Source organism: Aeromonas enteropelogenes, from assembly GCF_000819845.1.
Taxonomy (GTDB): Bacteria; Pseudomonadota; Gammaproteobacteria; order Enterobacterales; family Aeromonadaceae; genus Aeromonas; species Aeromonas enteropelogenes.
The window spans coordinates 1-113189 of sequence record NZ_CDCG01000028.1; the positions used below are offsets into that span (position 1 = coordinate 1).

At 60.1% G+C, this 113189-nt stretch carries 106 protein-coding genes and 1 pseudogene (1 of these 107 running past the window's edge); 52 read left to right on the forward strand and 55 right to left on the reverse strand.

Translation table 11 applies throughout. The features are described from left to right. Positions 1 to 290 precede the first annotated feature (290 nt). From BN1123_RS10370 to BN1123_RS10380, 3 genes are all read right to left on the reverse strand, one after another. On the reverse strand, positions 291 to 1337 hold the full coding sequence (locus BN1123_RS10370; RefSeq protein ID WP_042026856.1) for an NAD(P)H-dependent flavin oxidoreductase: 1047 nt from the start codon (positions 1335 to 1337) through the stop codon (positions 291 to 293). Next, positions 1334 to 1621, reverse strand: a complete 288-nt coding sequence (locus BN1123_RS10375; protein ID WP_042026857.1) for a Pathogenicity locus — start codon at positions 1619 to 1621, stop codon at positions 1334 to 1336. The genes BN1123_RS10370 and BN1123_RS10375 overlap by 4 nt, the downstream gene beginning before the upstream one ends. Before the next feature lie 62 nt (positions 1622 to 1683). Further along, positions 1684 to 2325 (reverse strand): ribonuclease T2 family protein, encoded by a 642-nt coding sequence (locus tag BN1123_RS10380; RefSeq protein WP_042026859.1) that lies wholly within the window; start codon positions 2323 to 2325, stop codon positions 1684 to 1686. A gap of 229 nt (positions 2326 to 2554) precedes the next feature. On the opposite strand from BN1123_RS10380, the gene BN1123_RS10385 reads away from it, so the two are divergent. Then, positions 2555 to 3115 carry a gamma carbonic anhydrase family protein gene (locus tag BN1123_RS10385; protein WP_026457421.1) on the forward strand — a complete coding sequence of 187 codons (561 nt, stop codon included), beginning with the start codon at positions 2555 to 2557 and terminating at the stop codon, positions 3113 to 3115. Positions 3116 to 3178: 63 nt separating this feature from the next. On the opposite strand, the gene BN1123_RS10390 is transcribed toward BN1123_RS10385, so the two are convergent. Beyond that, positions 3179 to 4090 carry an SAM hydrolase/SAM-dependent halogenase family protein gene (locus BN1123_RS10390; RefSeq protein ID WP_042026862.1) on the reverse strand — a complete coding sequence of 304 codons (912 nt, stop codon included), beginning with the start codon at positions 4088 to 4090 and terminating at the stop codon, positions 3179 to 3181. Between the two features lie 197 nt (positions 4091 to 4287). Here BN1123_RS10390 and BN1123_RS10395 point away from each other — a divergent pair, with 197 nt between their 5' ends. From BN1123_RS10395 to BN1123_RS10405, 3 genes are all read left to right on the forward strand, one after another. Then, positions 4288 to 4752 (forward strand): hypothetical protein, encoded by a 465-nt coding sequence (locus BN1123_RS10395; protein ID WP_042026865.1) that lies wholly within the window; start codon positions 4288 to 4290, stop codon positions 4750 to 4752. A gap of 141 nt (positions 4753 to 4893) precedes the next feature. Further along, positions 4894 to 6399, forward strand: coding sequence for a GGDEF domain-containing protein (locus BN1123_RS10400; RefSeq protein WP_042026867.1), 1506 nt, complete (start codon positions 4894 to 4896; stop codon positions 6397 to 6399). A 49-nt stretch (positions 6400 to 6448) separates the two neighbouring features. After that, positions 6449 to 7696: a DEAD/DEAH box helicase gene (locus BN1123_RS10405; protein ID WP_042026868.1), complete on the forward strand. Its 1248-nt coding sequence runs from the start codon at positions 6449 to 6451 to the stop codon at positions 7694 to 7696. A 298-nt stretch (positions 7697 to 7994) separates the two neighbouring features. Here BN1123_RS10405 and BN1123_RS10410 read toward each other — a convergent pair whose 3' ends face one another. After that, on the reverse strand, positions 7995 to 8942 hold the full coding sequence (locus BN1123_RS10410; RefSeq protein WP_042026869.1) for a transposase: 948 nt from the start codon (positions 8940 to 8942) through the stop codon (positions 7995 to 7997). A gap of 78 nt (positions 8943 to 9020) precedes the next feature. After that, positions 9021 to 9608 (reverse strand): annotated as a pseudogene (locus tag BN1123_RS10415) (transposase); the annotation flags it as partial. A 281-nt stretch (positions 9609 to 9889) separates the two neighbouring features. Here BN1123_RS10415 and BN1123_RS10420 point away from each other — a divergent pair. Beyond that, on the forward strand, positions 9890 to 11005 hold the full coding sequence (locus tag BN1123_RS10420) for a PIN domain-containing protein (RefSeq protein ID WP_042026870.1): 1116 nt from the start codon (positions 9890 to 9892) through the stop codon (positions 11003 to 11005). Positions 11006 to 11078: 73 nt separating this feature from the next. Here the strand turns inward: BN1123_RS10420 and BN1123_RS10425 are convergent, their stop codons facing one another. Together BN1123_RS10425 and aguA are read right to left on the reverse strand one after the other, a co-directional pair. Beyond that, positions 11079 to 12782 (reverse strand): amidase, encoded by a 1704-nt coding sequence (locus BN1123_RS10425; protein WP_042026872.1) that lies wholly within the window; start codon positions 12780 to 12782, stop codon positions 11079 to 11081. 170 nt (positions 12783 to 12952) lie between these two features. After that, complete coding sequence (gene aguA / locus BN1123_RS10430) at positions 12953 to 14050, reverse strand: agmatine deiminase (RefSeq protein WP_042026873.1); 1098 nt, start codon at positions 14048 to 14050, stop codon at positions 12953 to 12955. A 143-nt stretch (positions 14051 to 14193) separates the two neighbouring features. On the opposite strand from aguA, the gene BN1123_RS10435 reads away from it, so the two are divergent. Next, complete coding sequence (locus tag BN1123_RS10435; RefSeq protein WP_042026874.1) at positions 14194 to 15147, forward strand: LysR family transcriptional regulator; 954 nt, start codon at positions 14194 to 14196, stop codon at positions 15145 to 15147. Positions 15148 to 15203: 56 nt separating this feature from the next. On the opposite strand, the gene BN1123_RS10440 is transcribed toward BN1123_RS10435, so the two are convergent. Further along, positions 15204 to 15770, reverse strand: coding sequence for a TetR/AcrR family transcriptional regulator (locus tag BN1123_RS10440; protein ID WP_042026876.1), 567 nt, complete (start codon positions 15768 to 15770; stop codon positions 15204 to 15206). A gap of 200 nt (positions 15771 to 15970) precedes the next feature. On the opposite strand from BN1123_RS10440, the gene BN1123_RS10445 reads away from it, so the two are divergent. Further along, positions 15971 to 17008, forward strand: coding sequence for an alkene reductase (locus tag BN1123_RS10445; protein ID WP_042026878.1), 1038 nt, complete (start codon positions 15971 to 15973; stop codon positions 17006 to 17008). 76 nt (positions 17009 to 17084) lie between these two features. Here the strand turns inward: BN1123_RS10445 and rpoS are convergent, their stop codons facing one another. The 19 genes from rpoS to BN1123_RS10540 all read right to left on the reverse strand — a co-directional run bounded on the left by rpoS (position 17085) and on the right by BN1123_RS10540 (position 35526). Then, positions 17085 to 18071 (reverse strand): RNA polymerase sigma factor RpoS, encoded by a 987-nt coding sequence (rpoS, locus tag BN1123_RS10450; RefSeq protein WP_042026879.1) that lies wholly within the window; start codon positions 18069 to 18071, stop codon positions 17085 to 17087. A 45-nt stretch (positions 18072 to 18116) separates the two neighbouring features. Continuing rightward, positions 18117 to 19151: a LysM peptidoglycan-binding domain-containing protein gene (locus tag BN1123_RS10455; protein ID WP_042026880.1), complete on the reverse strand. Its 1035-nt coding sequence runs from the start codon at positions 19149 to 19151 to the stop codon at positions 18117 to 18119. Between the two features lie 9 nt (positions 19152 to 19160). After that, positions 19161 to 19742 (reverse strand): YqaA family protein, encoded by a 582-nt coding sequence (locus BN1123_RS10460; RefSeq protein WP_026456795.1) that lies wholly within the window; start codon positions 19740 to 19742, stop codon positions 19161 to 19163. Then, the gene (locus tag BN1123_RS10465) at positions 19739 to 20356 is read right to left on the reverse strand and encodes a protein-L-isoaspartate(D-aspartate) O-methyltransferase (RefSeq protein ID WP_026456796.1); all 618 of its coding nucleotides are present in this window, start codon (positions 20354 to 20356) and stop codon (positions 19739 to 19741) included. Before BN1123_RS10465 ends, BN1123_RS10460 begins: the two co-directional genes overlap by 4 nt. Before the next feature lie 4 nt (positions 20357 to 20360). Further along, complete coding sequence (gene surE, locus BN1123_RS10470) at positions 20361 to 21107, reverse strand: 5'/3'-nucleotidase SurE (RefSeq protein ID WP_042026881.1); 747 nt, start codon at positions 21105 to 21107, stop codon at positions 20361 to 20363. Further along, the gene (gene truD / locus BN1123_RS10475; RefSeq protein WP_042026882.1) at positions 21088 to 22146 is read right to left on the reverse strand and encodes a tRNA pseudouridine(13) synthase TruD; all 1059 of its coding nucleotides are present in this window, start codon (positions 22144 to 22146) and stop codon (positions 21088 to 21090) included. The genes surE and truD overlap by 20 nt, the downstream gene beginning before the upstream one ends. Continuing rightward, positions 22146 to 22622 carry a 2-C-methyl-D-erythritol 2,4-cyclodiphosphate synthase gene (gene ispF / locus BN1123_RS10480; protein ID WP_042026884.1) on the reverse strand — a complete coding sequence of 159 codons (477 nt, stop codon included), beginning with the start codon at positions 22620 to 22622 and terminating at the stop codon, positions 22146 to 22148. The genes truD and ispF overlap by 1 nt, the downstream gene beginning before the upstream one ends. A 40-nt stretch (positions 22623 to 22662) precedes the next feature. Continuing rightward, on the reverse strand, positions 22663 to 23355 hold the full coding sequence (gene ispD, locus BN1123_RS10485) for a 2-C-methyl-D-erythritol 4-phosphate cytidylyltransferase (protein WP_042026885.1): 693 nt from the start codon (positions 23353 to 23355) through the stop codon (positions 22663 to 22665). Next, positions 23348 to 23665, reverse strand: coding sequence for a cell division protein FtsB (ftsB, locus tag BN1123_RS10490; protein ID WP_042026886.1), 318 nt, complete (start codon positions 23663 to 23665; stop codon positions 23348 to 23350). The genes ispD and ftsB overlap by 8 nt, the downstream gene beginning before the upstream one ends. Positions 23666 to 23869: 204 nt before the next feature. Further along, entirely contained in the window at positions 23870 to 25387 is a 1518-nt protein-coding gene (putP, locus tag BN1123_RS10495; RefSeq protein WP_042026888.1) for a sodium/proline symporter PutP, read from the reverse strand. Between the two features lie 343 nt (positions 25388 to 25730). Further along, positions 25731 to 26657 carry a L,D-transpeptidase family protein gene (locus BN1123_RS10500; RefSeq protein WP_042026889.1) on the reverse strand — a complete coding sequence of 309 codons (927 nt, stop codon included), beginning with the start codon at positions 26655 to 26657 and terminating at the stop codon, positions 25731 to 25733. A 148-nt stretch (positions 26658 to 26805) separates the two neighbouring features. Beyond that, positions 26806 to 28083, reverse strand: coding sequence for a mechanosensitive ion channel family protein (locus BN1123_RS10505; protein ID WP_042026890.1), 1278 nt, complete (start codon positions 28081 to 28083; stop codon positions 26806 to 26808). Positions 28084 to 28224: 141 nt separating this feature from the next. After that, positions 28225 to 29424, reverse strand: a complete 1200-nt coding sequence (locus tag BN1123_RS10510; RefSeq protein WP_042026892.1) for an acetate kinase — start codon at positions 29422 to 29424, stop codon at positions 28225 to 28227. Positions 29425 to 29624: 200 nt separating this feature from the next. Then, positions 29625 to 30095 carry a NanQ anomerase/TabA/YiaL family protein gene (locus tag BN1123_RS10515; protein WP_042026893.1) on the reverse strand — a complete coding sequence of 157 codons (471 nt, stop codon included), beginning with the start codon at positions 30093 to 30095 and terminating at the stop codon, positions 29625 to 29627. Between the two features lie 304 nt (positions 30096 to 30399). Further along, positions 30400 to 31506, reverse strand: a complete 1107-nt coding sequence (locus tag BN1123_RS10520) for a 1-acyl-sn-glycerol-3-phosphate acyltransferase (protein WP_026456055.1) — start codon at positions 31504 to 31506, stop codon at positions 30400 to 30402. Positions 31507 to 31666: 160 nt separating this feature from the next. Then, a complete protein-coding gene (gene cueO / locus BN1123_RS10525; protein ID WP_042026895.1) occupies positions 31667 to 33274 on the reverse strand; it encodes a multicopper oxidase CueO in 1608 nt (535 codons plus the stop codon). Between the two features lie 126 nt (positions 33275 to 33400). Continuing rightward, a complete protein-coding gene (locus BN1123_RS10530; protein ID WP_042026896.1) occupies positions 33401 to 34093 on the reverse strand; it encodes an aspartate/glutamate racemase family protein in 693 nt (230 codons plus the stop codon). Positions 34094 to 34196: 103 nt separating this feature from the next. Further along, positions 34197 to 34787, reverse strand: a complete 591-nt coding sequence (locus BN1123_RS10535; protein ID WP_042026897.1) for a LysE family translocator — start codon at positions 34785 to 34787, stop codon at positions 34197 to 34199. Positions 34788 to 34929: 142 nt separating this feature from the next. Beyond that, positions 34930 to 35526, reverse strand: a complete 597-nt coding sequence (locus BN1123_RS10540; protein ID WP_042026899.1) for a LysE family translocator — start codon at positions 35524 to 35526, stop codon at positions 34930 to 34932. A 118-nt stretch (positions 35527 to 35644) separates the two neighbouring features. Here BN1123_RS10540 and BN1123_RS10545 point away from each other — a divergent pair, with 118 nt between their 5' ends. Together BN1123_RS10545 and BN1123_RS10550 are read left to right on the forward strand one after the other, a co-directional pair. Beyond that, a complete protein-coding gene (locus BN1123_RS10545) occupies positions 35645 to 37021 on the forward strand; it encodes an aminotransferase-like domain-containing protein (protein WP_042026900.1) in 1377 nt (458 codons plus the stop codon). A gap of 49 nt (positions 37022 to 37070) precedes the next feature. After that, positions 37071 to 37535: a hypothetical protein gene (locus BN1123_RS10550; protein WP_042026901.1), complete on the forward strand. Its 465-nt coding sequence runs from the start codon at positions 37071 to 37073 to the stop codon at positions 37533 to 37535. 77 nt (positions 37536 to 37612) lie between these two features. Here BN1123_RS10550 and BN1123_RS10555 read toward each other — a convergent pair whose 3' ends face one another. Further along, a complete protein-coding gene (locus tag BN1123_RS10555; protein ID WP_197064497.1) occupies positions 37613 to 38029 on the reverse strand; it encodes a CBS domain-containing protein in 417 nt (138 codons plus the stop codon). A 155-nt stretch (positions 38030 to 38184) separates the two neighbouring features. On the opposite strand from BN1123_RS10555, the gene BN1123_RS10560 reads away from it, so the two are divergent. The 3 genes from BN1123_RS10560 to BN1123_RS10570 are packed head-to-tail and all read left to right on the forward strand — an operon-like array spanning position 38185 to position 41397. Further along, on the forward strand, positions 38185 to 40095 hold the full coding sequence (locus tag BN1123_RS10560) for an ABC transporter ATP-binding protein (RefSeq protein ID WP_042026903.1): 1911 nt from the start codon (positions 38185 to 38187) through the stop codon (positions 40093 to 40095). Further along, positions 40088 to 40549, forward strand: coding sequence for a DUF2390 domain-containing protein (locus BN1123_RS10565; RefSeq protein WP_042026904.1), 462 nt, complete (start codon positions 40088 to 40090; stop codon positions 40547 to 40549). The genes BN1123_RS10560 and BN1123_RS10565 overlap by 8 nt, the downstream gene beginning before the upstream one ends. Further along, the gene (locus BN1123_RS10570) at positions 40543 to 41397 is read left to right on the forward strand and encodes a 23S rRNA (adenine(2030)-N(6))-methyltransferase RlmJ (protein ID WP_042026905.1); all 855 of its coding nucleotides are present in this window, start codon (positions 40543 to 40545) and stop codon (positions 41395 to 41397) included. The genes BN1123_RS10565 and BN1123_RS10570 overlap by 7 nt, the downstream gene beginning before the upstream one ends. Positions 41398 to 41490: 93 nt before the next feature. Here BN1123_RS10570 and BN1123_RS10575 read toward each other — a convergent pair whose 3' ends face one another. After that, a complete protein-coding gene (locus tag BN1123_RS10575; RefSeq protein WP_042027005.1) occupies positions 41491 to 41697 on the reverse strand; it encodes a hypothetical protein in 207 nt (68 codons plus the stop codon). Positions 41698 to 41879: 182 nt separating this feature from the next. Here BN1123_RS10575 and BN1123_RS10580 point away from each other — a divergent pair, with 182 nt between their 5' ends. Together BN1123_RS10580 and BN1123_RS10585 are read left to right on the forward strand one after the other, a co-directional pair. Next, positions 41880 to 42242: a DUF2061 domain-containing protein gene (locus BN1123_RS10580; RefSeq protein ID WP_026456048.1), complete on the forward strand. Its 363-nt coding sequence runs from the start codon at positions 41880 to 41882 to the stop codon at positions 42240 to 42242. Between the two features lie 117 nt (positions 42243 to 42359). Then, positions 42360 to 42971 carry an MliC family protein gene (locus BN1123_RS10585; protein ID WP_042026907.1) on the forward strand — a complete coding sequence of 204 codons (612 nt, stop codon included), beginning with the start codon at positions 42360 to 42362 and terminating at the stop codon, positions 42969 to 42971. 55 nt (positions 42972 to 43026) lie between these two features. Here BN1123_RS10585 and BN1123_RS10590 read toward each other — a convergent pair whose 3' ends face one another. After that, positions 43027 to 44205, reverse strand: a complete 1179-nt coding sequence (locus tag BN1123_RS10590; protein WP_042026909.1) for an aspartyl protease family protein — start codon at positions 44203 to 44205, stop codon at positions 43027 to 43029. Positions 44206 to 44533: 328 nt separating this feature from the next. On the opposite strand from BN1123_RS10590, the gene BN1123_RS21350 reads away from it, so the two are divergent. From BN1123_RS21350 to BN1123_RS10610, 5 genes are all read left to right on the forward strand, one after another. Then, positions 44534 to 44707: a hypothetical protein gene (locus tag BN1123_RS21350; RefSeq protein ID WP_156130521.1), complete on the forward strand. Its 174-nt coding sequence runs from the start codon at positions 44534 to 44536 to the stop codon at positions 44705 to 44707. A 62-nt stretch (positions 44708 to 44769) separates the two neighbouring features. Then, positions 44770 to 45330, forward strand: a complete 561-nt coding sequence (locus BN1123_RS10595) for a hypothetical protein (RefSeq protein ID WP_042026910.1) — start codon at positions 44770 to 44772, stop codon at positions 45328 to 45330. A 98-nt stretch (positions 45331 to 45428) separates the two neighbouring features. Next, on the forward strand, positions 45429 to 45767 hold the full coding sequence (locus BN1123_RS21355) for a hypothetical protein (protein ID WP_156130523.1): 339 nt from the start codon (positions 45429 to 45431) through the stop codon (positions 45765 to 45767). 244 nt (positions 45768 to 46011) lie between these two features. Further along, positions 46012 to 46908, forward strand: coding sequence for a hypothetical protein (locus BN1123_RS21360; protein WP_156130525.1), 897 nt, complete (start codon positions 46012 to 46014; stop codon positions 46906 to 46908). A 149-nt stretch (positions 46909 to 47057) separates the two neighbouring features. Beyond that, entirely contained in the window at positions 47058 to 47603 is a 546-nt protein-coding gene (locus BN1123_RS10610) for a hypothetical protein (RefSeq protein WP_042026915.1), read from the forward strand. Positions 47604 to 48385: 782 nt separating this feature from the next. Here the strand turns inward: BN1123_RS10610 and BN1123_RS10615 are convergent. The 6 genes from BN1123_RS10615 to rlmD form a co-directional block, all read right to left on the reverse strand. Beyond that, entirely contained in the window at positions 48386 to 50059 is a 1674-nt protein-coding gene (locus BN1123_RS10615; RefSeq protein ID WP_042026916.1) for a methyl-accepting chemotaxis protein, read from the reverse strand. A gap of 343 nt (positions 50060 to 50402) precedes the next feature. Next, a complete protein-coding gene (gene eno, locus BN1123_RS10620) occupies positions 50403 to 51704 on the reverse strand; it encodes a phosphopyruvate hydratase (protein WP_042026918.1) in 1302 nt (433 codons plus the stop codon). 89 nt (positions 51705 to 51793) lie between these two features. Continuing rightward, entirely contained in the window at positions 51794 to 53431 is a 1638-nt protein-coding gene (gene pyrG / locus BN1123_RS10625) for a glutamine hydrolyzing CTP synthase (protein ID WP_026458419.1), read from the reverse strand. A 141-nt stretch (positions 53432 to 53572) separates the two neighbouring features. Beyond that, positions 53573 to 54370 (reverse strand): nucleoside triphosphate pyrophosphohydrolase, encoded by a 798-nt coding sequence (mazG, locus tag BN1123_RS10630; RefSeq protein ID WP_042026919.1) that lies wholly within the window; start codon positions 54368 to 54370, stop codon positions 53573 to 53575. Between the two features lie 72 nt (positions 54371 to 54442). Further along, positions 54443 to 56656, reverse strand: coding sequence for a GTP diphosphokinase (gene relA, locus BN1123_RS10635; protein WP_042026921.1), 2214 nt, complete (start codon positions 56654 to 56656; stop codon positions 54443 to 54445). A gap of 270 nt (positions 56657 to 56926) precedes the next feature. Next, positions 56927 to 58249, reverse strand: a complete 1323-nt coding sequence (rlmD, locus tag BN1123_RS10640; RefSeq protein ID WP_042026922.1) for a 23S rRNA (uracil(1939)-C(5))-methyltransferase RlmD — start codon at positions 58247 to 58249, stop codon at positions 56927 to 56929. A gap of 153 nt (positions 58250 to 58402) precedes the next feature. Between rlmD and barA the strand changes: the two genes are divergently transcribed. From barA to galE, 7 genes are all read left to right on the forward strand, one after another. Next, positions 58403 to 61111 carry a two-component sensor histidine kinase BarA gene (gene barA / locus BN1123_RS10645; RefSeq protein ID WP_042026923.1) on the forward strand — a complete coding sequence of 903 codons (2709 nt, stop codon included), beginning with the start codon at positions 58403 to 58405 and terminating at the stop codon, positions 61109 to 61111. Between the two features lie 87 nt (positions 61112 to 61198). Beyond that, positions 61199 to 61678, forward strand: a complete 480-nt coding sequence (locus BN1123_RS10650; protein WP_026456175.1) for a YehS family protein — start codon at positions 61199 to 61201, stop codon at positions 61676 to 61678. Between the two features lie 16 nt (positions 61679 to 61694). Further along, entirely contained in the window at positions 61695 to 62561 is an 867-nt protein-coding gene (locus BN1123_RS10655; protein WP_082037526.1) for an N-acetylmuramoyl-L-alanine amidase, read from the forward strand. Between the two features lie 126 nt (positions 62562 to 62687). Continuing rightward, on the forward strand, positions 62688 to 63155 hold the full coding sequence (locus BN1123_RS10660; RefSeq protein WP_042026925.1) for a Dps family protein: 468 nt from the start codon (positions 62688 to 62690) through the stop codon (positions 63153 to 63155). Positions 63156 to 63362: 207 nt separating this feature from the next. Further along, on the forward strand, positions 63363 to 65012 hold the full coding sequence (gene hcp / locus BN1123_RS10665; RefSeq protein ID WP_042027008.1) for a hydroxylamine reductase: 1650 nt from the start codon (positions 63363 to 63365) through the stop codon (positions 65010 to 65012). 101 nt (positions 65013 to 65113) lie between these two features. Continuing rightward, positions 65114 to 66109 carry an FAD-binding oxidoreductase gene (locus BN1123_RS10670; RefSeq protein WP_042026926.1) on the forward strand — a complete coding sequence of 332 codons (996 nt, stop codon included), beginning with the start codon at positions 65114 to 65116 and terminating at the stop codon, positions 66107 to 66109. An 83-nt stretch (positions 66110 to 66192) separates the two neighbouring features. Next, positions 66193 to 67206, forward strand: a complete 1014-nt coding sequence (galE, locus tag BN1123_RS10675; protein WP_042026927.1) for a UDP-glucose 4-epimerase GalE — start codon at positions 66193 to 66195, stop codon at positions 67204 to 67206. A gap of 66 nt (positions 67207 to 67272) precedes the next feature. On the opposite strand, the gene BN1123_RS10680 is transcribed toward galE, so the two are convergent. After that, complete coding sequence (locus tag BN1123_RS10680; RefSeq protein ID WP_042026929.1) at positions 67273 to 67974, reverse strand: phosphatase PAP2 family protein; 702 nt, start codon at positions 67972 to 67974, stop codon at positions 67273 to 67275. 200 nt (positions 67975 to 68174) lie between these two features. Here BN1123_RS10680 and mpl point away from each other — a divergent pair, with 200 nt between their 5' ends. Then, positions 68175 to 69557 (forward strand): UDP-N-acetylmuramate:L-alanyl-gamma-D-glutamyl-meso-diaminopimelate ligase, encoded by a 1383-nt coding sequence (gene mpl / locus BN1123_RS10685; RefSeq protein ID WP_042026930.1) that lies wholly within the window; start codon positions 68175 to 68177, stop codon positions 69555 to 69557. Next, positions 69554 to 70165, forward strand: a complete 612-nt coding sequence (locus tag BN1123_RS10690) for a flavin prenyltransferase UbiX (protein ID WP_042026931.1) — start codon at positions 69554 to 69556, stop codon at positions 70163 to 70165. Before mpl ends, BN1123_RS10690 begins: the two co-directional genes overlap by 4 nt. A 72-nt stretch (positions 70166 to 70237) precedes the next feature. On the opposite strand, the gene BN1123_RS10695 is transcribed toward BN1123_RS10690, so the two are convergent. Further along, positions 70238 to 70852, reverse strand: coding sequence for a TetR/AcrR family transcriptional regulator (locus BN1123_RS10695; RefSeq protein ID WP_026456182.1), 615 nt, complete (start codon positions 70850 to 70852; stop codon positions 70238 to 70240). A gap of 201 nt (positions 70853 to 71053) precedes the next feature. Between BN1123_RS10695 and hpt the strand changes: the two genes are divergently transcribed. The 5 genes from hpt to BN1123_RS10720 all read left to right on the forward strand — a co-directional run bounded on the left by hpt (position 71054) and on the right by BN1123_RS10720 (position 74515). Next, positions 71054 to 71584, forward strand: coding sequence for a hypoxanthine phosphoribosyltransferase (hpt, locus tag BN1123_RS10700; protein ID WP_026456183.1), 531 nt, complete (start codon positions 71054 to 71056; stop codon positions 71582 to 71584). A gap of 113 nt (positions 71585 to 71697) precedes the next feature. Further along, positions 71698 to 72615, forward strand: coding sequence for an ABC transporter ATP-binding protein (locus BN1123_RS10705; protein ID WP_042027009.1), 918 nt, complete (start codon positions 71698 to 71700; stop codon positions 72613 to 72615). Beyond that, entirely contained in the window at positions 72612 to 73385 is a 774-nt protein-coding gene (locus BN1123_RS10710) for an ABC transporter permease (protein WP_026457884.1), read from the forward strand. Before BN1123_RS10705 ends, BN1123_RS10710 begins: the two co-directional genes overlap by 4 nt. A gap of 178 nt (positions 73386 to 73563) precedes the next feature. Beyond that, a complete protein-coding gene (locus tag BN1123_RS10715; protein WP_042026932.1) occupies positions 73564 to 73983 on the forward strand; it encodes a MauE/DoxX family redox-associated membrane protein in 420 nt (139 codons plus the stop codon). 4 nt (positions 73984 to 73987) lie between these two features. Beyond that, positions 73988 to 74515: a rhodanese-like domain-containing protein gene (locus BN1123_RS10720; RefSeq protein ID WP_042026933.1), complete on the forward strand. Its 528-nt coding sequence runs from the start codon at positions 73988 to 73990 to the stop codon at positions 74513 to 74515. Positions 74516 to 74589: 74 nt separating this feature from the next. On the opposite strand, the gene panC is transcribed toward BN1123_RS10720, so the two are convergent. The 8 genes from panC to thpR form a co-directional block, all read right to left on the reverse strand. Beyond that, positions 74590 to 75444 (reverse strand): pantoate--beta-alanine ligase, encoded by an 855-nt coding sequence (gene panC, locus BN1123_RS10725; RefSeq protein WP_042027010.1) that lies wholly within the window; start codon positions 75442 to 75444, stop codon positions 74590 to 74592. A 103-nt stretch (positions 75445 to 75547) separates the two neighbouring features. After that, on the reverse strand, positions 75548 to 76342 hold the full coding sequence (gene panB, locus BN1123_RS10730; protein WP_042026934.1) for a 3-methyl-2-oxobutanoate hydroxymethyltransferase: 795 nt from the start codon (positions 76340 to 76342) through the stop codon (positions 75548 to 75550). Further along, positions 76339 to 76848 (reverse strand): 2-amino-4-hydroxy-6-hydroxymethyldihydropteridine diphosphokinase, encoded by a 510-nt coding sequence (gene folK, locus BN1123_RS10735; protein ID WP_042027012.1) that lies wholly within the window; start codon positions 76846 to 76848, stop codon positions 76339 to 76341. The genes panB and folK overlap by 4 nt, the downstream gene beginning before the upstream one ends. Before the next feature lie 11 nt (positions 76849 to 76859). Then, a complete protein-coding gene (gene pcnB, locus BN1123_RS10740) occupies positions 76860 to 78308 on the reverse strand; it encodes a polynucleotide adenylyltransferase PcnB (protein WP_042026936.1) in 1449 nt (482 codons plus the stop codon). Between the two features lie 81 nt (positions 78309 to 78389). Beyond that, on the reverse strand, positions 78390 to 79310 hold the full coding sequence (gluQRS, locus tag BN1123_RS10745; protein ID WP_042026938.1) for a tRNA glutamyl-Q(34) synthetase GluQRS: 921 nt from the start codon (positions 79308 to 79310) through the stop codon (positions 78390 to 78392). A gap of 109 nt (positions 79311 to 79419) precedes the next feature. Next, the gene (gene dksA / locus BN1123_RS10750) at positions 79420 to 79869 is read right to left on the reverse strand and encodes an RNA polymerase-binding protein DksA (RefSeq protein ID WP_005335644.1); all 450 of its coding nucleotides are present in this window, start codon (positions 79867 to 79869) and stop codon (positions 79420 to 79422) included. Positions 79870 to 79988: 119 nt separating this feature from the next. Beyond that, positions 79989 to 80732: a DNA/RNA nuclease SfsA gene (gene sfsA, locus BN1123_RS10755; protein ID WP_042026939.1), complete on the reverse strand. Its 744-nt coding sequence runs from the start codon at positions 80730 to 80732 to the stop codon at positions 79989 to 79991. A gap of 4 nt (positions 80733 to 80736) precedes the next feature. After that, entirely contained in the window at positions 80737 to 81270 is a 534-nt protein-coding gene (gene thpR, locus BN1123_RS10760; protein ID WP_042026941.1) for an RNA 2',3'-cyclic phosphodiesterase, read from the reverse strand. Between the two features lie 177 nt (positions 81271 to 81447). Here thpR and hrpB point away from each other — a divergent pair, with 177 nt between their 5' ends. The 4 genes from hrpB (at position 81448) to ppa (ending at position 87579) form a co-directional block, all read left to right on the forward strand. Then, complete coding sequence (gene hrpB, locus BN1123_RS10765) at positions 81448 to 83901, forward strand: ATP-dependent helicase HrpB (protein WP_042026942.1); 2454 nt, start codon at positions 81448 to 81450, stop codon at positions 83899 to 83901. Positions 83902 to 84057: 156 nt separating this feature from the next. Then, entirely contained in the window at positions 84058 to 86379 is a 2322-nt protein-coding gene (gene mrcB / locus BN1123_RS10770) for a penicillin-binding protein 1B (protein WP_026456953.1), read from the forward strand. Between the two features lie 63 nt (positions 86380 to 86442). Continuing rightward, positions 86443 to 86844 carry an SMU1112c/YaeR family gloxylase I-like metalloprotein gene (gene gloA2 / locus BN1123_RS10775; RefSeq protein WP_042026944.1) on the forward strand — a complete coding sequence of 134 codons (402 nt, stop codon included), beginning with the start codon at positions 86443 to 86445 and terminating at the stop codon, positions 86842 to 86844. Positions 86845 to 87048: 204 nt separating this feature from the next. Then, positions 87049 to 87579 (forward strand): inorganic diphosphatase, encoded by a 531-nt coding sequence (gene ppa / locus BN1123_RS10780; protein WP_042026945.1) that lies wholly within the window; start codon positions 87049 to 87051, stop codon positions 87577 to 87579. Between the two features lie 25 nt (positions 87580 to 87604). Here ppa and BN1123_RS10785 read toward each other — a convergent pair whose 3' ends face one another. Further along, on the reverse strand, positions 87605 to 87952 hold the full coding sequence (locus BN1123_RS10785) for a hypothetical protein (protein WP_042026947.1): 348 nt from the start codon (positions 87950 to 87952) through the stop codon (positions 87605 to 87607). A 139-nt stretch (positions 87953 to 88091) separates the two neighbouring features. Here BN1123_RS10785 and BN1123_RS10790 point away from each other — a divergent pair, with 139 nt between their 5' ends. The 10 genes from BN1123_RS10790 (at position 88092) to BN1123_RS20915 (ending at position 97865) form a co-directional block, all read left to right on the forward strand. Beyond that, on the forward strand, positions 88092 to 88973 hold the full coding sequence (locus BN1123_RS10790; RefSeq protein WP_042026948.1) for a hypothetical protein: 882 nt from the start codon (positions 88092 to 88094) through the stop codon (positions 88971 to 88973). Between the two features lie 220 nt (positions 88974 to 89193). After that, positions 89194 to 89736: a YtfJ family protein gene (locus tag BN1123_RS10795; RefSeq protein WP_026458078.1), complete on the forward strand. Its 543-nt coding sequence runs from the start codon at positions 89194 to 89196 to the stop codon at positions 89734 to 89736. A 44-nt stretch (positions 89737 to 89780) separates the two neighbouring features. Continuing rightward, a complete protein-coding gene (locus BN1123_RS20910; RefSeq protein ID WP_082037527.1) occupies positions 89781 to 90077 on the forward strand; it encodes a DUF2607 family protein in 297 nt (98 codons plus the stop codon). Positions 90078 to 90104: 27 nt separating this feature from the next. After that, positions 90105 to 90683, forward strand: a complete 579-nt coding sequence (locus BN1123_RS10805) for a DUF2796 domain-containing protein (protein ID WP_042026951.1) — start codon at positions 90105 to 90107, stop codon at positions 90681 to 90683. Positions 90684 to 90687: 4 nt separating this feature from the next. Further along, on the forward strand, positions 90688 to 91377 hold the full coding sequence (locus BN1123_RS10810) for an ABC transporter ATP-binding protein (RefSeq protein WP_042026953.1): 690 nt from the start codon (positions 90688 to 90690) through the stop codon (positions 91375 to 91377). Next, positions 91371 to 92618, forward strand: coding sequence for an ABC transporter permease (locus BN1123_RS10815; RefSeq protein ID WP_042026954.1), 1248 nt, complete (start codon positions 91371 to 91373; stop codon positions 92616 to 92618). The genes BN1123_RS10810 and BN1123_RS10815 overlap by 7 nt, the downstream gene beginning before the upstream one ends. A gap of 35 nt (positions 92619 to 92653) precedes the next feature. Next, on the forward strand, positions 92654 to 93124 hold the full coding sequence (locus BN1123_RS10820; protein WP_026457751.1) for a DUF3299 domain-containing protein: 471 nt from the start codon (positions 92654 to 92656) through the stop codon (positions 93122 to 93124). Between the two features lie 103 nt (positions 93125 to 93227). Then, a complete protein-coding gene (locus BN1123_RS10825) occupies positions 93228 to 94088 on the forward strand; it encodes a TIGR03899 family protein (protein WP_042026956.1) in 861 nt (286 codons plus the stop codon). A gap of 242 nt (positions 94089 to 94330) precedes the next feature. After that, complete coding sequence (locus BN1123_RS10830; RefSeq protein WP_042026957.1) at positions 94331 to 95968, forward strand: methyl-accepting chemotaxis protein; 1638 nt, start codon at positions 94331 to 94333, stop codon at positions 95966 to 95968. Between the two features lie 601 nt (positions 95969 to 96569). Continuing rightward, on the forward strand, positions 96570 to 97865 hold the full coding sequence (locus tag BN1123_RS20915) for a hypothetical protein (RefSeq protein ID WP_082037528.1): 1296 nt from the start codon (positions 96570 to 96572) through the stop codon (positions 97863 to 97865). A gap of 273 nt (positions 97866 to 98138) precedes the next feature. On the opposite strand, the gene cysC is transcribed toward BN1123_RS20915, so the two are convergent. The 5 genes from cysC to cysG all read right to left on the reverse strand — a co-directional run bounded on the left by cysC (position 98139) and on the right by cysG (position 104754). Further along, positions 98139 to 98732 (reverse strand): adenylyl-sulfate kinase, encoded by a 594-nt coding sequence (cysC, locus tag BN1123_RS10835; protein ID WP_042026959.1) that lies wholly within the window; start codon positions 98730 to 98732, stop codon positions 98139 to 98141. A 344-nt stretch (positions 98733 to 99076) separates the two neighbouring features. Beyond that, a complete protein-coding gene (locus BN1123_RS10840) occupies positions 99077 to 100801 on the reverse strand; it encodes an SLC13 family permease (RefSeq protein WP_042007068.1) in 1725 nt (574 codons plus the stop codon). 4 nt (positions 100802 to 100805) lie between these two features. Continuing rightward, entirely contained in the window at positions 100806 to 102233 is a 1428-nt protein-coding gene (cysN, locus tag BN1123_RS10845; protein ID WP_042026960.1) for a sulfate adenylyltransferase subunit CysN, read from the reverse strand. A 23-nt stretch (positions 102234 to 102256) separates the two neighbouring features. Further along, positions 102257 to 103225, reverse strand: a complete 969-nt coding sequence (gene cysD / locus BN1123_RS10850; protein ID WP_010675598.1) for a sulfate adenylyltransferase subunit CysD — start codon at positions 103223 to 103225, stop codon at positions 102257 to 102259. 104 nt (positions 103226 to 103329) lie between these two features. Then, positions 103330 to 104754, reverse strand: a complete 1425-nt coding sequence (gene cysG, locus BN1123_RS10855) for a siroheme synthase CysG (RefSeq protein WP_042026962.1) — start codon at positions 104752 to 104754, stop codon at positions 103330 to 103332. A gap of 256 nt (positions 104755 to 105010) precedes the next feature. On the opposite strand from cysG, the gene BN1123_RS10860 reads away from it, so the two are divergent. The 3 genes from BN1123_RS10860 to nadA all read left to right on the forward strand — a co-directional run bounded on the left by BN1123_RS10860 (position 105011) and on the right by nadA (position 107674). Continuing rightward, the gene (locus BN1123_RS10860; RefSeq protein ID WP_042026963.1) at positions 105011 to 105934 is read left to right on the forward strand and encodes an SPFH domain-containing protein; all 924 of its coding nucleotides are present in this window, start codon (positions 105011 to 105013) and stop codon (positions 105932 to 105934) included. Then, the gene (locus BN1123_RS10865; RefSeq protein WP_042026965.1) at positions 105931 to 106386 is read left to right on the forward strand and encodes an NfeD family protein; all 456 of its coding nucleotides are present in this window, start codon (positions 105931 to 105933) and stop codon (positions 106384 to 106386) included. Before BN1123_RS10860 ends, BN1123_RS10865 begins: the two co-directional genes overlap by 4 nt. A gap of 214 nt (positions 106387 to 106600) precedes the next feature. Continuing rightward, positions 106601 to 107674, forward strand: a complete 1074-nt coding sequence (gene nadA / locus BN1123_RS10870; protein WP_042026966.1) for a quinolinate synthase NadA — start codon at positions 106601 to 106603, stop codon at positions 107672 to 107674. Positions 107675 to 107743: 69 nt separating this feature from the next. On the opposite strand, the gene BN1123_RS10875 is transcribed toward nadA, so the two are convergent. Both BN1123_RS10875 and gap read right to left on the reverse strand, forming a co-directional pair. Beyond that, the gene (locus BN1123_RS10875; RefSeq protein ID WP_042026967.1) at positions 107744 to 108610 is read right to left on the reverse strand and encodes a D-hexose-6-phosphate mutarotase; all 867 of its coding nucleotides are present in this window, start codon (positions 108608 to 108610) and stop codon (positions 107744 to 107746) included. An 85-nt stretch (positions 108611 to 108695) separates the two neighbouring features. Further along, positions 108696 to 109691, reverse strand: coding sequence for a type I glyceraldehyde-3-phosphate dehydrogenase (gap, locus tag BN1123_RS10880; protein ID WP_026457038.1), 996 nt, complete (start codon positions 109689 to 109691; stop codon positions 108696 to 108698). Positions 109692 to 110036: 345 nt separating this feature from the next. Between gap and malQ the strand changes: the two genes are divergently transcribed. Next, the gene (gene malQ, locus BN1123_RS10885) at positions 110037 to 112226 is read left to right on the forward strand and encodes a 4-alpha-glucanotransferase (RefSeq protein WP_042026968.1); all 2190 of its coding nucleotides are present in this window, start codon (positions 110037 to 110039) and stop codon (positions 112224 to 112226) included. An 82-nt stretch (positions 112227 to 112308) separates the two neighbouring features. Continuing rightward, positions 112309 to 113189 carry the beginning of a 1,4-alpha-glucan branching protein GlgB gene (gene glgB / locus BN1123_RS10890; RefSeq protein ID WP_042026971.1) on the forward strand. The gene runs 1297 nt beyond the window's last position, so 881 of the gene's 2178 nt are visible here — the first part of the coding sequence; its start codon is at positions 112309 to 112311; the stop codon falls past the right edge of the window.

Below are 113189 nucleotides of genomic sequence, written 5' to 3' on the forward strand. Positions count from 1 at the left end.
TCTCGAGTCAAGCCTTATTTGCAAAGGCTTTTCGAGGTTATCAACCCGGCTGTTTGCGTTGCCGCTTGCCGTGTCGATGGAGGCGCATTATAGAGAGATTGATCACATTGGCAAGGACCTCAATGCAATAAAATTGCAAAAAAGCGCACTTTTTTAGTTATTCATATCAACACACAGGATTTATACAATTTTATCCACAGCCAACCTGCTTTTAGATTAAATATGCAGCAACGCAGCACTCCCCAAGCCCGTCCACCCAGCTCATCGGCAGGACTCCGAATATAGAAGGCTTATGCCAATCCGGCCTCCTGCACCCAACGGGCGATCAGTTCCCCGGCCGGTAGCTCACGACAACCCGACACATTCTGCCCAGCCCACAGTGGTGAGAAGCTGCTGTCTCCCGCTTTTTCTGCCGCCGCACGCAGCGACGCCAGAGCGCCACCGGCATAGGGGAAATCGGGCGCCAAGTCTGACAGGGGCCCTAGTTCTTGCATCAGGCGGTTGACGATGCCTCTGGCCGGACGGCCGCTGAACAGATTGGTCAGGACGGTATGATGGCTGCCGGGAGCATGTAGCGCCGCCCGATGCAGTGCCGAGGTGGTGGCCTCCTGGCTGCACAAAAATGCCGTCCCCATCTGCACCGCGCTCGCTCCCAGCGCCAGCGCCGCCTGAATGCCTTTACCATCGACGATCCCTCCTGCGGCAATCACCGGCAGATCGACTGCTTCTACTATCTGCGGCAACAGGGTGAAGGTGCCCTGCTGCTGGTCGAGATCGTCGGAGAGGAAATGGCCGCGATGGCCGCCGGCCTCCAGCCCCTGGGCGATGATGGCATCGGCGCCATGGCGGGCCAGCCACTGCGCCTCGGCCACTGTGGTGGCGCTGGCCAGTACGCACGCCCCCATGGCTTTCACTCGGGCCAGCAGTTCGGGCTCGGGCAGACCGAAGTGAAAACTGACGACCGCCGGTTTGAACTCTGCAAGCAGGGCTGCATGTCCGGCATTGAAGGGAGCCCGGCTTGGAGCTACGACTGCCTCCTCTGCACTGATGCCCAATTCGGCATAGTAAGGTGCCAGAGCCTGCTGCCAGCGCAGCATCTGCTGCGGGTCAGGGTCAGCTTGCCGATGGCAGAAGAAATTGACGTTGAAGGGAGCGTCAGTTGCGGCGCGGATGGCCGTCAGTGCTTTATATAGCTGTTCGGCATTGAGCATGGCGGCTGGCAGAGAGCCCAGCGTGCCGGCACGGCAGGCGGCGATAACCAGGCTATGATCCTGCACACCCGCCATGGGTGCCTGAATGATGGGGTAACGCAGCCCCAGTTCGACAAACCGGTTCATGGGCGAGCCTCCTCGTTGGCCTGGGGAGGAGTGTCGGCGCTCTGGCGACGAGCCAGCGCAATGGCGCCCTCAATGGCCGCGCGAGCTTGCGGGCTGTTCTGCCAGCAGGTCGAGCCCAGCATGCCGGCCACCAACGTGACGATATGGCCGCTATCGGCCTTCGCGAGTTCACTCAGACTGTGATAGCCCAACTGTTCGAGTCGGCCAATCACGGTAGGTCCGACCCCCTTTACGCCGAGCAGCAGGCCACGTTCCTGCGCCGAAAACTGTTTCACCTCGCCCATGATTCAGATTCCTTTCCGAAGGTGGTGTTTATCAGGCCCGCGAGGAGCCTGATGTGGGGGTATCAACGAACGCTGCGCAGCAGGAAGTCCGGCTGGCCACAGGAGCGGCGCTCCCGTGTTTGCATCTCGTCCGAGCAGGGAACCGCCTCCGTCCCTTCCTTATTGATGCAGACATAGATCTCCCGCAGGAAACGCCCCCCGTCGGCGCAGGCAATCGTGATGGTGTCCGGCGCCAGCCAGTCGTTGGCCGTGGCCAGATCCGCCTTGAGCTGGAAGCTGTTCTTGCGCAGCGGCACCTCGGGGGACTGATAGGCGGCCGGGATGCTCACCCGCTGGCGCAGATCGCTGGCCAGCTGATGGAACTGCTGCTGGGTGAGACCGGAGCAAGTGCCGTGCTTCTCCCACTCATGGCGATAGAGAAAACGGCTGGGATAGAGCCCGGGGAAAGCCTCCTCCATCCCGGGATAGAGCTGCTCGCCGGTGCAGTTGCTCGGGTAACCCCGCTGATATTGCGGCCAAAGCCCGTGCAGCACGAATCCCAGCTGACGGGTGCACTGCTCCCGATCGGCCGGTTTTACGGCGCAATGCTGCGGCGACCAGGAGAGCGCCATAGCGTAGTAGTCAAATTCCCCCGCTTCCCCTTTGGCCTGCACGGCAGCGGAGAACAGCAGGCCTCCCATCAGCAACCCAATCATCTTCTTCATTTTGGTGTTATTCCTCGCGGCCACTTGCGTTTGGGGATGCTCCAAATGTCACCCCTGTTGACCCATGCTCCCATATTAAGGCGGCAGGCAACAGCCACTCCGGGCCGGAACGTGACAAGGGTCAGACCAGTGAGGGGTTTCCCAAGGCGATATCGAGGCGTAAGCTGGCCAACCGGTAGACTCCCCGTCCACCAGCTGACAATCCTTCATGGCAACCACAGGATGTAACATGATCCGCAAGAATCCCTCCGGCCACCTGCCGGTCATCGACGAATCTGCCTATATCGACAAGACCGCCATCATCTGCGGCAAGGTGATCATCAAAGAGAATGTGTTCGTCGGCCCCTATGCGGTGATCCGTGCCGACGAGGTGGATGAGAGCGGTGACATGGAGCCCATCATCATCGGCGCCAACTCCAATATTCAGGACGGGGTGGTAATCCACTCCAAATCCGGCGCTGCCGTCACCATAGGCGAATACAGCTCCATCGCCCATCGCTCCATCGTGCATGGCCCCTGCGAGGTGGGTAATCGGGTCTTCATCGGTTTCAATACCGTGCTGTTCAACTGCCATATCGGTGACGGCGCCGTGGTGCGTCACAACTCGGTCATTGATGGCTGCGATCTGCCGCCGGAGTTTTATGTCCCCTCCACCACCCGCATCAACCAGCAGAGCGATCTGACCCACATCCCCCGGGTGTCGGTCGATGCCGCCGAATTCTCGGAGGACGTGGCCCACACCAACATCGATCTGGTCAAAGGCTACAAGGCGCTCTCCAACGAGTTCTGAGGCAGGCCAATCCTGCGATGAAAAACGGGCGCCGCAGCGCCCGTTGCTATTTATGCTTCGTGTTTATGGGGAACACTTCTTCAGACTGATATGCCAGTTGGCCCCGGACTCCACCTGATATTTGGTGGCAAAGCTATCCATGTTGAGGGCCACAGAGACCTGCAACAGGCTGTTGAGGTAAACCAGCGGCTGTCCTTCCGGCACATCGCCAAAGCTGCTGACGTAGGGGGCCTTGCCATCATATTTGACGACATCCCCCTGGCTAATCGCGATGCAGGCGGTGTCTCCCTTGTCGATCCCGGCTTTGGTCAGCAGGGCGTCGTCGATATTGCTCCAGACGTTGCCATATTGCACATCCAGAATGGGGATGGTGCCCTTGAGGGTGCCATCCTTCTCGGCCACCGCCGCTTGATAGGGGATAGTCACCACCTCGGCGGGCAGTTTGGGCCCCACCTGCTCGTAACTGATGGTGCCGGAGGCAAGCCGGGCCCCGGTATAGGCGTAAACATCGCGGCCGTGGAAGGTGTAAGACTTTTCGGACCCCTTGAGACGATTGTGCTTCTCATCGATCTGGCGCACCTGATCGATGCCGAAGTGCTCGGCCACCAGAGTCAGGGTGCCGTTGTCCGGCGAGACGATATAGTGGCCACTCTTGGTCTTGAGCACGACTGACTTACGATCCGTGCCCACGCCGGGATCCACCACGCTGACAAAAACGGTACCCTTCGGCCAATATTGCAGGGTCTGATAGAGGCGGTAGGAGGCTTCCCAGATGTGGTAAGCCGGGATCTCGTGGGTCAGGTCATAGAGCCGCAGGGTACGATCCACCCCGAAGGCCACCCCCTTCATGGCCGACACGGCGCCATCCTTGAGACCGAAATCGGTCTGAAACACCAGCGCCTCGTTGGCGGCGGCGACACCGCTGGCCAACATAAAGGCGAGAGCAAGGGCGCGAGGTGCGGTACGAATGTCCATATTGAATCTCCTGAATCTGGTAGAAACGAAGAAAATGGCGACACCATTTGGCCAACCAGACTGTCACCATCGGGATCGTTTGCAAGGAAAAAGCCGTAAAGTGAGTCCTGGCTCGCAGAAAAATTGCTCATCAAACGGCCAGTCGATACCCTCAAGCGACTGACCACCCCACATTGTTCACTGCAGGAGGCGTTGCTATGCCCCTATCCACACCCCGCACTGACTGCCTGCTGCTGGAGATCGGTGAAAAGAGCAGCCAGGTCCGCCTTGATCTGTGGGACGCCACCCTTGCCCCAATTTCGCTGGCCTTTGGCATTCGCGCCATCCAGCCCGGGCCCTTCAGACATGCCCCGCCCACCCCGCTCGAACTGGAGCGCGCCATCATGGTGGTGGAGGATGAGCTGATGCGCATCGCCCTCCGGATCCCGTCCGGGGTGCCGCTGGCGGTACGCAGCCAGCCTTCACTGACGCCAGTGCTGGGGGCGCACCAACTGAGCCGGGAGCACATCGAGCTGATCTTCGGCCAGTTGGCCGCCATGGCGGAAGGGGATCCCCTCGTTGCCAGCCAGCTGCCACAGGATACCGATTTTGCTGCAACGCTGCTGATCATCCGGGAGTGGCTGCATCATCTGGCCAGCGACAGCGTCATCCTCATCGAATAACCGATCGCTTCAGCCTGGGGCAAGGATTGACAGTGGATTCTAGCGGGGTGCCGGTGGCATATACTCCAGCCACACGGACTTCATTTCCGATCAGTGCTGTACTTGACTCATCACACTCATTCCCGAGGAGAAGCCCCGGCCATGATCCGGAACCAGGTTCGCTTTCATCATCCCAAACCGGCACTGCTGGGAGTGATCCTGCTTATCCTGACCGGCCTTGCTTGCGTGTTCTACTACACCTATCTGAACATCCGTCACGACATGGACCTCATCACGGCCAAGCAAGACAACGTGTTCGAGGTTTTCTACCAGCGGGCCAAGATCCTCAAGGTGGAGAACATCACCCACTATCTCGAACAGCACCACGCTCTGGAGCAAGGGAACCCCAAGAGTGAAGAGGGCACCAACTACCTCTATGGCTACGATATCGAGAGCAAGGCCCGCTTTGCCGATATCCCGCTGCAATATCCGGCCGCCAATATTCTCAACACCTTCCGCTATGCCCTTTCCTATCCGGAGGTCATCAATATCTACACCATCTGGAATGACTACCGGCTGCTCGGCATGGTGGCCAATGACGATGTGCTGCCGACCAAACTGACGCCCATTGGCTCCAATATGAGGGCGTTTGCGCCCTGGCATCACTATTTTGGCTGCACCGACTTCATCACCAAGCACACGCTGTGCAGCAAGGACGAGGCGTTCGTCTCGGATATCGAGGTTGACAGTTTCACCCTGCGCAACACTATAGTGATGTTCTTCCCCTTCGTGCTGGAGCAGAAGAGAAGCGATGCCAAATATGGGTTGCTCGGGATCGACATCGCCGTCGACAAAGCCTTCGAGGATGTGTTGCGCCCGTTCAACGAACTCAACCCGACACGCACCGCGATCTCCTTTGATGCTGCCAAGCCCTGCCCCGCCAGACATATCTGCCTGAGCCAGCCCTTTATGCGCACCAAGGCCGGGACCATTCTCTACCTCAAATGGGCATATTCCTGGCTCGACTTCATCAAGGTGACGCTGCACAGTGCCGCCTTCAAGGTCTATCTGATCCTGTTGCTGCTGATCATGGTCATCGGCAAGCAGCTCTACCAGCGCGTGCGCACCCTGGCCTATACCGATCAGCTGACCCGCTTGCCAAGGCGCGATGTGCTTAACCCGGCACGGTTACACGAGCACGACTACCTGATGCTGCTGGATATCGACAACTTCAAGTCAATCAATGACATCTATGGCCACAACGCGGGCGATCAAGCGCTGGCTGCCTTCGCTCGCCATCTGGAGGACAATACCCGCAAGATAGATTCCGCCATCCGCTGGGGAGGCGAAGAGTTTATCGTACTGTTCAAGGGGATGGGGGATGACGACATGATGCGCCACTCGGCGGCCCGTCTGCTGGCCAAGCCACTGGCAATCCCCGCCTTGCCGACCCCCATCACCTTCTCGGCCGGCATCATCCGCATTCGCGACTATCTGACGGTCTCGGAGGCCGTGCACCTGGCCGATGAGCTGCTCTATCACGTAAAACAGCACGGCAAGCACAATATCGCCTGGTATGAAGGGCAGGAGATCCGCCTGATCCGCGAGCCCTCTGCCCAGCCAGCTTCTGCCGATGAGGCGGCTCTGCTACCATCGCGGCCATTGTGACTGTTTCCGTCGTGGCCGCCGGCCGCGATAACCCCTATCTGGTGCCCTTATGTCTATTGCTTCTTTTGCCGAACTGGCTCTCTCCCCCCATCTGCTTCAGACCCTGAATGAGCTGGGCTATGCCTCCTCCACCCCTATTCAGGCACAAGCGATCCCCGCCATTCTGGCGGGGCGGGATCTGCTGGCGGGCGCCCAGACCGGCACCGGCAAGACTGCCGCCTTTGTGCTGCCGCTGATTGAACAGCTGCAAAAGATGCCAACCGACAAGACGCGCCCGGTGCGTGCCCTGGTGCTGGTGCCGACCCGCGAGTTGGCGGTGCAGGTGCATGAGAGCGTCGAACGCTACGGGCAGGGAATCGATCTGACCAGCACCCTCGTCTACGGCGGGGTCAGCATCGCCGCCCAGGTGGAGGCACTCAAATCGAGTGTGGATATCCTGATCGCCACCCCGGGCCGTTTGCTCGATCATCTTCGCCACGGGGCAGTGAGCCTGGAATCTGTGGCCCATCTGGTGTTTGACGAGGCCGACAGGATGCTCGACATGGGCTTTATGGACGAAATCAAGGCGCTGTTGAAATTCCTGCCAAAGGATCGCCAGACCCTGCTCTTCTCCGCCACCTGCGATGACAACCTGTTTGCCTTGAGCAAGGTATTGCTGCGCGACCCCGAACTGATTGAAGTGGCACCGCGCAACACCACGGCGGCCGAGGTGGAGCAGCGTGTCTATGCGGTGGACAGCGAGCGCAAGGTAGAGCTGGTGCAGCACCTTATCAAGGCGAAGGGGTGGGCGCCGGCGCTGATCTTCAGCCGCACCCGCCAGGGAGCCGACAAGCTGGCCCAGCAGCTTGGCAAGGCGGGCTTCAATGCGCTGGCCTTTCACGGGGACTTGTCGCAAAGCGCGCGGGAGAAGGTATTGATCGAGTTTCGCGCTGGCACCCTGCAGGCCCTGGTGGCCACCGACGTGGCGGCACGCGGGCTCGATATCAGCGATCTCAACTATGTGATTAACATGGAGTTTCCCTTTGTAGCCGAGGACTACGTGCACCGCATCGGCCGCACCGGTCGCGCCGGCAACAAGGGACTCGCCATCACACTGTTCAGCCCGGAGGACACGCCACTGCTGGAAAAAGTCGAGGCGGTGCTCGACACCCGTCTGCCCCAGCAGTGGTTCCCGGGCTTTGAGCCGGATCTCACCCGCGATATCCCCACCCCGCGCCGCAATGGCAAGGGGGCCCAGAAGCAGAAGGCCAGACGCCAGGCTCTGGGGGGCAATAAAGGCAGCAAAGGACGACGCTAACACCCCGCCTCCATAAAAAAGAACGCCCAATCGGGCGTTTTTGTTACTGGCGCTTTGGCCTCTTGTTCGGGCACCCCCTTTTTTGGGGGCCTCTTGTTCGGGACACCCACTTTTCTACCTATCTCTGTAGTGAAGACCGATCTAATCGGCTGGTGGTGTGGTTTCAGCAGGATACAGCCAGAATCGTCACCATTTCAGGGCGAGATATGGAAGGCGCCGAAAGAAGAGCCAGATAACGGCCAGCCAATAACGCTGGTGTCATGGGACATACCAGGTTGTAGGTGGATTTGGAGTGAAATCAGTGAATTGGCTGATGACATCGTCGCTGTCCACAGTGGTGGGCGTAGCGCTCACGAGCCACACAGTGACCGATGGCCCGGATACCGCTTCGTTTAAACAGCATCACCTGCTTGAGCCAGTCTTCACCGTTGAGTTGCAGCCGTTGCAAGATGGGGGAAAGCGCCTCGGGAATATAACCCCGCTTGTCACCCCGGATGGCACGGCCGGTCCAGTCGACCAGAATCAGATAGTCGGTGAAGGTGTAAGGGAGTGACCGGGGTTCACCCTTTTGAACAAACGGGAGCAGCAGGGGTGGCAGTTCGGTGGCCTGGGTACGACCCAAGCGCTGGTTGATGCTGGTGTAGTCGCTCTCCTCCGGTGTCTCAGCCAATTTTGCTCGTACCGGGTTGAGCTCCACATAGGTCATACAGGCCAATAGCGCCGACTCTGTCAACAGGGCCTGGCTCTTGAAGCGCCCCTCCCAGAAGTGGCCCTTGCAGCTATCTTCTTGATTGGCTTGGCGAGCCAGCCCCTCGTTGAGCAGGCGAATGAACCAGCTGATGGAGTAGAGTCGACCACGCCACTTTTCTATCAGCCCTTGTACCACCGTGAGCTCTGGCTCAATCAGGGCATCCCCCTGATACCAGCGTCGCACCAGCAGCGGCCACTGGAACAACCCGGCCCATCGCTCGGCCACCTCCCGCTCGCTCCAGCCCTGCGCCTGCTCTGCATCCACTTTCAGCACCAGATGATAGTGGTTGCTCATCACGGCATAGGCGCAGATGCCGATGGCAAAGAGCCGCGACAGCTGGCCCAGCCTGTCCACCACCCACTGACGGCGATGCTCGTAACTCTGCCCCGAGTGGGCATCTTCCCCACACAGGAAAGCCCGCCGCACGCAGCGGCTCACCACGTGGTAGTAGGGCGTATCCTGCAGACTGATTTGACGTGAACGGGCGATGGTCATGGCAAGTTCCCTCTGCGTTTCGGTTAAGCCAAGCAGAGCCTCACACGGCTGTCAAAAAGGTGGGTGTCCCAGAATCTTCTTCTCAGCCAATTTTGCTCGCACTGGGTTGAGCTCCACATAGGTCATACAGGCCAATAGCGCCGACTCTGTCAGCAGGGCCTGACTCTTGAAGCGCCCCTCCCAGAAGTGGCCCTTGCAGCTATCTTCTTGATTGGCTTGGCGAGCTAACCCCTCGTTGAGCAGGCGAATGAACCAGCTGATGGAGTAGAGTCGGCCACGCCACTCCTCTATCAACCCTTGCACTACCGCGAGTTCTGGCTCAATCAGGGCATCCCCCTGATACCAGCGGCGGACCAGCAGCGGCCACTGAAACAGCCCGGCCCAACGCTCGGCCACCTCCCGTTTGCTCCAGCCCTGCGCCTGCTCTGCATCCACTTTCAGCACCAGATGATAGTGGTTGCTCATCACGGCATAGGCGCAGATGCCGATGGCAAAGAGCCGCGACAGCTGGCCCAGCCTGTCGACCACCCACTGACGACGATGCTCGTAGCTCTGCCCCGAGTGGGCATCTTCCCCACACAGGAAAGCCCGCCGCACGCAGCGGCTCACCACGTGGTAGTAGGGCGTATCCTGCAGACTGATTTGACGTGAGCGGGCGATGGTCATGGCAAGTTCCTCGGCAGTGAGGCTTCAAGCCAAGCAGACCGCGACGCCCCTGTCAAAATGGTGGGTGTCCCAGAATCTTTTCTCCCAGAATCTTTTCCCCAGAATCTTTTCTTGGGCATCAACAACTTCTCAGCAGCCACCCAAGTGCTACAACGATTAGAGGCAGAAGATAATTGTGTGAAGAGCATCATAAAAAGGCCAAAATTTAGCCCCTCTTATTGACTATTAAGACATGAGGTATAACTTTGCACCTACTCTTTATACAAATATTCTGAGCGCTTATGACCCCAGAACTTCAAAGCAGGCTAGTATTCATTGATACATCAGCATTTGAAAACAAGAATTTTCAATTCAGCTCTCATAAATTAGACCAATTATGTGGTTACTTAGAAGAAAGAAAATTACATTTACTAACAACGGAAATAACAATCCTAGAAGTAAAAAAGCATCTAAATGAGAAAGCAAAAAAAGCAGTTAGTACAATCAAAAAAGCTCAAAAAGATGCCATGATACTCAGAAACACTCCAAATCTTGATTGCCACGGTATATTTTCAGATTTAAAAGAAGAAGACATCAGCAACATTTTAATAGGAGCATTTGATAAATTCTTAGAGGTTAGCAAGGCCGAAACAGTTCCAATAAACATTGTTGACACATCAATTGTTTTCGAAAATTACTTCAATGAGTTGCCACCATTCAGCGGGGGTAATAAAAAGAATGAATTTCCCGATGCATTTGTTTTAGAGGCTGTACGTAAAATAAGTGAGGAAAGAAATCATCTTCTTTATGTAATCAGCTGCGATGGTGATATGAAAACATATGCAGAGCGACATGATAATATCGTTCATCTCAATACTGTTGATGAGCTAATTAATCTAGTTATAAGAAACGAAGCTGAACTAAGTGAACCAGTATCTTTTGCTGATAAGGTTTTCACCAGACTAGAACTAGACATTATAAAAATGCTCCATTCCAAGCTTTCAGATATGGAGTTTTATCCGGAAAGTAGTGACTACTTAGATGCTGATATTGATAGCATAGTTGTCAACCAAGTTAATATAATAGACAACAACATTATAGAAGTCAGCTCTCATAGCGCAACGTATGAATTAACGATAGAAATGCTGGTCACTGCAGAGTACGCAGTTGCAAACTATGAAAATTCCCCATGGGATCCTGAAGACAAAGAATATCTATTTATAGTAACCGATAAGTTACGTGCCAAGCATAAAGAAGAAACGTTTGTCTATGTAAAGCTGAATTATGACGACGAGCTTGCTGCACGTGCGACAGTAGAAGAAATTGAATTCACTGATACCCTAATTTCTCTAGATATAGATAGCGCCGAGATAACGTTTCAAGAGCCTTCTTATGACCCTGATGACTATAGAGAATAAGATCCCCCGTATAACGGGGGGATCTTATTTTATTATCACCAGACTACCCTTGGCTATTTAGTACTAAAAGCAATCACCCCAACGGCGGCGTGCGCGGCGGCACCTGGCGCTTGCTGCCGGTGGACTCGAAGGCCGAGGCGACGCGCAGCAGGTTGTTGTCGTCATAGGCGCGGCCAGCGAAGGTCAGGCCCACCGGCATACCGATATCGGCCATCACCCCCATGGGGACGGTGACGGTCGGCACGCCGAGATGGCGAATGGCGAGGTTGCCGTTGGCGACCCAAATGCCGTTGCTCCAGGCGATATCGGCGGAGGCCGGATTCACATCCGCATCAGCCGGAGCGACGTCGGCGACGGTGGGGAACAGCACAGCGTCGAGCTTGAGCCCGTCCATCCAGTCCTCCAGATCCAGCTTGCGGGTCTTTTCAAGGCCGCGCAGGCCATCCGGCACTGTGGCAATCTCGTCCCAGGATTTCAGGCCGCGCTTGGCCATATTGACGTACTCGTCCATACCGGCGGCGAGATCCCCCTCGCGGTTTGGCAGGGTGCCCGGATCGTGGGGGAAGATCTTGGGCCCGTCGACATCGGCGAGCTTGTTCAACTTGGGGTCGCCGTTGGCACGCAGGAAGTCGTCGAACGCCCAGCCGGAGAGCTCCCACAGCTCGTCGTTGAGAAACTCAGGGCTCACGATGCCGCGATTGAACACGGTCGGCGCACCGGGTCTGTCCCCTTCGCAGTTGGAGACCAGGGGGAAGTCCACTTCGATGACTTCGGCGCCGGCGGCTTCCAGCGCCTGACGAGCCTGCTCCCACAGGGTAATCACCGACTCGCGGGTGTGGATGCGCTGACCGGTCGGGCCACCGATGCCGGGATTCTCGCTGGTGCCGGCCAGTTCATCCTTGTTGATAAACATGCGCGGCACGCCGAAGCGCTTGCCCTTGAGGGCATCGGCCTTGGCGGCCAGATCCAGGTAAGAGGCCGGACGTACCTCGGAGGCCTTGGGGATGGAGACCCAGGGCTGCATGCGCCACAGATCACCACGGGTCTCGCTATCGTCGGCCACCACCACCTCCAGCACTGCCAAGAGATCGCTCATGGTGCGGGCATAGGGCACCACCACGTCCATGGTCGGGGTCAGCGGCCAGTTGCCGCGCACCGAGATGACGCCACGGGACGGGGTATAGGCGCACAGCCCGTTGTTGGAGGCCGGGCCCCGGCCGCTCGACCAGGTCTCTTCAGCCAGACCAAAGGCACAGAAGCTGGCGGCGGTGGCAGTACCGGCCCCGTTGGAGGAGCCGGAGGCAAACGGCGCTGCCAGGTAGTCTGCGTTGTAGGGGCTCTCGGCGCGGCCATAGACGCCGCGCTGCATGCCGCCGTTGGCCATGGGCGGCATATTGGTTTTGCCCAGGCAAATCGCACCGGCGGCGCGCAGCCGCTCGATGGTGAAGGCGTCACGCTGGGCCACCAGATCTTTAAACGCCGGGCTGCCGGAGGCGGCGGTCAGCCCCTTGACCAGGTAGCTGTCTTTCGCGGTGTAGGGAATGCCGTCCAGCGGCCCCAGGGTCTCGCCACGGGCGCGGCGGGCATCGGACGCTTGCGCCTCTTTCAGGGCATCGGGGTTGCGCACCACGACAGCGTTGAGTTTGGTGGCAGTCTCGGGGCCATCATAGGCCGCGATGCGGGCCAGGTAGGCCTTGACCAGTTCGACCGCCGTGGTGCGGCCGGATTCGAGCGCGGCACGCAGCTCGGCAATGGAAACTTCAGTCACTTCGATCATTGGGGATCTCCTGTAAAAGGGTGACGGTTTGGCGATATCCGCGCAGCAGGGCAGACACCGCGTTGTGATTGCTTGCGAGGGTAACCGCTGCTTAGCTATGTTCGGCCACCCACTTATCGAGAGATAAAACCCCACGGCGTGGGGTTTGGTCTATCACTCTTCCCTGCGGCTTATTTGCCTGAAGGGATTTGCTGGGTAATGCAGTGAATATTGCCACCGCCCAGCAGGATCTCGCGGGCCGGCACGCCAACCACTTTATGCTGCGGGAAAATTTCTTCCAGGATGCGCTGGGCCTCGCCGTCGGTGGCGGCGTCGAGCAGCGGGTAGACGATGCGATCGTTGGTGATAAGGAAGTTCACGTAGGAGCCGGCCAGACGGCCTTCGGCCTCGCGCGGTACACCGGTGCCGCTCTCGACACCGGCGGATTCTTCCTCAGTGCAGAACAGCGGGCCCGGCTGGGGCAGCCTCCATACTTTGAGCTTGCGCCCCTTGGCGTCGACGGCGGCCTCAAGCACCTTGAGGGCGGCCACGGAGCGGGCGTACTGGGGATCGGTCTGGTCGTCGGTCCAGTGCAGGGCCACTTCACCCGGGCGAACGAAGCAGCACATGTTGTCGATGTGGCCGTCGGTTTCGTCCATGTAGACGCCCTCGTCCAGCCAGATAAAGCTGGTGACGCCGAGATAGTCGCGAAGGTGTGCTTCGATCTGCTCCTTGGTGAGATCCGGGTTGCGGTTCTCGTTGAGCAGGCACTCGGCGGTGGTCATGCAGGTGCCTTCGCCGTCGACGTGGATGGAGCCCCCTTCCAGAATGAGCGGCGCGTCGTAGCGATCCATGCCGTGCTGTTCCAGCATCTGGGCCGCCACTTTTTCGTCCTGATCCCACGGATAGTAGAGACCACCCTTGTGGCCGCCCCAGGCGTTGAAGCCCCAGTCCACGCCGCGGCACTCACCGGCCGCGTTGGTGACTATGGTGGGACCTGTGTCGCGGGCCCAGCAGTCATCGCTGTTCATCTCGACCAAAGTGACGTGGGCGGGCATGACGGCGCGCGCCTGCTCCATAAACTGGGCAGGAACCCCCATAAAGACCGGGGTAGCTTGCCCAATGGCGTCAGCTACCTTGGCGAAGGTGGCCTGGGCGAAGCGGCCGGCGACGCGCCAGTTGTCCGGGCGAAACGGCCAAATCATCCAGACAGCTTGCTGATGCGCCCACTCGGCGGGCATGGTGAAGCCGTCGGCGGCCGGAGTGGAGTTGATGGTCTTGATGCTCATCGCAAGGCTCCTTGCATGGATTGAGGCCCCCTATTTGCACGGGAACCAGGGAAAAATAAGAGTGGGTCGCAGTGTAAAAAGTTGTACGCCCATCCATCAAATGAATAGGATGGATTGTCCCATAAACACTGCAAATAATCTTGATGAAACTGCACCAGCTCGACCTCAATCTGCTGCTCGCCTTTGACGCCCTGATGACACAGGGCAGCGTCACCCGCGCCGCCGAAACCCTGTTTATCAGCCAGCCTGCCATGAGCCACGCCCTCGGTCGGCTGCGTACCTTTTTCGGCGACCCGTTACTGGTGCGCACCCCGCAGGGCATGTTGCCCACGTCGCGCGCCCAGCGGCTGCATCTGGGGGTACAGCAGGCGCTGCGGCTGCTGGAGCAACAGCTCAGTGAAGAAGAGGAGTTCGAGCCACTCCTCTCCAGACGGCGCTTTGTGCTCTGCACCACGGATTATGTGGAGTGCGTACTGATCCCGCCCCTCATCCAGCGCCTCAAGGTACTGGCGCCCTGGGTCACCATCGAGATCCGCATCCTGCGCGACACCCTGCCGGAGGCGGAGCTGGCGAGCGGCGAGATCGATCTGGTGCTGGGGTTTGACGAATACATGCAGGTGCCGGGGTATCTCGGCAAAGAGACCTGGCTCACCGAGCCTCTGGCTGGTCTGGTCAGTGCCGATCTGTCCATCCCCAAATCGGGCCCCGCAGGAGCAGAGGATGACCCCTCCAGCTGGGAAGAGCGCATCACCCTGCAGCAGCTGATCGCGATGCCTCATGTGTTTCACTCGCCGCTCGGCACCTCGGAGGCGAGCCTGGATCGCTACCTCAAGAGCCTGGGCTTTAGTCGCACCATCTCGGTCAACAGCCAGAGCTATATGTCCGCCGCCGCCATCGTCAGCCAGAGCGATCACCTGCTGGTGCTGCCGAGCATGGTGGCCGAACTGCTCGCCAGCCACTGGCCACTGAAAAGCCTGCCGTTGCCCGAGGACGTGCCGGACTACCACCTCAACTGCGTCTGGCACCCCGTGCATGCGCAGCAACCGGCATTGGTGTGGCTAAAAGAGTTGATGAAGGAGTTGGTGAGCCCGGAGTAACAGCCTCCTAAACAACAATGGCTCCCTGGGGAGCCATTGTTTTTTGCTGCGTCTCATCACGCTCGCAGGGCGTTGATCAGCTGGGTGACGACCCCGTCGAGCAGGGGGCGATCCGGGCGGCACTGGGCAAAGGTGACCAGGCCCTGAATGTTGATCAGCAAGAAGGCGGTCAGGGTCGGGATATCCCGCTCGGCCGCCAGCTCACCGAGAGCCTGGGCCTGTTTCAGCTGCGCCGCCAGATCCTGCTCCATTTCGCCATAGATGACTTTCACCCGCTGGGTCAGCTCTTCATCCTGCTCGCTCAGCTCCATCATGGTACGGGTCACCAGGCAGGTCCCGCAGAGGGCCTCGCTCACCACCCGCTCAAGATAGGCGGCCAGCCCCGCCAGAGGGCTCGGGTTGTCGAGCAGCGCACGGCGCTGGGCACGTTTGCCTTCCACGTAGTGATCCACCGCCGCCAGCAGCAGGCCGCGTTTGTTGCCAAAGGCGCCGTAGATGCTGCCCGGGTGCAGGCCGGTAGCGGCCACCAGCTCCTGCATGGTGGTCTTGGCATATCCCTTGGCACGAAATGCCTCCATGGCGTTTCGCAACACCTCGTCCCGATCAAACTCGGCAATACGCATGGATCCTCCCCTGGGAAATGGTTCACCGGCAAGGGCGCTGACACCTGCCGATTCAAGAGTGCTTGGCAAAGGGCGGCAAGTTTACCCCAGCAGCAGGGCAAGGCCAACCATGTTGAACGAGCATTCAAAAAAAGCTTGCGCCCGTCCGCAAAAACGAATTGAATGCACATTCAAGAATAACTCGCTCAGGACAATCTATCATGAACACCCTGTTTCAGCCGTATCGTCTCAACGACACCCTCACCCTCGCCAATCGCTTCATGATGGCACCCCTGACTCGCTGCATGGCGGGCCCCGGCCTGGTACCGACCGAACAGATGGCGGCCTACTACGCCCGGCGCGCCGATATCGGCCTCATCATCTCGGAAGCCGTCATCATTCGCCCGGACGGTCAGGGCTATCCCAACACCCCGGGTCTTTTCAGCCAGGCCCAGATCGAGGGCTGGAAGAAGGTGACCGGCGCCGTGCACGCCAAGGGTGGCAAGATCTTCGCCCAGCTGTGGCATGTGGGTCGCCTCTCCCACCCCTTCTTCCACCACGGCGAAGTGCTGGCCCCCTCTGCGGTTGCCCATGAAGGCACTGTGCCGCGCATGCGCGAGCTGACCTATCAGGTGCCCCGCGCCCTGACCCTGGCCGAGATCGCCCAGCTGGTGCAGGATTATGCCCAGGCCGCCGCCAACGCCATCGAGGCGGGCTTCGACGGGGTCGAGATCCACGGCGCCAACGGCTACCTCATCGACCAGTTCCTGCATCACTCCTCCAACCTGCGCAGCGATGAGTACGGTGGCAACCCGGCCAACATGAGCCGCTTCGCGCTGGAGGTGGTGGATGCCATCAGCGCGCGCATCGGTGGTGAGCGGGTCGGCCTGCGCCTCTCCCCGGGGGCCTATGTTCATCTGGCGGGTAGCCCGGAAGATCGCGCCGTGTTCGACCATCTGCTGGCCGAGCTGAACCAGCGCACGCTGGCTTATATCCACCTCGGGATCTTCGATGACAGCCTGACCTTCGACTATCTGGACGGCCGCGCCTCCGACTACCTGCGCAGCCACTATCAGGGCAATCTGGTGGGGGTTGGCAACTACAGCGCCGAGACGGCGGCACAGGCCATCAAGGCCGAGCGCTTCGATCTGGTGGCCATCGGCCGACCGCTGATCGCCAACCCGGACTATCTCGACAAGGTGAAGAATGGCGAGGCGCTGGTGCCCTATGCCGAGACCATGCTGGCTGAGCTGGTGTAACGGGCAAGCCACTGCAAAGTGCAGATAACAACGAGGGGAGCCATGGCTCCCCTCGTGTCATTGCTATTGCCGACGGTTAGTTGGTGCGAAACAGCGCCTCGATGGAGAGCCCCTGACTCAGCAGGATCTCCCGCAGACGGCGCAGCCCCTCCACCTGGATCTGGCGCACCCGCTCGCGGGTCAGGCCAATCTCGGCCCCCACGTCTTCCAGGGTCGCCGGCTCATAGCCGAGCAGACCGAAGCGACGGGCCAGCACCTCACGCTGCTTGGGATTCAGCTCTTCCAGCCAGTGCACTATGCTGGCGCGCATGTCGTCATCCTGGGACTCCAGCTCAGGGCCCATGCCACGTTCATCAGAGAGCACATCCAGCAGCGCCTTGTCGCGATCGCCACCAATCGGGGTATCGACCGAGGTGATCTTCTCGTTGAGCTTGAGCATGCGGTTCACATCGTCCACCGAGCGATCGAGCGCCTGGGCAATGTCCTCGGCGGTCGGTTCATGATCGAGGCGATGAGAGAGTTCGCGCGCGGTGCGCAGGTAAACGTTTAACTCCTTGACCACATGAATGGGCAGACGAATGGTACGGGTCTGGTTCATGATGGCCCGCTCTATGGTCTGGCGGATCCACCAGGTGGCATAGGTGGAGAAGCGGAAGCCGCGCTCCGGATCGAATTTTTCGACCGCGCGGATGAGACCGAGGTTGCCCTCTTCGATGAGATCCAGCAGCACCAGGCCGCGGTTGTTGTAACGACGGGCGATCTTGACCACCAGTCGCAGGTTGGACTCGATCATGCGCTTGCGGGCGGCTTTGTCGCCCCGCAAGGCACGACGGGCGTAATAGACTTCCTCTTCGGCGGTGAGGAGGGGGGAGAAGCCAATCTCCCCCAGATAGAGCTGGGTGGCGTCCATCACCTTGTTCAGTTCCGGTGCCAGCAACTCATCGGAGATAGTCTCTTCCGCCTCGGCGGCTACCTCCTGCAACTCCTCAACTTCTTCTTGAGACTCGGATTCGGCGTCAAACTCTAATTCTGCATCCTGCATTACCAGTTGTTCTTGGCTCATGGTGTGTCTCCCTGACGTTACCAGAGTAAGACAGACTCTCTGGGATTAACGCTTTGGCAAATAGCTCATCGGATTGATCGACTTGCCTCTGTACCGGATCTCGAAATGCAATCGCACATCCGGCGCGTCCGTGCTGCCCATGTTGGCAATCACTGTCCCCCCCTTGACGCTATCCCCTTCCCGTACCTTCAACTCGTCGTTGTGGGCATAGGCGGAAAGATAGTCATCATCATGCTTGAGGATGATCAGCTTGCCATAACCCCTCAGTGCACTTCCGGCATACACCACCTTGCCGCCGCTGGCGGCGTAGACGGGTTGCCCCTTCTGGCCGGCGATGTCGATCCCCTTGTTACCCTGTTCGGCAACGGAGAAGCCTTCAACAATCCGGCCTTTGGCGGGCCAGTGCCACGCCAGTCGTGACTGGGAGCTGGTTGTTTTTTGTTCTTTTGCCTGAGCGTATGCTTTCGGTGGAGCCTCGGCAACGGATTTCTGAGAAACGAACGGCGTGGTCTGACCAGCACTACCACTCGCCCCTGCCGGACGCTGGGTCACAGGTTTGGTGGCCGCCACCATCTGGGGAGCCGTATTGGCGGCTGATTGTACGGTGAGCACCTGGCCCGGTTGCAGTGCATAGGGGGCGCTCAGATTGTTGCGCTGGGCCAGCTCCTGGGGCGTGGTACCGAACTGGCGACCAATGCTGCTCAGGGTATCGCCACGGCGTACCTGATAGGTGCTGGTGCTGCGGCTGGCCATGGCGCCGGAGCTGGAGGCATCGAGGCGCAGCTGCTGGCCCGGATAGATGTTGTAGGGAGGACTGATGCCGTTGAGGCTGGCCAGCGACGGCACATCATTGCCCGAATTGAAGGCGATGGAGTAAAGGGTATCTCCCCGCTTTACCACATAGCTGCTGCCCGTGATGGGCGCGCGGTTCGGAGTCCCCGCCTGGCGAACCGGGATGGTCGAGACAAAGGGGTCGCCCCCCACACCATCCACCGGAGCCGCATTTTTACTGGAGGAGCAGGCAAGCAGCAGCCATGAGAGCATGACCACACTGCTTCCTTGCCAAATACGCGAACGCATAATGGATCCTTAACGACTAAACCAGAAATAGGCCACGACGGCCAGACCGATACAGAGCCAACCGAGCACATCCACATAGTGCATCAGCTTGCGTTCCATCTTCTCCCCGCCCCAGCGCATCAGGCCCGCAACCAGGAAGAAGCGCATACCACGCCCGATTAGCGAGGTGATGATGAAGGGCACCAGAGCCATTTGCAACAGTCCGGCGGTCACGGTGAATACCTTGTAAGGGATGGGCGTGAAACTGGCAATAAAAATGACCCAGATGCCCCACTGTTCGAACCACTGGCGAGCGATGGCGATCTTGCCTTCGTAACCGACGGAGGCCACCAGCGGCTGGACCACGGGATCCCACAGGGCATAACCCAGGGCATAGCCAAACAGGGCGCCCAGTACGGAGAAGAGGGTCGCCAGGGTGGCGAAATGCCACGCCTTATGCGGCTTGGCCAGCGCCATGGGGGCCAGCATCACATCCACCGGGATGGGCCAGAACACCGACTCGATAAAGGCGGTGACGGAGAGATACCAGGGGGCGTATTTGTGGCGCGCCCACTGCATCACCATCACGTACAAACGGGAAAACAGCTTCACTCAACATCTCCATCTATCAAGGGAACAAAGCGCACCGGCTCCAGGATCCGGCTGGTCAGCTGGGAACCGGCGCGCTCAATCAGTTGCAGGGTTTGCTGCTTGTCGCCCACCGGCAACACCAGACGCCCCCCTTCGGCCAGCTGGTCGGTGAGGGCCGCGGGGATCTCGCTCGCCGCGGCGGTGACCAGAATGGCATCAAACGGCCCTTTGCTGGGCCAACCCAGCCAGCCGTTGCCGTGTTTGGCCGAGACATTGTGCAGATCGAGCTGGCGCAGACGGCGCCTGGCCTGGAACTGCAGCGACTTGATCCGCTCGACCGTGTAAACATGCTCTACCAGATGGGCGAGGATCGCCGTCTGGTACCCTGAGCCAGTGCCAATCTCCAGCACGTGGGCCGGATTGTTCTGCATCAGCAGCTCGGTCATCCGCGCCACCATGTAAGGTTGCGAGATGGTCTGGCCGTGGCCGATGGGCAGGGCGGTATTATCCCAGGCCTTGTGCGCCATGGCCTCGTCCACGAACAGCTGGCGCGGCACTTTCGCGATCGCCGCCAACACGCGAAAATCGCGAATATCCTGTGCAATGAGTTGATTTAAAAGGCGCTGAACTATCACACCCTCATCCCTGCATATCTAGCCATGCACCCAGCCCAGCCAGACTGTCATAAGCAGTCATGTCGATGGTCAAGGGGGTAATCGAGACATAACCCTGTTCGATGGCGGCAAAGTCGGTGCCATCGCCCGCATCCTGCTGGCTGCCGGGGGGGCCAATCCAGTAGATGGGCTGGCCACGGGGATCCTCGGTGCAAATCACCGACTCCGCCCGGTGGCGGTTGCCAAGGCGGGTCACCCTGATCCCCTTGATCTGGTCGAGGGGCAGATCCGGCACATTGACGTTGAGGATCTGGTCGGCAGGCAACGGATACTTCATCAACCCCTTCACCAGCAGGGCCGCATAGTGGGCTGCCGTGGCGAAATGGGTCTTGCCCACCAGGGAGATGGCGATGGAGGGATACCCCAGGTGGCGCCCCTCGGTGGCGGCCGCCACCGTCCCCGAGTAGATGACATCATCCCCCAGGTTGGCACCGTGGTTGATCCCCGCCACTACCATGTCGGGCTCAGGGCGGACCAGCTCGTTGACTGCCAGATGCACGCAGTCGGTCGGCGTCCCCTTCACCGCATGAAACCCGGTCTCGCCGATGCGGGTGACCCGCAGCGGCACTTCCAGGGTCAGTGAGTGGCTGGCGCCACTGCGGTTGCGATCCGGCGCCACCACAATGACCTCGCCACAGGCGCCCAGCGCCTCGCTGAGCACACGAATGCCCTCGGCATGCACACCATCGTCATTACTGACCAGAATTCGCATCGGTCTGCTTCCTGAAACCATGATCGGCCTCTTCGGCCTGCATTAATTCCCGCACCACGCTGGTGGCAAAGGCGCCCGCCGGCAGGAAGAACGACAGGGTCAGCGCATCGCCTTCCAGCTGCCAGCTCATTTGTTCCGGCTTGAGCAGCAGCGGACGGCGATCCTGATCCAGCCCGGCCTTCTCCAGCCCCTCGCACCAGTCGCTGTAAGGCGCCAGCACTCCCTGCTCGAACTCGGCTGCCGCTCCCTGGCTCGCCAGCCGGCCACGACCCCACATGGGGGCGGTCAGCTGCACGTCACCGGCGGCGAGGCGCGCTGCCAGCTCGGGGGTCACGCTCTCTTCGCTGAAGATGGAGTGGCTGCCCCTCAGCATCACGCAGTCACCGGCCAGCAGCTGGTGTGCCAGCCCCTGCTCGATGCGGGCGCTGACGATGGCGTTGAACAGCATGCTGCGGGCGGCGGAGAGGTAGAGGGAGCGCTTGTTGCGATCCTTGATCCGCTTGCCGGCAAACATCGCCTTGGCCGCTTCCAGGTTGTTGCCTTCCCGGCCAAAACGCTGCTCGCCGTAATAGTTCGGCACCCCCTGGGCGGCAATGGCCTGCAGGCGGGACACCAGCCCGTCGGCCCGGGTCAAACCGGTCAGACGCAGGGTGAAGTGGTTGCCCTTGAGGTAGCCCACCCGCAGTTTGCGGTTGTGGCGTTTGGCCTCCAGGATCTGGATGCTGTCGCTCTCGATGACCGACAAGTCCGGCTCGGCCTTGCCCGGCAGGTGGATGCCGAACCACTGCTCGGTCACCGCGTGGCGATCCTTCAGGCCTGCCCAGGTCACTGCATTGCGCGCGACCCCGGCGGCATCGGCCAGCAGCCCCGCCACCCAGGCGGTGTTCTCGCCGGTTTTGCGCACCCGCACGAAGATGTGCTCCCCTTCCCCGCAAGGCTCGAACCCGAGATCCTCGATCACCACGAAATCGTTGGCCTCGGCCTTGAGGATGCCGTGGGCGGTGGGGGTTCCGTGCAGATAGTTAAGCTGTTCCAACATTATTGTTTCACCAGTAAGACGACGGCTTCGGTGGCGATCCCTTCCTTGCGCCCCGTGAATCCCAGTTGTTCGGTGGTGGTCGCCTTGACGTTCACCCGGTTCAAATCACATTGCAGATCGGCAGCCAGCACGGCGCACATGGCGTCGATGTGGGGAGCCATCTTGGGGGCCTGGGCGATGATGGTCACGTCCAGGTTGCCGATGGCATAACCCGCCCGCTGCACCCGGGCAAAGACATCCCGCAGCAGGATGCGGCTGTCGATCCCCTTAAATTCGGCGGCGGTATCGGGGAAGTGGCGACCGATGTCACCGGCGCCGATGGCACCGAGCAGGGCATCGCTCACCGCATGCAGCACCACATCCCCATCGGAGTGGGCCAGCAGACCCTGTTCATACGGCACCGCGACCCCGCCCAGCATGCAGGGGCCTTCCCCGCCAAATTTGTGTACATCAAAACCATGTCCAATCCGGATCATGTGCGCTCCTTGTTTGGGCCTATTTGTTCGAATTCGCGGGCTATGCCTGCTGGCTTAAAAACAGCCCGGCCAGGGAAAGATCCTCCGGCCGGGTCACCTTGATATTGTCGGCGCGCCCTTCCACCATGCGCACCGGGAAGCCGGCCCGCTCCATGGCGGAGGCCTCGTCGGTAATGGTGGCCCCCAGCATCAACCCCTCTTCCAGCGCCCGCTTGAGGGTGCGGGTGGGGAACATCTGCGGGGTGAGGGCATGCCACAGCTGTTCACGCTCGACGGTGGCGATGATGTTGCCTGCGGCATCCGAGCGCTTCATGGTATCGCGCACCCGGCTGCCGAGGATGGCCCCACCGCAGTTCATGGCGGTGGCAATCAGGGCATCGAGATCCCCGTGGGTCAGGCAGGGACGGGCAGCATCGTGCACCAGCACCCACTCCCCCTCGGCCACCTGGAGGGCATTGAGAACAGAAAAGGCGCGTTCGGCGCCTCCTTCGACCCGGATGACACGGGGATCGGCGGCGACGGGCAGGCTCTCGAACCAGGGGTCATGGGGCGCCAGCGCCACTATCACCCGCTCGATGGCGGGATGTGAGAGCAGGCGCGCCAAGGTATGTTCCAGAATGGTCTGCCCCGCCAGCTGCAGGTACTGCTTCGGGCAGTCGGCCCCCATCCGGCTACCGATCCCGGCGGCCGGCATTATCGCCGTCAGACCGAAGGCGCGGCTTGCATCAGTCATGGTAGGGCTCATCGTCCGGTACTGTCTCTCTGTCTTTCTCTTTGGGGATGATCCGGTAGAAGGTCTCCCCCTGCTTGATATAACCCAGATCGTTGCGCGACAGCTCCTCAATGGCCTCAAGGCCCGAGGTGAGATCATCTATTTCGCGGTAAATGAGGTCGTTACGATCCTTGAGGGCCTGGTTGTCCCGCTCTTGTTGCGAGATCGCATCCGACAGGTTCTGGTAATCGGACAGCCCGTTCTTCCCCAGCCAGAGGTCATATTGCAGGCCCCCCAGCAGGAGGAGCAGGATCAGGGTGAATAGGCGCATGCTCTAGGTCTCCTTCAGGGGGCCTAGTGTCCCATATTCGGTGGCAAGACAAAAGAAAGCCAGCACCCGGGAACCCGGGTTAGCGCATAAAAAAAGTCCGAAGATGAACCAGATAACAACAAGCCCCGCCAAACCGGGACAAGGGTACCGAAGTGGTACTCCCTGACCGGGGCGGGGCCGAGGGGCGTCAGACTGCCCTGAAGATTAGTTGACCGTGACCGGGGCTCCTTCGCTGGCAGCCGGGGTGTTGAACTCCTCTTCCGCCTCGTTGAAGCGCTCCAGCATGGCCTTGGAGGGTGCTTCGCCAAGCAGGCTGCCAATCACGATGGCAATGCTGGCGAAGACGAAGCCCGGGATGATCTCATACAGACCCAGCCAACCGTACTGCTTCCAGACGATGACGGTAACCGCACCGACCAGCATGCCGGCCAGGGCGCCGTTGCGGGTCATGCGCGGCCACAGCACGGAGAAGAGTACCACGGGGCCGAAGGCGGCACCGAAGCCCGCCCAGGCGTAGCTCACCAGCCCCAGCACCCGGTTCTCCGGGTTCATGGCGACCGCGATGGCCACCAGGGCGATAGCCAGCACCATCAGGCGGCCGACCCACACCAGTTCGCGCTGGGAGGCGTTCTTGCGCAAGAACGGCTTGTAGAGATCCTCGGTGATGGCGCTGGAGCAGACCAGCAGCTGGCAGCTCAAGGTACTCATCACCGCCGCCAGGATGGCGGAGAGCAGCACACCGGCGATCCAGGGGTTGAACAGGATCTTGGAGAGTTCGATGAAGACCCGCTCCGGGTTGCCGGTAACGCCGGCGGCCACTTCCGGGAAGCGGCCGAAGTAGGCCAGACCGAAGAAGCCGATGGCCACGGCGCCAGCCAGGCAGAAGATCATCCAGGTCATGCTGATGCGACGGGCGCTGGCCATGGAGTGGTGGGAGTCTGCCGCCATGAAGCGCGCCAGGATGTGCGGCTGACCGAAGTAGCCCAGACCCCAGGCCATCAGGGAGACGATGGCGATCACGTCCAGGTTCTTGAACATGTCGAGGTTGCTGGCGCTCTTGGCCGCCACTTCCACCATGGCGCTGTCGATGCCGCCCACGGCGATGATGACGAACACAGGGGTGAGGATCAGGGCGAAGATCATCAGGGTCGCCTGCACCGTGTCGGTCCAGCTCACCGCGAGAAAACCACCGAAGAAGGTGTAGGTGATGGTGGCTGCGGCACCGACCCAGAGGGCGGTGTTGTAATCCATGCCGAAAGTGCTTTCGAACAGGCGGGCACCGGCCACCACGCCGGAGGCGCAGTAGATGGTGAAGAACAGCAGGATCACCAGGGCCGAGAGGATGCGCAGCACCTTGCTGTGATCCTCGAAGCGGTAGGTGAAATAGTCCGGCAGGGTCAGGGCGTTGCGGTTCTTCTCGGTGTGCACCCGCAGGCGGCCGGCCACCCAGCGCCAGTTGAGGTAGGCGCCGATGACCAGACCGATGGCGATCCAGCTCTCTGAGATGCCGCTGATGAAGACGGCGCCAGGCAGGCCCATCAGCAGCCAGCCGCTCATGTCGGAGGCACCAGCGGAGAGGGCGGTCACCCAGCTCCCCATGCGGCGGCCGCCGAGAATGTAGTCGTCGAAATTGCGGGTGGCGCGATAGGCAATAAAGCCGATCAGCACCATCCCGAGGATGTACACCAGGAAGGTGATTAACATGGGTGTGCTAGCTGTCATTCAAAACTCCGTTTCATGTAGCGTGACGGCCCGCTCTACCGACGGGCTCTTTCCTTAAAAACCGCCATAGCTTAATCAGCAGATCCCGTGAGCTCAATCATTTTTAACAAACACAAAACACAATAAAAACCTTTACGCATCAATATATCCTCCAGGACAAGGGGATAAGTCACTATTTTATATTGCGGCAGTGGCCTCGCAGTCCCCACTCCAGACACGTCTATATCGGTGCACCGACCGGGCTCGCGGCGCCGTATGTCACAGGGCACCAGGCAACAAAAAGGGCGAACAGCATGCTGCTCGCCCTTTTCATCATCTTATCGCCCGTTGGCGCTCAGCACCTTCAGCGATTGATGGCAATCGGCATGCCGCTGCGCTGCTCCAGCGCCTGCTTGACCCGCTGGGAGTCGCTGTCGGCGTGGGCGATGAAGCGGGTCACCGCCGGGGTGATCGGCAGCGGCGCCGGCAGGCTGGAGTTGAACTCGGCCTCGCTGCGTGAGAGCGGCTGGTGCACCTCAAGATAGCGGCGACCATCCGGCTCTTTGGCGGCCTTGATCGGCTGATTGACGAATTGCACCCGGGTACCGACCGGTACCTGCTTGAACAGGTATTCGATGTCATCGTTGCGCAGGCGCACGCAGCCGTGGCTTACCCGCAGGCCGATGCCAAACTGGGCATTGGTGCCGTGGATGGCGTACATCTTGCCGATGTAGAGGGCATAGAGGCCCATGGGGTTGTCGGGACCGGCCGGCCAGACTGCAGGCAGGGTCTCGCCACGGGCGGCATATTCGGCGTGCATCTTGGCCGTTGGGGTCCAGGTCGGGCGCTCCTTCTTGCGCTGCACGCTGGTCACCCAGTCCTCCGGAGTATCGGTGCCCAGCTGGCCGATGCCGATGGGCAGCACCTCCACCACCTTCTTGTCCTTGGGATAGTAATAGAGGCGCATCTCGGCCACGTTGATGACCACCCCTTCACGGGGTGCATCCGGCAGGATCAACTGCTGCGGGATCACCAGCTTCTCGCCGGTCTGCACCAGCAGGGGATCCGCCTTGGGGTTGGCCTCAAGCATGTTGGTCAGCCCGAGCTGGAATTTGGCGGCGACCGCCTCCAGCGGCTGGCCGTTTTCCCCGGCCGGCACCACGTATTCCAGATTTTCCCCCACCAGGCGGCTGTTGGCGGCAGGCAGGGCATATTCAACGGCAAACACAGGCGCGGCGGTCAGCAGCAGGCCGTAGCAGAGGGTTGCCACACTATTGCGAAAGAGCTTCATAACTTTCCCATGATGATGACTTGATGGAGGTCTTCGGGCTGGCCCCAAGGCGCAATATGCCTGGGGCCGAAGAGAAGGCCGCCATTCTTCTCCTCTGCCCGGCAAATTTCAACCGACAAGTCGTGACGGGTCAGTGATTAATATTCGCTCAGGCCGCTTGTCCGGTTTTCTGGTCAGCCGGTACGGCCCCGCTTTGCCAGGCGCGCATATCGTAACCTGTGGGAGACTGGTGCAACCGCAGATGAAACTGCTCGATGATGGCAAAAATGTGGTCGAAAATATCGGCCTGGATCCCTTCGTATTCACCCCAGGCAGTGGTCGCGGTGAAGCAGTAGATCTCCAGTGGCAGGCCATCTGACGTGGGGGCCAGTTGGCGCACCATCAGGGTCATGTCATTGCGAATGCCGGGATGGGCCTTGAGGTAGGCATCCAGATAGGCGCGCAGGGTACCCAGGTTGGTGAGATGGCGGCCGTTGATAGGGCAGTTGATCGCCTCCCTGAGCTGCTGGTTGTAGCTGCTCAGCTCCTGCTCCTTGCGGCTCAAATAGGGGGCCAGCAGTTGGGCCTGCTTGAGCTGCAGTTGCTCGTCTGCAGTCAGGAAACGTACGCTGGTCATGTCGATGTTGACGCTGCGCTTGATGCGGCGACCACCGGATTCGGTCATCCCCTGCCAGTTCTTGAACGAGTCGGAGATGAGGGCATAGGTGGGAATGGTGGTGATGGTCTTGTCCCAGTTCGACACCTTGACCGTGGTGAGGCCGATGTCGGTCACCTCGCCATCGGCACCGTATTTATCCATCTGCAACCAGTCCCCCACGCTCAGCATGCGGTTGGCCGAGAGCTGGATCCCCGCCACCAGGCCGAGGATGGGGTCCTTGAACACCAGCATCAGCACCGCAGTCATGGCACCCAGGCCGCTGAACAGGAAGAGGGGGGATTTGCCGAGCAGCAGGGCGATCATCAGGATGCCGACCAGCACGCTCCCCACCAGCTTGGTGCCCTGGAAGATGCCGCGCAGGGGCAGATCCCGTCCCAGGCTGGTGTTGCGACTCACTGCCAGCACGCAGTCGAGCAGGGCGAAGAAGGCGAGCAGCAGGAACAGCAATATCCAGAGCTGGGCCACCACTTCGATCAGCGCCAGACTGTCGGAGCCGCCGGGCAGCCAGATCTCCGCCTGGGCGAGCAGCACGCCCCCTTGCAGCACAAAGGCGAGCCGGTTGAAGAGCCGCTGCTGCAACTGGGGCGGCAGCCACACCTGTTTGGCCTTGCCGAGGACCCCGACCAGGCGCACCAGCAGGAAGCGGTGCAGCATCATGTGCAGCAACAACGAGGTGATCAGGATGAAGCCGAGCGCGATCACCAGCGCCATCATGCTGGTCACCTCCACGCCAAGACCGGACAGCCAGCTAAAAAACGCTTCTTTCATTCTTCTCTCCCAAACCTTGCAGCGGTTCGCTGCAACCACCATGGCGGTCAGGGTACCTATCCCCTCCCCCATGTCAAATCGGCCACCACCAGAAACGACAACGCCCGGCACAGGCCGGGCGTTGAGACAACACGAAAAGAGTTAGCCAACCAGGCCGAGGGCATCACGGGCGATGACCAGCTCTTCGTTGGTGGGGATCACCATGGCCAGGCGGCTCTCTTTGGTGGTGATGCGACCCTCGCCACCCAGCACGGCGGCGTTGTTGGCTTCCTGGTCCACCTTGAAGCCGAACAGGGCCAGGCGATCCAGCACCATCTCGCGCACCATGGCGGCGTTCTCACCGATACCGCCAGTGAACACCAGGGCGTCCAGACGACCATCCATGGCGGCAGCATAGGCGCCGACATACTTGGCCACACGATAGGTGAAGACATCCAGCGCACGCTTGGCACCGGCGTCGGTCGCATAGTTGGAGGTCACATAGCGGCAGTCGCTGCTCGCCTCGGTCAGACCCAGCAGACCGGACTCGCGAGTCAGCACCTTGTTGATTTCGTCCACGCTGTAACCGAGCTGATCGTGCATGAAGAAGACAACCGCCGGGTCGATATCACCGCTGCGGGTGCCCATCGCCAGCCCTTCCAGCGGGGTCAGACCCATGGAGGTATCGACGGATTCGCCGTTCTTGATGGCGCAAACGGAGGCACCATTGCCCAGATGGCAGTTGATGATGTTCAGCTCTTCGAGCGGCTTGCCCAGCGCCTTGGCAGCTTCTTCCGCAATGAAGCGGTGGGAGGTGCCGTGGGCGCCGTAGCGACGGATGCCGTGCTCGCGATAGAGCTTGTGGGGCAGCGCATAGAGGTAGGCCTCTTGCGGCAGTGTCTGGTGGAAGGCGGTGTCGAACACGGCCACGTTCTTGTCAGCCAGTTGCGGGAACACCTTCAGCGCGGCGCGGATGCCGATGAGGTGCGCCGGGTTGTGCAGCGGCGCGAACGGGATGGCCGCCTCGATGCCGGCAATCACGCTGTCATCGATGCGCACGGAGCGGGAGAACTGCTCGCCGCCATGTACGATGCGATGGCCGATGGCAACCAGTTGCCCGGCAAGAGTGGGATCCTGCGGCAGGATGTGGCCCACGATGTGGTCGAGGGCCTCCTGGTGAGCGGCACCCGCTCCCAGCATGGCTTCGCCCTTGACCCCGTGGAGTTTCCATTTGATACGTGCATCATCCAGATTGAAGCATTCGGCCAGGCCGGACAGCATGTCCTCACCTGTTTCGGCGTCCATTACGGCAAATTTCAGGGAAGAGCTACCGCAGTTAAGGATCAGTACCAACTTGCTCATTTTCTACATCTTCCTGTGCTTCGGCTTTATGCCGACAGTGTCGTGTCATCCAAAAGAGGATGGGATTCCCCTGCCGGGGGCTTATGGTCGCAGGAGGGTGCGTCCAATTTTTCAATTCGGGTCGTGCATGGCACTGATTGCAAACGGTGCGCAGCACTCAAGTTCAGGCAGCGTGCAACGCACGCCTTGATTCGATAACGTCAGATATTGACCAGCAGGTCCCTGTGTACCTTGACCACCAGCTTCTTCACTTGGGCGGGTTGCTTGAAGGTACAGAGCGGGCGATGCAGCTCGCCCGGCCAGAAGATGGCGAAATCCCCCGGTTGCAGCGCCAGATAGCTGGTCTGCTCGTCGTCGACGAACCAGAGGTCAGGATGGGGATGGTCGGCGCCCTCACTCACATAGTCATGGGGGCCCACACCGATCCACTCTTCACCGCGCAGCAGCAGCTGGATATCGAGGTACTGCTCATGAAATTCGCCGCGGCGATCCGGGGCCGGCTCGGTCAGATCCTCGCTCACCAGACAGAACAGCGTGAGGCCGTCTATCTCCTGCTTGCCGACGGGGGCATCGCGCCAGTGGGCGACGCTTTTCACCACGTCAGCCATGATGCGGGCGAGCGGCGCTGGCAGCGGGGTGCGGTGCAGAGTGTTCAGGCTACCGGTGATCATGGCGCGTCTTTCCTGTTAGGTGTATCTGCGCGGCATCTTTGCCCGCCAATGAAAAAGGACCTGTGTCAGGTCCTTCGATAATACCGTCTGCAATCCGTGCAAACCGGTTTAGAGCTTTTGCTCGTTGTCTCTTTATGGGTGCACTGTTACACACTCGTCCTGTGCTTGCCAAGGCCATGGCACCCAATTGCGCAGTGATCGTACCAGCTGAAACCATATTATTCACCACCCTTTTACCATCGGCTTTGACCAGACGCAAAAACGGGAGCATCAGCTCCCGTTTTTTTCACGTAATCGGTTTCGTTCAAACCTTGCCGGCGTTTTCCACCGGTTTGGCATACATGGCTCGCCAGATAGCCTTGTGCTCTTCGGGCACCTCGGACTGGCGACTCAGGAAGGCGGCCTGCTCTATGGTATTGGCGTGGCCGGCCACATCTGCCGCCAGGTAGTTGCTGGGGAAGAGCTGATAGTTGCCCCAGATTGCCTTGTCGATCAGCGCGGCCAGCTCGTCCGGATCGCTGAATCCCTCGGTGATTGGGGCGCCGAAGGAGACATGTACCCGCCCCTTCATGCCGACGATGCCGGCGACGATACTCTCGATATCCTCGAATTCGCCCTTCTCATAGCTGCCGTTGACCGACTTCTCGTAGAGCTCGCGCGCCTTGGCCTTGTCGGTGGGATCCAGCTCGTAGCTGATGCTCACCGGCACGATATTGAGGCTGCGCATGTAGTCGGCAAACTCGATCTTCTGCTTCTTGCCGTCCACGTAGAACATCTTGAGGATGGCCGGATCCGTCTTGTCATCCCCATCCTTGGCACGGCCTTCCTTCTGGGCGATCCAGATGGAGTGCCCCTCGTGCACCGACTGGCCGATATAGGCCGACAGCTCGCCGAGGGCCTTCATCATCTCCCGCGGCCCCTTGGCGGAGCGCTTGACGATAAAGCTCTTGTTGAGCTTCATCAGCTCGGTAGCGCAGGGTTTGCGCAGCAGGTTGTCACCGATGGCGATGCGCACCGTATCGAAACCATGGGTATAGAGACCCCAGTTGACGAACGCCGGATCCATGGCGATGTCCCTGTGGTTGGAGACGAACAGATAGCCCTGCTCTTTCTTCAGATGCTCAAGCCCGGAGAAGGTCACCCCCTTGGTGGAGGTGGCGATCATGCGGGACATGTACTGGGTCACCCCCATCTGCACCTGATGTACCGTGGTCACCTTGGACCACTTGTAGCGCAATACCTGGCGGATCAGCGGGCGAATGGCCCAGCCCAGCCAGCTCATCAGGGAGCCAAAACGATACTTGGCGATGGCACCGACGAACTCATCATCCTGGATCAGCCGTTCGATGGCGGCGGGCACTTCCTCATCACGGTAAGGGCGAATGTCCGCGAATCTATCTACTTCAGTCACAATGTCAGCCTTGCATGCTAGGGGGGCACGGCCAACCCGAGTTGGCCGGGAAAAAATCAGGGCGCAATTTTACACACTTTTATGACGAGGGGTATGAGGTCGACGTAGATAGTGAGATCTGACCAGTAAAATGAGCGGATGGCCCGCAGGCCATCCGGGATCAGGCCTCCACGGTGAAGGAGAGCATCATGCCGGTGTCCTCGTGCTCCAGCAGATGGCAGTGCGCCATGTAGGCGCGCTCCTTCGGGGCCGGATGGTCGAAGCGCACCAGCACCTCGCTGCGATTTCCCTCTACTCGCACCATGTCCTTCCAGCCGGCACGATGGGGCGCCACCGCCTGGCCGTTCTCCCGCAGGATCCGGAAACGGGTGCCGTGAATGTGGAAAGGGTGCAGCATCATGTCCCCCTCTCCCGAGATGATCCAGCGCTCGGTTCGGCCCTGCTTGACCGCAAACATCGGCTGGTCCATGACAAATGCCTGACCGTTGATCCGGTTGCCCGTGTGCAGATCCAGCGGCTTGGGCGCCTCTTTCATATCGGCCATACCGTCGTGCTGCATCTTGGCCGTCTCGCCGTGATCCATGCCCTCCATCTTCATGGCGCTCTGTTTGCCGGCATCGCCGTGCGCCATGCTCATGCCCGCCATGGCGCCGTGACCATAGCGTTCCATCAGCGCCTGCATCCCCAGGCGATCCAGTTCGGGATCCATCGACAGGGTCAGGGTGCGGCTCGTCATCCCCTCCAATGCGGGCAAGGCCGGCAGACGGGCCAGGCTGTCCGGCAGCCGCCCCTTGCCCTCGATGAGGGAGGGCTGGATCCGCAGCAGCGGCAGTGCGGCATCGAACGGGGCGAGCGTCATGCCCATCTGGCGTACCGGCAGGCTGACCAGATCGAACGCCTTGCCATTGCGGGCATCCACCATCACCTCGAAGCGCTCCCCCGGCAGCAGCTCAAGCTTCTCAAGCACAACCGGCTCCGCCAGCAGGCCGCCATCGCTGCCAATCACATAGAGGGATCGCCCGTCGCTGGTCGCCACCTTGAGGGAGCGGGCATTGCACCCGTTGAGCAGCCGCAGTCGCAACCAGCCCCTGGGGGCGGCATGACTCGGAAACTCGGCGCCATTGGTCAGCATCAGATCGCCAAACCAGCCGACCGCCGCACTCATCACATCCAGCCGGTAATCCACCTGATCCTGACCATCGAGCCGCTTGTCCTGCAGCACGACCGGAATGTCATCCAGGCCCCAGCGGCTGGGCAGAGGCAAGCGCTGGCTCTCCTCATCGTCGAGGATGAAGATTCCGGCCAGCCCCATGGCCACCTGATGGCCGGTCCGGCCGTGGGTATGGGGGTGATACCAGCAGGTGGCCGCCGGCTGCTCGATGCGAAATGCCGCCTGCCACTGCTTGCCAGCGGCGATGGTGGCTTGGGGGCCGCCATCGGCGCTGCCCGGCACCTCCAGGCCGTGCCAGTGGATCGTGGTGGTCTCGGAGAGCTGGTTGTTGACCTGCATCGTCAGCGACTGCCCCTGCCGCGCCCGCAGCGTCGGCCCCAGCAGATTGCCGTTGTAGCCCCAGGTGCGGGTCGCCTGGCGCCGCCACTGCATCTGGCCCGGCTGGGCATTGAGCCGGATCACCCCCTGCTCGTCCGGCGCAAGCAGGGCGGGGATCGGCAGGGCGGGACGTTCGGACGCCAATACCTGGTTCCACCAGGGCAAGGCGCTGGCCACACCGAGTGCGGTAGAGAGTTTCAGAAAATCGCGACGCTGCATGGATCAATCCTCCTGGTCTGAGACAGACTCTCAGCCTAGATGAGCGCCCAATGGCAAGGTCAAGGGCTGATACACAGACTTGTCTTATTACCCCGGTTCGCCAGCTTGCCACCCGGACTCCTTGCTTTAGCCCAGTGCCAGCGTAACCGCCGCCTCGGCATGGATGGCTGTGGTGTCGTAGAGCGGCACCGCGGCCTTCGCCTCTCCCACCAGCAGGGCAATCTCGGTACAGCCGAGAATGACGGCCTCGGCCCCGGCAGCCGCCAACCCCTCGATGATGGCCAGATACTCGGCCCGCGACGGCTCGCGGATCTGGCCCAGGCAGAGCTCGTCATAGATGATCCGGTGCACCCGCTCCCGCTGCGCCTCTGGAGGAACCAGCACCTCCAGCCCGAAACGCGTCTGCAGCCGCCCCTTGTAGAAATCCTGCTCCATGGTGAAACGGGTACCGAGCAGCCCGACCTTTTTCACCCCATCCGCCAACAACTGGTGGGCGGTGGCATCGGCGATATGAAGCAGCGGAATATCGATGGCCGCCTCAATCTCGGGGGCCACCTTATGCATGGTGTTGGTGCCTATCAGCAGAAAATCGGCGCCACCGGCCTGCACGTTGCTAGCCGCCTCGGCCAGCAGACGGGCGGTGGCGGCCCAGTCACCTGCGTGTTGCAGCCGCTCTATCTCGGCAAAATCGACGCTGCTAAGCAGCACTCGCGCCGAGTGCAGACCGCCGAGGCGCGCCTTTACTCCCCGGTTGAGCGCCTGATAGTAGCTGACGGTGGACTCCCAGCTCATGCCACCCAGCAGACCGATACATTTCATGGGAACTCCTTATGCGACTCGTTCACAGCGCGGCACGGCGGCCGCCATCGCGATAAAAAAGGCCCCGAAGGGCCAACAAGACAGACGGTAAAAGCCAGCAGGCCTAGATCCAGATCATCAGCACGCAGGCCGCCGTGGCGAGCCCCATGCCGAGGTTGAAACGACGCCAGCCATGGGCGGTGCGGATAAGGCGGCGCACCTGGGCACCGAACAGCACCCAAAAAGCCCCGGTGTAGAGGCCGGTAATAAAGAAGATGGCCAACACCCAGAGTGCGGACGGCCAGTAGCCCTCCCCCGCCAGGGTGAAGCCGCTGATGGCGGAGAGCGCCATCATCCACGCCTTGGGATTGAGCAACTGCAGCATGGCCCCCTGATGGGCCGGGATCAGCGGCCGGTTGCCCTCCGCCGGGCCGCTGGCGGTCGCCACCTTCCAGGCCAGCCAGAGCAGGTAGGCCGAACCGATGAGCTTGAGGCCGTCGTGCAGCAGCGGCACCTTTTCAAACATGACCCCAAGGCCGAGCGCCGTGGCCAGGATCATCAGATTGATCCCCCCCACCACCCCCACCAGCAGGGGAAGGGTGCGACGAAACCCCTGGGCGGCGCCGGCGCTGGTGAGCAGCATGTTGTTGGGGCCCGGCGTGCCGCAGGTAACCAGGGCAAATCCCGCCAGGGGCAGTAACCAGTTCAGATCCATCTCAACCTCTTGGTGGTACAACACATCCGTTATGGAGCAAGCCTCCTAATATGCAGAGCCGGCCCAGCGGCGACAAGGGGCACCAACGCACTTATTTGCATTTTTATGCGTGCCTGGCACACAGATCCAAGGCGCCAGAGAGTCAATACCAGAGCATCACCACGCAGAGCGCAGTCAGCAGGCCGAGGGAGCCATTGAGGCGATGCCAGCCCCGATCCGTGCTGATCCAGTTGCTCAGCTGATGACCGAACAGCACCCAGACAAAGCAGACTGGAAACCCCACCAGCGGGAAGATCAGCATGATCCCCCACAGACTCGGCCAGTAGCTGGCGCCGGGCAGGCTGAACAGGCTGATGGCGGAGATCCCCATCATCCACGCCTTGGGATTGAGAAACTGAAAGCCCAACCCCTCCAGCAGGGTCAGGGGGCGGGCTCGCCGGGCCGGATCACCGGGAGCGCCGGCCACCGCGATGCGCCAGGCCAGCCACAGCAGATAGAGACTGCCGAAGATCTGCAACCCCACCCGCAGCGGCGGCCAGCTCTCGAACAGGGGATAGAGCCCCAGCGCCAGCACCAGTTGCAGCACGGGTTGCCCCACCGCGACGCCGGTCAGGTGTGGCAGGGTGCGACGCACCCCGAAATTGGCACCGGAAGCAGTTAACATGAGATTGTTGGGGCCCGGCGTGCCGCAGGTGAGCAGGGCAAACCCGAGCAGGGTGACATACCATTCCATTGTCATCTTTGTACTCCTGAATTGCGGCAAATTGTATCGATACAATTAGCTGTCATTGATTGTTGTCAGGTTGAATTTCACGCTATATTGCCGATACATTTCGATCAATGGATTTATTGTCACCATGACAATCTGGACCCCGGACATCACAACCTTCGACGGCCCCCTCTACCTCAAGCTGGTCAAGGCCATCGAGCGCGACATCGCGAGCGGCATCCTACCGGCGCAGACCCGCCTGCCCACCCACAGGGCGTTGGCGGACAGGCTGGGGGTGACGGTCGGCACCATCACCCGCGCCTATGGCGAGGCGGAGCGGCGCGGCCTGCTGGCCGCCCGGGTGGGGCACGGGACCTGGGTCAAGGGGGACAATGAGGATCCGGCCAACGCCTGGGTAATCCGCAAGGAGGAGGGACATCGCATCGAGCTGTGGCAGAACCTGCCGGTGCAACTGGATCGGGCCGCCATCATCCGCCCCATGCTGGAAGAGCTGGCCGGCGGGGATCTCAACGCCCTGCTCGGCTACGACAAGGAGGCGGGCCAGCCCGGCCAGCGCCAGTTGTTTATCGACTGGCTGGCGGAGCAGGGCGTAGCGGGGAGTGAGGATCGCCTGCTGTTCAGCCACGGCGCCCAGCACGGCATCACGCTGGCGCTGCTGGCCACCGGCTGCGTGGGGGAGACCCTGTTCTGTGAAGGGCTCAGCTATCCCGGCATGCTGGGCAACGCCCGCCAGCTGAAGAACCAGGTGGTGGGACTGGCGATGGACGAAGAGGGGCTGATCCCCGCCGCGCTGGAGGCGGCCTGCCGTACCCGCCGTGCCAAGCTGCTCTACCTCACCCCGACCCTGCAAAACCCCACCACCGCCACCATGAGCCTGGCCCGGCGCGAGGCCATCGTCGTCATCGCCCGCCGCCACGATTTGCTGATCGTCGAGGATGACGTCAATGGCCTGCTGCCCCAGACACCGGTGACGCCGCTGGTCAACCTGGCGCCGGAGCGGGTCATCTACCTCGGCAGCCTGGCCAAGATCGCCTGTGGCGGCCTGCGAGTCGGCTTCGCTCTGGTGCCAAGTGCCCTGCGCAGCGCCTTCGCCCAGACGATGCGCCTGTCGAGCTGGATGGTAAGCCCGCTGCTCATCGAGCTGGCTTGCAAGCTGGTGAGCCAGCGCCAGATCATGCCATTGGTCGAACAGCAGCGGCAGATCCTGGCACGGCGCGGCGAGCTGCTGCGCCACCTGTTGCCGGGCGCCTGCTGGCAGGCGGGATCCATGCATGCCTGGTTGCCGCTGCCCGAGCCCTGGCGCAGCCAGGAGTTCGCCGAGGCCGCCAACGCTCTGGATGTCGGGGTGGCGAGCGGGGAGCACTTCGCCGCCGGCCAGTTTGCTGCCCCGCAAGGGGTGCGCCTGAGCCTCAGCCAGCCGGCCACAGACGCTCGCGTCGCCGAGGGGCTGGATCGGCTGGCGCAATTGCTGCGGGGCACACCGCCCACCAATCCCCTGCTATAGTGGGCCAGCGTCCATCACCCGGCCCATCCATGCGCTCAAAGGAGAGTCCATGCACCCGTTTCGCGCCCCGCTCTTGCTTATCACCCTGCTGCTGGGAGGCTGCGCCTCACCCGCCCATCAACAACTGGGGGCGGCGCTGGACGGGCTGGAGGGGGAGCTGAACCGGCTGGAAGAGGAGCTGGCGGCCATGAACGGCCTCCATTACCAGAAGGCGATCGATGCCCCCCTGAGCCTGCGCCGCTACCTGAACGCCCCCCGCCCCACGGCCGAGGGGCTGATCCCGATCCGCAGCCAGTTGCAGGATGGCCCCCTCCTTCACTACGACTACCGCTTGCCTGTGGGCATGACGAGCCTGCCGCTGGACACCCCCTGCCTGCGCTACGAATTCGAGCTGCGCCATCTGGGCAGACTGGGCAAGCTGGCGCTGCACTGGCAGGATGTCCAGGGTCAGCAGAGCCGCCTCATTCGCCAGGAGGAGTGCCCCTTCTCTCCCAAGGGGCCCGGTCTGCTCTGAGGCCCACCGGCCAGTCCACCAAACCCAAAAACAAAAAGAGCTGCCCCTGGCAGCTCTTTGTGGATCATGGCCCACATTTAGCCGAGGCCGTCATGGTCGAGGACGGTTTTCAAGAAATCCTTCCAGCTGATGATGCCCACCAGGGCGCCGTTTTCCAGCACCGGCAGGCAGGAGACATTCTTCTCCAGCATCAGCTTGATGCCGTCCCGCAGCGGCAGGTTGGGGGCGATGGTGACCAGCTGGCGACTCATGATCTGGTGGGCACGGCGGTTGAGGGTCTCGGTGTCGCGGCTCATCTCGGCCTCGGAGTCGAGATAGGGGCTGATGGCGCGAAACAGATCCCGATCCGAGATGACGCCGACCAACTCCTCCTCCTCCAGCACCAGCAGATGGCGAAAGTGAGCCTGCTCGAAGATATCCTTGATGACCCCGAGCCTGTCATCCATGGAGACGGTGGCGACCCGGGTCGTCATGATGTCCCTGATATGCAGCATGCTAGCCTCCACCATCCTGATTGATAGTTCTGTTATGACATGTTTTTGCGGCGCCAGCCAGTAGCAGGCCTGCACCTAAAGTGCAAACCGGCGCCATTTCACGTAAGATCCGCGCCAGTTTTTCTCCTCCATTTTTGAGCAAGCAGATCCCACCCATGATAGTTGCCAGTCAAATCGAACTGATCCGCGGCGGCCGCAAGCTGCTGGACAACGCGTCCGCCACCATACACCCGGGCCACAAGGTGGGCCTGGTGGGCAAGAACGGCTGTGGCAAGTCCACCTTTTTTGCACTGGTACGGGGGGAGCTGGCCATCGACAGCGGCACCTTCAGCCTGCCCGCCGGCTGGCAAATTGCCGGGGTCGCCCAGGAGACCCCGGCGCTGGAGTGCTCGGCCCTCGATTATGTGATCGACGGTGACAGGGAGTTTCGCGCACTGGAAGCCGAGCTCGCCCAGGCCGAGCAGGATGACAACGGCCTGCTGGTGGCCGAGCTGCACAGCAAGCTCGACACCATAGGCGCTTACAGCATTCGCGCTCGCGCAGCCGAGCTGCTGCACGGTCTCGGCTTTGGCGACGAGCAGCTTGCCTCGCCGGTGCGCAGCTTCTCCGGTGGCTGGCGCATGCGTCTCAACCTCGCCCAGGCGTTGCTGTGCCGCTCCGATCTGCTGCTGCTCGATGAACCGACCAACCACCTGGATTTGGACGCCGTCATCTGGCTGGAGAAGTGGCTCAAGGGTTATCAGGGCACCCTGGTGCTCATCTCGCACGACCGCGACTTCCTCGACTCGGTCGTGGGCCGCATCATCCATATCGAGAACGGCAAACTCAACGAATACACAGGCGGCTACTCCGACTTCGAACTGCAACGCGCCGAGCACCTGGCCCAGCAGCAGTCCATGTACGAGAAGCAGCAGCGGGAGATGGCCCACATGCAATCCTATGTGGACCGCTTCCGCTACAAGGCCTCCAAAGCCCGTCAGGCCCAGAGCCGCCTCAAGGCCATGGAGCGGATGGAGAAAATCCTGCCCGCCCACGCCGACTCCGAATTCAGCTTCGAGTTTCGCGAGCCCTCGGCCCTGCCGACCCCGCTGATTGCCATGGAAAACCTCAGCGCCGGTTACGGCGACAAGGTGATCCTGGAGAAGATCAAGCTCAACCTGGTACCGGGCTCGCGCATCGGCCTCTTGGGTCGCAACGGCGCGGGCAAGTCCACCTTTATCAAGATGCTGGCCGGCTCCAACCCGCCGCTCTCCGGCAAGCTGGAAGTGAGCGCCGGGGTCAGCATCGGCTACTTCGCCCAGCATCAGCTGGAGACCCTGCGTCTGAACGACAGCCCCCTCGATCATCTGGTGCGCCTGGCGCCTGACAAGACAGAGCAGGAGCTTCGCAACTATCTGGGCAGCTTCGGCTTTCACGGCGACAAGGCGCTCGACAAGGTGGCCCCCTTCTCCGGTGGCGAGAAGGCGCGACTGGTGCTGGCCCTCATCACCTGGCAAAAGCCCAACCTCTTGCTGCTGGATGAACCGACCAACCACCTGGATCTGGAGATGCGCCACGCCCTGACCATGGCGCTGCAAGGATTCGAGGGGGCCATGGTGGTGGTCTCTCACGACCGTCACCTGCTGCGCACCACCACCGACGACTTCTATCTGGTGCACGGCGGCCGGGTCGAGCCGTTCGACGGCGATCTCGACGACTACCACAAGTGGCTCGGCGAGCAGGAGAAAGAGGCCAACGCCAAGCCGGCTGATGCCCCCGCAGCCGCCAACTCGGCGGTGGCGCGCAAGGATCAGAAGCGCCGCGAGGCGGAGTTCCGGCAAGCGACCCGGCCGCTGCGCCAGAAGCTGGAGAAGCTCGAAACCAGCATGGAGAAGCTGCAAGGGAAACTCGCCGAGATCGAGACCCAGCTGGCCGACCCGGCCATCTATGAAGAGAGCGCCAAGGGCAAGCTGTCCGAGCTGCTCAAGTCCCAGGGCCCCATCAAGGAGGAGCTGGAAAACGTCGAGCTGGAGTGGATGAGCCTCTCCGAGGAGCTGGAAACCATGGAGCAAGCCTTCCTTGCGTAATCTGTCACTGGTGGCGAACGACGCGGTCGCCGAACACGAACTGCCGGGCCCGCTCGATTTCTGGCACTGGAGTGGCGAGGTCTATGGCGCACGCAGCCAGGACTGGCTCCAGATACAGGAGCTGGGGGGTTGCGTCAATCTGGCGCTCTTGCTGCATCGGCTCGATCAATGCGGGATCCCGGTCGATCTCACCGACCTGCAACCAGCCCTGGTGCAGACCGAGGCGGTGCTGACCCCCTGGCGCGCCCTGCGCAAAAGCGCCAAGGCGCGAGTCGGCGAGCAGGAGTATCAGGCCATGCTGGCCCACGAGCTGGAGCTGGAGCGGCTGCAGCAGGGGGTGCTGCTGCAGACCCTGCGCGAGCTTTCCCTCTACCGGGGCAAGAGCCACAATCTGTTGAACTATCTATCGTTACTGGGTGCCCAGCAGGGCCCCCTCAGAGATCTAATATGCTGAGCTATCGCCACGCCTTTCACGCCGGCAACCATGCCGACGTGCTGAAACACGCCGTCCAGGCCCTGATCATCGAGTCCCTCAAGAAGAAGGAAAAACCCTTCATCGTGCTGGATACCCATGCCGGCGGCGGTCTCTACGACCTGCGCGGCGACTGGTCCCAGAAGAAGGCGGAATATGCCGATGGCATCGGCCGGTTGTGGAACGAGCGGGCCCAGTGGCCGGCCATGGCCCCCTATCTGGACGTCATCGCCGATATGAATATCGATGGCCAGCTGCACTACTACCCGGGTTCCCCCGAGCTGTCGCGCCGCCTCACCCGCGAGCAGGACAAGCTGGCGTTGATGGAGCTGCACAACAACGAGGTGGAGGATCTGCGCGCCAACATGGGGTACGACCCGCGCGTCGCCGTTCACCACCGCGACGGCTTCGAGGGGCTGGTAGCCCTGCTGCCCCCCACCCCGCGCCGCGGCCTGGTGCTGATCGACCCGCCCTATGAGCTCAAGGAAGACTACTTTGCCGTGGTCGATACCCTGAAAAAAGCGCAAAAACGCTGGGCCACCGGCATCTACGCCCTCTGGTATCCCATTCTGGGGGAAGAGGCGGACAAATCCCGCGACATGCTGCGCGCCATCAAGCGCGAAAACTTCGGTAACGTCCTGGTCGCCGAGCTGGAAGTGGCCGGCCAAACCAGCGATTGGGGCATGAATGGCTCAGGGATGCTGATCATCAGCCCCCCCTGGATGCTGGACCAGCAGATTGAAGCCTTCTTGAAACCCTTGTGCGCCAAGCTGGCCCAGGGCGCCGGTGCCCAGTACAAGGTGGAGTGGCTCAACAAGGTGGAAGAGTAACCGCCTGAAAAACAGGAAAACCGACAAGGGCCTGCCATTGCAGGCCCTTTTTATTGGCAGGATCGGCGGGCTGCACGGATGCCATGGCTGTAATCAGGGGCCGGTGGGCCTGTCCAGGTGCAAGACCAGCAACAGCAGGGCCAGCAGACCCAAGGGCGGAAACAGGGAGAGCAGAGCGCAGAGAGTAGCGATCAGGGCGGGGCGCTCGCTTCTGCGACGGGCCAGCCAATAGGCCAGCACACCCACGATGATCATGAGCAACAGTATGCCCTGTCCCAGCAGGGTGGCGTTGATATTCATATGCATGAAAGCTCCTTTTTCATGGCAAAACATCACTTTAGCGCGGCAACAGTTCAAGGCAAGCCCCAGTCTGGCAACAAGACATTTGATAGGCATTCCCTATTCAACCATTAGATGAGAATAGTTTTCATTTGATGGCATTCCGGGTGATACTGCCAATATCACCAGAGGGAGCCGCCATCATGAAAAAGACCATTAGCTTTGCCGCCCTGCACTTCACCGTTGCCTTTACCCTGGCCTATCTGCTGACCGGCGAGCTGCTGACCGCCAGCCTGATCGCCCTCATCGAACCCGCCGTCAACACGGTCGCTTTCTACTTTCACGATGTCGCCTGGCACAAGTTCAAGCCCAGTCACAGCCTGCAGGCCAAGACCAGCAGCTTCGCCCTGGTGCACTTCTCCGTGGCCTTCGGCGTCGCCTTCCTGCTGAGCGGCGAACTGCTCACCGGCGGCGTGATGGCGATGATCGAACCCACCATCAACACAGTCGTCTTCTTCTTCCACGAGCGGCTGTGGCGCGCCCGCCAGCAGCTGGTGCTGGCCTGAACCCTGGCTCCGGGCTTTACGCGCCAACCCGTGCCGCCAGCGCCCAAAAAGCGCTCGGCGGCATGAGGGCTTTTGTGTTTTAGTGAAGCGATATCTCTCTTTTCAGGAACCGCTTCGATGATCTCGCTCAAGACTCTGCTGCTTGCCCCCCTGGCACTCTTTCCCCTGCTGGCCAGTGCCGCAACCCCCTCGTTCGATTGTCACAAGGCCTCCGGGGCGGTCGAGACGCTTATCTGCAAGGATGCGAAACTGACGGCGCTGGACAATGAACTGGCCGACCTCTATCACAAGGCGATCGCCCAGCTCTCCCCCGAGCAGCGCAAGACGGAGCAGGCGACGCAGCGTGGCTGGATCAAGGGGCGCAACGAGTGCTGGAAGGGGCAGGATCTGCGCCAGTGCGTCGAGGATAACTACAAGCTGCGGATCGCCGAGCTGCAGGTCACCGGTGGCCAGCTGATGGTCACGGCTCCCGTCTTCTACCGCTGCGGCGACCAGCTCATGCTGGAGACCTATTTCTATCAGGATGCCAAGGTGCCGGTGGCCGTCCTCAACCTGAGTGAAGGCAATCGCCCGCCACTGCAGACCATCGCCTATCAGGAACCCAGCGCCAGCGGCGCCCGCTATGAGGGGCAGAATATCAGCCTGTTTACCAAGGGGAACGAGGCCAGGCTGGAGCGTTTCGGCCAGCCGGCGCTCGCCTGCAGGGTGAGCACGGCGCAAGGCAAATAACGCGCTATGGGGGCCGGCCACCGTTTCGCCCTGACGGTGCCGGCCCTGTTATGTGCTAGATGGCGATATCCAGCGCCTTGCCTTCCCGCACCACCCGCACCTTGAGCGAACCCGCCTTGCTCTGGTTCAGCAGATCCCGCACCCTGTCTATCTGTAGCGGGTGATAGGGCACGCCGTTGATCTGCTCGATGACGTCGCCATTTTTCAGGCCAAACGGCGCCAGATCCCGCTCGTCGTTGTAGTAGACCTGCAGATGCTGACCGTCGAAGCGCACCGCAATCTGGCGCAGGTTTGGCTGCACCTGCTGCGCCAGCGTCTCTGCGTCATAGCAGAACATCATGCGCCCCGGGATGATGGCAAAGCGCTTGAAGCGACTCACAAAGTCCATGCCGAGGGCGTACTTGTCATTGTCATTCTCCGACACCCGCAGCTGACCGAGGGGGCGGCCGTCAAAATGTAGGCCGGTGATAACATGATCGCCCAGGTCCTGCATGCCGCTCGCATCGACCCCCTTCATCGGCGTCGAACCATCCTTCAACAGCGCCTGTTGCTCGGCCATATGGCCGATAAAGCTGCGATCGACATAGCTCTGATCGGCCCCGGTATCGAGGAGCATTCGCAGGCTGCCCTCGCCCTGGGTCAGGTAGAGCGCCGGTGAACGGTTGTAACTGTCGTCATAACCGATGCAGCGCTCGAAGCCGGCCGCCGAGGGGGCCGACGACCAGGCGCTGATCTGGTGCAGCTCCTGATCAAACACCCAGTTGAAGCGACGTATGACCTCTATCCCGAGCACCCCGTCGATGCGCGTGCCAAGGGATTGGGAGATGAGCGAAAAATCCATGGTGCCCCACAGATCACTGTCATCGATCGTGACCGAGCCAACCGACAAGGGCACCGGCTGCACAAACCCGAAATGTTCACTTTCAATCTGGCCCGAGACGCTGACCATATTGGCAAAATCGGCCTGGTAGGCACGGGGCAACTGACTCAGGGAGAGTGTCTTGAAGCGGCTGGCAATGCGGCGATCGAGCACGGTGATGCTGGCGCCGGTATCGAGCAGAAACTGGTACTGCTCACCGGCGATGGTGACAGGCACTATGGGGCTACGCTCGTAAGAGACGGCCAGCACGGGCTGGGACTTGCTTGCTGCATGGGCGCTATCCGGGGTACTGCAACCCTGGGTGCCAAACAGGGTCAAGATGGCGAGCGCCACTGCTTTTCGCTGCAATGTCATAAGACTCCTTTGCGACAGATAATGTGTCTGCGCCTCCCCCAACTACAGCACCAAACACAAACTATCCTGTTGATTTATATGTAAATAAACCAGGTTTTACGGGGCAGTCGACAATAACAAAGTGTTTTATGCCGACTCAAGCTGATTATGACCCCTCACCATCCAGGGATCTGGCAAGCTCATCCCCCGAGTCCCCACCCCGCCATCGTTCACCTCACCCTATCGATTAATTTATTGATCCAGCTTAAGGATCCCTCGCCCCCCCCTTTCTCTTCTTGTCACGCCAGTTAATATACCCGTTTGGCAACAGCCCCGGTGGAGTCACCCCATGAGCCACGCCACTCCTCACACGGGTAAAAAGCAGCAGACTGGGGGCTGGAACTCAGGGGCGGTAGCCTTGCCGGCGCCTGCCATGGCCAACGTCACACTGCTTTTCTATACAGTCGTAATGGTTGCGCAAAAAGAAGAGGTCAAGCGAATACGTTCAACTTCAGAGGAGTAAAGGTAAGTGATTGATTTAAAATATTATTTTTCGCATCCCATATCAGACAGGTGCGGAGTTAGATGGAAGTCGGTATTAATGTATTAAGTACCGCCTTCCATCTAATCACTGTTAGGGATTTTCACGTGCGTAAACTATTCACCATGTTAATCGCCACACTTGGCTTCGCTGCTCAAGCCACCGAGGCAGTTATCCAAATGCAGGAGCAGTTTGGGCCATCTGGTGCCTTCTCAATAATGGTCCCCAGTACTTGGGCTATCGGAGCAGGTGAGAATTTTTCTGCCACCGCTCCAGAAAATGGCCCATCACTCACCGGTACTGCATATCGCATTGAGCACCACCCTCCTTTAGCTGAGTTTGCCAATGCTCGCTACCAAGGTGTCTTGAACATGGGAATTTACACTCAGGTTGGGGAAGAGCGTCATCTTACAAGTGGGGAAGGCGTCGTTCGCGAGTACCAAGGAGTCTGGCCCGGAGACAAATTTGTTACGTATTACGTGGTCGCCTGCAAGAACGCTGAAGAAATATATGCATGCGTAGCATTAGTTACCACAGAGGCAGATTACAACGCGAACCGTGCTTTCTATGAAAAAATGCTTTCAACATTCAAGGTTCATCCCTAACAACTGGTTCAAATCGTTCGCTTCACTCACTGGGACGGGCTAAAGCCCGCCCCTTAACCAAACGTTAGGCAAATAAAATTTGCAAGCTGAATATAGTTATGAAAATCAGAACATTAATTATTTTTTCCATTGTGTTGATAAGTGTTCCGCAATTCTCTTATTCACAATCTTCCGATATCCCTAATTTTATAGCACATGAAAGTTATTCAAGTATTCGAGAGAAAATGATAAAAGCTGGCTGGAAGCCTTATGTAAGCAACGATGCAGACACTTGTTTTAAAGGTGACTCGCGTTGTGAAGGTAGACCTGAAATGTTGGCTTGTGCAGGAACAGGAATGGCGAACTGTAAATTCGTGTGGGAAAAACAAGAAAATATAATAGCAATATGTACTGTTGGCGAAGATGCAAAATTTCAAGGTATATGTTCTTATCCATAACCCCAAAAAATTCAATAAAATATGCCTAACAAACACCTCAAGAGGGACAGTCAACGCATGGCGTTTCCAGTCCCATTGAGCCGCGGTGGTTATGGCTGTTGTGATTGAGTTTTGTGGTAATGCGTTGTCAGCCACTTAGGCTGGCGTTAGTATTTTCTTCAGACATCATCAAAAACGAAACACTTTCATATGACTCAAGGTTTATTTATGTTACCTTTTGATTATATGTGATTAAGGAGTCAACATGAGAGTATTCAAGGTAAAAAAGGGCGTAGTTCAATACATTAAAGTAAGTGAGAACAATTTTATCGAAGCAACGAAGCGTAAGGCCCCATTTTATCAAACAGTAAATGGTGAAAAGAAGCACTATGCCCTTTGCCCCGCTTGTGAAAACCCAGTAATCCTTATTCATCTTCATGTTGATGATCAGTTTGTTGACGAAAACAAACGAACTGTCTCAATGCATGCCAGACACGTAAAAAGAAGTATTCCCGACCTTGCAGATTATGATCAAGATGCATATGAGCAATGTCGCTACGCAAACCCTAGTTCTTCTACCAGCAAAGTACAACGAGGTGAAGGGACTGCGTCAGCCAATGAATTACTCGAGCTTGTTAAATCATACCCAGACTTGATCGATACGGCTATAAGAAAAAGCATTGGCTTGAAAGCGACTGAGGGCTTGTTTGTCAATATGGTTACCAATTTCAAAGAAGAAAAAGGTCATCTTTATCGCTATGTTACTAAAGAAAATTTACCTTATGCTTTCGCATATATGGCTGATAGTCAGAACCTTTTTTATGCCAGCTTTGATACAACCTACCCATCAGGGCGAGAATTACTGGAATTGTTCAATGAAAATTCCAAATGGTGTAGAGCTTATCAGTATGGGCGGATCGATCGTCAAAAAGAAGTGAAGGACAAAAGGCAGTTTGTTGACCTCACGTTTCATTTTACAGATTTCGATGTATTCGAAGTTGATGATGAAAAATATCAGCGTTTCTACTTGGTTATTACGGAAGTTTTAGGTGATGAAACTCATGAAATTTTGAAGAAGGAAATTATTTTTGATGACTACTATTTCATGAATGCAGTTAATCGCAGAGTTAACTATCAATCGCTTGTACGTACAGTGTATTAAAATACTAACAAAGCGTTTAAGAGGGATTCATGCCGTGTGACATTTTTGGCATGCGGTGAGTCTGGAGGTGAAAGAGATTTCCGGAAAGCTGGTTTATGCGGCATTCATCCCTTAACGCGGCGTTAACTTACAAAAAGTGGTAATTTCGAATGAAAGAAATTTTAGACAATACTGGGATAATATTAGGTTCAGGCATATTCGGTTCACTTATTACTCTGTTGTTTACTCGTTATGATAAAGATAAGAGCATTATCATTCAGAATGTCACTCAAGAACGTCAAAAATGGCGTGAGAAAATCAGAGAATTAGTTATTGAGATAAACAAAAATAGTATAGATGGAAATTGGCAGAAGGTTACTGAGGCAAGAGCTCAGCTTCAGGTTTTGATTAATCCTTATGATGAAAATGATAAAGATGTTATTTATCGACTGATCAGCTTGGAAGCCAATCAGGAAATTTCTGCTTTACGAGAAATCAATGATAGTATCTCAAGGTTACTTAAACATGACTGGGAAAGGGTTAAGAAAGAAACAACCTTCTTTATCACTGCCAAGGGACTTATGCTAGCAGCAGTTACGCTAGGGCTCATAGGATTTATTCTTACGCTGACTGGTTATGACGTTAGTGAGATGACTCTCGTAGAGATGTTGTTTTTTGTAGCGTTTTTTTATCTATACCGATATTGTATCAACTAACTCTAAGCGGGCTCTTGTGGCTATTAAGTTTAACTAAATTTGGTGCAAAATCTGCGTCTCTGATTTACTGGTTAATGGACAAACCTTACAGATACCCAATGAAAGACAAAAAAATCCAACATGAAGTCATCACTAAGAGTAGTGGAGATAATGCGGTTAGTTACAGTGTAGTAATCAGAAAGGTAAGTTAACAAACCGTTCAAAAGTAATTCGCAATGCGTGGCATGTTTGATATGCGTTGCTTTTAGTGATTAAGGTGGTATGCGGCGACTTCGGTATTGCATTGCTCACACCTTAACAGGGCGTTAGACAAGTGATGAACCTATGAATGATTTTTCATAAAGACTCGATAAAACAAAGAAATTAGGCCCCCCCCCACATTATGAGCACCGCATAGCGAATCTTTTCCATCAGATGAAGATGGGCACGGTATTACGACCCACTGCAAGCCGCCGGGGCGAGCTGAGTGGGTCAGTAGCGCCGTGATGGTCGCCACAGGGGCGAGAGGTCAGCCAGCTTCTCCCCGCTCAACGGGCGAGCGCCCCTCCATCACAGAAGAACCCCACCCCCAACCCTCCCCTTGACAGGGGAGGGAGTCACTCTGCGACAACACAGCCTCCAACACCCCGGTGCAATGCGCTGCGCTTATTGCACCCTACCCCACAATACCCCGTTACCCACCACCCCACTCCCGCAGGGCGGGCGACATCCCGGTAGCACCAAGCCGCCAGGCTTGCTCTCCTGGCAATAGCAAAGGAGCCCGACCGGGCTCCTTTTTCGTTCTATATCTGGAATCGCTCCACCAACCGATGCAGGGTACGGCCCGAGTCGGCCAGCTCCGCGCAGGTATGGCGGGTGGCATCGGCCCCCTCGCTCAGCTCGGCCACGATCTGCTGGATCGCCACCAGATTGCGGTTGATCTCCTCGGTCACCGCGTGCTGCTGCTCGGCGGCGCTGGCGATCTGCAGGTTCATGTCGTTGATGGTGGTGATGGCGCTGCTCATCTCGTCGAGGTTGGTCACCAGAGCGCCGGTCTCGGCCAGGGTATTGCTGTGGCGGGCCTGGCTCTCGCTCATCAGGGAGCCGGCGGTAGTCACCATCTGCTGCAGCCGCTGCAGCATGGTGCCGATCTCGACCGTGCTCTGCTGGGTGCGGGAGGCAAGCTGGCGCACCTCGTCGGCCACCACGGCAAAGCCGCGCCCCTGCTCGCCGGCCCGGGCTGCCTCGATGGCGGCATTGAGCGCCAGCAGGTTGGTCTGATCGGCAATCCCCGAGATAACCCCCACCACGTTCTGGATCTGATCCGTCTCCCGGGTCAGGGTGCCTATCTGTTCGTGGATGGCATTAAGGTCGGTGATCAGGGTGTCGATGCCATCCATGGCGCGGGTGATCACCACCCGGGTCTGGCGCGACAGGTTGTCGGCACTGCCGGTGGCGGCGGCCGCATCGCCGGCGTTGCCCGCCACGCTGTGGGCGGTGGAGCTCATCTCTGTCATGGCGGCCACCACCTGCTCCGTCTCCCTGTGATGGGAACCCATGCGAGAGAGATAGTCGCCGGACTGGCGCTGCAGGGTCTCAACCGACTGGTAGACCCGATCCGAGGCCGATGTCACCTGCTCTACCAGATGGTGGATCTTCTCGATAAATCCGTTGAAGCTGCGGGCGAGATCGCCAAGCTCATCCCCCTGCTCCAGCTTGAGGCGGCGGGTGAGATCCCCCTCGCCGTGGGCGAGATCGTGAAAACTCTCCACCAGGGTCTGGATCGGTCGGGTGATGGAGCGCGACACCCAGAGGCCGCCAACGATGGCGAGCAGGGTCAGCAACAGCGAGGTGAGCAGGGTATCGCGCATGGTGATGGCCAGTTCGGCCTCCCCTTCCTCACGGGACCTGGCCACCGCATCGTCGATGTCGTCGATATAGAAACCGGTGCCCAGCACCCAGCCCCACTGGGGCAGCAGCACGGCATAGCCGAGCTTGGGTTGCTCGCTCCCCTTGGAGGGCTTGTCCCAGATAAAGCGCGAATAGCCGTCGCCACTCTCGGCCGCCTTGATGATATCGAGGATCACCTTGTTGCCTTCGCTGTCGGTCATGCCGGAGAGATCCTTGCCCTCCAGCGCCTGCTTGATGCCATGGGCGATGTTGATCCCCCTGGTGTCGTAGACGTAGAAGTAGCCATCCTCGTCATAGCGCAGGGTGCGCAGTATGCCCTTGGCCTGCTCGCGGGCCTCGGGGCTGTCCTGGCTGAGCAGATGGGCGATGGCGGTTCTGGCCATCAGCACGTGTTCGGCCAGTGCCACCTTCTTCTGCTCGAGGGCGCTGGCGCGGTAACGATCGAGCTGCTCCGTCAGGGACTGCTGTGCGCGCCACCAGATCCCGACATTGAGCAGCAGGGCCATCATCAGAATGGGGACTATGGCCAGGGTCAGGGTCTTGCCCCTGATGGAGAGGTGTTTCATCTGCGTAGACATCCTTTGTGCAAGCGTTTGCCGGATATCATAAAAGACTTATTTATCAGTGACTGTTAACAAGATCATGGCTTTGGCCGCTGGCCCCTTTTCAAACCCGCAGCAAGCTCGAAACGCACTATCCCCCAGCACCCCATACGCCTTTTGGCAAGGGCAGCCCGTTATCGCCACACTTCAATGTGCCCTGCCCTACTCTTGCCTTCCTGCATAAGGGCCAGGCAGACGTTCCGTAATCGACACAGGTGGCTGGCCGGCGCAATCTGCAGACGAAAAAAAACCGGAACCCAAGGGTTCCGGTTTTTCTCACACCAGCCGAGGCTGGTTAACCAGCAAATCAAGCCTGGTTTTTAACTTCTTTCAGACCGCGGAACGGAGCCTTCTCACCCAGCGCTTCTTCGATACGGATCAGCTGGTTGTACTTGGCAACACGGTCAGAACGGCTCATGGAACCGGTCTTGATCTGGCCAGCAGCGGTACCAACAGCCAGGTCGGCGATGGTCGCGTCTTCGGTCTCACCGGAGCGGTGGGAGATGACGGCGGTGTAGCCAGCGTCTTTGGCCATCTTGATGGCAGCCAGAGTTTCGGTCAGGGAACCGATCTGGTTGAACTTGATCAGGATGGAGTTGGCGATGCCGTTGTCGATACCGCGCTTCAGGATCTTGGTGTTGGTTACGAACAGGTCGTCACCCACGATCTGGATTTTCTTGCCCAGTTTCTGGGTCTGGTAGGCGAAGCCTTCCCAGTCAGATTCGTCCAGGCCATCTTCGATGGAGACGATCGGGAACTTGGCAGTCAGCTCTTCCAGGAAGTCGGAGAAACCGTTGGAGGTGAAGACACGGCCTTCGCCTTTCAGGTTGTACTCTTTCTTCTCTGCGTCGTAGAACTCGGAAGCAGCGCAGTCCATGGCCAGGGTCACGTCGGTGCCCAGCTTGTAACCGGCAGCAGCAACGGCTTCGGCGATCACTTCCAGCGCTTCGGCGTTGGATTTCAGGTTAGGAGCGAAACCACCTTCGTCACCAACGGCAGTGTTGTAACCCTTGGCCTTCAGTACTTTGGCCAGGTTGTGGAACACTTCGGCGCCCATGCGAACGGCTTCTTTCAGGGTCTTGGCGCCAACCGGCTGGATCATGAACTCCTGGATGTCGACGTTGTTGTCGGCGTGCTCACCACCGTTGATGATGTTCATCATGGGCAGCGGCATGGAGTAAACACCCGGGGTGCCGTTCAGCTCGGCGATGTGGGCGTACAGCGGCAGGCCTTTGGCAGCAGCAGCAGCCTTGGCGTTGGCCAGGGAAACAGCCAGGATGGCGTTGGCGCCGAACTTGGATTTGTTCTCGGTACCGTCGAGGTCGATCATGATCTGGTCGACAGTGGCCTGGTCCTTGGCATCTTTACCCAGCAGAGCTTGAGCGATCGGGCCGTTTACGGCTTCGATTGCTTTCAGCACGCCTTTACCCAGGAAACGGCTCTTGTCGCCGTCACGCAGTTCCAGCGCTTCGCGGGAACCGGTGGACGCGCCAGACGGAGCGGCTGCCATACCAACAAAACCACCTTCCAGGTGAACTTCGGCCTCAACGGTCGGGTTACCACGGGAGTCGATGATTTCACGACCGATCACTTTAACGATCTTGGACATGTGTATTTCCTCAGGTTTCGTAAAAAAACAACAAAAATATGCCAAAAAAAGCGGCTGTGGCACAGTGCCCCAACCGCATTTATTTTCAATTACTTCAAATTACGCTTCTGGTACTCACCTGCCGCCTTCACGAAACCGGCGAACAGGGCGTGGCCATCACGGGGAGTTGAGGTGAACTCCGGGTGGAACTGGGCCGCGACAAACCAAGGATGATCCGGGATCTCGATAATTTCCACCAGCTTCTTGTCGGCGGAGAGACCGGTCACCTTCAGGCCTGCTGCCTCGATCTGCGGCAACAGCTTGTTGTTAACTTCATAACGGTGGCGGTGACGCTCGTAAATGGTCGGGCTGCCGTACATCTGACGTACTTTGGAACCTTCGACCAGGTGGCAGAGCTGGGAACCCAGACGCATGGTGCCGCCCAGATCGGACTTCTCGGTACGAGTCTCGACGTTACCCTCTTCATCCACCCATTCGGTGATGAGGCCAACCACCGGATAGGGACACTCTTTCTTGAACTCGGAGGAGTGAGCCCCTTCCATGCCCGCCACGTTGCGGGCGTATTCGATCAGCGCAACCTGCATGCCGAGGCAGATGCCGAGGTACGGGATCTTGTTCTCACGGGCATACTTGGCGGCCAGGATCTTGCCTTCTACGCCGCGCTCGCCGAAGCCGCCCGGCACCAGGATGGCATCCAGACCTTCCAGCAGCTCGGCGCCACGGGTCTCGATGTCCTGGGAATCGATGTACTTGATGTTGACGGAGAGACGAGTCTTCAGACCGCCGTGCTTGAGCGCCTCGTTGACGGACTTGTAGGCGTCCGGCAGGGAGACGTACTTGCCCACCATGCCGATGGTCACTTCGGCAGTCGGGTTGGCCTCTTCGTAGATAACCTGTTCCCACTCGGCCAGATCGGCCTCTTTGCACTCGATGCCGAAGCGCTCGGTGATGTAGGAGTCCAGGCTCTGGGATTTCAGCAGTGCCGGGATCTTGTAGATGGAGTCGACATCCTTCATGGAGATGACGGCGCGCTCCGGTACGTTACAGAACAGGGCGATCTTGGCACGCTCGTTGGCCGGAATGGCACGGTCGGAGCGGCAGATCAGCACATCCGGCTGAATACCGATGGAGAGCAGTTCTTTGACGGAGTGCTGGGTCGGCTTGGTCTTCACCTCGCCGGCGGCAGCCAGGTAAGGAACCAGAGTCAGGTGCATGAACATGGCGTTGTTGCGGCCCACTTCAGCTGCCAGCTGACGAATGGCCTCGAGGAACGGCAGGGACTCGATATCGCCCACGGTACCGCCAACCTCGACGATGGCAACCTGATGACCTTCGGCACCGGCAATCACCCGCTCCTTGATGGCGTTGGTGATGTGCGGGATCACCTGGATGGTGGCGCCCAGGTAGTCACCACGACGCTCTTTGCGCAGCACGTCTGCGTAGATGCGGCCGGTGGTGAAGTTGTTGCGACGGGTCATCTTGGTGCGGATGAAACGCTCGTAGTGGCCCAAATCCAGATCGGTTTCAGCCCCGTCCTCGGTTACGAACACTTCACCATGCTGGGTCGGGCTCATGGTGCCCGGATCCACGTTGATATAGGGGTCCAGTTTCATGATGGTCACATCCAGACCACGGGCTTCCAGAATGGCTGCCAGAGAAGCTGCGGCAATGCCTTTGCCGAGGGATGAAACAACGCCACCAGTTACAAAAATATATTTTGTCGTCATGCTGAACCTGAAAGAAGTTTAGGGAATTTTAAGGGGTGCTTCGGGGATGAAGCAGGACGGGGAAACAGTATACCAAAAACCCCTCTCCCAAACAATGAGCAAAAATCTATCAGGCTCCTCGCCGCCCCGTCTTGCGCCAAATCAACTTTGCTCGGTTTCCTTGGCTCTATCCCAGGCGGCATCGAGCTTCTCGAGGCTGCAGTCGGTCATTTTCAGCCCTTCCGCGGCGATAAACTGCTCAACCTGACGAAACCGTCGCTCGAACTTGGCGTTGGCGGCCCGCAGCACCTGTTCCGGATCCTTGCCCAGATGGCGCACCAGGTTGACGGTGGCAAACAGCAGGTCGCCGAGCTCGTCACTCACCCGCGCCTCATCCACATCGGCCATCAGCGCCTCTTCCATCACCTCGTCAATCTCCTCATGGATCTTGTCCACCACGGGGCCCAGGGTCTTCCAGTCAAAACCGACGGTGGCGCAACGCTTCTGGATCTTGGCGGCCCGGGTCAGGGCCGGCAGCGAGAGGGGGATGTCGTCAAGCACGCTCTCTTTGTCTAGCGCCGCCCGCTCTTTGGCCTTTTCCGCCTCCCAGTTTGCCTTGACCGCCTGCTCGTCACCGAGATCGGCATCGGAGAAAACATGGGGGTGACGGCGAATGAGCTTCTCGCTCACCGTATCGACGATGTCGGCAAAGTCGAACAATCCCTGCTCCTTGCCAAGCTGGGCATAGAAGACCACCTGAAACAGCAGATCCCCCAGCTCCCCTTTCAGCCCCTGCCAATCTTCGGTCTCGATGGCGTCGGCCACCTCGTAGGCCTCCTCCAGGGTGTGCGGCACTATGGTCTGGAAACTCTGCTTGAGATCCCAGGGGCAGCCCCCTTTCGGGTCGCGCAGGCGGGACATGATATCGAGCAGTTGAGGCAGGTCGTAACGTTGGGACATGGGGATATTCGCTTTTTTTCGTGCAACAGGGGGATAAAACAGTGACCGGCCACAGGGGCCGGTCAGTCGATATCAGAGGCGCTTGGCGCTGATTACATCGTTGAGCTGGCTGAGCTTGGCCAACGCCCGGTTGAAGGCGTTGATGTTGTAAATTTCCAGCTCCATGTCGATCTCGGCGGTCTGCTCGCGCACGTTGGAGCGTGAGCGCACCCCCATCACGTTGATCTTTTCGTTGGCGAGCACGGTCGTGATGTCGCGCAGCAGGCCGGATCTGTCGTTGGAGAGGATGCGGATGGTAAGGCCGTAACCGCCGGAGTAGTTCTCCCCCCATACCGCATCGATCAGCCTCTCCGGGTTACGCCGTGACAGCTCTTTCAACTGCTCGCAATCCTCCCGGTGGATGGAGACGCCACGGCCCATGGTGATGAAGCCCTGGATGGCATCCCCGGGGATCGGCTGGCAGCAGCGGGCGATATGGGTCATCAGGTTGCCGACCCCTTCCACCACGATGTGATCCTTGGGCTTGTGGCGGAACGGCGCGTTGGCCTTCTGCTCCAGCTTCTCCAGCAGGCGGCGATCTTCCTCCTCTGCCGTCGGCTTGTTGTAGCAGGTGTCCAGGTAGTTGATCACCTGGTTGATGCGGATGTCGCCGCTGCCGATGCCGGCCAGCAGATCGTCGGTGCTCTCCAGATTGAAGCGGCGCAGCATGCTGCCCTTGTCGATCTTGGCCATGCTGAGGTTGTGGCGATCCAGCTCTTTGTCGAACAGCTCGCGCCCGGCGACGATGTTTTTGTCCCGATCCAGCTTTCTGAACCAGGTGGCCACCTTGGCCCGCGCCCGGCTGGAGCGCAGGAAGCCGGAGTTGGGGTTCATCCAGTCGCGGCTCGGGTTCGGCTCCTTCTGGGTGATCACCTCAACCTGATCGCCAGTCTGCAGGGCATAGGTGAACGGCACGATACGGCCGTCGATCTTGGCGCCGATGCAGCGGTGGCCGATCATGCTGTGGACGTGATAGGCAAAGTCGAGTGGCGTGGCCCCCGCCGGCAGGTCGATGACATCCCCTTTCGGAGTGAAGACGTAGACCCTGTCCTCGAACACCTGACTGCGCAGATCCTCGAGCAGTGAGCCGCTCTCGGAGAGATCCTCCTGCCAGGCGAGCAGCTTGCGCAGCCACTCGATCTTGTCTTCGAAGTTGCCCCCCTTGCCGCCGGCTTGTGCCCCTTCCTTGTAGCGCCAGTGCGCCGCCACGCCGAGCTCTGCATCCTGATGCATCTGATCGGTGCGGATCTGGATCTCCACCGTCTTGCCCTCAGGCCCCACCACCACGGTATGGATGGACTGGTAGCCATTGGGTTTGGGGTTGGCGACATAGTCGTCAAACTCGCGGGGAATATGGTGGAAGTGGGTGTGAACAATACCAAGCGCCGCATAGCAATCCTGCAGCCGCTTGGTCACCACCCGCACCGCGCGCACGTCGAACAGCTCGTTGAATTCGAGGTGCTTCTTCTGCATCTTGCGCCAGATGCTGTAGATGTGTTTCGGGCGGCCATAGACCTCGGCCTCGACCCCCGCCTCTTTCAGGGCATCGCGCAGGGACTGCACGAACTCGCGGATGTAACGCTCCCGATCGAGGCGCTTCTCGTCGAGCTGCTTGGCGATCTGCTTGTAGGTATCCGGGTGCAGATAGCGGAAGGCGAGATCCTCGAGCTCCCACTTGAGCTGACCGATGCCGAGGCGGTTGGCAAGCGGAGCATAGATGTTGGTGATCTCCTGGGCCATCAGCACCCGGGTCTCTTCATCCGCCTTCTTCGCCTCCCGCAGGCAGGCGATCCGTTCCGCCAGCTTGATGACCACGGCGCGCACATCCTCGACCATGGCGAGCAGCATGCGCCGCACATTGTCGACCTGCTCCGGCGAAGTCTCGCTGCGATGCAGGGTCTGCAGGGAACGGATGGCCTCCATCTCCAGCACCCCTTCCACCAGCTTGGCGATCTTGGGACCGAAGTCCTCGTCCATCCGCTCCTGGCTGATGAGACCGGCTTCGACGAAGGGGTAGATGATGGCGGCCTTGAGGGTCGCGATATCCATGCTGAGCATCAGCAGGATGCCCACCATCTCAATGCCACGCACCAGCAGCTTGCTGGTCAGCGCCTCGTCACCGAGCGTCAGACAATACTGGTAGACGGTTCGCAGCTGATCCTTGTCACTGTCACTTAAAGAGAGCGAGCCGACCCACTCCTCCAGGGTGAAGTTGTCTTTCAAATGAATATCGCGAACCGCAACCATGGTATCAATCCTTTAAATTGTTGGGCCGAAAGCTGACGCTTCCTCCCCCCTCATCTGATGATGACTGCTTCAAATGGGGATATCCGGAGAACTATTCAAGGCTCACCGCCCAAAGGCAGATGTGTTCTCCAGCAGGCCCTGCCTACGTACCGAAGGGTTAGATTACCCCATTCACTCCTGCTCAGACAGCGCCATGGGGGCGAAAGAACAAGAGAAAAGCGGGCGCCATGGGCCCCCTCCCGATCCCGTGGCAGGGAGCCCATGCAAGGGTCACTCCCGCACAAACAGCGCCATGGACTCCAGGTGACCAGTGTGAGGGAACATGTCGAGCATCCCCAATCTGGCCAACCGGTAGCCGCCCTTCACCAGCACTTGGCTGTCGCGCGCCAGCGTCACCGGATTACAGGAGACGTAGACCACCCGCTTGGGAGAAAGCTTCGCCACGTGTCCCATCACTTCCAGGGCACCGGGGCGCGCCGGATCCAGCAACACCAAGTCGAACCCTTCCCGTGCCCAGGACATGCCGACGATATCGCCACTCAAGTCCGCCTTGTAGAAACGGGCGTTGTCGATGCCATTGCGACGGGCGTTCTCCTCGGCGCGGGCCACCATGGCCAGCTCCCCTTCCACCCCCACCACTTCGCGGGCCTGCCGGGCAAGCGGCAGGGTAAAGTTGCCGATGCCGCAGAACAGATCCAGCACCTTGTCATCCCTGGTCGCCCCGAGCCAGGCCAACGCCTGGGCCACCATGCTCTGGTTGATGGGGCCGTTGACCTGGATAAAGTCACCGGGAGCGAATGCAAGAGACAAGCCATCGAGCGAGTAAGAGGGTTCGAATTGTTGATGCAGCGGCTCTATCTGCTCGTCGTTCGCCTGCAGATAGAGGTCGACCCCCTGTTCTGCGGCAAACGCCACCAGCAGGGCGCGGTCGGTCTCGTTGGGGCGCCCGGTGTGACGCAGCAGCAGCATGATCCCCTGCTCTGACTGGATCAGCTCCGCATGGCCCAGTTCACGCTGACTCTTGAGGCGGTTGAGGCAGGCACGCAGCGGGGCAATGAGGGCAGAGAGCGGCGCGGCCAGCACGGGGCACCCCTCAATCTCGACCAGGTCATTGGTATTGCGACGACGAAAACCGACCCGGGTGCAGCGACCGTTTTTGTCAAACTTGATGGCGAGGCGACAGACCCGGCGATAGGCCCTATCTTCACCGCTCAGCACAGGCTCTAGGGCGGGGGCCTTGATGTTGCCAAGACGTTCGAACAGGCTGACCAGCCCGGCCGCCTTGGCGGCCTGTTGATCGTCTACCGACATATGCTGGGCACTGCAACCGCCGCACTCGCGATAGTGGCTGCAAAACGGAGCGATGCGATTGGCCGCCGGCGTCACCACCTGTTGCAGCGCCGCATGGCCATAGTGCTTCTTCTCCTCGGTGATGCGGGCCTTGACCGTCTCGCCGGGCAGCGCCCCTTCGACGAAGATCGCCTTGCCCTGGTGGCGACCGATGCCGACACAGTGGTGGTCCAGAGTGTCTATCGTAAATTCAATACGTTGGGGCTGGGTTGACTTCTTTTGGGGCTTGAAAAACTGGGCCATAAAACTTGGTGCCTATAGGTGGCTATGTCATGATTGTGGAATCTGCAGCCGGGTATTGTCCCACAAGAATAATAGTATGACCAAATACGGCCACAGAGCCCGTGCATTGCCGTTCACCCTATCGCCAACCCCGTTTACTGGTGGCCTGTTCGTATGACCAAATATGGCCTGAGAGCACGCGTTCTCGCCTTTACCATACTGCCTACCCTGTTGATCGGCGGCCTGATGGCCGGTTACTTCACCTTCCACCGCTATCAGCAGCTGGAAAACAACCTGATCGATCAGGGCATCAACATCATCGAACCCCTCGCCATCGCCAGCGAATATGGCATGACCCAGCACAGCCGGGAGTCGCTCAAACGGCTGATAGGGCTGACCCATCGCAAGAATTCGCCGCTCATCAAGTCCATCGCCGTCTTCACCCAGGACAACCAGCTGTTCGTCACCTCCAACTACCACAGGGACTTTACCCGACTGCGGCTGCCCGACGGCCAGCCCATCCCGGAGCTGACCAGTGTCACCTTCCAGGGGGATGACATCATATTGCGCACCCCGATCCAGGCCGAAACCAGCCTGGACGGCTTCCCGCTGCCAAGCGATGTGGAGCCACCGATGATCGGTTATATCTCCATGCAGATAACGACAGATCGCGCCATGTTGCTTCACTATCGCGACACCTTCTTCGCCGTCATCATGGTGATTATCGGGGTGGCCTTCAGCACCCTGTTTGGCTTCCGCCTGGTCAAGAGCGTGACCCAGCCCATCACCGACATGGTGCAGGCGGTGCACAAGATCAGGGAGGGGCGCCTCGACACCCGGGTCAACGGCCAGCTCACCGGCGAGCTGGACATGCTGAAAAACGGCATCAACGCCATGGCCAAGGCGCTCTCCGAATATCACGAGGAGATGCAGCAGAACATCGATCAGGCAACCTCGGACCTTCGTGAAACCCTGGAGCAGATCGAGATCCAGAACGTCGAACTCGACATGGCCAAGAAGCGCGCCCAGGAGGCGGCCCGGGTCAAGTCCGAGTTCCTCGCCAACATGTCTCACGAGCTGCGCACCCCACTCAACGGCGTCATCGGCTTTACCCGCCAGCTGCTGAAAACCAGCCTGACCCCGAGCCAGACCGACTACATGCAGACCATCGAGAAGTCGGCGCGCAACCTCCTTGGCATCATCAACGACATCCTCGATTTCTCGAAACTCGAGGCGGGCAAGCTGCAGCTGGAGCATATCCCCTTCAGCCTGCGAGACACCCTCAACGAAACTATGCATCTGCTTGGCCCCAGCGCCCACGACAAGCAACTGGAGCTCTCCCTGCGAGTGGATGCCGAGGTGCCGGACTACCTGACTGGCGACCCCATGCGCCTGCAGCAGGTACTGACCAATCTCGCCGGCAACGCCATCAAGTTTACCGAGCAGGGCAACGTGGATGTGCACATCCAGCAGATCGGCAGCAGCCATCACAAGGTGAGGCTCAACGTCCAGATCCGCGATACCGGCATTGGCATCTCGGAAGAGCAGCAGCGCCAGCTGTTCCAGGCCTTCAACCAGGCCGACTCCTCCATCTCCCGCCGTTATGGCGGCACAGGCCTGGGTCTCGTCATCACCCAGAAGCTGGTGCAGCAGATGGGCGGCCAGATCCGTTTCGAATCGGAACTCGGCAAAGGCTCGGTCTTCTCGTTCAGTCTCGATGTGGAGGTCTCCCCCCTGCCCCAGGCCGACTCTCTGCCGCTGGATCGCATCCGCGGCAAACGACTCTGGCTGCTGGAGCCGGATCCCTTTGCCCAGGCCTCCCTGCGCGCCCTGCTGGCCGAATGGCAGCTGGATGTCCAGCTGCTGGCACATGACGCCCCCTGGCCCGAGATGAGCAGCCAGGAGATGGTGATCATCGGCAGCAGCACCCTGCACACGCCGCAGCAGGTGCTTACTCGCCTCGATGCCCTCGATGGGCGCCAGAACACCATAGTGCTGCTCAGCAGCCACGATCCGGCACTTTATGAGGCGATGCAAGCCCACGGAGCCCAGCACTGTCTCTCCAAACCGGTCAACCATCGCAAGCTGCTGCACGCCCTGCTCACCCCGGAGGCGAACCACCAGCTATTGCCGGCCCAGCCCAGTCCGCGCCAGTTGCAGCCGATCAAGGTGCTGGCGGTGGATGACAATGCCGCCAACCTCAAGCTGATCGCCGCCATGCTCAAGGAGATGGTGAGCCAGGTGGTGGTGTGCAAGAACGGCAAGGAGGCGGTCAAACAGGCCCAGAGCCAGTCGTTTGACATCATCTTCATGGATATCCAGATGCCGATCATGGATGGCATCAGCGCAACCCAGGCGATCCGCAGCCAGTCCCTCAACACCACCACGCCGATCGTCGCGGTCACCGCCCACGCCATCCCAGGCGAGCGGGAGCGCCTGATCCGCCAGGGGATGGACGACTATCTGGCCAAGCCCATCGACGAGAGCATGCTGGCCCAGCTCATCGCCGACTTTGCCCATCGCCGCCACCAGAACTACGGTGATCAGCAGATAGACTGGTCGCTGGCGGTGCGCCAGGCTGCCGGCAAGGAGGCGCTGGCCAGGGAGATGCTGACCATGCTGCTGGCCAGCTTCGACGAGGTGGAACCTGTGCTGGAATCTGCCCTGAACGGCGCCATCGAAGATAGCGAGGTGCTGGCCCAGATCCATCGTCTCAACGGTGGCTGTGCCTACTCCGGAGTGCCCGGTCTGCAGCGATTGCTCTCACAACTCGAGCAGCAGCTGCGCGACGGCGTGCCGGTCAGCGAGCTGGAACCCGAGCTGCTGGAGTTGCAGGATGCGCTGGCGCTGGTGCGCCAGGAGGCCCCCCGCTATCTGGCGTGAGCCCCAGGATTTTGGCAGTAGAGCCCCGCTTTTTCTGACGCGGGGCACGCCAGATGGTACAGTTGCGCCGTTTTCACAGGAGTCAGCATGACCAATAACGATATTCTGCGCCGCCTGCGCTACGCCCTCAGCATCAGCAACGATCAGATGGTCGACATGTTTGCCAAGGGCAACCTGACCGTCACCCATGCCCAGTTGCACGGCTGGCTGCTGAAAGAAGCCGAAGAGGGAGAAGTGCAGGACCCGGCTTTTGCCGCCTGCCCCGATTCGGCCCTGAGCCAGTTCCTCGACGGTTTCATCGCCACCCGCCGCGGCGTGCGGGAAGATGCGCCGCCCCAGGTTATCCCGAACCGGATCAACAACAACCTGATCCTGCGCAAGCTGCGCATCGGCCTCAACTTCAAAGAGGAAGACATGCTTGGCACCCTCAAGCTGGCCAACTTCAACCTCTCCAAGTCCGAGCTGAGCGCCCTGTTCCGTGCCAGGGATCACAAGCACTACCAGGATTGCGGGGATCAGATCCTGCGCAACTTCCTCATCGGTCTGACCGCCAAGTATCGCGGCTAGGACCAGGCTCTTTCCCATGCAGGTGCGCCTCTCCTCCCTCCTGTCCCTCCTGCGGACCTCCCGGAGATGGCGCCCGCTTCTGCTGCTCCCGCTGCTCCTGCTGGGCAGCTGCACCCCGGCCGACTACCAGCTCTCCACCCGTTATCAGAGCGCCAGCCAGAATGAGCGCATCGCCTTTCTGATCCTGCACTACACGGACGAGGACGATGACAACTCTCTGCTCCTGCTGACCGAACCCGAGCACAAGGTGAGCGCCCACTATCTGATCCCCCGCGACAGCGATGAGACACCGCAGCCCGTCTATCAGCTGGTGCCGGACAGCCAGCGCGCCTGGCATGCGGGGCTCAGCCGCTGGCGGCAATATGCGGGGCTCAATGCCAGCTCCCTCGGCATCGAGATCGTCAACCTGGGCTATCCCCGGGAAGAGGAGTCCCTGTTCCCCCATGAGCGGCGCTGGCAACCGTTCACCCGAGCCCAGATCGCCGCCGTCGGCGCCCTGACCCGGGATCTTGTTGAACGCTACCAGATCCCGCCGACCCAGGTACTGGCTCACAGCGACGTGGCCCCGGAGCGCAAGCAGGATCCCGGTCCCCGCTTTCCCTGGCGCCAGCTCTATCTGGAATACGGGGTGGGAGCCTGGCCCGATGAAGAGCGGGTCACCGAGCTGCTTGCCGCCCCCTTGCCGCACTGGAACATCGCCACCTGGCAGCAACAACTGGCCCGTTACGGTTATGGCCTCCCAATCACCGGAGAGTGGGATGCCCAGAGCCGGGCCGTCATGCGCGCCTTTCAACTCCACTTTCGCCCGGCCCGGGTCGATAGCGAACCCGATCCCGAGAGCCAGGCCATCCTGATGGCCCTGCTGGAAAAGTACGGCAGCTAATCCCGCGAACCGCCATTCGATAGCCATTCGCTATCAATCAGTTAGACACTAGCGATTATCCCTCCACTTTGTATGGCGGTACTCTGACTCCGTTCCGAAATACGTTTCTAAATCTGGAGGTGAAAGATGAAAAGCCCGATTGGTCTTGATAGCGTTCAATCACAAGCCCTGGCTGCAGGACTGAACAAGTTGCTGGCCAGCTACCAGATCCTTTACATGAACGTCCGTGGTTTCCACTGGAATATCCGCGGCAACCAGTTCTTCGAGCTGCACCTGAAGTTCGAAGAGATCTACAACGACCTGTTGCTCAAAGTCGATGCCCTGGCCGAGCGCATCCTCACCCTGGATGGCGTGCCCATGCACAGCTTCAGCGACTATCTGAAGGTGTCGGCCATTGCCGAGCAAAAAGACATGCACGACGGCCGCGCCTGTGTCGAATCCCTGCTGGAGAGCTTCCGCGAATTGCTGATCGCCCAGCGCCGCATTCTGGGACAGGCCGCTGACGCCGGTGACGAGGGTACAGCCTCCATCCTCTCTGACTATGTGCAGCAGCAGGAAAAACTGGTCTGGATGTTGCGCGCCTACCTGGCCTGATCCGTTTTGTAACCCGTTGAGTTGTGAACCCTGAATAGTCTCTCCTGTTTATCCCCCCGCTTGCCGCCCTCTGATGGGCGGCTTTTTTGTTTTTGATCTGCATCAATGAAAAATGAATTGGCAAATTGAATACCTATTAAGTTTTTCCCGAGAGGCATAGAATCGGCACAAAACAGACAACTGAAATGTCCAATTAGGAGAGACATGATGTTTTGTGTGCAATGTGAACAGACAATTCGTACCCCCGCCGGCAACGGTTGCGCCTATGCCCAGGGCATGTGCGGCAAGACTGCCGAGACCTCGGATCTGCAGGATGTGCTGATCTATGCGCTGCAGGGGCTGAGCGCCTGGGCGCTGGCCGCCCGCGAGCACGGCATCATCGACAGCGAGATCGATGCCTTCGTCCCCAAGGCCTTCTTCGCCACCCTCACCAACGTCAACTTCGACTCCGCCCGTATCGTTGGCTACGTCAACCAGACCCTGGACTATCGCCACCAGCTGGCCAACCGTCTGGCCGAACGCGCGGTGCAGGTTGCCGGACTGCCTGCCGCAGCCAGCTTCGAGCCGGGTGCCGAGCTGCTGGCACAGCTGGTCCATGCGCCGCAAACCGCGGTCAACCGTGGCAAGAGCGAAGTGAACGAAGACATCATGGGGCTGCGCCTGCTCTGCCTCTACGGCCTCAAGGGTGCAGCGGCCTACATGGAGCACGCCCGGGTGCTGGATCAGCAAGACAGCGAGGTGGCAGCCGAATTCCACCGCATCATGAGCTGGCTTAGCACGGATCCCAGCGATCTGGATCCCCTGTTTAAATGCGCCATGGATATCGGCCTGCTCAACTTCAAAATCATGGAGATGCTGGATCGCGGCGAGACGACAGCATTTGGTCATCCGGAGCCGACCCGGGTACGCGTCACCCCGGTGCCGGGCAAGTGCATTCTGGTCTCCGGCCATGACATGGTGGATCTCAAGCTCATTCTGGAGCAGACCAAGGACACCGGCATCCATGTCTACACCCATGGCGAGATGCTGCCAGCGTTGGCCTACCCCTTCTTCAAGCAGTACCCGCACCTGGTGGGCAACTACGGCTCCGCCTGGCAGAACCAGCAAAAAGAGTTCGCCAACTTCCCGGGCGCCGTGGTGATGACCTCCAACTGCATCATCGACCCGAATGTGGGCAACTATGCGGATCGCATCTTCACCCGCTCCATCGTCGGCTGGCCGGGCGTGACCCATCTGGAAGGGGACGATTTCTCCGCCGTTATCGCGAAGGCGCAGACGCTGGATGGCTTCAAGCATGAAGAGCTCGAGCACTTCATCACCATCGGCTTTGCCCGCAACGCCCTGATGCAGGCTGCTCCGGCCGTCATCGACAAGGTCAAGGCAGGGGAAATCAGCCACTTCTTCCTGGTCGGCGGTTGCGACGGCGATCGCGCCGAGCGCGCCTACTACACCGAGTTTGCCAAGGCGGTACCGCAAGACAGCCTGTTGCTCACCCTGGGCTGCGGCAAGTACAAGTTCAACAAGCTCGATTTCGGTGACATCGGCGGCATTCCTCGCCTGCTGGACGTAGGCCAGTGCAACGACGCCTACTCCGCCATCCAGCTCGCCCTGGCGCTGGCCGACGCCTTCGAGTGTGGTGTCAACGATCTGCCGCTGACCCTGGTGCTCTCCTGGTTCGAGCAGAAAGCCATCGTCATCCTGCTCACCCTGCTGGCGCTCGGCGTGAAGGACATCCGCACCGGCCCGACCGCCCCGGCCTTCCTCACCCCGGCCCTGCTCAAGGTGCTGGAGGAGCAGTTCGGTCTCAAGGGCACCACCAGTGCCGAAGCGGATCTGGCCGAGATCCTGGCGGCCTGACAGCTCGTCATGTTGTAAGCGTTTGGCGAGCCGCCCGGCTCGCCTTTTTTACTCATGCCTTTTGCTCATGCCTTTTACCAATAACACCGAGGAGCCTTGCGATGACCTCCACCTCTCTCATCCTCACCTGTACCGCCCGCCACGCGGATACCCATGATGTGGTCAGCTGGCAGTTCGTGCCCTTCGAAGGCACTCTGCCCCCCGTGCTGGCGGGCCAGTGCGTGACCCTGCACACCCTCATCGACGGCCAGCCCCACTGCCGTGCCTATACCTTATCCTCCAGCCCGCAGGATCCTTTCTGGCAGGTCACCATCAAGGATGTGGGGCTGGTCTCCCACCATCTACACCAGACGCTGCAAGTGGGGGACGAGATCCGGGTGGATGGCCCCTTCGGCGATTTCAACCTGAGCGCACTGCCGTGCGAGCGGCCGCTGCTTTTGAGCGCCGGTTCCGGCATCACCCCCATGTGGGCCATGCTGCGGGACGAGCTGACCAAGCGACCGGACGCCGATATCCGCTTTATTCACAGTGCCCGCTCACCGGAAGATGTCATCTTCGGTCGTGAACTGAACGCCCTGGCCGAGGCTCACGAAGGCCTGCGTCATGCGCTGGTGCTGGAACAGGCCCCGGCCGATCACCCCTGGGCTGGGCGCCTCACCCCCGCCATGCTCAAAGAGCTGGCGCCGGACTTGCTCGGCCGCCACGTCTACCTGTGCGGGCCAGCCCCCTATATGGAGGCGGTCAGCACCATGCTGGCGGAGCTCGGACTGCCCGCCGAGCAACTGCATCAAGAGTCTTTCGGATTGCCGCCCGCCGAGCCTGCCCCCGCCACCAGCGACCACTTCTGGCTGACCCTGAAAAAGAGTGGCAAGAAGGTGAAGATACTGCCGGGCCAGACCCTGCTCGCCGCGCTGGAAGGGGCGGGTGAAACCATGATGGCCGCCTGCCGCGCCGGCGTGTGCGGGGCTTGCCGCTGCACCACCAGGGGGGAGATCGAACGCCAGAGCATCATGACCCTGAGCCCCCAGGATCTCGAAAGCGGGGTCGCCCTGGCCTGCTCCTGCACCGCCAAGGGGGATGTCAGCATCGATTATTGATGGAGTCATTGGTACCTCATGCTTTTCCCGCTGAGGCTGGGCGGGTAAACTCCCCCCAGTTTCATCAGAACACGGGATAGACAATGACAATTCTGGTCACAGGGGGCGCCGGCTATATCGGCTCCCACACCCTGGTTGAGCTGCTTAGCGCCGGACTGCAGGTCGTGGTGCTTGACAACCTCTCCAACTCTTCCCCCGAGTCCCTCAAGCGGGTCGAACGGATCACCGGCAAGACGGTCACTTTCGTCGAGGGGGATATCCTCGACCGAACCTGCCTGCAGCGCCTGTTCGCCGACTACGAGATCGAGTCGGTGATCCACTTCGCCGGCCTCAAGGCGGTGGGGGAATCGAGCCAGATCCCCCTCACCTACTATCAAAACAACGTGACCGGCACCCTGGTGCTGTGCGAGGAGATGGCCAGGGCGGGAGTATTCCGCCTGGTGTTCAGCTCGTCCGCTACCGTCTATGGCGACCCGGCGTCTGTGCCGCTGCGGGAAGATTTCCCCACCAGCGCCACCAACCCCTATGGCCGCTCCAAGCTGATGGTCGAAGAGATCCTGCGTGACCTGTCGAAATCCGATCCCCGCTGGGCCATCGTACTGCTGCGCTACTTCAACCCGGTCGGTGCACACGAGAGTGGCCTCATCGGGGAAGATCCCAACGGTATCCCCAACAACCTGCTGCCCTATATCAGCCAGGTGGGCGTGGGCAAGCTCAAGGAGCTGGGGGTGTTTGGCAACGACTACCCCACCCCGGATGGCACAGGCGTGCGCGATTACATCCATGTGGTAGACCTTGCCATCGGTCACCTCAAGGCACTGGCGCGCATCGCCAGCGATACCGGCGTCTTCACCTATAACCTGGGCACCGGCCAGGGTTATTCGGTACTGGAGATGGTCAAGGCGTTCGAGGCGGCCAGCGGCCGTGCTATTCCCTACCAGATCAAACCGCGCCGCCCGGGCGACATCGCCGAATGTTGGGCCGAGCCGCACAAGGCGCGCGAGGAGCTGGGCTGGCAGGCTGAGCGGGGGCTGGAGCAGATGATGATCGATACCTGGCGCTGGCAAAGCAACAACCCGAACGGCTACCAGGCCTGATGGCATTAAGGCCCGGATAAAAAAACGCCCCGACGCAGTGTCGGGGCGTTTTTTTGCATAGCGCCATCAGCAGGCCTGGCTGCGCAGCAGCGGCAAGCGCGCCATATAAGGAACCATTCTCGCAATGAGGCGATCCGAAAGCGGCGTCAGCAGCAGCCAGGGCAGACAGAGGGTAGCCAGCCCCAGGGCGCCGACATAGACATCGGTAAACCAGTGGGCCCCGGAGAAGATCCGTGGCGCAGAGAAGAGCGGCACCATCAACACGGCGCAAACCCCCGCCCAGCGGGGCAGGTAGCGCAGGGCAAAGCCGGCAAAGATCATCAGGAAGAGGGCGTGATCCCCCGGGAAGCTGTCACCGGAAGAGTCCTTGGTTGGAATGGCACTGATGTGGGTGACGCGCAACGCATCGCTGACCATCAGGGTCGGGCTGGGGCGCTCTACCGGCAACTGGTGGCCGATCTGGTTGACGACCAGCGCGGTGAGCAGCATCAAGAGTCCCATCGCCACCAGCTGGCGACGACCTTCCAGATCGCGAGAGACGAAACAGCGCGTCAGGATCAGTCCCATGCAGGCCAGCACCACCAGATCGAACAGCCGGTTGTTGATGATCGCCACCAGATCGGCCCAGCGTGCCGATTCCGCCAGCCAGCCATTCACCCCATGGAAAATCGCGAGATCCCAGCCATCCCAGGGACCGTGAGCGGGCAAAGTGGCCCAACTGATGGCCACCAGACCACCGACCAGATAACAAAGCAGGAACTTGCCCATGAAGAGTCTCCTTCGGAAAAGGGCGATATCCTAGATCTGTTATCGCCATCACAAAACCCGGGAATTGTAAGAAAGTACGTCATGAAAGCAAGCCTCAAATAAAGCCACATGACTTATTCCGGTCCGGCCACCCCTTGGGTCTGCCAAATTGCTGCCATCTTGCTAGAATGCGCACTCCCTTTAATGGAAAAGGAAGCGGTATGCACATTCACATCCTCGGGATCTGCGGCACCTTCATGGGTGGTCTGGCGGTGTTGGCAAAACAGCTTGGTTACCGGGTGACCGGCTCCGATGCCAACGTCTATCCCCCCATGAGCACCCAGCTCGAGCAGCAGGGCATCGAGCTGACCGAAGGTTATGATCCCTCCCAGCTCGATCCGGCGCCGGATCTGGTGGTGATCGGCAACGCCATGAGCCGTGGCAACCCCTGCGTGGAGTATGTGCTGGATCGCAACCTGCCCTATATCTCCGGCCCCCAGTGGCTGCTGGAGCATGTGCTGCAGGATCGCTGGGTACTGGCGGTAGCGGGTACCCATGGCAAGACCACCACCGCCAGCATGCTGGCCTGGGTACTGGAGTACGCCAAGCTCGAACCCGGTTTTCTCATCGGCGGCGTACCGGGCAACTTCCCGGTCTCCGCCCGCTTGGGCTCTGCGCCCTTCTTCGTTATCGAAGCGGACGAGTACGACTGCGCCTTCTTCGACAAGCGCTCCAAGTTCGTTCACTACCATCCACGCACCCTGGTGATGAACAACCTAGAGTTCGATCATGCAGACATCTTCCCGGATCTGGCCGCCATCCAGCGCCAGTTCCATCACCTGATGCGTACCGTGCCGAGCAACGGCCGAGTGCTGTTCCCGCAGGCAGATGACAACCTCACCGCCGTGCGCAAGATGGGCTGCTGGAGCGAAGTGGAGCTGGTGGGTCAGGACGATGCCAAGTGGAAGGCGGTCAAGCTGGCCGACGACGGCTCCGCCTTCGAGGTGTGGCTGGATGGCGAGAAGCAGGGCGAGGTGCACTGGGAATGCATCGGCGAGCACAACGTCAACAACGGCCTGATGGCCATCGCCGCCGCCCGCCATGCCGGTGTCATGGTGGAGCACGGCATCGCGGCCCTGTGCCAGTTCAAATCCCCCAAGCGACGGATGGAGCTCAAGGGTGAAGTGGCGGGCATCAGCGTCTACGACGACTTCGCCCATCACCCCACCGCTATCGAGACCACCCTCGGCGGCCTTCGCGCCAGGGTTGATCACATCGGAGGCCAGGCCCGCATCCTGGCCGTGCTGGAGCCTCGCTCCAACACCATGAAGCTGGGGGTGCACAAGGAGGAGCTGGCTGGCTGCTTCGACGGCGCCGACGAGGTATTCTTCTTCCAGCCTCCCAACATCGGCTGGGATCTGGGTGAGGTGACCGCCCACATGACCCGCCCGGCCAAGGTGTTCAACGATCTGGAGACTCTGGTCAATCGGCTGGTGGCCGAGTGCCGCGACGGCGACCATATTCTGATCATGAGCAATGGCGGCTTCGGCGGCATCCATGACAAGCTGCTTGCTCGCCTCAAGGACTACCACGGTCAACTATGAACAAAGCGATCACCCTGGCGCTGACCGGCGCCTCCGGTGCCCCCTACGCCCTGCGCCTGCTCCAGAGTCTGGTGCAGGCGGACTATCGGGTCTACCTGCTCGCCTCCTCGGCAGCCCGGGTGGTGCTCAAGACCGAGCAGCAACAGGATTGGCCTGGCTCGCCCAGAGAGCTCTCCGCCTACCTCTGCCGCCAGTATGGTGCCAAGGAGGGGCAGATCGTCGCCTGCGGCAAGGAGGAGTGGTTCTCGCCGGTGGCCTCCGGCTCGGCGGCACCCAAACAGATGGTGGTTTGCCCCTGCTCCATGGGTACAGTCTCCGCCATTGCCAACGGCGCCTCCGACAACCTGCTGGAACGCGCGGCGGATGTGGTGATCAAGGAGCGCGGCCAGCTCATCCTGGTGCCTCGCGAGAGCCCCTTCTCCGCCATCCATCTGGAGAACATGCTCAAGCTCGCCCGTCTTGGCGTGACCATCATGCCGGCGGCGCCCGGCTTCTATCACGAGCCCAAAAGCATTGAGGATCTGGTGGACTTTATGGTGGCGCGGATCCTTGACCATCTGGGCATAGAGCACGAGCTGACTCGTCGCTGGGGTTATGGCCAAGCCTGATCCATCAGGAGAAAAGTACGGCATAAAAAACGGCGCCACTCATCGAGTGGCGCCGTTTTTGTCAAAACCGTATCAGCTGGCCTGGATAGGGGCGGTCACGTACTTGAACAGGAAGTCCGTCACCTCTTCACGGGCGGGGCGCTGGGGCTGGTTGATCATCTGCATCATCACGTAGCCACAACCACTCAGGGAGCGGGCCAGATCCTGCGCCGACAGCACGCTGGTGATCTCTCCTGCATCCATGGCGGACTGCAGCTCGCTGGCGATCAGGTCGAGACACTGATCGAGCAGACGGGTATAGCGGGGCCATACCTCTTCCCGTACCGATGAACTCCACTCCAGCCAGATGCTGGCGTAATCCGGCTTATCAAAAGCAGCATCGACACACAGGGTCACATGGCGTTTGATCTTGTCCAGGATTGCGTCATTGCCCGAGTATGCCTGTGACAGCATCTGGGTCATGAAGCGTTCGATCTCGGCCAGCACCTCATCAACCAACTCCTCGCGGGTGTTGAAATAGTTGAATACGGTAGCAACCGATACCTTGGCTTCTTCGGCAATTTCGGCGTGGCCAGCACGACCGATGCCTCGGCGGGAGAATACTTCGATGGCACATTCCATCAATTGAGTTCGACGGGCTTCCGGCGACAGCCGGGTACGACGTCTTATTTCTGCGCGTGGTTCCATAGTTTTTATCATCTAATAGTTATTGATTATGGTGTTTATAGTATTTTAACTGATCATGCCTGAGTGCCTGCTAACTCTATCAATTAAAATAAGCTGATAAAAGCACCATCTATCGCTAGCGCCTCCCGAAACGAGTGGTAGAATCATCGGTTTTGACGTTAATGAACGGCCAAATTCCCCTTGGCCATATTGGAGTAAGTGATGAAACACACTGTCGAGGTGATGATCTCCGAGGCCGAAGTCGCCGCCCGGATCGCCAAATTGGGTGAAGAGATCACCGCCCGTTATCAGGGCTCTGATGAAGTGGTGATGATCGGCCTGCTGCGCGGCTCCTGCGTATTCCTGGCAGACCTCAGCCGTCAGTGCCAACTGCCCATCACCCTGGATTTTATGACCGCCTCCAGCTATGGCTCCGGTATGCACAGCACCCGTGACGTGCGCATCCTCAAAGATCTGGATGACGACATCAAGGGCAAGGATGTGGTGATCGTCGAAGACATCATCGACACCGGTTACACCCTCAACAAGGTGCGGGAGATCCTCTCCCTGCGCGAGCCAAAATCCCTGGCCATCTGCACCCTGCTGGACAAGCCGTCCCGCCGCGAAGTGCAGGTACCGGTTGACTGGATTGGCTTCGCCATCCCGGATGAATTCGTGGTGGGCTGTGGCATCGACTACGCCCAGAAGTACCGAAATCTGCCGTTCATCGGCAAAGTGGTACCCCAGGAGTAAGCCAGGCTCAGTCATATCTGGATGAAGTGGCCCCGCGCCGCTTCATCATCTGCACAGGCGGCCTCGGCCGCCTTTTCTGTATCGAGATGGCATCTGTCATCACAGAGGTTGCAATGAACGCACTGGAAATAAGCGGCCTGAAAAAGACCTATCAGGGGGGCGTCGAAGCCCTGAAAGGCATTGATCTCACTGTCCAGCAGGGGGATTTCTTCGCCCTGCTCGGACCCAACGGCGCGGGCAAGTCCACCACCATAGGAGTCATCAGCTCGCTGGTGAACAAGACCCAGGGCAAGGTGAAGGTGTTCGGCTACGACATCGACACCGAACTGGAACAGGCCAAGGCCCAGCTCGGCCTGGTGCCCCAGGAGTTCAACTTCAGCCAGTTCGAGAAGGTGATCCAGATTGTCACCCATCAGGCCGGCTTCTATGGCGTGCCCAAGGCCGAGGCCAAGATCCGCGCCGAGAAGTATCTGCGCCAGCTCGATCTGTGGGACAAGCGCGACATGCCGGCCCGCACCCTCTCCGGTGGCATGAAGCGCCGCCTGATGATCGCTCGCGCCCTGATGCACGAGCCCAAGCTGCTGATCCTGGACGAACCGACCGCCGGGGTGGATATCGAGATCCGCCGCTCCATGTGGACCTTCCTCAAGGAGCTCAACGCGCAAGGCGTCACCATCATACTCACCACCCACTACCTGGAAGAGGCGGAGATGCTGTGCCGCAACATCGGCATCATCGACAAGGGTCGCCTCATCGAGCACACCAGCATGAAGAAGCTGTTGGCCAAGCTGGGGCGCGAGACCTTCATGCTGGATCTGGCGCCGGGCTCCGCCGTGCCGAACCTGCCCCAGTTCAATGGCCGGATGCAGGACGAGCGCACCCTGGAAGTGGATCTGGACAAGAGCCAGTCTCTCAACAGCCTGTTCGAGCAGCTGTCGAGCCAGCAAGTGCAGGTGCTGAGCATGCGCAACAAGGCCAACCGGCTGGAAGAGCTGTTCGTCAGCCTGGTCGAAGAGGGGAGAAAAGCATGAATCTGACCACCTATTACATCGCCTTCAAGAGCATTCTGGCCAAGGAGATCAGCCGCTTCACCCGGATCTGGATCCAGACCCTGGTGCCGCCCGCCATCACCATGAGCCTCTACTTCGTCATCTTCGGCAACCTCATAGGATCGCGCATCGGTGACATGGGGGGCTTTAGCTACATGGAGTTCATCGTGCCCGGCCTCATCATGATGTCGGTCATCACCAACTCCTACTCCAACGTCGCCTCCTCCTTCTTCAGCGCCAAGTTCCAGCGCAACGTGGAGGAGCTGCTGGTGGCCCCTGTGCCCAACTACGTCATCATCGCCGGCTATGTAGGCGGTGGCGTGGCGCGCGGCCTCTGTGTCGGCCTCATCGTCACCCTGGTGTCGCTGTTCTTCGTGCCGCTGCAGATCCATCACCTGTTCAGCGTCTGCATCACGGTACTGCTGACCTCGATCCTGTTTTCCCTCGGCGGGCTCATCAACGCCGTGTTTGCCAAGACCTTCGACGACATCAGCATCATCCCCACCTTCGTGCTGACGCCGCTCACCTATCTGGGCGGGGTCTTCTACTCCATCACCCTGCTGCCGCCCTTCTGGCAAGGGGTCTCCCAGGTGAACCCCATCATCTACATGGTGAACGCGTTCCGTTACGGCTTCCTCGGTATCTCCGACGTGCCGCTCGGCACCGCCTACCTCATCATCATCGGCTTCATCGTGGCTCTCTACGGTCTGGCCTGGTGGCTCATCTCCCGCGGCACCGGGCTGCGCCACTGAGTAGTCGGCTCGCACTGTTCAAGGGGCGCCCGTATGGGCGCCCTTTTTATTGCGATCACACCGGGTAATTGCGGCCCCGTCCGGCAAAAACGGAAATTGGTCGCCCGGATACCGTCAAACTCATTGCGGCTCAATCGGGAATTGTTACAATTCCAGCCTCTCTATAAAGAGGTACCCTATGCCTGCCTATGTGCGCATGCTGGCCAACCTGGCCCTGGGGGGATTCTTCATCGCCTCGGCGGGTTTCAAGCTTGCGTCCCCTGCCCTGTTCGCCGAACAGATCGCGGCCTTCGGGTTGATCTGGTCGCCGCTCATTCTGCCCGCCGCCTGGGGCCTGATCGCCCTGGAGCTGTGCGCCGGGCTCGCGGTGATAGCCAATCGCCGCTGGGGACTCTGGCTGGTGATCGCCCTGCTTGCCCTGTTTATCCCCGTGCTGGGTTACGGCATCGCCATCGGGCTCGATATCTCTTGCGGCTGTCTTGGCAAGGCGGATCTCAGTTCGCTGCCGGAAGCCATCCTGCGGGATCTGCTGCTGCTGACGCTTGCGGGCGCCCTGTTGCGTACCTCCCGCCCCGTTTTTCCTGCTATCAAGGAGTAGTCATATGATGACATTGCGATCCCGTACCCTGCTGGCTTCCGTCATTGCCGCCAGCTTCGCCCTCGCCGGCTGCGGCGACAACCAGTTCGAGCAGGAGGTCAAGCTGGAGCAAGCCGCGGTACAGCTCTCCCAAGAGGCCCAGCAAGGAGGCTACCAGCTGCTGACCGTGGCCGAGCTGAAGACCCGGATGGATAAGGGTGAAGAGCTGGTGATCATCGATACCATGCCCTATGAAGACTCCTTCAAGAAGGAGCACATCCCGGGTGCCAAGAACTTCGTCTTCGTGAAGGAGGCCAAGTCCGGCGACGACTGGAGCGAAATCGTGGAAGGCAACGGCACTCCCGAACAGTTCCAGGCCCTGCTGGGTGAAGACAAGTCCCGCCCCGTGGTGATTTACTGCGGCTTCGTCAAATGTGGCCGCAGCCACAACGCCGCAGCCTGGGCGGTGACCCAGGGCTATCAGCAAGTCTACCGGGTACCCGGCGGTATCTTCGCCTGGAAAGGGGCCGGCTACCCCGTCTCCGCCGAATAAGCTCCTCGCCCCCGAATGAAAGAAGCCCGCTGTTGCGGGCTTCTTTATATATCCGGTTTGCTCAAGTCAGGGGATCAGGATTTGACCGTGACGACGCGGTTGTCGATGAGGCGGGCCTTGCCGAGATAGGCCGCCATCAGGATCACCAGCTGGCGGCTCTGATCGGTGGCGGACTCCAGAGTGTCGGCATCGACGATATCGATGGCATCGGTGCGAAAACCGGCGTTGTCGAGTCGCTGGCTGGCCTGGGCCACCAGGGAGGGCAGATAGCTATCTCCCGCCTCGATCTGCTCGGCAATCCAGTTCATGGTGCGCGCCAGCTCGGGAGCGATGGCGCGCTCGGCGGCAGTCAGATAACCGTTGCGCGAAGAGAGCGCCAGCCCGTCTTCGGCCCGCACCGTGGGCACGCCGACAATCTCGATGGGCATCGCCATGTCGGTCACCATCTTGCGAATGAGCGCCAGCTGCTGGTAATCCTTCTGGCCGAAGCAGGCCACGTCCGGCTGTACCAGGTTGAACAGCTTGGTGACCACAGTGCTGACGCCGCGGAAGTGGCCCGGGCGCAGCGCCCCTTCCAGCAGGCTGGAGAGACCCGGCACCTCGACGAAGGTCTGGCTCGCCAGCCCCTGCGGGTACATGATCTCCGGGGTCGGCGTGAACACCATGTCGACACCGGCGGCCTCCAGGGCGGCGCAGTCCTGCTCCAGGGTGCGCGGGTAGTTGGCAAGATCCTCGGCCTTGTCGAATTGCATCGGGTTGACGAAGATGCTGGCCACCACCTTCTCGGCGTGGCCGTGCGCCTCCTTTACCAGGGTCAGATGGCCCTGATGCAGGTTGCCCATGGTGGGCACGAATGCAATCGCACGCCCTTCACGGCGCCATTGGCTAATCTGTTCACGCAAAACGATGGGATTGTTTACGACCAACATCAGCAGTTCACCTTCCAAATCAAAAGAGAGACGGGTTACATCAGCCAAAGAGAGATGGCGAAGCGGGGGCACAGGCCCCCGCTCATGGCAATACGACATCCGGTCAGTTGAAGCAGTGCTCCGGACCGGGGAAACTCCCCTCGCTCACCTGCTGCACATAGAGACGGACAGCGGCACGCACATCCCCGGTTTCGGCCAGGAAGTTCTTGGTAAACTTGGGCACATAGCCGGAGGTAATGCCAAAGGCGTCATGCATCACCAGGATCTGGCCGTCGGTAGCCGGGCCCGCACCGATGCCGATCACCGGAATACGCAGCGCCTTGGTGATGCGCTCGGCGAGCGCAGTGGGCACGCACTCAAGCACCAACAGCTGGATGCCGGCCGCCTGCAACTCGAGGGCCTGACGGTAGATCTCCTGGGCCTGGAACTCGTCGCGTCCCTGCACCTTGAAGCCACCGAATACATGGACGGATTGCGGGGTAAGACCCAGGTGGCCGCACACCGGCACCCCGTTGCGGGTCAGGTGGCGAATGGTGTCACACAGCCAGTCCCCCCCTTCCATCTTCACCATGCGGGCACCGGCCGCCATCAGGCGGGCGGCGTTCTGGTAGGTCTGCTCCGGGGTGGCATAGCTCATGAACGGCATGTCGGCCACCACCAGTGCCTGGCTGGCACCACGGGCGACACAGCGGGTGTGATAGACCATCTCGTCCATGTTGACCGCCAGGGTATCCTGCCCCCCTTGCAGCACCATGCCCAGTGAATCGCCGATGAGCAGCACGTGGGCGCCCTCGTCGTCGAACAGCCTGGAGAAGGTGGCATCATAGGCGGTAATGGCGGTGAACTTCTGACCATCCTGCTTCATCTTCAGCAGGCTGGCGGTGGTGATCTTGCTCATAAAGGCTCCTGTTCGTCTGCGCCGGAGGCAATGATGGCGAGACCATTGCGCGGGCAGCGGGCAACCAGTTGGGCGAGCGGGGTGCCACAGGGCAGCACCAGAGCGGGCGCGATCTCGGCCAGGGGCAAGAGCACGAACTCCCGCTCCTGCATGCCGTAATGGGGAACGATGAGGCGCTCGTGCTTGATCACCCGATCGCCGTAGAGCAGCAGATCGAGATCCAGGGTTCTTGGCCCCCAGCGCTCATCTTTGCGCACACGTCCTTGTTCCAGCTCGATTCTTTGTAGTTGGTCCAGCAGCGCCAGTGGCGCCAGCCGGGTAGCGAGCCGGGCCACGGCATTGACATAGTCCGGCTGATCAGCCGGCCCCATGGGGCGGCTGCTGTAAAATGACGAGGCCTGCTGCAGCTCTGTCTCCGGCAATGCTGCCAGAGCCGAGACGGCGCGGCGAGCCTGGCCGAGCGGATCGGCCAGGTTGGAGCCGATGGCGACGAAGACCTCGCTCATCATGGCCGTGGTCACTCGGCGGCGGCTTTCGGCTTGCGACGGCGGGGACGGCGGCGGTTGCGGCCATTGCCGTTGCGCTTCTCGCCGGCCGGGGCACGATCGCCACCGCGGGTCGCTTCCCGCTGCAATTGCGGGCGCACGTCCGGATTGGAGGCCACATAGCGCTCCCACCAGCTGGAGAGCTCGCCGAGGCCGCGCTCGACCCGGTTGCGCAGCAACAGGAAGTCAAACGCCGCACGGAACTTGGGGTGCTCCATGGTGCGCTCGGGGTGACGGCCCTGACGGCGGGTCAGCCTCTGCTGCAGCGCCCAGATGTCGCGCACGTCCGTGGTGAAACGACGGGGCACGGCGATGATCCGCACCTGGGTGTCCAGCACCTCGTTGACCGCCAGCATGAAGGCGTCATACCAGGGCAGGCCGCTCTCGTTCTCCAGCACCCGACCACGGGCCTCGACACAGCCCCACAGCAGGGTGGCATACAGGAAGGCGGGTGTAACCCGCTTCTCTTCACGCACACGGGTATCGGTATCGATCAGCGCCTGCTCGATGAACTGCTCGTAAGGGGAGTTGCCGTGCGGGGTAAAGAGCGCGGCCACCTGAGGGAACAGTTGCTGGAACAGGCCGTACTCGCGCAGCAGCTTGTAGGTCGCCAACGCATCGCCGGCCAGGAACAGCTTGAGGGTCTCCTCGAACAGACGAGCGGCCGGAATATCCTGCAGCAGCGGCGCCAACTCCCTGATGGGGGCAGCGGTGCGCGGGCTGATGGTCATATCCAGCTTGGCGGCAAAGCGCACGGCGCGCAGCATCCGCACCGGATCTTCGCGGTAGCGGGTCTCGGGATCGCCAATAAGCTCCAGCTTGCGCTCCGCCAGATCTTCCAGCCCGCCCTCGAAATCGTGCAGGGTGAAATCCTTGGCGCTGTAGTAGAGGGCGTTGACGGTGAAGTCGCGGCGCTCGGCATCCTCTTCGATGGTGCCGTAGACGTTGTCACGCAGCAGCATGCCTTCATCAGACTGGGCCGACACATGTTTGCTGGTATTGACCTGATGGTGGTGACCCCGGAAGGTGGCCACTTCGATCACGTCACGACCAAAGACGATGTGGGCCAGGCGGAAGCGACGGCCAATCAGGCGGCAGTTGCTGAACAGTGCCTTGATCTGCTCCGGCGTCGCATTGGTGGCGATGTCGAAATCCTTTGGCGTCTTCCCGAGCAGCAGATCCCGGACTCCGCCGCCGACCAGGTAGGCGTCATAGCCTCCCTTGTTCAGGCGATAGAGCACCTTGAGTGCATTTTCGCTGATCTCTTTGCGCGAAATCGGGTGCTGATCACGGCTCAAGGTACGACGTTGACCGGCGACACGGGCCGGAATGGGGGACTCCACCGACTGCTCGCCGTCTTCCTTGCCGAGCACCTTGCGGCAAAAGTTTGCGATCTGGGAAAAAATGGTACACCTCTTCATGACTTCTAAATTGACGGGAGGCCAAAAAATAGCGGCCTATCATAGCTCAGCACTTATCAAATGAAAAACCGAATGGCCCGCTCAGCCAGTCTCCAGCGGGATCTTCTGGCAGGAGGGGACGCGTGCGAGCCGCCAGTTAGCCACGGCCCAGCGGATCATCTCCGCCACCGGACTCGCCATCAGCTCGGGCGGCGGGCACTGGCCGAGAAAATGCAGGGCCCGCCACAGGGCCGGACGCACCTCGTCTTGTGCCAGCGCCGGGGCATGGTTCTGCTTGGAGAGCTTGTTGCCATCCGCCAGCACCGCCAGTGGCAGATGCACCCAGTCGGGCACCCTGGCCCCCAGAGTCTGGTAGAGGGCAACCTGGCGCACCGTGGGCTCCAGCAGATCGGCACCGCGCACTATCTCGGTAATGCCACTATCCATGTCATCCACCACCACCGCCAGGTTGTAGGCATAAAGCCCATCCCGGCGCCGGACGATGAAATCCTCCTCCGCCAGAGCAGCAGGCACCTCTATATGTCCCTGCAACCCATCCTCGAAGTGATAGACGGGGTGACGCTGGCGCAGGCGGGCAGCGACGCCCTGCGCCCCCCCTGTCACCGAGAGGCCCAGCTCGCGGCAGTGGCCGTTGTAAAAACCGCCGCTGGCCATGATCTCGCGCCGGGTACAGCGGCACCAGTAGAGATCGCCGGCCCGATAGAGCTGGTCGATGATCTCGTCATAGCGGGCATGGCGCCGGCTCTGGTACATCACTTCCCCATCCCACTCGAGGCCATACGCTTCAAGGGTCTGCAGGATAAGGTCGGCAGCTCCCGCCATCTCTCGCGGCGGATCTATGTCTTCGATGCGCACCAGCCAGCGCCCGCCCCGGGCCCTGGCCTGCAGAAAGCTGCCGAGGGCCGCAATCAGGGAGCCAAAATGGAGCGGCCCCGACGGAGAGGGGGCAAAGCGGCCGACATAGGAGCTCGTTTGGGATGACAAAGGGGCATTCACTGGCATGGCGATTCGGGTAAACAACTCATTGAGGCTGCATTCTGGATGGCGCCACCCAAAAGCTCAATAAAAAAGGGAGCCTGCAAGCTCCCTTTCATCGTTCAGACGGACACCATCAACCGGCCATCTGCTTTTCCTTGATCTCGGCCAGCGTCTTGCAGTCGACACAGAGGTCGGCGGTCGGACGAGCTTCCAGACGACGGATGCCGATCTCGATGCCGCAGTGCTCGCAGTAACCGAAATCATCGTCTTCAAGCAGCTGCAAGGTCTTCTCGATCTTCTTGATCAGCTTGCGTTCACGATCGCGAGTACGCAATTCGAGAGCGAACTCTTCCTCTTGCGCGGCACGATCCACGGGATCCGGGAAGTTGGCAGCCTCGTCCTTCATATGATCAACGGTGCGGTCAACTTCCTGCATCAGTTGGTTGCGCCAGGCACCCAGGATCTTGCGAAAATGCGCCTTCTGTTGGTCATTCATGTACTCCTCACCCGGTTTTTCCTGGTAAGGGGCGACACCCGCAATGGCCAGGGGGCCCAGAGATTTCCTGTTTTCGCCTGTTGGCATGCCCTGTCTCCTAATTCAGCACGCTACCCGTGCCATCCATAAATTGAGGGCGACATCTATAGCAGAAGGGTAACGGGTAAGCAAACGAGCCGTACCAATTATGTTACCCACTCCAATATTTATGAACTCCCCTCGGGTAGCAGGTGGCTGGCTTCAAACGGGATAAATCCTTGAGCCACCATGCCTTGCACCCCAACATGGGGCCGATAGCATAAAATTTCAACCCCTGCCGCAATTGACTGCTCAATTAGCAGACTATAGTGCGGATCTATATGGGCTGCAGGCCTCATTCTGGTTATTCCCGAGTGCAACACCATAAACAGCAGCACGGCCCTGTGCCCCGCCGCCTTCATGGCCATCAATTCACGCAAGTGCTTGGCGCCGCGGGCGGTCACCGCATCGGGGAAGTACCCCATGCCGGCCTCTTCCCGCTCGTCCAGCAGGGTCACTGACTTCACCTCGATGTAACAACTGGGCCTTTCATCATCTTCCAGCAACAGATCGATACGGCTGTTCTCCTCGCCATATTTCACCTCGGTGCGCAGGCGGGCATAGCCGGCCAGCGGCGCTATGGCCCCCTGCTCGATAAGCTCGCGGGCGATCTGGTTGGCGCGGGCCGTGTTGACGCAGATGAAGTGTCCCGCCGGGCTCTCGGCAATTTCCCAGCTGTGAGGCAACTTGCGCTTGGGGTTATCGGAAGTGGAGTACCAGACCCGGGTGCCCGGTTCGGCGCAGCCGGTCATGGCACCGGTGTTGGCGCAGTGGATGGTGATCTGCTCGCCGTTATCCAGCGCCACATCGGTGAGGAAACGCTTGTAGCGGGCGACCAGCTGGCCCGATTGCAGCGGCGGTTCAAATATCATGGGGTCATCCTCTCTCTTCTTCTTTAACCCGGGCGCGCAGCGGCCAGCAGGCGAGCGGCTCGTAACGCACGCCATCCGAGGTAGAAACCGACTGGTAGAGGCAGAAGCGATCGGCCTGCAGCACAAAATCCGGCGCCGGCAGGGTGGACGGCGCCTCGCTCGCCTTGCGCGACAGGGTGACATGGGGCCGATAACCCTGCTCGCCATTGCCAAGGCGCAGCTTCTCGCCGTGACGGCGCAGTGCCCGGGCCAGCACGTTGAGATCGTTGGGCCACTCTTTGGGGCCGATCCAGGCCGCCTTGGCCCGGCCAAACCAGCCGGTCTCGTTCAGGTGAATGGCAAGCGGCGGACAGTGCTGGCGATCCACGGCGGCGATGAGGCGACGGGTGGTCACCTCGTCCGCCTCCCCCAGAAACGCCAGAGTCAGGTGAAGGTTCTCCCCGGGAACCGGTTGGCCTGGCCAGGGCAACCGGTCACGCCAGGCGATGAGTTCGGAAGCAAGTCCCTCGACGGGCAGAGCAAAGAAGAGTTTGGCCATTGCGCGGATAGATGCCTTTTTTCGTTCATGGAGGGGCCATTCTATGGCAGCGGGGCGGCGCCTGTCTCGGCGTCCGGCCGAGCAATGTCCGTCCCGGTCACAGGCGCTCACGGTAGTGGCTGGGGTTGTGGCAGAATAAGCGCCGTTTTGAAGGTGCCACAGAAGGTTTTCATCGCTTTGTCCCAGCTTCCCATCGAGTCGGTGCTGCCCGCACTGTTTGCCGCCATCGACCAGCATGCCTCCGTGATCCTGCAGGCGCCCCCTGGCGCGGGCAAATCGACCCTGCTGCCGCTGGAGCTGGTACGCCAGCACCGGCTGCCAGGTCGCATCATCATGCTGGAACCCAGACGCCTTGCAGCGCGCAATATCGCCAGCTTTCTCGCCCGCCAGCTCGGCGAGAAGGTGGGCGAGCGCATCGGCCTGCGGGTGCGTGGCGAGAGCCGCACCAGTGCCACCACCCGGCTCGAAATCGTGACCGAGGGGGTACTGACCCGGATGCTGCAGCAGGATCCCGAGCTCAGTGGCGTCTCCCTGGTCATCTTCGACGAGTTTCATGAGCGCAGCCTCCATGCCGATACCGCCCTGGCCTTTGCCATCGAGAGCCAGCAGGGGCTGCGCGGCGATCTCAAACTGCTGGTGATGTCCGCCACCCTGGATGGCATGGCCCTCGAGACCCTGCTGCCGGATGCCCCCGTCATTCGCTCCGAGGGGCGCGGCTTTCCCATCGACTACCACTACCGCCCCGCCAATCGCCAGCAGTGGCTGGAACCCCAGGTGGGCGCCGTGGTGCTGGAGGCACTGGCGGCTCACGATGGCAGCCTGCTGGTGTTCCTGCCCGGGCAGGGTGAAATCGAGCGACTGGCGCAATGGCTGGCCGAACGCCTGCCGGAAGAGGTGCTGCTCGCCCCCCTCTACGGTCGCCTCGACATGGCGGCGCAGCAGGCGGCCATCGCACCGGCACCGGCGGGTCGCCGCAAGCTGGTGCTCACCACCAACGTGGCTGAGACCTCCCTCACCATCGAGGGGATCTCCGTGGTCATCGACAGCGGGCTGGAGCGACGGGCCTCGTTCGATCTGAAAAGCGGCATCACCCGGCTGGAGACCCGGCCGATCGCCAGATCCTCCGCCACCCAGCGGGCCGGACGGGCCGGGCGTCTTGGCCCGGGCGTCTGCTACCGGCTCTGGAGCAGCGAGGTGCAAGAGCGGCTCGCCGAACAGAGTCCGCCCGACATCCTCACCCAGGAGCTGACCGGTCTGTTGCTGGATGCCGCCCAGTGGGGCGCCAAGGTTGACGATCTGCCGCTGCTGGACAAGCCCCCGGCGGCGGCCGTGGCCAGCGCCCAACGGCTGCTGGTATCCCTCGGCGCCATGAAGGCAGAAGGCGAGCAGCAACTCACCCCGGCCGGCCGCGCCATGGCTGCATTCGGTACGCACCCGCGCCTCGCCCGCATGTTGCTGCGGGCCCGCGAGCTGGAGCGCGAGGGTCTGACAGGGATTGTCGCCGATGCCGCTTTCCTGGTGGCGCTGCTGGAAGAGGATCTGCGAGGATCGGAGCGCCTCTCCGTGCTGTTCCATCGCCGTCAGGGGGCCCTGCGCCAGGGCGCCGCCCGCTGGTTCGAGCGCCTTGGCACAAGGCCTGCGGCGGCGCAAGGTCAGTGGTTGGGGCTGCTCTGCGCCCTCGCCTGGCCGGATCGCATCGGCAAGCTGCGCAGCGCCAGTCGTTATCAACTCAGTGGTGGGGTGAGCTGCGATCTGGTAGAAGGTCATCCATGCCAGGGGCAAGGGGCGCTCATCGCCATTGAGATGGGGCAGAACGAGCGCGGCAGCCGCATTTTCATCGCCGAACCCGTTGAACTGGAGGAGCTGGTGCGCCAGTTGCCGGAACTGGTGAGCGAGCGCCAGTGGTTTGACTGGGACGAGCGGGAGGAGCGGGTGCGGGCCGAACGCCAGCAGGTGATCGGCGAACTGGTGCTGAGCCAGCGGCCGCTCACCGAGCTCTCCGATGAGCAGAAGGGGCGCTGCCTGCTGCAGGGGATCCGGCGCAAGGGGCTGCACGTGCTGCCCTGGGACGAGGGGAGCGAAGGGCTGCTGGCTCGTCTGCGCTGCGCCCGCGACTGGCTGCCGGATGAAGCCTGGCCCGCCATGGACGAGGAGAGTCTGCTGGCGACCCTTGAGCAGTGGCTGCTGCCGGCGGTAAGCGGCATGACCCGGCTGGAGCAGCTCAAAAAGCTCGCCCTGACCGAGATCCTGCGCCAGTCCCTGCCCTGGCCGCTGCCCAGACGGCTGGACGAGGCGCTGCCAAGCCACTTCACGGCGCCGACCGGCAGCCGGGTGCGGATCCGCTATCAACCGGGTCAGGCCCCGGTGATCCCGGTGCGCATTCAGGAGATGTTCGGTCAAGCGGCCACCCCCTGCGTGGCCGATGGCCGGGTGCCCCTGGTGGTGGAGCTGCTCTCCCCCGCCCAGCGGCCGCTGCAGATCACCGCCGATCTCGCCGCCTTCTGGGCCGGCTCCTACGAGCAAGTAAAAAAAGAGATGAAGGGACGCTACCCCCGCCACTACTGGCCGGACAATCCGCTGGAAGCGATGCCGACCAGGGTCACCAAGAAAAAGATGGGGCTGCAGGAGTAGCCCGCGAATGTCGGCCTGATGACAGGCCACGCGCCGGGGCAGCCAATGCTGCCCCGGCGAGCAGGATCAGTTCATGGCAGGGAGCATGCCCGCTTGGCCACAGAGGCCGGCGAGGCATGACCCCGCAATGGCTACATAACAAGTAAAAGAGGATTCATGGCAACCCAACGACGCAAACGCACGCCCAAGAAGGCGGCGGCTCCCAAGCGCACCATCTGGCGCAAGCTGTTCTGGCTTGGCTTCAAGCTCTCCCTGGTGGGGGCCGCCTTTATGGTGGTTTTCGGTATCTATCTCGATACCAAGGTGCGCGAGCGGTTTGACGGCGAGAAGTGGCAGCTGCCGGTAATGGTCTACAGCCGACCGCTGGAGCTCTACCCTGGGCAGCGCCTGTCGCGGGATCAGATGGTGCGCGAGCTCAACATGCTGAGCTACAAGCGGGTGCGCCAGCCCCATACCCCGGGCGAGTACACCATCAACGGCAATCGCATCGAGCTGGTGCGTCGCCCGTTCGAGTTTTATGACGGCGCCGACGGTGCCCGCGGCCTGCGCCTCTCCTTCAACGGCCCCCGTCTGGAGCAGATCCAGTCGCTGGAGAACCAGCGCCAGCTCGGCTACGCCCAGATGGACCCGGTGCTGCTCGATCGCCTCAACACCGAGGATCGGGAGGATCGCCTGCTGGTACGCCTCTCAGAGGTGCCTGACAGCCTGCTGGTGACCCTGCTCACCACGGAAGACCGTGAGTTCTACCAGCATGGCGGCGTCTCGCCGGTGGCCATCATGCGCGCCATGTTTGCCAACCTGGTGGCGGGGCGCACCGTGCAGGGGGGCAGTACCCTGACCCAGCAGCTGGCCAAGAACTTTTTCCTGACCCGTGAACGCAGCCTGTGGCGCAAGCTGCAGGAAGCCTACATGGCAGTGCTGATCGACTATCGCTACAGCAAGGACGAGATCCTGGAGTCCTACCTCAACGAGGTCTATCTGGGGCAGAACTTCTCGCAAGGTGTCTACGGCTTCGGGCTCGCCTCCTACTTCTACTTCGGCATTCCGGTCAACGAGCTGGATATCGATCAGGTCGCCCTGCTGGTGGGCCTGGTGAAGGGCCCCTCCTATTACGATCCCTGGCGCTTCCCGGAGCGGGCCAAGGCGCGCCGCGACCTGGTGCTAAAACTCCTGATGGATCACGGCAGCCTGACCCAGGCCGAGTATGAGCTGGCCAGCAAGCAGCCCCTTGGCATCATCGCCCGGGGCCAGATGAGCTATGGCCGCACCCCGGCCTTCATGGGCCTGCTCAAGCGGGAGATCCAGAGCCGCTTCGGCTCAGATCTACTCAAGCAGTCCGGACTCAAGATCTTCACCAGTCTGGATCCCATCGCCCAGCACGCCGCCGAGCGGGCGGTCGAGTCTGGCCTGGCCCAGATCGAGAAACAGCGGGGCAAGAAGAAGCTGGAGGCGGCCATGGTGGTCTCCGACTGGCACAAGGGGGAAGTAGTAGCACTGGTGGGTGGCCGGGATCCCCGCTACGCCGGCTTCAACCGGGCGCTGGATGCCCGCCGCCAGATAGGCTCTCTGGTCAAGCCGGCGGTCTACCTGACCGGTCTCTCCAACGGACTGACCCTGGCGACCCCGCTCAAGGATCAGCCGATCCGCATTCGCGGCCAGGATGGCCAGCTGTGGACACCGCAAAACTACGATCGCAAGTTCCGCCAAAGCGTGCCGCTGATGGATGCGCTGGCCAGCTCCCTCAACGTGCCGACCGTCAATCTCGGTCTGCAGGTGGGGCTGGAGAAGGTGGTAGACACCCTGCACAAGATGGGGGTCGAGCAGGAGATCCAGCCCTATCCGTCCCTGGTGCTGGGGGCAGTCGCCTTGTCACCGCTGGAGGTGAACCAGATGTACCTGCCCATCGCCAACCGCGGGCTGACCCAGCCGCTGTCGGCCATCCGTGCCGTAGTGAAGGGGGATGGCACCCTGATTTATCGCCATGACGAGGGGGCCAAGCAGGTGACGGATCCCCAGGCAAGCTGGCTGACCCTGTTTGCCATGACCAAGACGGTGAGCCAGGGTACGGCACGGGCCCTCAGCGCCCGGTTCCCCGGCGCCACCATGGCGGGCAAGACAGGCACCACCAACGAGCTGCGCGACTCCTGGTTTGCCGGGCTGGACAACAACGAGCTGGTGAGCGTCTGGGTCGGTCGCGACGACAACACCCCGGCGGGACTGACCGGCTCCAGCGGTGCCCTGCAGCTGTTCAGTGGCTATATGAGCCAGCGCGGCGTCAACAGCCTGGGACTGAAGACGCCGGAAGGGGTAAGCTGGGCCAACTTCTCCCGTGCCAGCGGCGCTCATGTTGCCAGTAACTGCCCGGGCATCCTGCAGGTGCCGGCCAAAACCGCCACTCTGGGCACCCCGATCAGCTGCGCCAGCAGTCCCTCACCGCGCAGCACGCTGGACGAGTGGTTCGGTGGCTTCTTCAACTAACAGGACGAGACGGGCAGCCCAGGCTGCCCGTTGATTATTTATTCCCGCAGACAAGGAGTCATCATGACCTTGCCACTGTTTGAGGCCATCCACCATGTGGCCATCATCGCCAGCGATTACGAGCGCTCGCGCCACTTTTATCACCAGGTGCTGGGGCTGCCCATCATCTGCGAAACCCTGCGCGAAGCCCGCCAATCCTGGAAGCTGGATCTGGCCCTGCCGGATGGCAGCCAGCTGGAGCTGTTCAGTTTCCCGAATCCCCCCGCCCGCCCTTCTCAACCTGAAGCCTGCGGCCTGCGCCATCTCGCTTTTCGAGTCGGCGATATCGATCGGGTCATTGCCCATCTGCAACGCCACGGCCTCGAGGTGGAGGCTGTGCGGGTAGACGAGCTGACCGGCAAGCGCTTTACCTTCTTCGCCGATCCCGATGGGTTGCCGCTGGAGCTTTACGAGTCAGTTTGCTGAGTGCCGGAGGTGGTCGCAACCTCTGCAAACCCACGGCAGGCGAGGAAAAACTCGCCACTTTGTTGTATCAAGGGGGTATCAAAGCCGCACGGCGAACGAGTCCATCAATGGCATGCGGCCAATGACCGTTGAAAGATGGTCATTTAACATCACATCGCTATAATATCCGCCTGCAAACCTGATACTAACAATCAAGGAATTATCATGAGCCTGAACCTGGTACCGGCTGGCAAGAGCCTGCCCGACGATATCTACGTCATCATCGAAATCCCGCAGAATGCCGACCCGATCAAATACGAAGTCGACAAGGACAGCGGCGCAATTTTCGTGGATCGCTTCATGTCTACCCCCATGTTCTATCCGTGCAACTACGGCTATGTGAACGCGACCCTCTCCCTGGATGGTGACCCCGTCGACGTACTGGTTCCGACCCCCTACCCGCTGCTGGCCGGCTCCGTCATCCGCTGCCGCCCGGTTGGTGTACTGAAGATGACCGACGAATCTGGCGAAGATGCCAAGATCGTTGCCGTGCCGCACTCCAAGCTGACCAAGCAGTACGACCACATCCAGGATGTGAACGATCTGCCGGAGCTGCTGCGCGCCCAGATCCAGCACTTCTTCGAGCGCTACAAAGAGCTGGAAGCAGGCAAGTGGGTCAAGGTAGAAGGCTGGGGCGACAAGGCCGAAGCCGAAGCCGAGATCAAAACCTCTGCCGAACGTTACGCTGCCCAGTAAGCGTACCGGTCGATAAAAAGGCGCCTTATGGCGCCTTTTTTATGGATGGTGACGATGGCTGGCCGGACATTTCTCCGCCAGGATTCCCCTGAATATATATTTCCCGTCCATCTTGCTGGTAGGGGCGATAGTAGTTTCCCCCGCAGCGATACCCTCCCCCCTGCTGACTCATCAGCTCGCAATTGACCGGCAATACTTCCAACCACTTGATAGCCTGCTGGAAGCGCAACCACTCCTGCCACTCATGCTCGCGCGCCAGCTGATCCCGCAGGGCAAAGGCATCTATTTTCTCTCCACCCTTGCTGACAATCACCGGCCCGGCCAGCGCCGGCAGGCTCAGCAAGCCAAATAGCCATATCATCAAAAGCTTCATATCCCCTCCAGAGCGACTTAATTTCACAATTAAATTTAAAGGCGCATCAATCTGTTATCCCGATCACAAAACGAAACATCCTCAAACCGCCGCCGGCTCACCTAGTTGTTAATTATCGTTCCCGGCAGGAAGCATCACCATGAAGCCGCTACCCGGTCTGCTGTTAAGCCTGAACCTGTGCACCTGCGCCATCGAGGCCAGCGAGATCAACCTGAGCTGGCAGTGGCAATCGAGCGATGGCCAATTCAAACACTTCCAGCTGACCACCGACGATCGGGTGATGGCCGCCAGTCGCCACGATATGAACCTGCTCGACGCCTCCCTCACCAACCCGCTGGAGACCCTCTACGCCTACATAAGCCCGCGCCTCTACAACAGCATCAACCTTATCAACCAGAACAGTCCGGAGACCGCCACCAAGTTTCGCAATCTGGAACAAGCCTTCACGGTCCACGACGACAGCGTGGAGTCGCTGCTCTTCTGGCAAGCCTACCAGCAGTATCAGGACGATGCGTTTTACCAGATGCGGGTGATCCCTTGCGTACATCCGGCCAACCGCAAGCTCCCTTGCGTGCGCCCCGATTACTCCCAGCTCTTTTATCACTTCAAGAGCGATCTCAAGCCGCTGGCACGGCAGTTCGCCGCCAAGGATCTGGCCACCAGCATCAATCTGCTGCAGGAGTGGCTTAACGCCATCCCGACCCGCCCGGAACAGATGGATCACTTCGCACCGCCGTTGCAGGCCCTGCAGGAGAACAAGGCGGACAGCGACGAGAAGGCGCTGCTAATGGCAAGCCTCTTGGCCGAACTGGCACCGCAATACGTGCTCAGCATCATCTACCCGAATATCAGCATCGGCAGTGTCTCCCCCGCTTGGCTGGCCATCACCGCAGACAGCGGCGTGCCCGGCGATATTGTGGTGATCAACAACCAACGCCACGTCTTGCTGACAGGCTCCCCCCTGCTGGCCCAACAGATGACCATGGCCAGGATCCCCCTCATCAGCGAGTCCCTCTACTGACCCTGACACCTCAGACCAGCCGCCAATTCATTGATTTTTATTGCTCCCATGCCATTCTTGCCGCCCTTGCCAGCCAGTCTCCTGACTGGCGGGGCGTCTGGCTATCCATCTCACGATCTGATTTAACACTTTTTAAACAGATCCGATCAGTTTAGGATGAAACTCGCCCATTCCCTCAACCAGCAACTCGTTATAACATAACAAATGGAGTGTCATCCGGATGAAACATCTCGTACTTACTCTGGCGCTGCTGCCCTGCCTGGCCTTTGCCCACAACATCAAGGAAGCGAGCCAGGTGCCGCTGGTCAATATCAGTGACAAGGGCGAGCTGGTGCTCAATGGCAAGGAGATTGGCTATCAGCCGTGGCAGAGCAAGGCGCTCAGCGGCAAAGTATTCATGATCCAGCACATCGCTGGCCGCTCCAGCGCCAAGGAGCTCAACGCCCCCATGATAGAGGCGATCAAGGCTGCCAAGCTGCCTCACGACAAGTACCAGACCGTCACCATCATCAACAGCAATGACGCCATCTGGGGCACTTCGGGCTTTGTGAAGAGCAGTGCCGAAGACAGCAAGAAAGAGTTCCCCTGGTCCGCCATCGTGCTGGATGCCAAGGGCATGGCACGCAATGCCTGGGATCTGGCACCGGAAAGTTCAGCCATCATCCTGGTAAATAAAGATGGCAAGGTGCTGTTTGCCAAAGATGGCCAGCTCGATGCCAACAACATCGCAACCGTGATGGGGCTCATCCAGTCCCATCTCTGATATCAGAGAGAAGGGCGCGAATGGCGCCCTTCTCATAAGGGTCTATGGGTCGTTTCAAGCGAATAATCTGGGTCTTGCTGCTGGGCTGGTTGTGGTTGCAACCCGCCCTGGCCCAGCACCCCCTTGACGCCTCCCTGCCCGGACACGATCACCACTGCCTGATCTGCGCCCTCCATCTGGATGGCAATCAGGCTATCCCTCCTTCGATTCAACTCCTTCCCCCCACCGCCACCTGGTGGCAGCCTGTCGACATCATACCGACGGTACCTCCTCGCCAGGTCGCTCACGCCTATGCCATCCGTGCTCCGCCCCGCACTGCTTTCCTGTTCCCATCCATCTGAATTATTTGTTTTTTAAAAGGATTCACAATGAAAGCAGTTACCCTGTTGCTGGCCGTAGCGGCCTTTGGTGCACACGCACATCACGACGAACACGACGGCCATGGCCACGGTGCCCACGAGCACGGTCACGGCCACCTCAATCTGGTGCTCGACGGCAACCAGCTGATGCTGGAATTTCAGGCCCCCGCCGCCGATCTGGTGGGATTCGAGCACGCGGCAAAGAACGATGAAGAGAAGGCGCAATACGCCAGGGCGGTGGATCGCCTAAAACAGCCGGACACCCTGTTTCGCTTCGCACCGGCGGCGGGCTGCAAGCTGACCCAGCAGGAAATCAACGCGGCCAATAAAGAGCATGACCATGACCATGACCATGACCATCAAAAGTCTGACGACGGCCACGATGATCACCAGCACAATGAGGCTGGCCACGCCGATATAGGCGCCATGTATACCTATACCTGCGCGCTGCCGGACAAGCTCGCCGGGCTGGAGGCCACCCTGTTCAGCGTCTATCCAACCCTGGAGAAGCTGAGCGTGCAGGGTATTTTGCCCACTGGCCAGACCGCAGCCGAGCTGACCCCCTCCGCTAACCAACTGAGCTGGTAACGTCATGAAAAACACCGTGGTTGAGATCCGCGATCTGGCCTTTGCCTGGCCGGGTCATGAGGCTGTACTCGATCTGCCCGCCCTCACCATCACAGAGGGTGAGCGGGTGTTTATCAAGGGCCCCTCGGGCTCCGGCAAGTCGACCCTGCTCGGGTTGCTCGCCGGGATCCAGACCGCCAACCACGGCACCATGGAGGTGCTGGGCCAACCGCTGGCCCGGCTCTCCGGCCGTGCCCGTGACCGGTTCCGGGCGGCCAATCTGGGTTACATCTTCCAGCAGTTCAACCTGCTGCCGTTTTTATCCGTTCTCGACAACGTCACCGCCGCCCTCACCTTCTCCCCCGAGAAGCGGGCGCGTCTGCACGGCAGTGCTGACGCCGAGGCCCGGCGCCTGTTGACGGAACTGCAGCTGCCCGAAGAGGCGTTGCACAGGCCCGTCCATGCCCTTAGCATCGGCCAGCAGCAGCGGGTGGCCGCCGCCCGCGCGCTGATCGGCTCACCGCCGCTGGTGATCGCCGATGAGCCCACCTCGGCCCTAGACACCGACAACCGGGCCGCCTTTATCAAGCTCCTGTTCGAGGAGTGCGACAAACAGGGCTCGACCCTCATCTTCGTCAGTCATGACCCCTATCTGGAGCCCCTCTTCCCCCGGGTGGAAAACCTGCAACAGCTGAACAGGAGGGCCACATGCTGAAACTCGCCCTGCAAAGTCTCTGGGCCCGTCGCCTCACCGCCGGCCTCACCTTGCTAGCGGTCGCCATCAGCGTCACCCTGCTGCTCGGGGTGGAGCGGGTGCGCAACCAGGCGCGCGAGAGCTTCGCCAATACAGTATCGGGAACCGATCTCATCGTCGGCGCCCGCTCCGGCCAGGTGAATCTGCTGCTCTATTCTGTGTTTCGCATCGGCAATCCCACCAACAACGTGGGTTGGGATGCCTATCAGGCCATCAAGACCAGACCCGGCATCGCCTGGACCATCCCCCTCTCCCTCGGCGACTCCCACAAGGGCTTTCGGGTGCTCGGCACCAATGGCGACTACTTCACCCACCTCAAATACGGCCGGCAGCAGTCGCTGCAGATGAAGGAAGGGCGCCCGTTCGATACGCCGTTCGAAGCCGTGCTTGGCGCCCAAGTCGCCGAGAAGCTCGGTTATCACCTGGGGCAGTCCATCGTCATCGCCCACGGCGCCGGCAACACCTCGTTCAGCCAGCACGACAACCTGCCGTTCAAGGTGGTGGGCATTCTGGCACCGACCGGCACGCCCATCGATCGCACCATCCACGTGCCACTGGCCGGCATCGAGGCAATCCATCTGGGCTGGGACACAGGCCGCCACAGCAAAAATGTGACCGCCGAGCAGGCGCTGGCCCAGGATCTGACCCCCAAGACCATCACTGCCTTCATGGTGGGCCTCAGCAACCGGATACTGGCGTTCCAGCTGCAGCGCAGCGTCAACACCTACCGGGGTGAGCCGCTGATGGCGATCCTGCCGGGCGCCGCCCTGCAGGAGCTGTGGAGCCTGATGAGCGTGGCTGAAACGGCGCTCTCGGTGATCGCCGGTTTCGTGGTGGTGGCGGGCCTTATCGGCATGCTGACCACCTTGCTGGCCGGACTCAACGAGCGGCGCCGCGAGCTCGCCATTCTAAGATCCCTCGGCGCCGGACCGGCCCACCTGTTCCTGCTGCTGACGCTAGAGGCGATGGCCCTCACCACAGCGGGCATCGCCCTCGGGGTCGCCACCCTCTATGCCGGACAGGCCCTTGCCACCCCCTGGTTGCTCGGTCACTATGGCCTGCAATTGAGCCTGGGACTGCCGAGCGCCTACGAGTGGCAACTGCTGGGGCTGGTGTGGCTGGCGGGCATGGTGATAGGCCTGTTGCCCGCCGCCCGCGCCTACCGCTACAGCCTGAGCGATGGCATGAGCATCCGCGTCTAGTGATGACGCCGTGAACAACAAGAGAAGGACACACGATGAAGTGGAAAATCGCGGCGCTGCTGGCCAGCCTGCTGGTGCTGCCGGCCCTGGCCGCCGACTACAAGACCATCGACTGGGATGTGCTGATCCCGGAAGGGGAGAAACTGCTGCCACCGCCCCAGGTCAATCACGAAGATCCCATGTCGGTACCACAACCGGTCGGGGGCGTGAACAAGAAGCTGGACAGCCAAGATGTGCGCATTCCGGGCTTCGTGGTGCCGCTGGAAGGGGATGCCAAAACCATCACCGCCTTCCTGCTGGTGCCCTACTTCGGCGCCTGCATCCATGTGCCGCCGCCCCCTACCAACCAGGTGATCTATGTGAGCTACCCCAAGGGGGCACCGGTGGATGATCTGTGGGACGCCATCTGGGTGAAAGGCAAGATGCACACCGTCAGCTCCAGCCACGAGATGGCCACCGCCTCCTACTCGATGGATGCGGTCGAGGTGAGCGTTTACGAAGAGTAAGAGTCAGATCTCAAAAAAAGCGGCCTCTGTGGAGGCCTCTTTGTTATCTTGCTCCCCGGCTTGGAGTAACATTCCCCCCTGAACCTGTGCTAATGGAGTCAGCATGGCCGATCTGCCCCCACCCAAGAAAGAGAGTTCCATCCTGAGCAGCCAGGAGCAGACCCTGCGCCTGGCCCGCAGCCGTGGCATCGACGGTATGCTTACCCGCAACACCGACAGCACCTTCGAGCAGCGTGCCACCTTTCGCCAGCTGGCGGATCAGGCCGCCCGCCAGCGCAACCTGGAAGCCATCATGGTGATGGCCTCCCGCCACTGTGCAGAGACTGCCGCCGGCGGCGAGATGGACAGCGATTGGCTGACCCGCTTCCTGCAACTGGCGGAAGACATCAGCATGGTGCCCATGCAGCAGCTGTGGGGCCGCATCTTCGCCATCGAGGTCGCCACGCCGGGGCGCTTCTCCATCCGCGCCCTGACCACCCTGAAAGAGATGACCCAGCGCGAGGCCCAGCTGTTCCAGCGACTCTGCTCCCTCTCCTGCCACTATCTGGGCAGCGACGAGCAGCGCCTGCTGCTGGGGCTGCACAAGGGGGGCAGCCTGCTCAGCCGCGCCAAGGTGACCCGCCTCGGCCTTGGCAAATACCGGCTACCCTACAACGCCCTGCTGCAGCTGTTCGAACTCGGCCTGCTGCACCGCGGCGAACTGGAATCCGGCCCCCTACCCGCTGACGGGGTGGAGCTGGAGTTTGGCAACCAGCGCTGGCACCTGCACCACAAACAGGCCAACCTCACCCTGCTCTACTACCGCCTGACTCCGGTCGGCAACGAGCTGGCCCAATTGCTGCAAGAGCCGCCGCTGGAAGAGTATCTGCAGGACCTCAAAACTGTGCTGGCGCAGGGGATGCAGATCGAAGTTCAGCCACTCGTCAATGACTCCCCCTCTGCCGAACCCGATCCCCACCCCTGATCCTCTGGCGGGGCGGCACACGCCCTGCCACTTGCGGCTCCCGACCGGGCCGACATGGCTCGCAAGCGCAATAGACCCCGGGGTACATTTTCCGGCCCCCTTGCGGATGATAAATACGAGAGCCTCGTATGGAATTAGTCCGTTAATAAGATACAAATCAATTGCATTTTTTGGTGGCACCTACATGGCAATGAGTCTTGATGTAGATCAAAATTCAACCACTACTGCTCGGGAGCCAAGCCATGCGAGTCAATCAACCGATTACCCAACGCGAACGCCTCTACCCGGATCACCAGAACCTCATCTCCACCACGGATCTGGAAAGCCGCATCACCTATGCCAATGAGGAGTTCTGCGATATTGCGGGCTTCACGCCGGACGAGCTGATTGGGCAGCATCACAATATGGTCCGCCACCCCGATATGCCCAAACAGGCCTTCGCCGATCTTTGGCGCCACATCAAAGAGGGTAAATGCTGGATGGGGCCGGTAAAAAACCGCTGCAAGAATGGCGATCACTACTGGGTCAGCGCCTTCGTCACCCCCATCAAGGATGCCAGTGGTCGGGTGGTCGAATATCAGTCGGTACGTACCGCGCCAAGCGAAGAGCTCAAGCAGCGAGCCGAACGTATCTATGCCGATCTGCGCAATGACAAGCTGCCGCTGGCACTCAAGCTGCCGACCTTCTCCCACACCCTGACCATCAACCTCTGCCTGCTGGTGAGCCTGATTGCCATGCTGAGCCTGGAATACAACCGCGAGATGAGCTGGCATCTGGCACTGGCAGCTCTCCCGCTGGCACTGGCCGCCATCGTTATCAATTGTCTCTCCCGTCGCCTGGGCAAGCTCAACAAGATGGCCCGCAGCCGCTTCGACAATCCTCTGATGCAACTGCTCTACACCAACAAGGTGGACAACGTCGCCGCCATCGAACTTTCCATGATAATGAATCAGGCCGAGTTCAATGCCGTACTGGCGCGTACCGAACAGACCTGCAGCATCATTCTGCAGGCTGCCGAGGGCGATCTGCGCAATGCCGAGTCCATCACCAACAACCTGCAGCAACAGCAGGGTGAGACCAATCTGGTGGCCACCGCCGTCAACGAGATGTCGGAGTCAATCCGCGAGGTCTCTCACAGCTCCAGCGAATCCTCCAGTCTGCTGGACGAGACTGCCGATCTGTTCAAGGACGGCAATCGCAGCGTGACCGAAACGGTGACTGCCGTGGCCGGTATGAACAGTGAACTGATGACCTCCAAGAGCGTGATCAATGCCCTGGTCGGCCACTGCCGGGATATCGACGGCATTCTCGACGTGATCAACAACATCGCCAACCAGACCAACCTGCTGGCTCTCAATGCCGCCATCGAGGCCGCCCGGGCCGGCGAGGCAGGCCGAGGGTTCTCGGTCGTCGCCGACGAAATTCGCGCGCTGGCCATCAAAACCCAATCCTCCACCAGCGAAATCCAGAAGATGATCACCGAGCTGCAAACCAGTGCCGCCAATGCCGAGCATGCGATGGAGAAAGGTTGCCAACTGTCGGAGAGCTGCCAGCAGAAAGCGTCGGCCACCGGCACCATACTGCAGCAGATCAACAGCATGCTGCAGCAGGTCTCCTCCGGCAGCGGCCAGATTGCCCAGGCGGTACAGGAACAATTTCACGTCACGGAAGAGATCAACCGCAATGTGCTCAGCATCAAGACCCTGGCCGATGACTCCAGCGTCGGCAGCCAGCACGCCGTGCACGGCATCACCCGGCTGGTGAACCAGTTAAACGATCTCGACCGGCTGGTGCGCCAGTTCCAGAAAGCCCCCCCGGCCACCCAGCGTCGCCACGAAATGCCGCTTGCAGACGCCGTGCCGGTACGCCAAGCCAGATAACCCCCACGAGCAATCGCCGCAGAAAAACCATATGGGTCCGCAGGCCCATATGGTTTTTTAATGCCAGCAAGCAACCGGCAAACTGATTGGCGACCGCCCAGATTTCACCTCCCGACTTTACCTCCCTCTCTGGTGCGCGCTCGTTGTTGAGATGCCCCACCCCCACCCGCTATTGATTAATTTATTGATATTGCTCAGAAAGCGAGTGTTTCCCGCTTTCCACCATAACCCCGTTCGGTAACATAGTCGCTTGGCAACCGTCTTATCGGAGTCACCTATGTCCCAGACCAGAGCCACACCACGGGTCACAAGCAGCAGACTGGAGGCTGAAATTCAGGGGCGGTAGCTTTGTCTGATAAATCAGGTAAGCAAGTGGCGACATACCAAATATCACTCAATATGGTGACTGATTTATTGTCTACAAACACGTCAAGAAAGACATATCAACATATATCCTATCCAGTCTCTTTGAACTATAGTGTTGATGGATAAATTAAGGATGGCCACCACTTTTAATTGCCACAAAAAACATAATCCAAATGTTTATTTGGAATAGATTAACAATCCTTCATACTAAAAATTAGGCGCATTAGAGAATTAAATGAAAAGAGCAAACATTTTTTACGTAACGATTTCTGTACTTGTTCTACTTTCCTCTTGTCTTGCAGTATGGATACATTATCTAAACGAAGGAAAAGATCTACTTAATTTCACAATATCAATAGTAGGGTTTTGCATTGCATTATTGGCTTTATTTATTGCTGTCCGCACATACACATCAATTGACAGTGTTAATAATATAAGCAAAATGGATGGCAACATTCTTGACAACGAAAACTATGTCACCTCACTACCTGAGTTAATTAGTCATTTTAAATCTCAAAATGAAAAGGACCTTGACAATAAAATCTTTGAATCAATAGAATACAAGTTAAAAAAAGAATCTCATACCGCAGTGCATTTTGCTGATACATTGCAGTATATAATCGATCTAATTGTAATCTTTCCCGCTGTTTTTAACGCATCTGATACTGATAGAAAGCGCTATAAAGAACGCATGGAGAGCATACTAAACAATATAGATAAGCGACGTAAAATTCTATACTCAATCAGTAAAGGGAATTCCATTCAAATTACCGAGTCCATCAAACTATTTAAAGCTGTTGTAGCTTATCAACGTTTTGTTTCAGATGGAAATTTCAATATTCATGCTGATCTTCTTCATGTTCGAGGACCGATACTTCGTAACCCTGTTACTAAAACTATCTATCACAATTATCTTGGCTTGTATTACAACAAAAAAGGTATGCATTTACTGCGTGAGTCTCTAAAAATAGAATCTACAGATATGCTATCAATTAAGGGACTTAATCTTATAAATACAAAACTTGCTTCTCTCTCCCCCCCCATTCGAGAAGAGATTACTATGTATTTAACATCTGCATGTAAACAGTTTGACAAAGCTATTGACATATCAAAGGAAGACGTAATGTGGCCTGGATTCATAAATTATAATAAAAGCAGGACATTGTATTTTTTAAATTTACTGTCCACTATAGATAATAACTGGCTAGATATTATTGATGATGCCATTGACTCTCGCTCTAGATTGAATCGACTAATCGATGAGATTCTAACCACAAACAGTAAAAATCACACAACAATAACAAACACTCATTTGCGTCAATTTTTTCTTTATCAAGAAGAGCTTGCTCGCATGGTAAAATTAAATATGCTTCTTGCTGAAAAAAATAAGAACAGCAATGCATCACCTATCGTATATAGAGGTTTAGACATTAATAACATCCATATTGATGACTTAAAAAAATCATTCATAGCAACAAATTGCTTCCCCATAATAAAATCATACCAAGATATGATTATTGAAACACTATAAGACAGGATTGGAACACCATCCATGTTAAGCAAATAGCTACCTTAATAACTGAGTCTTTCTTCTTTGAGACAGAAAGTTCGGCATCTGTCCTTATTTCGACAGATTGTTAAGTATCAGGTTCACTGTATATTGAGGAAGCTTATTATCATCTATATTATCAATAGCTCTCTTCAGATTAATGGTGATGACAAAAAAGGAAATCATTGGCAGGAAAGCAATAAACAAGGGGGCGAACGCCCCTTGTTTATCAATAATCCGTCCAGACAATCAACCTCAGTCGATCAACCCTCGCTGCCTTAGAGCAGTAATCAACTCATCCACCAGTACCTCCACCGGTTTACCGGCATTAAGCAGATGGATTTCCGGCTGTTCGGGCGCCTCGTAGGCGGAGTCGATACCGGTGAAATTACGGATCTCCCCCGCTCGCGCCTTTTTATAGAGCCCCTTGGGGTCTCGCTCTTCACACACGCTAAGGGGTGCATCGACAAAGACCTCGACAAACTCGTCTGGCCCCAAGAGGTTGCGCACCAGCGCACGCTCGGCACGGAACGGCGAGATAAAGGCGGTGAGCACGATCAGGCCCGCATCCACCATCAGTTTTGCCACCTCGCCGACCCGGCGGATATTCTCCTGACGGGCGGCGTCATCGAAGCCGAGATCGCCACAGAGGCCGTGGCGCACATTGTCCCCATCCAGCAGATAGGTGTGCTTGCCCGAGGCGGCCAGCGCCTGCTCCAGCGCCCCCGCCAGGGTGGACTTGCCCGCCCCGGAGAGCCCGGTAAACCAGATCACCAAGGGCTTTTGCCCCTTCTGCTCGGCCCGGCTCTGTTTGTCGACGGCATGGGCATGCCACACGATATTGCTCATCCAACACTCCTTGATTGGCGCTCACGCCTCAAAACTTAAACTGTCCGGCACCACAGGGAGCCGCCTCGGACTATCAGCCGACAACGTGCTGATGCCATGGCATTGCTCACCCAACACTCCTTGATTGGCGCTCACGCCTCAAAACTTAAACTGTCCGGCACCACGGGGAGCCGCCTCGCGATGAGGCGGCAAGGTGCTGATGCCCTGAGATTGCGCATGCAACCCCCCCTGATTGGCGCTCACGCCTGGATGCCAGTGCCCTGGCACTCCCCTGTGCCATAAGCAGCCTTGATAAAAGCCGCGTTAACATAAGCAGCCCTTAACACATCCCCCGGTATCAGACCTTAAAACGGAAACAGCAGGGGTACCATGACGATCACCCCGATGCTGTAGGCCAGGGAGACCGGCAGGGCCAGCTTGAGATAATCCGGCATCTTGTAGTTGCCCGCCGCATAGACCATCAGGTTGGTCTGGTAGCCGTAGGGCAGGATAAAGCTGGAACTCGCCCCGAACAGCACCGCCAGAATGAACGGCATGGTGGAGACGTCCATGCTGAGCGCCAGCTGGAATCCCATGGGGAAGGCCAGCGCCGCGGCGGCGTTGTTGCTCATCAACTCCGTCAGCACCAGGGTAAACAGATAGATTCCCACGAAGGCGATAAAGGGACTGGCCCCGTTGAACTCCCCCATCAGCCAGTCGGCGATGAGCTTGGCCAGGCCGCTCTTCTCCAGCTGATCGGCGATGGCGAGCGCCCCGCCCACCACCAGCCAGATATCCAGGGGAAAGCGGCGGCGGATCTCGTCCAGGGTCAGGATGCGGGAGAAGAGCAGCACCACCAGCATCACCAGCAGCCCCTTGAAGAGCGGCACCAGATCGAGCACCGACAGGGTCAGCACCCCGAGGAACCCCGCCACCACGGCGGCGCTGCGCGTGGCATCGAGCCGGGTGGAGGCCTCCAGCCCGCTCACTACCACGAACTCCCGGGAGAGGGACTTGTTGCCCGCAAACTTGGGGCCTGGGGCCAGCAGCAGGGTGTCCCCTGCGTGCAATTCAATCTGGCCGAGGCCGCCGGTGAGCTGGGTCTCGCCCCGGCGCACCGCCAGCACCACCGCATCGAAGTGGGTGCGAAACTCTGCATCCTTGATGGTCTGCCCCACCAGCCGCGAGCTGTGACTGACGATCACCTCCACCAGGTGCTGGCCGTTGAGCCGGTGCTGGCCGTAGAGATCCAGCCCCTTGAGCTCCTGCAGCACGCCGACGCTCTCCACATCGCCACAAAACAGCAGCATGTCCCCCTCATGCAGCTCGTGTTCCGGCTGCACCGGGCAGATCACCTGATTGCCACGGATGATCTCGGCGAGGTAGAGGCTTTTCAGGCTGCGCAGGCCGTTCTCCTTGACGCTGCGCCCGGCCATCGGCGAGCCGGGGCCTACCTTGGCCTCGAGAAAATAGCCGGATTCCCGGCTCATCTCGGTGTCCTGCTCCGGCAGATGACGGGCAAACAGCAGCACCGCGATAAGGCCGGTCAGCAGGGTCCCCGCCCCCACCATGAAGAAGTCGAACATGCCGAGCGGCTTGGCTCCCATCTTGATGAGGAAGCTGTTGACGATCAGGTTGGTGGAGGTGCCGATCAGGGTCAGCACGCCGCCAAAGGTCGCCGCGAAGCACATGGGCAGCAGCAACCGGGAGGGCGCATGGTTGGGGTTGCGCTTGACCGCCCCCAGCATGGAGGCCACCACGGCGGTGTTGTTGACGAAGGCCGACAGGAAGGCGGTGGAGAACCACACCTTCACCAGCACCTTGTTAAAGGAGCCGGTGCCCACCAGGTTGGCGAACCAGCTCATGACCCGGGTCTTTTCCACCGCGAGCGACACCAGCAGCAACAGCACCAGGGTCAGCAGGGCGCTGTTGGTGTAGCCCGCCACCACGGCGTTGATGTCCGCCAGGCCGCTCAGGTAGGTGATGAGCACGGCGCCCGAGAAGAGCAGCGCCGGCCGGAGTTTGCCCTGGATCAGCAGGGCGACGAGGGCAGCCAGCAGACCCAGCACCAGGGATTGTTGCCAGGTCATGGGCTTACTCCTTGCCGGAATCGTTGCTGATGGTCAGCGCCTGCCAGTGGGGGAAGTGCTTGCGCACCAGAGCGTTGAGCTCGACTTCGAACTCGCTGTATTGCCCTGCCACCGCCTTGGCCGCCAGCCCTTCCACTATCATGCCCGCGCCCACGGTGACGTTGGTCAGCCGGTCGATCAGGATAAAGCTGCCGGTGTCGCGGATCTCCTGGTAGGGATCGAATGCCACCGGGTCGGTCAGGCTGAATTCACACAGGCCGATCTCGTTGAGCTTGAGCTCGGAGGCCGGCAGCTCGTCGAGCTTGTTGATCTCGATACGGTGGCGGATGGCCTCCACCTGGCCACGGCTCTTCTTGGTCGCCAGCTTGACGTCATAGACCCGGCCCGGCTGCAGGGACTCTTCCCCCATCCAGACGATGTGGGCCAGCACGTTCTGGGTCACCTGGGGCTTTTTCGCCGCATCTACCAGCAGGTCGCCCCGGCTGATGTCAATTTCGTCCGCGAAGGTGACCGTGATGGCCTGACCCGGCAGGGCGTACTCCAGATCCCCGTCGAAGGTGACGATGCGAGTCACAGTGCTCTCTTTGCCGGAGGGCAGCACGGCCAGCTTGTCGCCCACCCGCAGGATGCCGGAGGCCAGGGTGCCCGCGAAGCCGCGAAAATCGAGGTTGGGGCGGTTCACGTACTGCACCGGCAGGCGCACCGGGTGGCGCTCCAGCTCGCGCTCAACTTCGGCGTTTTCCAGCAAGGAAAGCAGGGTCTCGCCCTCGTACCAGGCCAGCTTGTCGCTTTGGTTGACCACGTTGTCACCGTCCAGCGCCGAGACCGGCACGATATGGATGGTGTCGACGCTGAGCTTCTTGGCGAACTCGCGGTAATCGGCACTGATGCGATCGAACACCTCCTGGCTGAACTCCACCAGGTCCATCTTGTTCACTGCCACCACGAACTGCTTGATGCCGAGCAGGCTCGCGATAAAGCTGTGGCGGCGGGTCTGATCCAGCACCCCCTTGCGGGCGTCGATCAATATGATGGCCAGATCGCAGGTGGAGGCGCCGGTGGCCATGTTGCGGGTGTACTGCTCGTGGCCCGGGGTGTCCGAGATGATGAATTTGCGCTTGGCGGTGGAGAAATAGCGGTAGGCCACGTCGATGGTGATGCCCTGCTCGCGCTCCGCCTGCAGGCCGTCCACCAGCAGGGCCAGGTCCAGCTTCTCGCCGGTGGTGCCGAGCTTCTGGCTGTCGGACTCCAGTGCCTTCAGTTGATCTTCATAGATCTGCTGGGAGTCGTGCAGCAGGCGGCCGATGAGGGTGCTCTTGCCGTCGTCCACGCTGCCGCAGGTGAGAAAACGCAGCAGGCTCTTGTGCTGCTGGGCGTGCAGGTAGGCTTCAATGCCCTGTTCGCTGATGGCGGTCTGAATGTGGTTGTTCATGTTGCGATTCCTTAGAACATTTTTTAGAAATAGCCCTGACGCTTCTTCTGCTCCATGGAGCCGGCCTGATCGTGGTCGATGAGCCGCCCTTGCCGCTCGCTCGAGGTGGTGATCAGCATCTCTTCGATGATCTCCGGCAGGGTGGTGGCATTGGATTCGATGGCCCCGGTCAGCGGGTAGCAGCCGAGGGTACGGAAGCGCACCAGCTCCTGCTTCACTTCATCTTCCGGGCCGATGGGCATGCGATCGTCATCCACCATGATCTTGATGCCGCCGCGATCCACCACGGGGCGCATGGCCGCGAAGTAGAGCGGGACTATGTCGATGTTCTCGAGATAGATGTATTGCCAGATGTCGAGCTCGGTCCAGTTGGAGAGCGGGAAGACACGGATGCTCTCCCCCTTGTTGACCTGGCTGTTGTAGACGCGCCACAGCTCCGGGCGCTGGTTCTTCGGATCCCAGCGGTGGGACTTGTCGCGGAAGGAGTAGACCCGCTCCTTGGCGCGGGATTTCTCCTCGTCGCGACGGGCACCACCGAAGGCGGCGTCGAAGCCGTATTTGTTGAGCGCCTGCTTGAGCCCCTCGGTCTTCATGATGTCGGTGTGCTTGCTGCTGCCGTGCACGAAGGGGTTGATGTCCATGGCCAGACCGTCCGGGTTCTTGTGGACGATGAGATCCAGCCCGAACTTTTTGGCGGTCTCGTCCCGGAACTTGATCATCTCCTTGAACTTCCAGTTGGTGTCCACGTGGAGCATGGGGAAGGGGATCTTGCCCGGGTAGAAGGCCTTGCGGGCCAGGTGCAGCATGACGGAGGAGTCCTTGCCGATGGAGTACATCATCACCGGGTTTTCAAATTCGGCGGCCACCTCGCGGATGATATGGATGCTCTCGGCTTCCAGTTGCTGCAGGTGAGTCAGTCGCTCGCGGGTGACACCTGCACGGATGCTCTGTGCATCGGATGGCTGCAGTTGGGTCAGTCTTTCACGGTCCATGTCTGGGTCCTCGGTTCATTGCTATCGCACCTGCTCGGGGCGCGGTGTTGGTTCAGTTCGGTGCCGCCTTGGCCGCACCGTCAAATCGATTCGGGTCTCGCCTCTCAGGCCAGGCTCACCAGCTTGAGTTCGTGGCCGCTTTCTGCCTCCTGCCCTTGCCCCTGCTCGCCAAACCAGGCGAGTTGCTGGCGCAGGGCCACCACTTCACCGATGACGATAAGCGACGGGCTCACCGCCTGCTGGGCCAGTTCGGCCAGCTCCGCCAGGGTGCCGGTCAGCACCCGCTGACGGGCCGTGGTGCCCCGCTCGATGATGGCGATGGGGGTGGCGGCGCGTCGGCCATGGCTTACCAGTTGCTGCTGGATATGCTCGGAGCGCATCAGCCCCATGTAGATGACCAGGGTCTGGTTGGTGGCCGCAAGCTGCTGCCAGTCGGGCTCCTTGCCCTCCTTCTGGCAGTGGCCGGTGATGAAGACGGCGCTCTGGGCATGGTCGCGGTGGGTGAGCGGAATGCCTGCATAGGCGGTGGCACCGGCGGCGGCGGTGATGCCGGGCACCACGGAGAAGGGAATGCCCTCCTCTGCCAGCACTTCCAGCTCCTCGCCGCCACGGCCGAACATGAAGGGATCGCCCCCCTTGAGGCGCACCACCCGGTTACCCGCTTTGGCGTATTCCACCAAGAGGCGGTTGGTCTCTTCCTGGGGCACGCTGTGGGCACCCGCCTTCTTGCCGACCGACACCAGGGTGGCGTCGCGGCGCACCAGGTCCAGGATCTCGGGGGAGACCAGCTGGTCATAGAGCACCACTTCGGCCTGCTGGATCTGTTGCAGCGCCTTGAGGGTCAGCAGGCCAGGATCTCCCGGGCCCGCCCCCACCAGCACCACTTCCCCCACTTCGGTACGGGCCTTGTCCAGTCCCTCGTTCAGCCACTGCTCGGCCCCTTGCCAATCGGCTTTCTCAATCAGACCGGCCAGGGTGTTGGAGGCAAAGGCGCGCTCCCAGAAGCGGCGGCGATCGGAGAGGGAGGCCAGCACCTGCTTGGCCCGGCTGCGCACCCGGCCGGAGAGCTCCGCCAGACCGCCGAGGTGGCGGGGCAGCAGGCTCTCGAGCCGCTCGCGCAACAGGCGCACCAGCACGGGGGCCTTGCCGCCGCTGGAGACGGCCACCACGATGGGGCTGCGATCGATGATGGAGGGGAAGATAAAGCTGGAGCGCTCGGGGTCATCCACCAGGTTGACGAACAGACCGCGCTCGGTGGCGCTCTGGTAGACCAGGGCGTTCACCTCGAGATCGTCGGTCGCGGCCACGGCCAGCAGTTGACCCGCCAGATGATCCGGGCGGAAACGCTCGGCCAGATGGGTGAAGCGATCGGCAAATTCATCGAATGCGGGGTCCAGTTCAGGAGAGACCAGGGTCAGCCGGGCACCGGCCGCCAGCAGCAGGCGCGCCTTGCGCAGGGCGACCTCGCCCCCGCCCACCAGCAACACCGGGCGACCGTCCAATTTGGCAAACATCGGCAAATAATCCATTTTGCATCTCTCCATACCTGATGAGCGCACTCTATCGGGATGGCTAAGCGCGATAAAATAATAAAGAACGTTCATTTATATCTTTTGGGAATATGCTTTGCCGCAGGATGGCAAATCAGAGAGAGCGCGATGCCCTTGAATAGAGGGTGCAGAAAAGAAGATTGCGGGTAGCGAAATGCCCGGCATGCAGCGGGTGACTGGTGCTTTCACCGTGCGGGGTATAGTCTATCGAGACACATTGAAACGGAGTCAAATGATGAATGAATCATTGATTGTGCTGGGAATTTTCATATTCCTGGTGATCGCCACCCTGAGCGCCGGGATCAAGATTGTGCCGCAGGGTTACAACTGGACCGTGGAGCGCTTCGGCCGCTATACCCGTACCCTCACCCCCGGTCTCAACCTGCTGATCCCTTACATAGATCGCATCGGCCACAAGATCATCATGATGGAGCAGGTACTGGACATCCCGGCACAGGAGGTGATCTCCCGCGACAACGCCAACGTCACCATCGACGCCATCAGCTTCGTGCAGGTGGTGGACGCCCGCAAGGCAGGCTATGAAGTGAACGATCTGACCAGCGCCATCCGCAACCTCACCATGACCAATATGCGTACCGTGCTGGGCGCCATGGAGCTGGACGAGATGCTCTCCCAGCGCGACACCATCAACGAGAAGTTGCTGCGCACCATGGATGCCGCCACCGCCCCCTGGGGGATCAAGGTAACCCGCATCGAGATCAAGGATGTACGCCCGCCGCTGGCGCTGGTAGAAGCCATGAACGCCCAGATGAAGGCCGAGCGCCAGAAACGGGCCGAAGTACTGGAAGCCGAAGGGGTTCGCCAGTCCAAAATCCTCAAGGCCGAGGGGGAGAAACAATCCCAGATCCTCAAAGCCGAGGGTGAGCGTCAGGCCGCTTTCCTCGCCGCCGAGGCGCGGGAACGGGCTGCAGAAGCAGAAGCCAAGGCAACCCATATGGTGTCAAAAGCCATCGCCGAAGGGGATCTGCAGGCCATCAACTACTTCGTGGCCCAGAAGTACACAGAGGCGCTGGCCCGCATCGGTGAAGGCCCCAACAGCAAGGTGGTGATGATGCCGCTGGAGGCGGGCAGCCTGATAGGCGCAGTGGCCGGCATGGCCGAGCTGTTCAACAAGGATGGCAAGGGTGGCAAACCATGACAGCCCTGTTTGAGGGGCTGACTTACTGGCACTGGCTGGGGCTCGGCTTCGTGCTGCTGGCCATCGAAGTGCTGGGGTCGGTAGGCTTTCTGCTCTGGACCGGCATCGCCGCGCTGGAAGTGGGCCTGTTGCTGCTGGTGTGGCCCTTCGGCTGGCAGGCTCAGCTGCTGCTGTTTGCGGTGCAATCCCTGCTCACCACCTGGGCCTGGTGGCGCTGGCAGCACCAGCGGGATCGCTCCGGCCAAGATGCCGCCGCCCCTATCAACGAGCGGATGCAGAGCTATCTGGGACGCGAGCTGACCCTGCTGGATGATGTCAATCAGGGTTCGAGCCGGGTCCATCTGGACGACACCGTCTGGACAGTGCGCTGCAACCAGTCACTCCCGGCGGGCAGCAGGGTCAGAGTGACGGGGTATGACTCCCATATCCTGCTGGTTGAGCCCCTCCCCTGAGGGCCTTCGATGACTGACACCAAGCCCGCCATCGCGCGGGCTTTTTGTTGGTCAATATCCATGACAGCCCTTCATCAGTAACGGACGGCTCCCCCACCCGATGAAATAACAGAGGGATATGTCGAACGCCGCACAAGGACCGATTTGTTGATGGGTTTGTGCCCAGCTTCTGGTTATAATTTTTGCCTTTCCAAGCGTTGATGGAACAGTCGCAATGAGCAATGCACTGAGCAGTATCCCGCCGGTAGTCGAGATGGACTACCCGTTTCCGGCCAAACCGGTTCCCCTGAGCGCCGAGCAGAAGACGACCCTGATCGCAGACATCAAGGCACTGCTCAAGGAGCGTCAGGCCGTGCTGGTCGCCCACTACTACACGGATCCCGAGATTCAGGCGCTGGCCGAAGCCACCGGTGGTTTCGTCGGGGATTCCCTCGAGATGGCCCGCTTTGGCCGGGATCACGCCGCCCAGACCCTGATCGTGGCAGGCGTGCGCTTCATGGGGGAGACCTCCAAGATCCTGAGCCCCCACAAGCGAGTGCTGATGCCGACTCTGGAGGCCGAGTGCTCCCTCGATCTGGGCTGCCCCATCGAGCAATTCTCCGCCTTCTGCGATGCCCATCCCGACCATACCGTGGTGGTCTACGCCAACACCTCGGCGGCGGTCAAGGCGCGGGCTGACTGGGTGGTGACCTCCAGCATAGCGCTGGAGATCGTCGAACACCTCGACAGCCAGGGCAAGAAGATCATCTGGGGCCCGGATCGCCACCTGGGCGCCTACATCGAAAAGAAGACCGGCGCCGAGATGCTGCGCTGGCAGGGGCACTGCATCGTCCACGACGAGTTCAAGGCCCGCGCCCTGCGCGATCTGAAAGCGCAGAATCCGGATGCCGCCGTGCTGGTGCACCCCGAATCCCCCGCCTCTGTCATCGAACTGGCCGATGCGGTGGGCTCCACCAGCCAGCTGATCAAGGCAGCCAGGGAGCTGCCCCAGCAGAAGCTCATCGTGGCGACCGATCGGGGCATCTTTTACAAGATGCAGCAGGCCTGTCCGGAGAAAGAGATGGTGGAAGCGCCCACCGGTGGTGATGGCGCCACCTGCCGCAGCTGCGCCCACTGCCCCTGGATGGCGATGAACGGCCTGGTGGCCATCAAGTCCACCCTCACCGATGGTGCCGAGCGCCACGAGATCCATGTGGACGAAGCCTTGCGACTCAAGGCCCTGATCCCCCTCGATCGCATGCTGGACTTTGCCGCCGAACTCAAGCTCAAGACGCAGGGCAATGCCTGATTGCTCCTGATGACGAGATACAAAGAGGGCTCCCGCGGGAGCCCTCTTGTTATATGACTTGCCAGGCGATCAGATGATCACGGTGGAGAGGCTGTGCTCCTCGTCGGGGGCGACGGTGACGCCCGCCTCGCCTGCGATGGCCGCCTCGACGCACAGCATGGTGCGATAACCGTCGTCACTCATGTCGGCCATGGCGGTGGCCCCTTCCTGCCAGGGGGTCCAGATCACCACACTGTCATGGTTGCCACTCACCACACGGATCTCGCGCTCACCATCCTGGATGCTGACCAGCGCCTCGGGCTGCCAATAGACGCGATCCAGCGGACCGCTCAGGGTCAAGGCCCCCTGCTGCTTGCCATCCTGACCGGTCAGCTTGTCGGCATAGGGTTCGCCCAGACCGCTAACGCTGACGGCTTCCGGCTGGCTGATCGCCAAGTAGGTGTGCAGGGCACCACTGTAGACGAGAGGCTCACTGCCAGTGTTGCGGGTGGTCAGCACCAGGGAGAGCTCCTTGCCTACCAGCACGTCCAACTCCAGCTCGAAGGCGTGATCCCACTGGGTGCGGGTCGCCTCGCTGTCGCGCAGGGAGAGATGCACCAGGGTACCGTCGGCGTGATCGGAGACGCCATCCAGCGTCCAGAGGCTGGTGCGGGCAAAGCCGTGGGAGGGTTTGCCGCTACCGACGCGAGCCGGCGCCGGGCCGAACCAGGGCCAGCAGAGGGGAATGCCGCCACGGATGGGCTTGCTGCCATCCAGCACGGCCTTGTCACTCAACCAGATGGAGGCGGGTTCGCCATGGCGCTGATAACTCAGCACATGGGCGCCGAACAGGCTGATCTCGGCCCTGGCGCAGTCATTGCTGATAGTGAGAACGGGCAGACCGGCCGCATTGTTGGCGAGCTGGCAGTTGGCGGTCAGGGGACGAATGGATTGCATGTGGACTCCTGTCATCATGGGAACCGAAAAACAAAAAGGCGGCCAGTGGCCGCCTTTTTCAAGCTACGCGATTGCGCATCCCAAATTACTTGGAGATGTGAGCGATCAGGTCCAGAACCTTGCTGGAGTAGCCCATTTCGTTGTCGTACCAGGATACAACTTTAACGAATTTGTCAGTCAGCTGGATACCAGCCTTGGCGTCGAATACGGAGGTCTGACGCTCACCCAGGAAGTCGGTAGAAACCACTTCGTCTTCGGTGTAGCCCAGAACGCCCTTCATGGCGCCTTCGGAAGCAGCTTTCATCGCTTCGCAGATTTCTGCGTAGGTGGCAGCTTTCTTCAGGTTAACGGTCAGGTCAACAACGGATACGTCCGGAGTCGGAACACGGAAAGCCATACCAGTCAGCAGGCCTTTCAGTTCCGGGATAACTACGCCAACAGCCTTGGCAGCACCGGTAGAGGACGGGATGATGTTCTGAGCCGCGCCGCGGCCACCGCGCCAGTCTTTGGCAGACGGACCATCAACGGTCTTCTGGGTAGCAGTGGTAGCGTGAACAGTGGTCATCAGGCCAGACTCGATACCGAAGGTGTCGTTCAGTACTTTGGCGATCGGAGCCAGGCAGTTGGTGGTGCAGGAAGCGTTGGAAACGATGTCCTGGCCAGCGTAGGTAGCGTGGTTAACGCCCATAACGAACATCGGGGTAGCGTCTTTGGACGGACCAGTCAGAACAACTTTCTTGGCACCGGCAGCGATGTGCTTGCGAGCGGTCTCGTCGGTCAGGAACAGACCGGTAGCTTCGGCAACAACGTCAACACCGATTTCGTTCCAACGCAGGTTGGCCGGGTCACGCTCAGCGGTAACACGTACGGTTTTGCCGTTAACAACCAGGTTGCCGTCTTTAACTTCAACGGTACCGTTGAAACGACCGTGGGTGGAGTCGTACTTCAGCATGTAAGCCATGTAGTCAACGTCGATCAGGTCGTTGATACCAACAACTTCGATGTCGTTGCGCTCGCAAGCCAGACGGAATACGAAACGACCGATACGGCCAAAACCGTTAATACCTACTTTGATAGTCATATTTAGTTACCTAACTGTTCAGTAGTCAAAGAAAATTCCGCTTGTAAATTTACTAGAACTCTACGGTGAGTCAACCAACATTCGGTCCGAAATTGCGCTATATCATGAAAAACTGTGAAATTTATTTTCTGTTTATGTAACTGATTACCGTACTTTGACAAAAAAACATCCTGTTTGCCCCCTTCGCAATTATCAACAATAGTGCCTACTCGGTCACACAACCATAACGACAGATATGTAAAAATGAACGCGGTTTAGCATGGCCAAAGAGCCACTGTTCAAGTACCACCCATAAAAATTAATCAAAATAGTATAGATAGAATCCACAGCGGGAATTCTCAAACTATGACCACCCTGATCGAACAGCTGGCTGCCGCAAAAGGCATCGCCAGCGAGTATGTCGATGCCTGGGGCCAACCGGCCCAGGTGTCTGAAGAGAGCAAGGCCGCCATGCTGGGCGCCATGGGCTATCGCGTCGATGACGAAGCAGCCCTGACCGAGCAGCTGGAGCAGGAGCACCGCCAGCACTGGCTGCGCGCGCTGGACCCCGTGATGGTGGTTCGCACCGACGAGCCGGTGACCCTCGAAGTCCGCCTCCCCATCGAATTCGTCAATGACGCCCTCACCTGGCAGCTCCAGCAGGAGCAGGGTGCCGTGCTGTCCGGTCAGTTCACCCCCATCGAGGGCGAGCTGGTCGGCGTCGCCGAATTCGAGGAGATGGAGTGCCAGGCCTATCGCGTCACCCTGGCGATGACCCCGGAGCTGGGTTACCACCAGCTGGTGCTGCTGGAAGAGGGCAATGACGAACCGCTCGCCACCATGCGTCTCATCGTCGCGCCCAAGGCTTGCTACAAGCAGCCCCCCATTGCCAATGGCCGCAAGGTATGGGGCCCGAGCGTGCAGCTCTACTGCCTGCGCAGCCGCCATAACTGGGGTATCGGTGATTTCAGCGATCTGGGCCAGCTGGTCGAGAAAGCGGCCGCCTGGGGGGCCCACTTCGTCGGCCTCAACCCCATCCATGCCCTCTATCCGGCCAATCCGGAGAGCGCCAGCCCCTATAGCCCTTCATCCCGTCGCTGGCTCAACGTCGCCTATATCGACGTGGCAGCCGTCCCCGAATTCCAGGGGAACACAGGCCTCAAAGCGGAAGTGGCAAGCCCCGCCTTCCAGCAGCGCCTGACCGAGCTGCGCGCCAAAGAGAACGTCGACTACACAGGCGTCATCGAAACCAAGATCGCCATGCTGCGCCAGGTGTTTGACCAGGCCAAACTCAGCGCCGAACGTCAGGCTGCATTCGACAGCTTTGTCGCCGCCGGTGGCGACAGTCTGCAACAACAGGCCACCTTCGATGCCCTGCAGGCTCACTTCTACGCCAAGGGCGAAAACGCCTGGGGCTGGCCGGTGTGGCCCGAGGTCTTCCGTGACTACCACAACCCTGCGGTCGCAGCCTGGGCCTCGGAACACCAGCAGGATGTGGCCTTCTACCTGTATCTGCAATTCCTCGCCGACGAGCAGCTGGCCCAGGCCGATGCCCGCGCCAAGGCCGCCGGCATGGTGATGGGGATCTACCGGGATTTGGCGGTGGGTGTCTCCGAAGGCTCTACCGAGATCTGGGCCAACCAGGATCTCTACTGCCCGAAAGCTTCGGTCGGTGCGCCGCCCGATATTTTGGGTCCCCTCGGTCAAAACTGGGGCTTGCCCCCCATGAATCCGAACCAGCTGTTCGAGGCTGCCTATCAGCCGATGGTGGATCTGTTTCGCGCCAATATGCGCTCCTGCGGCGCCCTGCGCATCGACCATGTGATGGCGCTACTGCGCCTGTGGTGGGTTCCGCCAGGAGAGTCCGCCGCCAAGGGCGCCTACATCTACTACCCGGTCAACGACCTGCTCGGCATCCTGGCCCTCGAATCCCACCGCAATCAGTGCCTGCTGATCGGCGAGGATCTCGGCACTGTGCCGGAGGGGATCGACGTGACCCTGAAGGAGAACGGCGTCCACTCCTACAAGGTGTTCTTCTTCGAGCGCTCCAAGGAGGACGGTGGCTTCATCTCCCCGGCCCACTACGCCGAGCAGGCGATGTCGGCCCTGACCACCCACGACATGCCGACCCTCAAGGGCTTCTGGCATTGCGACGATCTGGCGCTGGGACGCGAGCTCGGATTGTATCCGGATGAAGACGTTCTCAAGACTCTGTATGCTGATCGCCACCAGGCCAAACAGCGGATCCTCGACAGCCTGCACGCCCACAAGGTCATCTCTGACAACATCAGCCGTGACGTCAACTGGGTTGGCATGAATACCGAGCTCAACCATGGCCTGCAGATCCACATGTCCCGTGGCAGCTGCGCCCTGTTCAGCACCCAGCTGGAAGACTGGCTGGAGATGGACAAGCCGGTCAACGTGCCGGGTACCAGTTACGAATATCCCAACTGGCGCCGCAAGCTCTCCGCCGACCTGGAGGATATTTTTGCCAATGAGGCGCTCAAGGCGCTGGCCGGCCAGATGAGCCGTGCCCGTGATGAGGCCAGTCGTTGAGCCGCTGTCGCGCACAGCTGACTCACCTCAATCCGCTCCGGCGCTGGCCGGAGCGGATGATCTGTCATGAAAGGAAATCTCGATGCTCGTTGAACGTTTGGTTGCTGCCCGCTGTTCCGATCCCTTCTCTCATTTAGGCCTGCAGGCCAATCCGGATAGGCCCGGCCTCAAACTGACCGCCTGGTTGCCTGATGCCACCGAAGTTCGCGTCAGGGACCTCAAATCGGGCAAAGTTGTTGCCACCCTGGCGCCCTCCGATGACACAGGTCTTTTTGAAACTGTTTTCACCCGCCGCAAGAATCCCTTCCCCTACCAGCTGATCGTCAGCTACCCGAATACCACCACCGACGTCATAGACCCCTACCAGTTCCAGGACGCCGCCTGGGAAGGGCTCGCCGAACTGACCTATCAGCCGGAAAACCTCTACCACACTCTGGGCGCCCAGTTGCGCACCGTGGAACATCTCGGCCAACGGGTGGAAGGGGTTCGTTTTGCGGTCTATGCGCCGAGCGCCACCGCGGTGAGCCTCATCGGCGACTTCAACTTCTGGGATGGCCGCCGCCATCCGATGCAGCGCAGCCTGTGCGGCCACTGGGTGCTGTTCGTGCCGGGTCTCAAGGCCGGGGAGCGCTACAAGTTCGAACTGAAAGATCCCATGGGCAACCGCCTGCCCCACAAGAGCGATCCGGTGGGCTTCTATTGCGAGCAGTACCCGTCGTTCGCCTCCGTTGTCTATGACCACGATCAGTACCAGTGGCAGGATGCGGACTGGGTGGCGAGCCAGCGCAACGACAAGCGCGAGCAGCCTATCTCCATCTACGAACTGCACATCGGCTCCTGGAAGCGCCACTCCAACGGCGACAGCCTGAGCTGGCGCGAGCTGGCGGTGGAGCTGGTCGACTATGTGCGGGAGATGGAGTACACCCACATCGAGCTGCTGCCGGTCTCCGAACACCCGTTCAG

Excerpts from the sequence above, each read along its gene's own strand:
- BN1123_RS10370 (WP_042026856.1), bottom strand. The coding sequence starts at position 1,337 with ATGAACCGGTTTGTCGAACTGGGGCTGCGTTACCCCATCATTCAGGCA.
- BN1123_RS10375 (WP_042026857.1), bottom strand. The coding sequence starts at position 1,621 with ATGGGCGAGGTGAAACAGTTTTCGGCGCAGGAACGTGGCCTGCTGCTC.
- BN1123_RS10380 (WP_042026859.1), bottom strand. The coding sequence starts at position 2,325 with ATGAAGAAGATGATTGGGTTGCTGATGGGAGGCCTGCTGTTCTCCGCT.
- BN1123_RS10385 (WP_026457421.1), top strand. The coding sequence starts at position 2,555 with ATGATCCGCAAGAATCCCTCCGGCCACCTGCCGGTCATCGACGAATCT.
- BN1123_RS10390 (WP_042026862.1), bottom strand. The coding sequence starts at position 4,090 with ATGGACATTCGTACCGCACCTCGCGCCCTTGCTCTCGCCTTTATGTTG.
- BN1123_RS10395 (WP_042026865.1), top strand. The coding sequence starts at position 4,288 with ATGCCCCTATCCACACCCCGCACTGACTGCCTGCTGCTGGAGATCGGT.
- BN1123_RS10400 (WP_042026867.1), top strand. The coding sequence starts at position 4,894 with ATGATCCGGAACCAGGTTCGCTTTCATCATCCCAAACCGGCACTGCTG.
- BN1123_RS10405 (WP_042026868.1), top strand. The coding sequence starts at position 6,449 with ATGTCTATTGCTTCTTTTGCCGAACTGGCTCTCTCCCCCCATCTGCTT.
- BN1123_RS10410 (WP_042026869.1), bottom strand. The coding sequence starts at position 8,942 with ATGACCATCGCCCGTTCACGTCAAATCAGTCTGCAGGATACGCCCTAC.
- BN1123_RS10420 (WP_042026870.1), top strand. The coding sequence starts at position 9,890 with ATGACCCCAGAACTTCAAAGCAGGCTAGTATTCATTGATACATCAGCA.
- BN1123_RS10425 (WP_042026872.1), bottom strand. The coding sequence starts at position 12,782 with ATGATCGAAGTGACTGAAGTTTCCATTGCCGAGCTGCGTGCCGCGCTC.
- aguA (WP_042026873.1), bottom strand. The coding sequence starts at position 14,050 with ATGAGCATCAAGACCATCAACTCCACTCCGGCCGCCGACGGCTTCACC.
- BN1123_RS10435 (WP_042026874.1), top strand. The coding sequence starts at position 14,194 with ATGAAACTGCACCAGCTCGACCTCAATCTGCTGCTCGCCTTTGACGCC.
- BN1123_RS10440 (WP_042026876.1), bottom strand. The coding sequence starts at position 15,770 with ATGCGTATTGCCGAGTTTGATCGGGACGAGGTGTTGCGAAACGCCATG.
- BN1123_RS10445 (WP_042026878.1), top strand. The coding sequence starts at position 15,971 with ATGAACACCCTGTTTCAGCCGTATCGTCTCAACGACACCCTCACCCTC.
- rpoS (WP_042026879.1), bottom strand. The coding sequence starts at position 18,071 with ATGAGCCAAGAACAACTGGTAATGCAGGATGCAGAATTAGAGTTTGAC.
- BN1123_RS10455 (WP_042026880.1), bottom strand. The coding sequence starts at position 19,151 with ATGCGTTCGCGTATTTGGCAAGGAAGCAGTGTGGTCATGCTCTCATGG.
- surE (WP_042026881.1), bottom strand. The coding sequence starts at position 21,107 with ATGCGAATTCTGGTCAGTAATGACGATGGTGTGCATGCCGAGGGCATT.
- truD (WP_042026882.1), bottom strand. The coding sequence starts at position 22,146 with ATGTTGGAACAGCTTAACTATCTGCACGGAACCCCCACCGCCCACGGC.
- ispF (WP_042026884.1), bottom strand. The coding sequence starts at position 22,622 with ATGATCCGGATTGGACATGGTTTTGATGTACACAAATTTGGCGGGGAA.
- ispD (WP_042026885.1), bottom strand. The coding sequence starts at position 23,355 with ATGACTGATGCAAGCCGCGCCTTCGGTCTGACGGCGATAATGCCGGCC.
- ftsB (WP_042026886.1), bottom strand. The coding sequence starts at position 23,665 with ATGCGCCTATTCACCCTGATCCTGCTCCTCCTGCTGGGGGGCCTGCAA.
- putP (WP_042026888.1), bottom strand. The coding sequence starts at position 25,387 with ATGACAGCTAGCACACCCATGTTAATCACCTTCCTGGTGTACATCCTC.
- BN1123_RS10500 (WP_042026889.1), bottom strand. The coding sequence starts at position 26,657 with ATGAAGCTCTTTCGCAATAGTGTGGCAACCCTCTGCTACGGCCTGCTG.
- BN1123_RS10505 (WP_042026890.1), bottom strand. The coding sequence starts at position 28,083 with ATGAAAGAAGCGTTTTTTAGCTGGCTGTCCGGTCTTGGCGTGGAGGTG.
- BN1123_RS10510 (WP_042026892.1), bottom strand. The coding sequence starts at position 29,424 with ATGAGCAAGTTGGTACTGATCCTTAACTGCGGTAGCTCTTCCCTGAAA.
- BN1123_RS10515 (WP_042026893.1), bottom strand. The coding sequence starts at position 30,095 with ATGATCACCGGTAGCCTGAACACTCTGCACCGCACCCCGCTGCCAGCG.
- cueO (WP_042026895.1), bottom strand. The coding sequence starts at position 33,274 with ATGCAGCGTCGCGATTTTCTGAAACTCTCTACCGCACTCGGTGTGGCC.
- BN1123_RS10530 (WP_042026896.1), bottom strand. The coding sequence starts at position 34,093 with ATGAAATGTATCGGTCTGCTGGGTGGCATGAGCTGGGAGTCCACCGTC.
- BN1123_RS10535 (WP_042026897.1), bottom strand. The coding sequence starts at position 34,787 with ATGGATCTGAACTGGTTACTGCCCCTGGCGGGATTTGCCCTGGTTACC.
- BN1123_RS10540 (WP_042026899.1), bottom strand. The coding sequence starts at position 35,526 with ATGACAATGGAATGGTATGTCACCCTGCTCGGGTTTGCCCTGCTCACC.
- BN1123_RS10545 (WP_042026900.1), top strand. The coding sequence starts at position 35,645 with ATGACAATCTGGACCCCGGACATCACAACCTTCGACGGCCCCCTCTAC.
- BN1123_RS10550 (WP_042026901.1), top strand. The coding sequence starts at position 37,071 with ATGCACCCGTTTCGCGCCCCGCTCTTGCTTATCACCCTGCTGCTGGGA.
- BN1123_RS10555 (WP_197064497.1), bottom strand. The coding sequence starts at position 38,029 with ATGCTGCATATCAGGGACATCATGACGACCCGGGTCGCCACCGTCTCC.
- BN1123_RS10560 (WP_042026903.1), top strand. The coding sequence starts at position 38,185 with ATGATAGTTGCCAGTCAAATCGAACTGATCCGCGGCGGCCGCAAGCTG.
- BN1123_RS10570 (WP_042026905.1), top strand. The coding sequence starts at position 40,543 with ATGCTGAGCTATCGCCACGCCTTTCACGCCGGCAACCATGCCGACGTG.
- BN1123_RS10575 (WP_042027005.1), bottom strand. The coding sequence starts at position 41,697 with ATGAATATCAACGCCACCCTGCTGGGACAGGGCATACTGTTGCTCATG.
- BN1123_RS10580 (WP_026456048.1), top strand. The coding sequence starts at position 41,880 with ATGAAAAAGACCATTAGCTTTGCCGCCCTGCACTTCACCGTTGCCTTT.
- BN1123_RS10585 (WP_042026907.1), top strand. The coding sequence starts at position 42,360 with ATGATCTCGCTCAAGACTCTGCTGCTTGCCCCCCTGGCACTCTTTCCC.
- BN1123_RS10590 (WP_042026909.1), bottom strand. The coding sequence starts at position 44,205 with ATGACATTGCAGCGAAAAGCAGTGGCGCTCGCCATCTTGACCCTGTTT.
- BN1123_RS21350 (WP_156130521.1), top strand. The coding sequence starts at position 44,534 with ATGAGCCACGCCACTCCTCACACGGGTAAAAAGCAGCAGACTGGGGGC.
- BN1123_RS10595 (WP_042026910.1), top strand. The coding sequence starts at position 44,770 with ATGGAAGTCGGTATTAATGTATTAAGTACCGCCTTCCATCTAATCACT.
- BN1123_RS21355 (WP_156130523.1), top strand. The coding sequence starts at position 45,429 with ATGAAAATCAGAACATTAATTATTTTTTCCATTGTGTTGATAAGTGTT.
- BN1123_RS21360 (WP_156130525.1), top strand. The coding sequence starts at position 46,012 with ATGAGAGTATTCAAGGTAAAAAAGGGCGTAGTTCAATACATTAAAGTA.
- BN1123_RS10610 (WP_042026915.1), top strand. The coding sequence starts at position 47,058 with ATGAAAGAAATTTTAGACAATACTGGGATAATATTAGGTTCAGGCATA.
- BN1123_RS10615 (WP_042026916.1), bottom strand. The coding sequence starts at position 50,059 with ATGAAACACCTCTCCATCAGGGGCAAGACCCTGACCCTGGCCATAGTC.
- eno (WP_042026918.1), bottom strand. The coding sequence starts at position 51,704 with ATGTCCAAGATCGTTAAAGTGATCGGTCGTGAAATCATCGACTCCCGT.
- pyrG (WP_026458419.1), bottom strand. The coding sequence starts at position 53,431 with ATGACGACAAAATATATTTTTGTAACTGGTGGCGTTGTTTCATCCCTC.
- mazG (WP_042026919.1), bottom strand. The coding sequence starts at position 54,370 with ATGTCCCAACGTTACGACCTGCCTCAACTGCTCGATATCATGTCCCGC.
- relA (WP_042026921.1), bottom strand. The coding sequence starts at position 56,656 with ATGGTTGCGGTTCGCGATATTCATTTGAAAGACAACTTCACCCTGGAG.
- rlmD (WP_042026922.1), bottom strand. The coding sequence starts at position 58,249 with ATGGCCCAGTTTTTCAAGCCCCAAAAGAAGTCAACCCAGCCCCAACGT.
- barA (WP_042026923.1), top strand. The coding sequence starts at position 58,403 with ATGACCAAATATGGCCTGAGAGCACGCGTTCTCGCCTTTACCATACTG.
- BN1123_RS10650 (WP_026456175.1), top strand. The coding sequence starts at position 61,199 with ATGACCAATAACGATATTCTGCGCCGCCTGCGCTACGCCCTCAGCATC.
- BN1123_RS10655 (WP_082037526.1), top strand. The coding sequence starts at position 61,695 with ATGCAGGTGCGCCTCTCCTCCCTCCTGTCCCTCCTGCGGACCTCCCGG.
- BN1123_RS10660 (WP_042026925.1), top strand. The coding sequence starts at position 62,688 with ATGAAAAGCCCGATTGGTCTTGATAGCGTTCAATCACAAGCCCTGGCT.
- hcp (WP_042027008.1), top strand. The coding sequence starts at position 63,363 with ATGTTTTGTGTGCAATGTGAACAGACAATTCGTACCCCCGCCGGCAAC.
- BN1123_RS10670 (WP_042026926.1), top strand. The coding sequence starts at position 65,114 with ATGACCTCCACCTCTCTCATCCTCACCTGTACCGCCCGCCACGCGGAT.
- galE (WP_042026927.1), top strand. The coding sequence starts at position 66,193 with ATGACAATTCTGGTCACAGGGGGCGCCGGCTATATCGGCTCCCACACC.
- BN1123_RS10680 (WP_042026929.1), bottom strand. The coding sequence starts at position 67,974 with ATGGGCAAGTTCCTGCTTTGTTATCTGGTCGGTGGTCTGGTGGCCATC.
- mpl (WP_042026930.1), top strand. The coding sequence starts at position 68,175 with ATGCACATTCACATCCTCGGGATCTGCGGCACCTTCATGGGTGGTCTG.
- BN1123_RS10690 (WP_042026931.1), top strand. The coding sequence starts at position 69,554 with ATGAACAAAGCGATCACCCTGGCGCTGACCGGCGCCTCCGGTGCCCCC.
- BN1123_RS10695 (WP_026456182.1), bottom strand. The coding sequence starts at position 70,852 with ATGGAACCACGCGCAGAAATAAGACGTCGTACCCGGCTGTCGCCGGAA.
- hpt (WP_026456183.1), top strand. The coding sequence starts at position 71,054 with ATGAAACACACTGTCGAGGTGATGATCTCCGAGGCCGAAGTCGCCGCC.
- BN1123_RS10705 (WP_042027009.1), top strand. The coding sequence starts at position 71,698 with ATGAACGCACTGGAAATAAGCGGCCTGAAAAAGACCTATCAGGGGGGC.
- BN1123_RS10710 (WP_026457884.1), top strand. The coding sequence starts at position 72,612 with ATGAATCTGACCACCTATTACATCGCCTTCAAGAGCATTCTGGCCAAG.
- BN1123_RS10715 (WP_042026932.1), top strand. The coding sequence starts at position 73,564 with ATGCCTGCCTATGTGCGCATGCTGGCCAACCTGGCCCTGGGGGGATTC.
- BN1123_RS10720 (WP_042026933.1), top strand. The coding sequence starts at position 73,988 with ATGATGACATTGCGATCCCGTACCCTGCTGGCTTCCGTCATTGCCGCC.
- panC (WP_042027010.1), bottom strand. The coding sequence starts at position 75,444 with ATGTTGGTCGTAAACAATCCCATCGTTTTGCGTGAACAGATTAGCCAA.
- panB (WP_042026934.1), bottom strand. The coding sequence starts at position 76,342 with ATGAGCAAGATCACCACCGCCAGCCTGCTGAAGATGAAGCAGGATGGT.
- folK (WP_042027012.1), bottom strand. The coding sequence starts at position 76,848 with ATGAGCGAGGTCTTCGTCGCCATCGGCTCCAACCTGGCCGATCCGCTC.
- pcnB (WP_042026936.1), bottom strand. The coding sequence starts at position 78,308 with ATGAAGAGGTGTACCATTTTTTCCCAGATCGCAAACTTTTGCCGCAAG.
- gluQRS (WP_042026938.1), bottom strand. The coding sequence starts at position 79,310 with ATGCCAGTGAATGCCCCTTTGTCATCCCAAACGAGCTCCTATGTCGGC.
- dksA (WP_005335644.1), bottom strand. The coding sequence starts at position 79,869 with ATGCCAACAGGCGAAAACAGGAAATCTCTGGGCCCCCTGGCCATTGCG.
- sfsA (WP_042026939.1), bottom strand. The coding sequence starts at position 80,732 with ATGATATTTGAACCGCCGCTGCAATCGGGCCAGCTGGTCGCCCGCTAC.
- thpR (WP_042026941.1), bottom strand. The coding sequence starts at position 81,270 with ATGGCCAAACTCTTCTTTGCTCTGCCCGTCGAGGGACTTGCTTCCGAA.
- mrcB (WP_026456953.1), top strand. The coding sequence starts at position 84,058 with ATGGCAACCCAACGACGCAAACGCACGCCCAAGAAGGCGGCGGCTCCC.
- gloA2 (WP_042026944.1), top strand. The coding sequence starts at position 86,443 with ATGACCTTGCCACTGTTTGAGGCCATCCACCATGTGGCCATCATCGCC.
- ppa (WP_042026945.1), top strand. The coding sequence starts at position 87,049 with ATGAGCCTGAACCTGGTACCGGCTGGCAAGAGCCTGCCCGACGATATC.
- BN1123_RS10785 (WP_042026947.1), bottom strand. The coding sequence starts at position 87,952 with ATGAAGCTTTTGATGATATGGCTATTTGGCTTGCTGAGCCTGCCGGCG.
- BN1123_RS10790 (WP_042026948.1), top strand. The coding sequence starts at position 88,092 with ATGAAGCCGCTACCCGGTCTGCTGTTAAGCCTGAACCTGTGCACCTGC.
- BN1123_RS10795 (WP_026458078.1), top strand. The coding sequence starts at position 89,194 with ATGAAACATCTCGTACTTACTCTGGCGCTGCTGCCCTGCCTGGCCTTT.
- BN1123_RS20910 (WP_082037527.1), top strand. The coding sequence starts at position 89,781 with ATGGGTCGTTTCAAGCGAATAATCTGGGTCTTGCTGCTGGGCTGGTTG.
- BN1123_RS10805 (WP_042026951.1), top strand. The coding sequence starts at position 90,105 with ATGAAAGCAGTTACCCTGTTGCTGGCCGTAGCGGCCTTTGGTGCACAC.
- BN1123_RS10810 (WP_042026953.1), top strand. The coding sequence starts at position 90,688 with ATGAAAAACACCGTGGTTGAGATCCGCGATCTGGCCTTTGCCTGGCCG.
- BN1123_RS10815 (WP_042026954.1), top strand. The coding sequence starts at position 91,371 with ATGCTGAAACTCGCCCTGCAAAGTCTCTGGGCCCGTCGCCTCACCGCC.
- BN1123_RS10820 (WP_026457751.1), top strand. The coding sequence starts at position 92,654 with ATGAAGTGGAAAATCGCGGCGCTGCTGGCCAGCCTGCTGGTGCTGCCG.
- BN1123_RS10825 (WP_042026956.1), top strand. The coding sequence starts at position 93,228 with ATGGCCGATCTGCCCCCACCCAAGAAAGAGAGTTCCATCCTGAGCAGC.
- BN1123_RS10830 (WP_042026957.1), top strand. The coding sequence starts at position 94,331 with ATGCGAGTCAATCAACCGATTACCCAACGCGAACGCCTCTACCCGGAT.
- BN1123_RS20915 (WP_082037528.1), top strand. The coding sequence starts at position 96,570 with ATGAAAAGAGCAAACATTTTTTACGTAACGATTTCTGTACTTGTTCTA.
- cysC (WP_042026959.1), bottom strand. The coding sequence starts at position 98,732 with ATGAGCAATATCGTGTGGCATGCCCATGCCGTCGACAAACAGAGCCGG.
- BN1123_RS10840 (WP_042007068.1), bottom strand. The coding sequence starts at position 100,801 with ATGACCTGGCAACAATCCCTGGTGCTGGGTCTGCTGGCTGCCCTCGTC.
- cysN (WP_042026960.1), bottom strand. The coding sequence starts at position 102,233 with ATGAACAACCACATTCAGACCGCCATCAGCGAACAGGGCATTGAAGCC.
- cysD (WP_010675598.1), bottom strand. The coding sequence starts at position 103,225 with ATGGACCGTGAAAGACTGACCCAACTGCAGCCATCCGATGCACAGAGC.
- cysG (WP_042026962.1), bottom strand. The coding sequence starts at position 104,754 with ATGGATTATTTGCCGATGTTTGCCAAATTGGACGGTCGCCCGGTGTTG.
- BN1123_RS10860 (WP_042026963.1), top strand. The coding sequence starts at position 105,011 with ATGAATGAATCATTGATTGTGCTGGGAATTTTCATATTCCTGGTGATC.
- BN1123_RS10865 (WP_042026965.1), top strand. The coding sequence starts at position 105,931 with ATGACAGCCCTGTTTGAGGGGCTGACTTACTGGCACTGGCTGGGGCTC.
- nadA (WP_042026966.1), top strand. The coding sequence starts at position 106,601 with ATGAGCAATGCACTGAGCAGTATCCCGCCGGTAGTCGAGATGGACTAC.
- BN1123_RS10875 (WP_042026967.1), bottom strand. The coding sequence starts at position 108,610 with ATGCAATCCATTCGTCCCCTGACCGCCAACTGCCAGCTCGCCAACAAT.
- gap (WP_026457038.1), bottom strand. The coding sequence starts at position 109,691 with ATGACTATCAAAGTAGGTATTAACGGTTTTGGCCGTATCGGTCGTTTC.
- malQ (WP_042026968.1), top strand. The coding sequence starts at position 110,037 with ATGACCACCCTGATCGAACAGCTGGCTGCCGCAAAAGGCATCGCCAGC.